At 60.3% G+C, this 112,715-nt stretch carries 109 protein-coding genes, 1 tRNA gene and 4 pseudogenes (1 of these 114 running past the window's edge); 63 read left to right on the top strand and 51 right to left on the bottom strand.

The window, feature by feature from the left end:
• On the top strand, positions 1-817 hold the 3' portion of the coding sequence (gene purU, locus ATI14_RS00555) for a formyltetrahydrofolate deformylase (RefSeq protein WP_005790961.1). It extends 32 nt beyond the left edge of the window; only the last 817 of its 849 coding nucleotides appear in the window; the start codon falls outside the window, past its left edge; its stop codon occupies positions 815-817.
• Positions 818-905: 88 nt separating this feature from the next.
• The gene (locus ATI14_RS31340) at positions 906-1,070 is read left to right on the top strand and encodes a hypothetical protein (RefSeq protein WP_016970297.1); all 165 of its coding nucleotides are present in this window, start codon (positions 906-908) and stop codon (positions 1,068-1,070) included.
• A 12-nt stretch (positions 1,071-1,082) separates the two neighbouring features.
• Here the strand turns inward: ATI14_RS31340 and ATI14_RS31930 are convergent, their stop codons facing one another.
• Together ATI14_RS31930 and ATI14_RS31925 are read right to left on the bottom strand one after the other, a co-directional pair.
• Positions 1,083-1,847 (bottom strand): methyl-accepting chemotaxis protein, encoded by a 765-nt coding sequence (locus ATI14_RS31930; RefSeq protein ID WP_370590141.1) that lies wholly within the window; start codon positions 1,845-1,847, stop codon positions 1,083-1,085.
• 93 nt (positions 1,848-1,940) lie between these two features.
• Positions 1,941-2,975 (bottom strand): annotated as a pseudogene (locus ATI14_RS31925) (HAMP domain-containing protein); the annotation flags it as partial.
• Between the two features lie 193 nt (positions 2,976-3,168).
• Here ATI14_RS31925 and ATI14_RS00545 point away from each other — a divergent pair.
• Positions 3,169-4,647 carry a helicase HerA-like domain-containing protein gene (locus tag ATI14_RS00545; RefSeq protein WP_080520185.1) on the top strand — a complete coding sequence of 493 codons (1,479 nt, stop codon included), beginning with the start codon at positions 3,169-3,171 and terminating at the stop codon, positions 4,645-4,647.
• Positions 4,648-4,651: 4 nt separating this feature from the next.
• On the opposite strand, the gene ATI14_RS00540 is transcribed toward ATI14_RS00545, so the two are convergent.
• Positions 4,652-5,107, bottom strand: coding sequence for a DUF721 domain-containing protein (locus ATI14_RS00540; protein WP_016970300.1), 456 nt, complete (start codon positions 5,105-5,107; stop codon positions 4,652-4,654).
• Positions 5,108-5,412: 305 nt separating this feature from the next.
• Here ATI14_RS00540 and secA point away from each other — a divergent pair, with 305 nt between their 5' ends.
• The 3 genes from secA (at position 5,413) to ATI14_RS00525 (ending at position 10,455) form a co-directional block, all read left to right on the top strand.
• Positions 5,413-8,148: a preprotein translocase subunit SecA gene (gene secA, locus ATI14_RS00535; RefSeq protein ID WP_016970301.1), complete on the top strand. Its 2,736-nt coding sequence runs from the start codon at positions 5,413-5,415 to the stop codon at positions 8,146-8,148.
• 124 nt (positions 8,149-8,272) lie between these two features.
• The gene (argJ, locus tag ATI14_RS00530; RefSeq protein WP_016970302.1) at positions 8,273-9,490 is read left to right on the top strand and encodes a bifunctional glutamate N-acetyltransferase/amino-acid acetyltransferase ArgJ; all 1,218 of its coding nucleotides are present in this window, start codon (positions 8,273-8,275) and stop codon (positions 9,488-9,490) included.
• A gap of 20 nt (positions 9,491-9,510) precedes the next feature.
• Positions 9,511-10,455, top strand: coding sequence for a Nudix family hydrolase (locus tag ATI14_RS00525; RefSeq protein ID WP_016970303.1), 945 nt, complete (start codon positions 9,511-9,513; stop codon positions 10,453-10,455).
• Positions 10,456-10,572: 117 nt separating this feature from the next.
• Here ATI14_RS00525 and ATI14_RS00520 read toward each other — a convergent pair whose 3' ends face one another.
• Genes ATI14_RS00520 through ATI14_RS00510 form a run of 3 tightly spaced genes read right to left on the bottom strand, consistent with a single transcriptional unit; the run spans position 10,573 to position 14,154 of the window.
• Positions 10,573-11,151 carry a cob(I)yrinic acid a,c-diamide adenosyltransferase gene (locus ATI14_RS00520; protein WP_016970304.1) on the bottom strand — a complete coding sequence of 193 codons (579 nt, stop codon included), beginning with the start codon at positions 11,149-11,151 and terminating at the stop codon, positions 10,573-10,575.
• A 2-nt stretch (positions 11,152-11,153) separates the two neighbouring features.
• On the bottom strand, positions 11,154-13,190 hold the full coding sequence (locus ATI14_RS00515; protein ID WP_016970305.1) for a sensor histidine kinase: 2,037 nt from the start codon (positions 13,188-13,190) through the stop codon (positions 11,154-11,156).
• Positions 13,191-13,236: 46 nt separating this feature from the next.
• Positions 13,237-14,154 carry a putative 2-dehydropantoate 2-reductase gene (locus ATI14_RS00510; protein WP_016970306.1) on the bottom strand — a complete coding sequence of 306 codons (918 nt, stop codon included), beginning with the start codon at positions 14,152-14,154 and terminating at the stop codon, positions 13,237-13,239.
• Between the two features lie 123 nt (positions 14,155-14,277).
• On the opposite strand from ATI14_RS00510, the gene ATI14_RS00505 reads away from it, so the two are divergent.
• The gene (locus ATI14_RS00505; protein ID WP_003175814.1) at positions 14,278-14,763 is read left to right on the top strand and encodes a YajQ family cyclic di-GMP-binding protein; all 486 of its coding nucleotides are present in this window, start codon (positions 14,278-14,280) and stop codon (positions 14,761-14,763) included.
• A gap of 136 nt (positions 14,764-14,899) precedes the next feature.
• Complete coding sequence (locus ATI14_RS00500) at positions 14,900-15,742, top strand: mechanosensitive ion channel family protein (protein WP_016970307.1); 843 nt, start codon at positions 14,900-14,902, stop codon at positions 15,740-15,742.
• A 191-nt stretch (positions 15,743-15,933) separates the two neighbouring features.
• On the opposite strand, the gene ATI14_RS00495 is transcribed toward ATI14_RS00500, so the two are convergent.
• Positions 15,934-17,205 carry an OprD family porin gene (locus ATI14_RS00495; protein ID WP_016970308.1) on the bottom strand — a complete coding sequence of 424 codons (1,272 nt, stop codon included), beginning with the start codon at positions 17,203-17,205 and terminating at the stop codon, positions 15,934-15,936.
• Between the two features lie 743 nt (positions 17,206-17,948).
• On the opposite strand from ATI14_RS00495, the gene ATI14_RS00490 reads away from it, so the two are divergent.
• Positions 17,949-18,374, top strand: a complete 426-nt coding sequence (locus tag ATI14_RS00490) for an HIT domain-containing protein (protein WP_020372581.1) — start codon at positions 17,949-17,951, stop codon at positions 18,372-18,374.
• Between the two features lie 3 nt (positions 18,375-18,377).
• The gene (locus tag ATI14_RS00485; protein WP_016970310.1) at positions 18,378-18,584 is read left to right on the top strand and encodes a SlyX family protein; all 207 of its coding nucleotides are present in this window, start codon (positions 18,378-18,380) and stop codon (positions 18,582-18,584) included.
• A 67-nt stretch (positions 18,585-18,651) separates the two neighbouring features.
• Here ATI14_RS00485 and ATI14_RS31810 read toward each other — a convergent pair whose 3' ends face one another.
• Entirely contained in the window at positions 18,652-19,254 is a 603-nt protein-coding gene (locus ATI14_RS31810; protein ID WP_003193875.1) for a cold-shock protein, read from the bottom strand.
• A gap of 428 nt (positions 19,255-19,682) precedes the next feature.
• Here ATI14_RS31810 and ATI14_RS00475 point away from each other — a divergent pair, with 428 nt between their 5' ends.
• The 18 genes from ATI14_RS00475 (at position 19,683) to ATI14_RS00390 (ending at position 33,399) form a co-directional block, all read left to right on the top strand.
• Positions 19,683-20,156: a Dps family protein gene (locus ATI14_RS00475; RefSeq protein ID WP_003193874.1), complete on the top strand. Its 474-nt coding sequence runs from the start codon at positions 19,683-19,685 to the stop codon at positions 20,154-20,156.
• Positions 20,157-20,337: 181 nt separating this feature from the next.
• Positions 20,338-20,670, top strand: a complete 333-nt coding sequence (locus ATI14_RS00470; RefSeq protein WP_016973273.1) for a ribbon-helix-helix domain-containing protein — start codon at positions 20,338-20,340, stop codon at positions 20,668-20,670.
• Positions 20,671-20,836: 166 nt separating this feature from the next.
• A complete protein-coding gene (locus ATI14_RS00465) occupies positions 20,837-21,058 on the top strand; it encodes an FmdB family zinc ribbon protein (protein ID WP_010208103.1) in 222 nt (73 codons plus the stop codon).
• A 107-nt stretch (positions 21,059-21,165) separates the two neighbouring features.
• On the top strand, positions 21,166-22,941 hold the full coding sequence (gene aspS, locus ATI14_RS00460) for an aspartate--tRNA ligase (RefSeq protein WP_016973272.1): 1,776 nt from the start codon (positions 21,166-21,168) through the stop codon (positions 22,939-22,941).
• Positions 22,942-23,077: 136 nt separating this feature from the next.
• Complete coding sequence (locus ATI14_RS00455; protein WP_016973271.1) at positions 23,078-23,824, top strand: YebC/PmpR family DNA-binding transcriptional regulator; 747 nt, start codon at positions 23,078-23,080, stop codon at positions 23,822-23,824.
• 143 nt (positions 23,825-23,967) lie between these two features.
• Positions 23,968-24,492, top strand: a complete 525-nt coding sequence (gene ruvC / locus ATI14_RS00450; RefSeq protein ID WP_016973270.1) for a crossover junction endodeoxyribonuclease RuvC — start codon at positions 23,968-23,970, stop codon at positions 24,490-24,492.
• A 67-nt stretch (positions 24,493-24,559) separates the two neighbouring features.
• On the top strand, positions 24,560-25,171 hold the full coding sequence (gene ruvA, locus ATI14_RS00445; protein ID WP_016973269.1) for a Holliday junction branch migration protein RuvA: 612 nt from the start codon (positions 24,560-24,562) through the stop codon (positions 25,169-25,171).
• Positions 25,172-26,230 (top strand): Holliday junction branch migration DNA helicase RuvB, encoded by a 1,059-nt coding sequence (ruvB, locus tag ATI14_RS00440; RefSeq protein ID WP_016973268.1) that lies wholly within the window; start codon positions 25,172-25,174, stop codon positions 26,228-26,230. It abuts the gene before it with no gap.
• 139 nt (positions 26,231-26,369) lie between these two features.
• A complete protein-coding gene (gene ybgC, locus ATI14_RS00435; protein ID WP_016973267.1) occupies positions 26,370-26,825 on the top strand; it encodes a tol-pal system-associated acyl-CoA thioesterase in 456 nt (151 codons plus the stop codon).
• Position 26,826: 1 nt separating this feature from the next.
• Complete coding sequence (gene tolQ, locus ATI14_RS00430) at positions 26,827-27,522, top strand: protein TolQ (protein ID WP_010208111.1); 696 nt, start codon at positions 26,827-26,829, stop codon at positions 27,520-27,522.
• A gap of 23 nt (positions 27,523-27,545) precedes the next feature.
• Positions 27,546-27,998 (top strand): protein TolR, encoded by a 453-nt coding sequence (gene tolR, locus ATI14_RS00425; RefSeq protein ID WP_161634127.1) that lies wholly within the window; start codon positions 27,546-27,548, stop codon positions 27,996-27,998.
• On the top strand, positions 27,998-29,071 hold the full coding sequence (gene tolA, locus ATI14_RS00420) for a cell envelope integrity protein TolA (protein ID WP_016973266.1): 1,074 nt from the start codon (positions 27,998-28,000) through the stop codon (positions 29,069-29,071). The genes tolR and tolA overlap by 1 nt, the downstream gene beginning before the upstream one ends.
• Before the next feature lie 17 nt (positions 29,072-29,088).
• On the top strand, positions 29,089-30,369 hold the full coding sequence (gene tolB, locus ATI14_RS00415) for a Tol-Pal system beta propeller repeat protein TolB (RefSeq protein WP_032806332.1): 1,281 nt from the start codon (positions 29,089-29,091) through the stop codon (positions 30,367-30,369).
• Between the two features lie 55 nt (positions 30,370-30,424).
• Positions 30,425-30,925: a peptidoglycan-associated lipoprotein Pal gene (pal, locus tag ATI14_RS00410; RefSeq protein ID WP_003209827.1), complete on the top strand. Its 501-nt coding sequence runs from the start codon at positions 30,425-30,427 to the stop codon at positions 30,923-30,925.
• Positions 30,926-30,931: 6 nt separating this feature from the next.
• Entirely contained in the window at positions 30,932-31,768 is an 837-nt protein-coding gene (gene ybgF, locus ATI14_RS00405; RefSeq protein WP_016973264.1) for a tol-pal system protein YbgF, read from the top strand.
• Positions 31,769-31,933: 165 nt separating this feature from the next.
• Positions 31,934-32,581, top strand: coding sequence for a 7-carboxy-7-deazaguanine synthase QueE (gene queE, locus ATI14_RS00400; protein WP_016973263.1), 648 nt, complete (start codon positions 31,934-31,936; stop codon positions 32,579-32,581).
• Between the two features lies 1 nt (position 32,582).
• Positions 32,583-33,260 carry a 7-cyano-7-deazaguanine synthase QueC gene (queC, locus tag ATI14_RS00395; protein ID WP_016973262.1) on the top strand — a complete coding sequence of 226 codons (678 nt, stop codon included), beginning with the start codon at positions 32,583-32,585 and terminating at the stop codon, positions 33,258-33,260.
• A 63-nt stretch (positions 33,261-33,323) separates the two neighbouring features.
• A tRNA-Lys gene (locus ATI14_RS00390) sits at positions 33,324-33,399 on the top strand.
• 115 nt (positions 33,400-33,514) lie between these two features.
• On the opposite strand, the gene pstB is transcribed toward ATI14_RS00390, so the two are convergent.
• From pstB to ATI14_RS00365, 5 genes are all read right to left on the bottom strand, one after another.
• Positions 33,515-34,294, bottom strand: coding sequence for a phosphate ABC transporter ATP-binding protein PstB (pstB, locus tag ATI14_RS00385; protein WP_080520186.1), 780 nt, complete (start codon positions 34,292-34,294; stop codon positions 33,515-33,517).
• Positions 34,294-35,166, bottom strand: coding sequence for a phosphate ABC transporter permease PstA (gene pstA, locus ATI14_RS00380; RefSeq protein WP_016973260.1), 873 nt, complete (start codon positions 35,164-35,166; stop codon positions 34,294-34,296). Before pstA ends, pstB begins: the two co-directional genes overlap by 1 nt.
• Positions 35,163-36,158, bottom strand: a complete 996-nt coding sequence (gene pstC / locus ATI14_RS00375) for a phosphate ABC transporter permease subunit PstC (protein ID WP_016973259.1) — start codon at positions 36,156-36,158, stop codon at positions 35,163-35,165. The genes pstA and pstC overlap by 4 nt, the downstream gene beginning before the upstream one ends.
• 54 nt (positions 36,159-36,212) lie before the next feature.
• Entirely contained in the window at positions 36,213-37,229 is a 1,017-nt protein-coding gene (gene pstS, locus ATI14_RS00370) for a phosphate ABC transporter substrate-binding protein PstS (RefSeq protein WP_016973258.1), read from the bottom strand.
• A gap of 148 nt (positions 37,230-37,377) precedes the next feature.
• Positions 37,378-37,998, bottom strand: a complete 621-nt coding sequence (locus ATI14_RS00365; RefSeq protein ID WP_042918674.1) for a helix-turn-helix transcriptional regulator — start codon at positions 37,996-37,998, stop codon at positions 37,378-37,380.
• Positions 37,999-38,149: 151 nt separating this feature from the next.
• Here ATI14_RS00365 and ATI14_RS00360 point away from each other — a divergent pair, with 151 nt between their 5' ends.
• From ATI14_RS00360 to nadA, 6 genes are all read left to right on the top strand, one after another.
• Positions 38,150-39,139 carry a catalase family peroxidase gene (locus tag ATI14_RS00360; protein WP_016973256.1) on the top strand — a complete coding sequence of 330 codons (990 nt, stop codon included), beginning with the start codon at positions 38,150-38,152 and terminating at the stop codon, positions 39,137-39,139.
• A gap of 35 nt (positions 39,140-39,174) precedes the next feature.
• On the top strand, positions 39,175-39,405 hold the full coding sequence (locus tag ATI14_RS00355; RefSeq protein ID WP_016973255.1) for a hexameric tyrosine-coordinated heme protein: 231 nt from the start codon (positions 39,175-39,177) through the stop codon (positions 39,403-39,405).
• A 249-nt stretch (positions 39,406-39,654) separates the two neighbouring features.
• Complete coding sequence (locus ATI14_RS00350; RefSeq protein ID WP_016973254.1) at positions 39,655-40,137, top strand: RidA family protein; 483 nt, start codon at positions 39,655-39,657, stop codon at positions 40,135-40,137.
• Between the two features lie 138 nt (positions 40,138-40,275).
• Complete coding sequence (locus ATI14_RS00345) at positions 40,276-41,562, top strand: OmpP1/FadL family transporter (protein ID WP_016973253.1); 1,287 nt, start codon at positions 40,276-40,278, stop codon at positions 41,560-41,562.
• Positions 41,563-41,829: 267 nt separating this feature from the next.
• A complete protein-coding gene (locus tag ATI14_RS00340) occupies positions 41,830-43,269 on the top strand; it encodes a hypothetical protein (RefSeq protein ID WP_016973252.1) in 1,440 nt (479 codons plus the stop codon).
• A gap of 235 nt (positions 43,270-43,504) precedes the next feature.
• Positions 43,505-44,563 carry a quinolinate synthase NadA gene (nadA, locus tag ATI14_RS00335; RefSeq protein WP_016973251.1) on the top strand — a complete coding sequence of 353 codons (1,059 nt, stop codon included), beginning with the start codon at positions 43,505-43,507 and terminating at the stop codon, positions 44,561-44,563.
• A gap of 113 nt (positions 44,564-44,676) precedes the next feature.
• Here the strand turns inward: nadA and ATI14_RS00330 are convergent, their stop codons facing one another.
• The 12 genes from ATI14_RS00330 to arcD (ATI14_RS00275) all read right to left on the bottom strand — a co-directional run bounded on the left by ATI14_RS00330 (position 44,677) and on the right by arcD (ATI14_RS00275) (position 59,085).
• A complete protein-coding gene (locus tag ATI14_RS00330; RefSeq protein ID WP_016973250.1) occupies positions 44,677-45,165 on the bottom strand; it encodes an RDD family protein in 489 nt (162 codons plus the stop codon).
• A gap of 95 nt (positions 45,166-45,260) precedes the next feature.
• Entirely contained in the window at positions 45,261-45,473 is a 213-nt protein-coding gene (locus tag ATI14_RS00325; protein WP_003365337.1) for a cold-shock protein, read from the bottom strand.
• A 393-nt stretch (positions 45,474-45,866) separates the two neighbouring features.
• Positions 45,867-46,991: a glycine cleavage system aminomethyltransferase GcvT gene (gene gcvT / locus ATI14_RS00320; protein ID WP_031320218.1), complete on the bottom strand. Its 1,125-nt coding sequence runs from the start codon at positions 46,989-46,991 to the stop codon at positions 45,867-45,869.
• A 38-nt stretch (positions 46,992-47,029) separates the two neighbouring features.
• Entirely contained in the window at positions 47,030-48,406 is a 1,377-nt protein-coding gene (locus ATI14_RS00315; protein ID WP_016973248.1) for an L-serine ammonia-lyase, read from the bottom strand.
• Between the two features lie 175 nt (positions 48,407-48,581).
• Positions 48,582-51,431, bottom strand: coding sequence for an aminomethyl-transferring glycine dehydrogenase (gene gcvP / locus ATI14_RS00310; protein WP_080520184.1), 2,850 nt, complete (start codon positions 51,429-51,431; stop codon positions 48,582-48,584).
• 10 nt (positions 51,432-51,441) lie between these two features.
• The gene (gene gcvH, locus ATI14_RS00305; protein WP_016973246.1) at positions 51,442-51,825 is read right to left on the bottom strand and encodes a glycine cleavage system protein GcvH; all 384 of its coding nucleotides are present in this window, start codon (positions 51,823-51,825) and stop codon (positions 51,442-51,444) included.
• 384 nt (positions 51,826-52,209) lie between these two features.
• Positions 52,210-53,718: a sigma-54-dependent transcriptional regulator gene (locus tag ATI14_RS00300; RefSeq protein WP_016973245.1), complete on the bottom strand. Its 1,509-nt coding sequence runs from the start codon at positions 53,716-53,718 to the stop codon at positions 52,210-52,212.
• Positions 53,719-53,905: 187 nt separating this feature from the next.
• Positions 53,906-54,268: a DUF5064 family protein gene (locus ATI14_RS00295; RefSeq protein WP_016973244.1), complete on the bottom strand. Its 363-nt coding sequence runs from the start codon at positions 54,266-54,268 to the stop codon at positions 53,906-53,908.
• 18 nt (positions 54,269-54,286) lie between these two features.
• Positions 54,287-55,216: a carbamate kinase gene (gene arcC, locus ATI14_RS00290; protein WP_016973243.1), complete on the bottom strand. Its 930-nt coding sequence runs from the start codon at positions 55,214-55,216 to the stop codon at positions 54,287-54,289.
• 137 nt (positions 55,217-55,353) lie between these two features.
• A complete protein-coding gene (locus tag ATI14_RS00285) occupies positions 55,354-56,364 on the bottom strand; it encodes an ornithine carbamoyltransferase (RefSeq protein ID WP_016973242.1) in 1,011 nt (336 codons plus the stop codon).
• Between the two features lie 12 nt (positions 56,365-56,376).
• Complete coding sequence (arcA, locus tag ATI14_RS00280) at positions 56,377-57,633, bottom strand: arginine deiminase (RefSeq protein ID WP_016973241.1); 1,257 nt, start codon at positions 57,631-57,633, stop codon at positions 56,377-56,379.
• Positions 57,634-57,657: 24 nt separating this feature from the next.
• Positions 57,658-59,085, bottom strand: a complete 1,428-nt coding sequence (gene arcD, locus ATI14_RS00275; protein WP_016973240.1) for an arginine-ornithine antiporter — start codon at positions 59,083-59,085, stop codon at positions 57,658-57,660.
• Positions 59,086-59,521: 436 nt separating this feature from the next.
• On the opposite strand from arcD (ATI14_RS00275), the gene arcD (ATI14_RS00270) reads away from it, so the two are divergent.
• Positions 59,522-60,949, top strand: coding sequence for an arginine-ornithine antiporter (arcD, locus tag ATI14_RS00270; RefSeq protein ID WP_016973239.1), 1,428 nt, complete (start codon positions 59,522-59,524; stop codon positions 60,947-60,949).
• Entirely contained in the window at positions 60,946-61,809 is an 864-nt protein-coding gene (locus tag ATI14_RS00265; protein ID WP_080520196.1) for a DNA-3-methyladenine glycosylase family protein, read from the top strand. Before arcD (ATI14_RS00270) ends, ATI14_RS00265 begins: the two co-directional genes overlap by 4 nt.
• 172 nt (positions 61,810-61,981) lie before the next feature.
• On the opposite strand, the gene ATI14_RS00260 is transcribed toward ATI14_RS00265, so the two are convergent.
• The 7 genes from ATI14_RS00260 to ATI14_RS00230 all read right to left on the bottom strand — a co-directional run bounded on the left by ATI14_RS00260 (position 61,982) and on the right by ATI14_RS00230 (position 67,594).
• Positions 61,982-63,331, bottom strand: a complete 1,350-nt coding sequence (locus ATI14_RS00260) for a CoA transferase (RefSeq protein WP_016973238.1) — start codon at positions 63,329-63,331, stop codon at positions 61,982-61,984.
• 40 nt (positions 63,332-63,371) lie between these two features.
• Positions 63,372-64,715 carry a sensor histidine kinase gene (locus tag ATI14_RS00255; RefSeq protein ID WP_016973237.1) on the bottom strand — a complete coding sequence of 448 codons (1,344 nt, stop codon included), beginning with the start codon at positions 64,713-64,715 and terminating at the stop codon, positions 63,372-63,374.
• A 64-nt stretch (positions 64,716-64,779) separates the two neighbouring features.
• Entirely contained in the window at positions 64,780-65,244 is a 465-nt protein-coding gene (locus ATI14_RS00250; RefSeq protein ID WP_016973236.1) for an LTXXQ domain-containing protein, read from the bottom strand.
• A gap of 253 nt (positions 65,245-65,497) precedes the next feature.
• The gene (locus ATI14_RS00245; RefSeq protein WP_016973235.1) at positions 65,498-66,175 is read right to left on the bottom strand and encodes a response regulator transcription factor; all 678 of its coding nucleotides are present in this window, start codon (positions 66,173-66,175) and stop codon (positions 65,498-65,500) included.
• A 7-nt stretch (positions 66,176-66,182) separates the two neighbouring features.
• Positions 66,183-66,590, bottom strand: coding sequence for an SH3 domain-containing protein (locus tag ATI14_RS00240; RefSeq protein WP_016973234.1), 408 nt, complete (start codon positions 66,588-66,590; stop codon positions 66,183-66,185).
• Between the two features lie 106 nt (positions 66,591-66,696).
• Positions 66,697-66,996: a YciI family protein gene (locus ATI14_RS00235; protein WP_016973233.1), complete on the bottom strand. Its 300-nt coding sequence runs from the start codon at positions 66,994-66,996 to the stop codon at positions 66,697-66,699.
• A gap of 1 nt (position 66,997) precedes the next feature.
• The gene (locus ATI14_RS00230; protein WP_016973232.1) at positions 66,998-67,594 is read right to left on the bottom strand and encodes a septation protein A; all 597 of its coding nucleotides are present in this window, start codon (positions 67,592-67,594) and stop codon (positions 66,998-67,000) included.
• A gap of 87 nt (positions 67,595-67,681) precedes the next feature.
• On the opposite strand from ATI14_RS00230, the gene ATI14_RS00225 reads away from it, so the two are divergent.
• The 6 genes from ATI14_RS00225 (at position 67,682) to rluB (ending at position 72,537) form a co-directional block, all read left to right on the top strand.
• Positions 67,682-68,545 carry a PHP domain-containing protein gene (locus ATI14_RS00225; RefSeq protein WP_016973231.1) on the top strand — a complete coding sequence of 288 codons (864 nt, stop codon included), beginning with the start codon at positions 67,682-67,684 and terminating at the stop codon, positions 68,543-68,545.
• A 13-nt stretch (positions 68,546-68,558) separates the two neighbouring features.
• Positions 68,559-69,188, top strand: coding sequence for an L-threonylcarbamoyladenylate synthase (locus ATI14_RS00220; RefSeq protein WP_016973230.1), 630 nt, complete (start codon positions 68,559-68,561; stop codon positions 69,186-69,188).
• Between the two features lie 120 nt (positions 69,189-69,308).
• Positions 69,309-70,007, top strand: coding sequence for a segregation and condensation protein A (locus ATI14_RS00215; protein WP_164365898.1), 699 nt, complete (start codon positions 69,309-69,311; stop codon positions 70,005-70,007).
• A 12-nt stretch (positions 70,008-70,019) separates the two neighbouring features.
• Positions 70,020-70,952, top strand: a complete 933-nt coding sequence (gene scpB / locus ATI14_RS00210; protein ID WP_080520188.1) for an SMC-Scp complex subunit ScpB — start codon at positions 70,020-70,022, stop codon at positions 70,950-70,952.
• Between the two features lie 37 nt (positions 70,953-70,989).
• Complete coding sequence (locus ATI14_RS00205; RefSeq protein WP_016973229.1) at positions 70,990-71,181, top strand: DUF1289 domain-containing protein; 192 nt, start codon at positions 70,990-70,992, stop codon at positions 71,179-71,181.
• A 144-nt stretch (positions 71,182-71,325) separates the two neighbouring features.
• Entirely contained in the window at positions 71,326-72,537 is a 1,212-nt protein-coding gene (gene rluB / locus ATI14_RS00200; RefSeq protein WP_016973228.1) for a 23S rRNA pseudouridine(2605) synthase RluB, read from the top strand.
• Between the two features lie 191 nt (positions 72,538-72,728).
• Here the strand turns inward: rluB and ATI14_RS00190 are convergent, their stop codons facing one another.
• Positions 72,729-73,688: a CgnE/CgnB domain-containing protein gene (locus ATI14_RS00190; RefSeq protein WP_016973227.1), complete on the bottom strand. Its 960-nt coding sequence runs from the start codon at positions 73,686-73,688 to the stop codon at positions 72,729-72,731.
• A gap of 73 nt (positions 73,689-73,761) precedes the next feature.
• Complete coding sequence (locus ATI14_RS31335; protein WP_003175756.1) at positions 73,762-73,899, bottom strand: hypothetical protein; 138 nt, start codon at positions 73,897-73,899, stop codon at positions 73,762-73,764.
• A 646-nt stretch (positions 73,900-74,545) separates the two neighbouring features.
• Between ATI14_RS31335 and ATI14_RS00185 the strand changes: the two genes are divergently transcribed.
• Positions 74,546-75,967, top strand: coding sequence for an amino acid permease (locus ATI14_RS00185; RefSeq protein WP_016973226.1), 1,422 nt, complete (start codon positions 74,546-74,548; stop codon positions 75,965-75,967).
• A 110-nt stretch (positions 75,968-76,077) separates the two neighbouring features.
• Positions 76,078-76,491 (top strand): alternative ribosome rescue aminoacyl-tRNA hydrolase ArfB, encoded by a 414-nt coding sequence (arfB, locus tag ATI14_RS00180; protein ID WP_016973225.1) that lies wholly within the window; start codon positions 76,078-76,080, stop codon positions 76,489-76,491.
• Here the strand turns inward: arfB and ATI14_RS00175 are convergent.
• The 4 genes from ATI14_RS00175 to ATI14_RS00165 all read right to left on the bottom strand — a co-directional run bounded on the left by ATI14_RS00175 (position 76,488) and on the right by ATI14_RS00165 (position 78,630).
• Positions 76,488-77,684 carry an MFS transporter gene (locus tag ATI14_RS00175; protein ID WP_080520191.1) on the bottom strand — a complete coding sequence of 399 codons (1,197 nt, stop codon included), beginning with the start codon at positions 77,682-77,684 and terminating at the stop codon, positions 76,488-76,490. The two genes, arfB and ATI14_RS00175, sit on opposite strands and share 4 nt — an antisense overlap.
• A 104-nt stretch (positions 77,685-77,788) precedes the next feature.
• Entirely contained in the window at positions 77,789-77,971 is a 183-nt protein-coding gene (locus ATI14_RS00170) for a hypothetical protein (RefSeq protein ID WP_016973223.1), read from the bottom strand.
• Between the two features lie 73 nt (positions 77,972-78,044).
• The gene (locus ATI14_RS31805; RefSeq protein ID WP_016973222.1) at positions 78,045-78,173 is read right to left on the bottom strand and encodes a hypothetical protein; all 129 of its coding nucleotides are present in this window, start codon (positions 78,171-78,173) and stop codon (positions 78,045-78,047) included.
• A 145-nt stretch (positions 78,174-78,318) separates the two neighbouring features.
• Positions 78,319-78,630 (bottom strand): Mpo1-like protein, encoded by a 312-nt coding sequence (locus ATI14_RS00165; protein WP_016973221.1) that lies wholly within the window; start codon positions 78,628-78,630, stop codon positions 78,319-78,321.
• Between the two features lie 159 nt (positions 78,631-78,789).
• On the opposite strand from ATI14_RS00165, the gene ATI14_RS00160 reads away from it, so the two are divergent.
• A complete protein-coding gene (locus tag ATI14_RS00160) occupies positions 78,790-79,848 on the top strand; it encodes an AraC family transcriptional regulator (protein ID WP_016973220.1) in 1,059 nt (352 codons plus the stop codon).
• Here ATI14_RS00160 and ATI14_RS00155 read toward each other — a convergent pair.
• The 7 genes from ATI14_RS00155 to ATI14_RS00125 form a co-directional block, all read right to left on the bottom strand.
• Positions 79,805-81,259 carry a TrkH family potassium uptake protein gene (locus ATI14_RS00155; protein WP_016973219.1) on the bottom strand — a complete coding sequence of 485 codons (1,455 nt, stop codon included), beginning with the start codon at positions 81,257-81,259 and terminating at the stop codon, positions 79,805-79,807. The two genes, ATI14_RS00160 and ATI14_RS00155, sit on opposite strands and share 44 nt — an antisense overlap.
• A gap of 239 nt (positions 81,260-81,498) precedes the next feature.
• Positions 81,499-82,842 carry an imelysin family protein gene (locus ATI14_RS00150; protein WP_016973218.1) on the bottom strand — a complete coding sequence of 448 codons (1,344 nt, stop codon included), beginning with the start codon at positions 82,840-82,842 and terminating at the stop codon, positions 81,499-81,501.
• 127 nt (positions 82,843-82,969) lie between these two features.
• Positions 82,970-85,021, bottom strand: a complete 2,052-nt coding sequence (locus ATI14_RS00145; RefSeq protein WP_080520192.1) for a putative bifunctional diguanylate cyclase/phosphodiesterase — start codon at positions 85,019-85,021, stop codon at positions 82,970-82,972.
• Positions 85,022-85,189: 168 nt separating this feature from the next.
• Positions 85,190-85,408: a hypothetical protein gene (locus ATI14_RS00140; protein ID WP_231124425.1), complete on the bottom strand. Its 219-nt coding sequence runs from the start codon at positions 85,406-85,408 to the stop codon at positions 85,190-85,192.
• 192 nt (positions 85,409-85,600) lie between these two features.
• Positions 85,601-86,197: a superoxide dismutase gene (locus tag ATI14_RS00135; RefSeq protein WP_003212997.1), complete on the bottom strand. Its 597-nt coding sequence runs from the start codon at positions 86,195-86,197 to the stop codon at positions 85,601-85,603.
• A gap of 178 nt (positions 86,198-86,375) precedes the next feature.
• Complete coding sequence (locus tag ATI14_RS00130) at positions 86,376-86,975, bottom strand: LysE/ArgO family amino acid transporter (protein ID WP_080520193.1); 600 nt, start codon at positions 86,973-86,975, stop codon at positions 86,376-86,378.
• A gap of 5 nt (positions 86,976-86,980) precedes the next feature.
• Positions 86,981-87,382, bottom strand: a complete 402-nt coding sequence (locus ATI14_RS00125; protein ID WP_016973213.1) for an ACT domain-containing protein — start codon at positions 87,380-87,382, stop codon at positions 86,981-86,983.
• 99 nt (positions 87,383-87,481) lie between these two features.
• Between ATI14_RS00125 and ATI14_RS00120 the strand changes: the two genes are divergently transcribed.
• From ATI14_RS00120 to ATI14_RS00075, 10 genes are all read left to right on the top strand, one after another.
• On the top strand, positions 87,482-88,375 hold the full coding sequence (locus ATI14_RS00120) for a LysR family transcriptional regulator ArgP (RefSeq protein ID WP_016973212.1): 894 nt from the start codon (positions 87,482-87,484) through the stop codon (positions 88,373-88,375).
• Between the two features lie 52 nt (positions 88,376-88,427).
• On the top strand, positions 88,428-89,426 hold the full coding sequence (locus ATI14_RS00115) for an NAD-dependent epimerase/dehydratase family protein (RefSeq protein ID WP_016973211.1): 999 nt from the start codon (positions 88,428-88,430) through the stop codon (positions 89,424-89,426).
• Positions 89,427-89,553: 127 nt separating this feature from the next.
• Positions 89,554-90,399 carry an ATPase gene (locus tag ATI14_RS00110; RefSeq protein WP_016973210.1) on the top strand — a complete coding sequence of 282 codons (846 nt, stop codon included), beginning with the start codon at positions 89,554-89,556 and terminating at the stop codon, positions 90,397-90,399.
• Positions 90,400-90,654: 255 nt separating this feature from the next.
• Positions 90,655-91,914, top strand: a complete 1,260-nt coding sequence (locus ATI14_RS00105; protein ID WP_016973209.1) for a D-mannose isomerase — start codon at positions 90,655-90,657, stop codon at positions 91,912-91,914.
• Between the two features lie 104 nt (positions 91,915-92,018).
• A complete protein-coding gene (locus ATI14_RS00100) occupies positions 92,019-93,305 on the top strand; it encodes an ABC transporter substrate-binding protein (RefSeq protein WP_016973208.1) in 1,287 nt (428 codons plus the stop codon).
• A gap of 92 nt (positions 93,306-93,397) precedes the next feature.
• A complete protein-coding gene (locus ATI14_RS00095; protein ID WP_017253695.1) occupies positions 93,398-94,306 on the top strand; it encodes a carbohydrate ABC transporter permease in 909 nt (302 codons plus the stop codon).
• Positions 94,299-95,144, top strand: a complete 846-nt coding sequence (locus tag ATI14_RS00090; RefSeq protein WP_016973206.1) for a carbohydrate ABC transporter permease — start codon at positions 94,299-94,301, stop codon at positions 95,142-95,144. The genes ATI14_RS00095 and ATI14_RS00090 overlap by 8 nt, the downstream gene beginning before the upstream one ends.
• Positions 95,145-95,146: 2 nt before the next feature.
• The gene (locus tag ATI14_RS00085; RefSeq protein WP_016973205.1) at positions 95,147-96,307 is read left to right on the top strand and encodes an ABC transporter ATP-binding protein; all 1,161 of its coding nucleotides are present in this window, start codon (positions 95,147-95,149) and stop codon (positions 96,305-96,307) included.
• Positions 96,308-96,391: 84 nt separating this feature from the next.
• Complete coding sequence (locus tag ATI14_RS00080) at positions 96,392-97,738, top strand: carbohydrate porin (protein WP_016973204.1); 1,347 nt, start codon at positions 96,392-96,394, stop codon at positions 97,736-97,738.
• Positions 97,739-97,958: 220 nt separating this feature from the next.
• Positions 97,959-98,804, top strand: coding sequence for a D-hexose-6-phosphate mutarotase (locus tag ATI14_RS00075; RefSeq protein WP_016973203.1), 846 nt, complete (start codon positions 97,959-97,961; stop codon positions 98,802-98,804).
• Positions 98,805-98,917: 113 nt separating this feature from the next.
• On the opposite strand, the gene ATI14_RS00070 is transcribed toward ATI14_RS00075, so the two are convergent.
• On the bottom strand, positions 98,918-99,778 hold the full coding sequence (locus ATI14_RS00070) for a MurR/RpiR family transcriptional regulator (RefSeq protein WP_177006621.1): 861 nt from the start codon (positions 99,776-99,778) through the stop codon (positions 98,918-98,920).
• 219 nt (positions 99,779-99,997) lie between these two features.
• Here ATI14_RS00070 and zwf point away from each other — a divergent pair, with 219 nt between their 5' ends.
• Genes zwf through ATI14_RS00055 form a run of 3 tightly spaced genes read left to right on the top strand, consistent with a single transcriptional unit; the run spans position 99,998 to position 102,847 of the window.
• Complete coding sequence (zwf, locus tag ATI14_RS00065) at positions 99,998-101,464, top strand: glucose-6-phosphate dehydrogenase (protein ID WP_017253694.1); 1,467 nt, start codon at positions 99,998-100,000, stop codon at positions 101,462-101,464.
• A complete protein-coding gene (gene pgl, locus ATI14_RS00060; RefSeq protein WP_031320408.1) occupies positions 101,451-102,164 on the top strand; it encodes a 6-phosphogluconolactonase in 714 nt (237 codons plus the stop codon). Before zwf ends, pgl begins: the two co-directional genes overlap by 14 nt.
• Before the next feature lie 17 nt (positions 102,165-102,181).
• Positions 102,182-102,847, top strand: coding sequence for a bifunctional 4-hydroxy-2-oxoglutarate aldolase/2-dehydro-3-deoxy-phosphogluconate aldolase (locus tag ATI14_RS00055; RefSeq protein ID WP_026013852.1), 666 nt, complete (start codon positions 102,182-102,184; stop codon positions 102,845-102,847).
• Positions 102,848-103,046: 199 nt separating this feature from the next.
• Here ATI14_RS00055 and ATI14_RS00050 read toward each other — a convergent pair whose 3' ends face one another.
• Positions 103,047-104,222, bottom strand: coding sequence for an aminotransferase class V-fold PLP-dependent enzyme (locus ATI14_RS00050; RefSeq protein ID WP_016974185.1), 1,176 nt, complete (start codon positions 104,220-104,222; stop codon positions 103,047-103,049).
• 10 nt (positions 104,223-104,232) lie between these two features.
• The gene (locus ATI14_RS00045; RefSeq protein ID WP_016974186.1) at positions 104,233-104,469 is read right to left on the bottom strand and encodes a DUF3820 family protein; all 237 of its coding nucleotides are present in this window, start codon (positions 104,467-104,469) and stop codon (positions 104,233-104,235) included.
• A gap of 207 nt (positions 104,470-104,676) precedes the next feature.
• On the opposite strand from ATI14_RS00045, the gene ATI14_RS00040 reads away from it, so the two are divergent.
• On the top strand, positions 104,677-105,144 hold the full coding sequence (locus ATI14_RS00040; RefSeq protein ID WP_016974187.1) for a ferritin-like domain-containing protein: 468 nt from the start codon (positions 104,677-104,679) through the stop codon (positions 105,142-105,144).
• Positions 105,145-105,281: 137 nt separating this feature from the next.
• On the opposite strand, the gene ATI14_RS00035 is transcribed toward ATI14_RS00040, so the two are convergent.
• Positions 105,282-105,752, bottom strand: a complete 471-nt coding sequence (locus ATI14_RS00035; RefSeq protein WP_016974188.1) for a MaoC family dehydratase — start codon at positions 105,750-105,752, stop codon at positions 105,282-105,284.
• Between the two features lie 52 nt (positions 105,753-105,804).
• Positions 105,805-106,749, bottom strand: a complete 945-nt coding sequence (locus ATI14_RS00030) for an alpha/beta hydrolase (RefSeq protein WP_080520194.1) — start codon at positions 106,747-106,749, stop codon at positions 105,805-105,807.
• A gap of 210 nt (positions 106,750-106,959) precedes the next feature.
• Between ATI14_RS00030 and fadD2 the strand changes: the two genes are divergently transcribed.
• Positions 106,960-108,648, top strand: a complete 1,689-nt coding sequence (fadD2, locus tag ATI14_RS00025) for a long-chain-fatty-acid--CoA ligase FadD2 (protein WP_016973103.1) — start codon at positions 106,960-106,962, stop codon at positions 108,646-108,648.
• A 385-nt stretch (positions 108,649-109,033) separates the two neighbouring features.
• Positions 109,034-110,725 carry a long-chain-fatty-acid--CoA ligase FadD1 gene (gene fadD1, locus ATI14_RS00020; RefSeq protein WP_016973104.1) on the top strand — a complete coding sequence of 564 codons (1,692 nt, stop codon included), beginning with the start codon at positions 109,034-109,036 and terminating at the stop codon, positions 110,723-110,725.
• A 164-nt stretch (positions 110,726-110,889) separates the two neighbouring features.
• Here the strand turns inward: fadD1 and ATI14_RS00015 are convergent.
• A pseudogene (locus tag ATI14_RS00015) lies at positions 110,890-111,266 on the bottom strand (hypothetical protein).
• Between the two features lie 198 nt (positions 111,267-111,464).
• Here ATI14_RS00015 and ATI14_RS00010 point away from each other — a divergent pair.
• Together ATI14_RS00010 and ATI14_RS00005 are read left to right on the top strand one after the other, a co-directional pair.
• Positions 111,465-111,644: pseudogene (locus ATI14_RS00010) on the top strand (CsbD family protein); the annotation flags it as partial.
• A 174-nt stretch (positions 111,645-111,818) separates the two neighbouring features.
• Positions 111,819-112,677: pseudogene (locus ATI14_RS00005) on the top strand (YihY/virulence factor BrkB family protein); the annotation flags it as partial.
• Between the last annotated feature and the right edge of the window lie 38 nt (positions 112,678-112,715).

Here is a 112,715-nt window from a genome sequence, read left to right as displayed (position 1 = left end):
GGACCGGGTTGGCATCGTTGCCAAAGTCAGTAACTTTCTGGCCTCCCATAACGGCTGGATCACCGAGGCGAGCCATCACTCGGATGATCTCAGCGGTTGGTTTTTCATGCGTCACGAAATTCGTGCCGACACGCTGCCCTTTGGTCTGGAAGCGTTTCGCGAGGCGTTTGCGCCGATCGCGGAAGAGTTTTCAATGACCTGGCACATCACCGACACCGAGCAGAAAAAACGCGTGGTGCTGATGGCCAGTCGCGAGTCCCATTGCCTGGCCGACTTGCTGCACCGCTGGCACAGTGATGAGCTGGACTGCGAGATCGCCTGCGTGATTTCCAACCACGACGACCTGCGCAGCATGGTCGAATGGCATGGCATCCCGTACTACCACGTTCCGGTCAACCCGCAGGACAAGGAACCGGCATTCGCAGAGGTCTCCCGCCTGGTCAAGCAGCATGAGGCTGATGTTGTGGTGCTGGCGCGCTACATGCAGATCCTGCCGCCGGAACTGTGCCGCGAGTACGCCGGCAAGGTGATCAACATTCACCACAGCTTCCTGCCATCGTTCGTCGGCGCCAAGCCTTACCACCAGGCGTCGCTGCGGGGCGTGAAGCTGATCGGCGCAACCTGCCACTACGTCACTGAAGAGCTGGACGCCGGCCCGATCATCGAGCAGGACGTGGTGCGTGTCAGCCACAGTGACAGCATCGAAGACATGGTGCGTTTCGGCCGTGACGTCGAGAAAATGGTGCTGGCCCGTGGCCTGCGCTATCACCTGGAAGATCGCGTGCTGGTCCACGGCAACAAAACCGTGGTGTTCTGACACCCGCGGCTTTTGATTGATCAAAAAAGGGCCTGGGCGTTAAATCGTCCCAGGCCCTTTTTCGTTGTCTTCCCTTGAGGAGAGATACATGAGCGACCCGCTGGACAAAGCCACGTCAAAAGCCCCCGCGACGCTGGGGGAGGGTTGTTTGAGCCGGTTTGACCCGGATGACCTTGACGCCGAGGACGGCACCGAATTTCCCGGTGCCGCCGAGTTGTGGGAGCAAGAGAAGGGCACGCCCGAGCCCGAGTGAAGAGGTGCCGGGTCAGATCCGGAAACTGCCCACCAATTGCTTGAGGCGCGACGCCTGCTGTTCAAGGTCGGTGCAGGCCCGCAGGGTCGATTGCAGGTTTTCCACGCCTTCCTGATTGAGGGTGTTGATCTCGGTGATGTCCATGTTGATCGACTCCACCACGGAAGTCTGTTCCTCGGTGGCCGTGGCGACCGACTGGTTCATGCCGTCAATCTCGCCAATGCGCTGGGTCACGCTGTTCAAGCGTTCACCGGCCAGGTTGGCAATCTCCACGCTGTCCAGGCTGTGGCGCTGGCTTTCACTCATGGTGCTGACCGAGTCGCGGGCGCCGACTTGCAGTTCTTCGATCATCTTTTGCACTTGTTGCGCCGATTCCTGGGTGCGATGGGCCAGGTTGCGCACTTCATCGGCCACCACCGCAAACCCGCGCCCGGCTTCACCGGCACGCGCGGCTTCAATCGCAGCGTTCAGCGCCAACAGGTTGGTCTGCTGAGAGATGCTGGTGATCACTTCCAGAATCTGCCCGATATTCACGGTCTTGCTGTTGAGCGCCTCTATATTGCTGCTGGAGGCGCTGATCATCCCCGACAGCTGGTTCATCGCCTTGATATTGCGTTCGACCACGTGCTGGCCGTCTTCAGCCAATTGCCGTGCGTCACTGGCCTGATGCGAGGCTTGCGCGGCATTGCGCGCGATTTCCTGGGCGGCGGCGCCCAGTTCGTTGATCGCGGCGGCAACGCTGTTGGTACGGTTGGCTTGCTCGTCGGAATTGACCATCGATGAGTTGGAGGCGCTGACCACGCGCAGCGCCACTTCGTTGACCTGTTGGGTAGCCGAGGAGACTTCGCGAATCGATGTATGAATTCGCTCTACGAAACGGTTGAAAGCATTCCCCAGGGTGCCGAATTCGTCGTGGTTCTGAATGGTCAGACGGCGGGTCAGGTCGCCTTCGCCGTCAGCGATGTCCTGCATGGCGCGGGTCATCAGGTGCAGGGGCTGCAACAGCACGCGGATCAACATGCCCAGCAGCGCGATGATGATGACCACGGCAATGACCGTGGCGATCACCGCCGAGGTGCGAAACTTGCTGAGCATGGCGAAGGACTGGTCTTTATCCACCGAAATACCCAGGTACCAGTTCACGGACGGCAAGCCTTTGATCGGGGTAAAGGTCACGATGTTGTCTTTGCCATTGGCTTGGACTTCGCTGAAGTCGCCGCTGATCCTGGGCGTGTTTTTCGGGTACACGTCCGCCAGGGTCTTCATCACCAGAGTTTTGTCCGGGTGTACCAGCACTTTGCCATCTGCGCTGACCAAAAAGGCATAGCCCATGCCGCCGAAGTTCAGCGCGCCGATATTGTCCACCAGGGTTTGCAGGCTCAGGTCGCCGCCCACTACGCCGATGCTTTGCCCGGCTTTGGTCACGCTGGGCGTGGCGACGGAAATGATCAATTGCCCAGTGGCGGCGTCGATATAGGGTTCGGTCAGCGTTGAACCATTGCTGCTCTGGGCGCCGGTGTACCAGGGGCGGACCCTGGGGTCGAAACCGTCGGGCATCCTGGTGTCGGGGCGAATGGTGAAGGCGCCTTTGCTGTCGCCCACGTAGGTTGCCATGAACGAGGACGTCAGGGTTTTCTGTTCCAGCAGGGTGGCAACCGCCGCCGGTTCGGGGTTGGTGGCGATATTTTGTGCGGCGTTTTCCACCAGGGCTATGCGCCCGTTGAGCCAGGTTTGAATGTTGCTGGCGGTGACATCACCCATTTCATGCAGGTAGTTATTGAGGTCGTCGCGGATCGCGTTGCGTTGCAGGTAGTCGTTGTAGAGGGTAAACAGGGCGAAGGCGGCGATGACGATAAGGGAGGCTGCAAGCAGGATTTTGTGGCTGAAGCGCAGATTTTTATTCATGGCTTGTAGGGTCCGCTAAGGTCTTAATATCCGGGGCGCGTCCTTGTGGGAGGCGCAATATGGCAGCGTCAAAAAAGGCGTGATATTTCTCGTTAGTCCCTGTAGGAGCTATCTGACCTATTTTTAGACTTTGTGGGTCTCACATGTGTCTATATCGACTCGGCGACATTAAAGATTAACCATAGGTGACGAAATGCCTGACTCTTCGCAACTCCTTATCGGCGCGGGCCTGGATGGCCAACCCATCGCGCAGGCCATGCGCCTGGCCAACCGTCACGGGTTGATTGCCGGCGCCACCGGCACAGGCAAAACCGTCACGTTGCAGCGCCTGGCGGAAGCCTTCAGTGATGCGGGCGTGGCCGTGTTCGCCGCTGACATCAAGGGCGACCTGTGCGGCCTGGGCGCTGCCGCCAACCCTCAAGGCAAGGTGGCCGAGCGCATTGCGGGCATGCCTTTCCTTAATTACAAAGCGAAGGCGTATCCGGTCACGTTGTGGGATATCCACGGGCAGTCCGGTCATCCGTTGCGCACCACCATCAGCGAGATGGGGCCTTTATTGCTCGGCGCGTTGCTCGAACTTACCGACAGCCAGCAATCAGCACTTTATGCGACGTTCAAGGTGGCAGACCGCGAGGGCCTGTTGCTGCTCGACCTCAAAGATCTCAAGGCCTTGCTCAACCACCTGCGTTACCACCCGGAGTTACTGGGCGACGATGCCGCGCTGATGACCACCGGTTCCAGCCAGGCCTTGCTCAGGCGTCTGGCCGTGCTGGAGCAGCAGGGCGCCGAAGCCCTGTTTGGCGAGCCGGCGCTGCAGCTTGAAGACATTTTGCAGCCAACGTCCGACGGTCACGGGCGCATTCACTTGCTGGACGCCAGCCGCCTGGTGCATGAGGCGCCCAAGGTTTACGCGACGTTTCTGTTGTGGCTGCTGGCGGAGTTGTTCGAGCAATTGCCGGAACGTGGCGATGCTGACAAACCCTTGCTGGCGTTGTTTTTCGACGAGGCCCACTTGTTGTTCGCGGACACGCCCAAAGCCTTGCAGGAGCGTTTGGAGCAGGTGGTGCGCCTGATCCGTTCCAAAGGCGTGGGCGTGTATTTCGTCACTCAATCGCCGAGCGACTTGCCGGACACGGTGCTCGCGCAACTGGGCCTACGGATTCAGCACGGTCTGCGGGCGTTTACGGCTAAAGAGCAGAAATCCTTGCGTGCGGTGGCGGACGGTTTCCGGCCCAACCCGACCTTCGATACGTTGTCGGTGCTGACCGAGCTGGGCACGGGTGAGGCGTTGGTCGGTACCTTGCAGGAAAAGGGCACGCCGGAAGTGGTCCAGCGCGTACTGGTGGCACCACCGCAATCGCGGATCGGGCCACTCAGCGAAGCCGAGCGCGCGGCATTGATCGCCCGTTCGCCGTTGCTGGGGCGTTATGACAAGCCGATTGACCGCGAGTCGGCCTATGAAGTGCTGATGGCCCGCAAGGACCTGGGCACCACCGAGGAAGCCAAGCCCGCCGCCGAGGAACCGAGCTTCACCGATAAGGCTGGGGCGTTTTTGGGGACGACGGCAGGCAAGGCGCTTAAATCGGCGATGCAGCAGGCGGCCAATCAGATGGGCCGCCAGTTGGTGCGCGGCTTGTTGGGCTCGTTGCTCGGTGGCAGCAAGCGCAAGTAATGCGTCAGGGTTTGGGGCGGGCGTGGGCGGCCAACCGTTCAAGGGCTGCGCGCAAACCCGGGTCGCTGATGCCGTCGGCCGTGGCCTGAATGGTTTCGGCCGCGTTCTCCGAGAGGTCCATGGTGTGGCCCGCCGCGCCTTGCTGCACGGTGGGCGGCTGGACCTTGAACTGGATACGCATGAGGCTGGCGAATTCATCAAACAGCATTAATTGACGCTGCAGGCGTTTTTGCTGATAGCGCAAACGGGTTGCCCAGTGGCCGTCGGTGACAATTAACAGCAAATTGCCCTCCCGCCAGGACGCTACATGGCAATGTTCCCGCGCGGCGGGTTGCAACTGGCTTTCGAGCAGGCGTTGCAAATGGCCCAGGCGTTGCGCGTGGCCGAAGATGGCTTTTAACGGCTTGGCTTCGCGAAGCAACACGCCTGGGGCGCGGGCTGTATGTGGGCGAAATGCCATGTTTAGACACCTTAAGTAACAGAGCCGCCATCTTAGCAGAAAGCACCCGTGTGCCCCCGGACAAAGCGCCGGCCGGGCTTTGCCCTAGAAATCAATAGGTAACTTCTGCGTTTGATGGGTTGAAGTTCCGGCAAAAGCCCTTATTTTAAACAGGCCCTCTCACAGCGCCATGCCAGCATCGGGGAATAACGCCACTTTCCTCACCCACGAATCCGGGTAGAATGCGCGTTCGCATGCGGCCGTGAGGGCTGCTCGGGCCACTCACGGTGCGCCCTCCATCCCTATGTGTGGAAGAACCTGCCGATATGTTTGCGCCTTTGTTAAAGAAACTTTTTGGAAGCAAGAATGAGCGCGAAGTTAAACGCATGCTCAAGACGGTGCAGCTGGTCAATGCTTTCGAAGAGCAGATGGTTGCCCTGTCGGATGACCAATTGCGCGCCAAGACCCAAGAGTTCAAGGCCCGCATAGCCAAAGGTGAAACCCTCGACAAGCTGCTTCCCGAAGCCTTCGCGGTCGCCCGTGAAGCCGGCAAGCGCGTCATGGGCATGCGCCACTTCGACGTTCAGTTGATCGGCGGCATGACCTTGCATGAAGGCATGATTGCCGAAATGCGCACCGGTGAAGGCAAGACCCTGGTGGCCACCCTGGGCGTTTACCTCAACGCACTGTCCGGCAAGGGCGTGCACGTTGTGACGGTGAACGACTACCTGGCCCGCCGGGACGCCAACTGGATGCGCCCGCTCTACGAATTCCTCGGCCTGACCGTCGGCGTGGTAACGCCGTTCCAGCCGCCGGAAGAGAAGCGCGCCGCCTACGCCGCCGACATCACCTACGGCACCAACAACGAATTCGGTTTCGACTACCTGCGCGACAACATGGCGTTCAGCATGGAAGAAAAATTCCAGCGTGAACTCAACTTTGCCGTGATCGACGAAGTCGACTCCATCCTCATCGACGAAGCCCGTACCCCGCTGATCATCTCCGGCCAGGCCGAAGACAGCTCGCGCCTGTACACCGAAATCAACAAGCTGATTCCGCGTCTGACCCAGCACATTGAAGAAGTGGAAGGCGTGGTGACCAAAGAAGGTCACTTCACTATCGACGAGAAGACCCGTCAGGTCGAGTTCAACGAGGCCGGTCACCAGTTCGTCGAAGAAATGCTGACCCAGATCGGCGAACTGGCCGAAGGTGAAAGCCTGTACTCGGCCCACAACCTGGGCCTGCTGACCCACGTCTATGCCGGCCTGCGTGCCCACAAGCTGTTCCACCGCAACGTTGAATACATCGTGCAGGACGGCCAGGTTGTACTGGTCGACGAGCACACCGGTCGTACCATGCCGGGCCGTCGCCTGTCCGAAGGCCTGCACCAGGCCATCGAAGCCAAGGAAGGGCTCAACATCCAGGCCGAAAGCCAGACGTTGGCCTCCACCACCTTCCAGAACTACTTCCGTCTGTACAACAAACTGTCCGGCATGACCGGTACGGCCGACACCGAAGCGTTCGAATTCCACCAGATCTACAGCCTGGCCGTGATGGTGATTCCACCGAACAAGCCGCTGGCACGTAAAGACTTCAACGACCTGGTGTTCCTGACGGCCGAAGAGAAATACGCGGCAATCATCAATGACATCAAGGACGGCATGGCCAAGGGCCGCCCGATCCTGGTGGGTACCGCCACCATCGAAACTTCCGAGCACGTATCGAACCTGCTCAACAAGGAAGGCATCGAGCACAAGGTACTGAACGCCAAGTTCCACGAAAAAGAAGCCGAGATCATCGCCCAGGCCGGTCGCCCTGGCGCACTGACCATCGCCACCAACATGGCCGGTCGTGGTACCGACATTCTGTTGGGCGGCAACTGGGAGGTTGAAGTCGCGGCGCTGGAAAACCCGAGCCCCGAGCAGATTGCCCAGATCAAGGCCGACTGGCAGAAACGCCACCAGGCGGTGCTGGAATCCGGTGGCCTGCAGGTGATCGCGTCCGAGCGCCACGAATCGCGCCGTATCGACAACCAGTTGCGTGGTCGTGCCGGCCGTCAGGGTGACGCCGGTTCCAGCCGCTTCTACCTGTCCCTGGAAGACAGCCTGATGCGCATCTTCGCCTCGGACCGCGTGAAGAACTTCATGAAGGCCTTAGGGATGCAGTCCGGTGAAGCGATCGAGCACCGCATGGTCACCAACGCCATCGAAAAGGCTCAGCGCAAGGTTGAAGGCCGCAACTTCGACATCCGCAAGCAACTGCTCGAGTTCGATGACGTCAACAACGAACAGCGTAAAGTGATCTATCACATGCGTAACACGTTGCTGGCCGCCGACAACATTGGCGAGACCATCGCTGACTTCCGTCAGGACGTGCTCAACGCCACCGTCAGCGCACACATTCCGCCACAATCCCTGCCTGAGCAGTGGGATGTTGCCGGTCTGGAAGCGGCCTTGAAGAGCGACTTCGGTGTGGACTTGCCGGTTCAGCAATGGCTGGACGAAGACGACCACCTGTACGAAGAGACGCTGCGCGAGAAGCTGATGACCGAGCTGCTGGCCGCGTACAACGAGAAAGAAGAGCAGGCGAGCGCCGAAGCGCTGCGCACCTTCGAGAAGCAAATCGTACTGCGCGTGCTGGACGACCTGTGGAAAGACCACCTGTCGACCATGGACCACCTGCGTCACGGTATCCACCTGCGTGGCTATGCCCAGAAGAACCCGAAGCAGGAGTACAAGCGCGAGTCGTTCACGCTGTTCTCCGAGCTGCTGGATTCGATCAAGCGCGATTCGATTCGCGTGCTGTCCCACGTTCAGGTGCGTCGCGAAGACCCGATCGAGGAAGAAGCCCGCCTGCGTCAGGAAGCCGAGGCACTGGCCGCGCGCATGCAGTTCCAGCACGACGAAGCGCCGGGTCTTGAGCAACCTGAAGTGCTGGGCGAAGAGGTCGATGTGGCCCTGGCTCAGACGCCGGTTCGCAATGACCAGAAGCTGGGCCGCAACGAACTGTGCTGGTGCGGTTCGGGCAAGAAGTTCAAACACTGCCACGGCGAAATCAACTAGGATTTTTGCCTGACGCTGCAACACCCTGCGCCGCGACCGGCCTTTGCCGTCGCGGCGTTTTGCCATTAATTTCACCGTCGCTCACGACGGCACAGACATCACCTCATTTTTAAGGAGCGCATTCATGGCTGTTGGTCTTGGTCCTTTGCCCACTTTGCACCCAGTCGCCGGTTTTGAACTCGGTATCGCGTCGGCCGGCATCAAGCGCCCGGGGCGTAAAGATGTGGTGGTGATGCGCTGTGCCGAAGGTTCGACTGTCGCCGGTGTGTTCACCCTCAATGCGTTCTGCGCAGCGCCGGTGATCCTGGCCAAGCAGCGTGTCGCCGGTAACATCCGCTACCTGCTGACCAACACCGGCAATGCCAACGCCGGCACCGGCGAACTTGGCCTGGTGGCGGCTGCGCGCACCTGCGCCAAGCTGGCCCAATTGACCGGCGTGGATGCCAGCCAGGTGTTGCCGTACTCCACCGGCGTGATCGGCGAGCCGTTGCCCGTCGAAAAAATCGAAGGCGCCCTGCAAGCTGCGCTGGACGACCTGTCTGTGGATAACTGGGCTGCCGCCGCCACCGGCATCATGACCACCGACACCCTGCCAAAAGGTGCTAGCCGTCAATTTGTACACGAAGGCGTCACGGTTACCGTGACCGGCATCAGCAAGGGCGCAGGCATGATTCGCCCGAACATGGCCACCATGCTCGGTTACATCGCCACCGACGCCAAAGTCTCCCGCGAGGTGCTGCACAAGTTGATCCTGGACGGTGCCAACAAGTCGTTCAACCGCATCACCATCGACGGCGACACCTCGACCAACGACTGCTGCATGCTGATTGCCACCGGCCAGGCCAACCTGCCGGAAATCACCGAGGCGAGCGGTCCGTTGTTCGCGGCGTTGAAGCAGGCTGTGTTCGAAGTCTGCATGGACGTGGCTCAGGCCATCGTGCGTGATGGCGAAGGCGCCACCAAATTCGTCACCGTGGAAGTCAACGGCGGCGGCAATCATCAAGAGTGCCTGGACGTGGGTTACACCGTGGCGCACTCGCCGCTGATCAAGACCGCGCTGTTCGCCTCCGACCCGAACTGGGGGCGTATCCTCGCCGCCGTCGGCCGTGCCGGCGTGCCGGACCTGGACGTGAGCAAGATCGACGTGTTCCTGAGCGGTGTGTGCATCGCCAGCCGTGGCGCCCGCGCAGAGACCTACACCGAAGCCCAGGGCTCGGCGGTGATGCAACAGGAAGAAATCACCATCCGCATTGAGCTGGGCCGCGGCGATTGCAGCGAAACCATCTGGACCACCGACCTGTCCCACGAGTACGTGAAAATCAACGCGGAATACCGTACCTGATTGCAGAGAGGATAAGCGCGGTGAAACGAGTGCATGTAGCAGCAGCGGTGATCCGCGGTGTCGACGGCAGGATCCTGCTGGCACGCCGCGCCGATACCCAGCATCAGGGCGGCCTGTGGGAGTTTCCCGGGGGCAAGGTGGAGGCCGACGAATCGGTGGCCGCCGCACTGTCCCGCGAGTTGCAGGAAGAGTTGGGCATTCAGGTCACCACGGCACGCCCGTTGATCAAAGTGCAACATGACTACCCGGACAAGCAGGTGCTGCTGGATGTGTGGGAAGTCTCGGCCTTTGGCGGCGAACCCCATGGTGCCGAAGGGCAGCCGCTGGAATGGGTGGCGCCCCGAGACTTGATCAATTATGAGTTCCCGGCGGCGAATGCGCCGATCGTGGCGGCGGCGCGTTTGCCTGCCGAGTACCTGATCACGCCTGGCGAACTGGAAACCCCGACCCTGTTGCGTGGTATCCAGAAAGCCATTGCCGGTGGCATCAAGCTGATTCAATTGCGCGCGCCCAACGGCTACGACCCGAAATACCGCGACCTTGCGGTGGACGCCGTGGGCCTGTGTGCCGGCAAGGCGCAGTTGATGCTCAAGGGCCCATTTGAATGGCTGGGGGATTTTCCTTCGGCCGGCTGGCACATGACCTCGGCGCAGTTGCGCAAATATGCGAGCAAGGGCCGACCGCTGCCGAAGGATCGTTGGCTGGCGGCGTCGTGCCACAACGCTGAAGAACTCGCGCTGGCGCACATGATGGACGTGGATTTTGTCACGCTGTCGCCGGTGCAGCCGACCCAGACGCATCCTGATGGCCAGCCGCTCGGTTGGGACATGGCGGCTCAGTTGATCCGTGGGTTCAACAAGCCGGTGTTTCTGTTGGGCGGGGTTGGGCCAACTGAGCGGCAACAGGCTTGGGCTGCCGGGGCCCAAGGCGTTGCTGGCATTCGGGCGTTCTGGCCGGAAGTTTGATGCCGTTCTGACGGGCCCCATCGCAGGCGAGCCAGCTCCCACATTTGAATGTGTTCACAGATCAAGTGTGGGAGCTGGCTCGCCTGCGATGGGGCCAAATCAGTCACCACCAAATTATCAGTGGGGCCTGGCCGCCGCCTGCCACAGCACCTCCGCGACCCCTTGGCGTTTGGCAATCACCCGTGCCGCCACAAACAACACATCCGACAAACGATTGATATACGAAAGCCCCACGCCTTCCAGCGGCTCCACCGCATTCAACTGCTGACACCGCCTCTCCGCACTGCGCGCCAGGCTGCGACACACATGGGCCTGGGCAATCAACGCCGAGCCACCGGGCAAAATGAAATTTTCCAACGGCCCGACTTCCTCGTTCCAGCGATCAATCGCCGCTTCCAGCCGGTCCACTTCCGCCGCGTTCAAGGCCTTGTACACCGGCATCGCCAGCTCACCGCCCAGGTCAAACAAGCGATGCTGGCAAGGCGAAAGCACTTCGATCACATCCTTCAATTCCGGGTGCTTGCCGCTTTGCTCTTCAAGGTTGGCCAGCAACAAACCCAACTGGCTATTCAGCGTATCGACTTCACCAATGGCCTCTATGCGCGGGTGGTCCTTGGCTACACGGCGGCCGTCGCCCAGGCCGGTTTCGCCTTTGTCGCCGGTACGGGTGTAGATCTTCGACAGGCGAAAGCCCATGGTCATTGCTCCAGTCGGGTGAGTTCGTGGGGTGGCAGTTGGCTGCCGGCCAACGGCAGGCGCAGGGTGAAACAGGTGCCCTGGCCCGGCGTGGAGTGCACTTCCATCTGGCCCTTGTGGTTGTTGGTGATGATGAAATACGACACCGACAGCCCAAGCCCGGTGCCCTGTCCGATTTCCTTGGTGGTGAAGAACGGCTCGAAGGTGCGCTTGCGTACGCTTTCGCTCATGCCGATGCCGTTGTCCTCCACCTGGATTTCCGCCCAGGGCGGATTCAGCCGGGTGCGCAAAATGATGCGCCCCGGTTCACTGTCGTCTTCACGCAGGTGAATGGCCTGGGCGGCGTTTTTCAGCAGGTTGAGCAGCACCTGTTCCAGTTCGTTGGCTGTGCCGGGGACCGGGCCGAGTTGCGGGTCGAACTGGCGGATTATCGCCTGGCCCTTGAAGTCGAAGCCGATGGTTAGGTCGAAGTCGTTACCGGCAATGTCCACGGCTTGATCGATCAGCGCCGGCAAATCACACGGCGCCATCTGGCGATTGCTGCGGCGGCTGAAGCTGAGCATATGGGTGACGATTTTCGCCGCCCGCGCGCCGGCCTGTTGAATGCCGTCGAGCAACTGCGGCACTTCACGGCTTTGCAGGTAACGGTTGACGGTCTCCAGTTCAATGCCGGCTTGTTCGGCGTGTTCCAGGTTTTTCGGCAGGTCGGGAGACAGGCGGCGGCGGATGTTCTGCACGTTGTGCAGGATGGCCCCCAGCGGGTTGTTGATTTCATGGGCCATGCCCGCAGCAAGGCCGCCGACGGAGAGCATTTTCTCCGACTGCACCATCATTTCTTCCAGGGAAAGGCGCTGGGTAATGTCGTCAATGCGGATGACCACACCGCGCCCGGCGCCGCCCATCAACGGGTAGAAGGTGAGGGCGTAGTGCTTGGGTTCGTCGTCTTTGACCCAAGTGACGCGCTCGATGCGTTCAACCGTGTGTTGTTCAACCGTGGCCTTGATCTGCGGCAGGTAGGGTTTGAGCGGCTGGAAGGCCAGGAAAATCGGCTGGTTCAGCGCTTCATCCAGGCGCGTACCGGAAAGCGCGCTGGCTTCCTGATTCCACTGGGTGACGTAAAGCTGCTCGTCGAGGGCGATCAGCGCCGAGGGCATCGAGTCGATGATGCTGTTCAGATAGTTCTGAAAACCCGTGAGTTTTTTCTCGATCTTGCTGCGAACCTGCACTTCCAGTTCCAGCTTGCGGTTGGTGTGGCGGGTTTCTTCGGCCAGGCCCTGAGCCTGGTCGTAAGCGGCCTGGGAGTCGTCGCGCGCGCGTTTGAGTTGCTGCTCCCGGGCTTCGATGCGCGACAACATGGTGTTGAAGGCCTCGGCCAGGCTGCCGATTTCATCGTGGTTGCCGCGCCCGGCGCGCAGGGCGTAGTTCTCTTCGCGGGTGACCTGGCGTGACAGCTCTTCAAGTTCGTGGATCGGCCGGGTGATCAGGCGCTTGATCTGCCGGGCGATCACCAGCCAGAGCAACACGCTGAAAATCAGGATGCCGAGGCTGGCGGTCAGCGTCCCCGTATAGAAGGCCACCGGCAGTTCGCTGCTCGCCACCAGCAGCAAGTGCCCGGAAGGCTGGCCGGCGCGGGGCAGGGTGATGACCTGGTTGCTGCGAAACTCGGTCACGCGCCACGCTTCGATGTGCCGGTAGTTATCCGGCAGATGCAGGCGGTTGCCGTGCTGCATCTGCGCCAGGCGGTTGCCGTCGCCGTCGTACAGCGCCGCGGCGCGCAACGGCGAATAGCTGGTCAATTCATTGAGCAAGGCCTCGGCTTTGGCGGGTGACTCGATGGCTTCGGCGGCCAGCGACGGGTTGGACACCAGGCGGCCAATGGCCTGCAACGCCTGCGGCGCCATGCTTTCCTGGGAAATCCAGTAGGCCGCGCTGATGAACGTCAGGTTGGCCACCAACAATACAGTGGTCAACAACACCAGCAGGGCGGCCAGCAGCTTCTGCCCTACCGGTAGATTTTCAAGACGCTGGCGCAGTGGCATCAGGGTTTTCCCAGGTGATAGACAGGTAGGCAGGGTAGCGCGTGCCTCAGTCGCTGGCCAATCCGCGTGCAACCAGGTAGCCGACCAGCCGCGCTTGCAATTGTTGCAGGTGTGGCAAAACCAATTGATGGCGGGCAGCCGCCTGGCATGCATAACCGAGCAGGTAGCTGATTTCGGTGCGCCGGGCGTTGGCCACGTCCTGGTACATGGAGGAGTAGTTGGCGGCCGTGGTCTGGATCACGCGCTCCACTTCGCTGTGCAAACCTTCGGCGGCTGCAGGCTGGCCACAGCATTCGAGGAGTTCGGCCAGCTCGGCACACAGGGTGGCGACTTCACATTGATGCGCTTGCAGGCCGCCGTTGCGGCACTGGTACAGCACGGTCAGCGGGTTGATCGCGCAGTTGAGCGCCAGCTTGCGCCACAGGCGCGTGAGGATGTCGGTGCTCCAGGCGTGGGGGATGCCGGCGGCGTGCAGGTCTTCCAGCCACGGCGGTGGAGTCGGGTGGGCGGCGTCGCCCAGCCAGGTGTAACCATGTCCGGCGAACACCACGCGCCAGTCGCCGTCGCGAAACGCGCCTTCGGTACTGGAGGCAAACAGGCAGCGCGCCTGAGGCAATTGCACGGCGACCGCGTCCTGGCTGCCGAGGCCGTTTTGCAGCAGGACCAGTTCGGCGTCCGGCGCCAGCCGGTGTTGCAGTTGTGCGACGGCGCTTTGAGCGTCGTAGGCTTTGCACGCCACTAACAGGCGACGAATTGGCTCGGGGCTGTCAGGTGTTTCGCCGATCACGGGGTAGGTCTGCTCCAGGCCCTGTTCCACCAGCGTCAGCCCGGCACCGGCTTGGTAATTCGCCAGGCGAGCGGCGTCGCGCAGAATCAATCGCACGGGCACGCCGGCGCGGGCCAGGCGTGTGGCCCAGAGTGTGCCCAGGCTGCCAGCGCCGAGAATGTGCCAGGTGGTCGACATCAGTTTGTGCTCCGTAGGGCCGCTCACAGTGAATGGGGCGAAAGAACCGCTATAATGCCCCGGCATTTTAGCTCGGGCGCGCTCCATCTCTACTGAGCCCGCCCCTTATATTGGAGAAATGACATGCCTTCGTTCGACGTGGTATCCGAACTGGACAAACACGAAGTCACCAACGCCGTCGAGAACGCCGTCAAGGAACTGGACCGTCGCTATGACTTGAAAGGCAAGGGCAGCTTCGAATTCAAGGAAAAGGAACTGACCGTCAACCTGACTGCAGAAGCCGATTTCCAGCTGGAAGCGATGATCGAGATCCTCAAACTGTCCCTGGTCAAGCGCAAAATCGACGCGCAGTGCCTCGAAATCAAGGACGCGTACGCTTCCGGCAAGCTGATGAAGCAAGAGGCTGTCCTCAAGGAAGGCATCGACAAGGAGCTGGCGAAGAAAATCGTCGCTCACATCAAGGATGCCAAGCTGAAAGTCCAGGCGGCCATCCAGGGTGAGCAGGTTCGCGTCACCGGCAAGAAACGTGACGATTTGCAGGAAGCGATTGCTGCCCTGCGCGCCAAGACCTTCGATATGCCGCTGCAGTTCAATAACTTTCGCGACTGATGGCACTTTGGGGAACCCGTCGACGTTTTTGGCGTCCCACGCCCCAGTGTCTGAGCCTACACTTGAGCCCTTCGGGGCTCATTTGCGTTTTCAGGCAGTCAATAAAGCCGCACATCCGCGTAACAGGAGAAGATAGATGGATTTGAATGCTGAAGTGGATCACTTGATCAAGACCTCAGAGTCCTGGATCCCGATGATCATGGAATACGGCAGCCGGTTTCTGCTGGCGATAATCACCCTGGCCATCGGTTGGTGGCTGATCAACGTTCTGACCCACCGGGTAGGGCGCTTGCTGGCGATGCGTAATGCCGACCTGGCGTTGCAGCACTTCATCACCAGCCTGGCGAACATTGCGCTCAAAGTCATGCTGGTGGTCAACGTGGCCTCCATGATCGGTGTGGCCACCACCTCGTTCGTTGCCGCGATCGGTGCCGCCACCCTGGCTATCGGCCTGGCGTTGCAGGGCAGCCTGGCGAATTTCGCCGGCGGTGTGCTGATTCTGCTGTTCCGCCCGTTCCGCATCGGTGACTGGATCGAAGCCCAGGGCACTTCCGGTACCGTGGACAGCATCCAGATCTTCCACACCGTGCTGCGCACCGGCGACAACAAAACCGTGATCATCCCCAACGGCAGCCTGTCCAACGGCCTGATCACCAACACCAACCGTCAGCCGACCCGCAAGGTGGTGTTTGATGTGGGTGTGGACTACGAGGCGGACCTGCAGAAGGCCCGTGAGGTGTTGCTGGAACTGGCCAAAGACCCGCGCGTATTGACTGATCCTGCCGCCGTTGCCGTGGTTTCGACATTGGGTGACAGCTCTATTACGGTTTCCCTGCGTTGCTGGACTAAAACCCCGGATTATTGGGATGTGATGTTTATGCTCAATGAACTGGCGCGCGATCGTTTGAAAGCGGCTGGGATTGATATTCCATTTCCCCAGCGCGTTATTCGAGTGATGCAGGAAAGTGTTACGAAGTAACTAAGTGAGCGGCGCTCGAACTTGGCTGAAAGGTCAGGTTCGAGGGTAAATGTTTAAACTCGATAGTTAGCTTGCTAGTTATTTGTTCAATGAAATAATTCAGCAATAAAAAAGCCGCTCCCTTGTGAACAGGGGAGCGGCTTTTTATTTAAGGCCGAGGCCTTAAGCCATCGTTGTAATCAAATAGCCAATTACAAGATGTTCAGCGGGTATTGCGCGATCAGACGCAGTTCGTCGATGGACGCCGAACCGTAGTACACGCCGTCAGACGAACGATAGGTGGCTTGACGCACGCGCAGGCTCAGGTCTTTGGCCGGGCCGCTCTGGATCACGTACTTGGCTTCGATGTCGCGTTCCCACTCTTTGCCGTTCGAGGTGGTGGCGGTGTTGGCGCCGCTGCCGCTGACGTAACGGGTCATGAAGCTCAGGCCTGGCACGCCGAAGGTGGCCATGTTCAGGTCGTAGCGAGCTTGCCAGGATTTCTCGTCTTCAGCGTTGAAGTCGGAACGGGCAATGGAGTTGGCCAGGAACACAGTGCCGCCGCCGTCTACGCCGTAGCCATAGTCGCCGTCGCCGCTGACTTTCTGGTAGGCCAGGGTAAAGGTGTGAGCCTGGATGGTGTACGCGCCTTGCAAGCTGTAGGCACGGTTGTCCAGTTTGGTGGTGCCGTCTTTTTCTGCGCGTTGCAGGCCGGCGCCATCGCTCTTGGTGCTGTAGATGTTGAAGTCAACGGCCAGGGACTGGTCGTTGCTCAGCGCGTGAGTCCAGTTCAGGTTGGCGTAGGTTTTCTTCCAGTAGTCTTCAGTCTTCGCGTAGTACAGGCTGGCGCTGACTTCCGGCGTCAGGGCATACACGCCACCGATGAAGTCGGTTTTGGTCAGGCCCAGGCTGTCACGGTAGGTCTGTGCTTGTGCAACGCTGGAGGTGAAGTGACCGCCTTCCAGTTTCAGGCCTTTGATCTCGTTGCTGGTGATCGAGATACCCTGTGGCAGCTCTGGCAGCAAACGGCTGTCATCGGAAGCGAATACCGGTGCGGTGGTGTATTGGTCACCGATTTTCAGCACGGTGTCGGAGATGCGGAACTTAACCGCGCCGCCGCCTTTGGAGTAGTCGTCTTGTGCGCGACCATCGGCGCCGGTAGGGAACAGGCCGGTGCCCGAGCGACCCTTGCCGCTGTCCAGTTTCACGCCCAGCAGGCCGATCACGTCAACACCCACACCGATGGTGCCTTGGGTGTAGCCCGACTGGAACAGGCCGTTGAAGCCCAGGCCGGTTTCGTTGACGCGGCTTTTGCCGGTGTCGTTGTTACGGAAGTCGCGACCGAAGTTCAGGAGGCGAGTGTTGATGCTGAAAGTGCTGTCTTCAACAAAGCCCTTGGAATCGTCCTGGGCGGACGCCATTGCGAACTGCGAGGTACCGGCTGATACAGCCAGTGCGATCATGCTCCACTTCATCACGCGCATCGTGATTTGCTCCTTTGGTTTTAGGAAGAGTACTGCCGTCCCACCTGTATTTTTATCTGGGCGGCTCTTTCTTTTTTGTGTCGGCGCAAAGTTATATCACGCAGACTCTATTGACGATACTTGCCCATCTTTCCTTTCAGCTTCTTTACGAGGCTGTCGTAAATTGCTAGATCCATGTCGCAAATTCACAGCCCAACTACAGTCGGGCTGACAACTTCAATAGTGTTTCCAAACCGTTTTAAAAGTTTGAAATCTTCCTTGGCTCACATTGAAACGCTACTGTTTTTTTATCGCGAAACACCGGTTTCCATACAGGTGTCGTTGCCGACGATATGGGTGTCAATGCAACAAGCGTGCACAAAGCGGTAACCGAATGTCATTTTTTCGTGAAAAACGTTACGGCGGTGTAAAAACCGCATAAGCACGGGCTTTTTGCGTCGTTTGGTTTGGGCTTGACGCCCGGTGGTTTCGCCTGTTCGGTGGTACACAAAACCTGCACCTGGGCAAAACGTTACCGGTTCACCCTCACAAGTGGGTAATCGGCGGATCCCTTTGAGGCACAGGTGGGTCATTTTGGTGCGTCCCGTTGAGGCCCGGATTAGCGTAGCTCAAATATCGACTTGCCTCGAAAAGGTGCATGTTTTTTGTCGGGTGGCTGGCGCGATTCCCGCATTCGCCGTGAAGCGGCCGCCTTTCAACGGTATGCTGGGCGCCTGAAACCGAACTGCCGAACGGAGTGCCACGTGTTCGCCCTAGATCAACGCCTGCAACAAGACACCCTGGCCATTGGGGACTTCCCGCTCTGCCGCCTGCTGCTGTCCAATGATTCGAATTATCCGTGGTTCATCCTGGTGCCGCGCAAGGACGGTATCAGCGAAGTGTTTCAACTGGATGTCGCCGATCAACACACGCTGTGGCATGAAACCACTGCCCTGGCCGAGCTGCTGAATGCAGGGCTGGGCGCCGACAAGATGAACATTGGTGCCTTGGGTAACGTCGTCAGCCAGTTGCACGTGCACGTGATCGTGCGCAAGCGCGATGACGCTGCCTGGCCGGCGCCGGTGTGGGGCAAGCATCCGGCGCAACCTTATACGCAGGAGCAAGTGGCGGCGATTCGTGCACGTTTGCGCGAGCTCTTGCCCGCCGACTTCATCTTTTTCCAGGACTGAGCCATGGATTTGCAAGACCGCGTTACCGACCTGGAGACCCGACTGGCTTTTCAGGACGACACCATCGAGACCCTCAACGATATTCTGGTCACCCAGCAACGGGCTGTTGAACGTCTGCAGCTCCAGATGACGGCCTTGCTCAAGCGTCAGGAAGAAATGGGCGGCCAGTTCGAGACCTCCGAAGAAGAAGCGCCGCCGCCGCACTATTAACAGGCGCGCATAAAAAAACCGCGACCCGGTATAACCAGGTCGCGGTTTTTTTGTGCCTGAGCGGGAATCAGCGACGCGGCAGTGCCGCGATCACGTCTTCTGCCTGCAGGCCCTTGTCGCGGTTCATGACGGAGAACTCCACGCGCTGGCCTTCGACCAGAACGCGGTGACCTTCGCCACGGATGGCCCGGAAGTGGACGAAGATATCGTCGCCCGAATCGCGGGAAATAAAGCCGAAGCCTTTTGAGGTGTTGAACCACTTGACGGTACCGGTATCCCGGTTGGTCATGTCGTAGTTTTGCGACGCGGCCGCTGGAGACGAACGGTAGAAGCTGATGGCCAGGTGGAGAACAATGGCGACCACAGCAATCACCAGGCTGAGCAGGATGGCCGGGTGGCCGCCCACTTCAGGCATAGGTGCCAGGAGGGTGAGGGTTTGAACGACGACGGTCAGTACCAACAGCGCGCTGACCAGATTTTGCAGTTGATGACGCGTGCCTTTGTTCCAGTAAGGGATCACCGGTGCGAGCGTCAGGTTAAGAAGGCCGAACAAGGCCAGGTACAGGGCGTCGTGTTGTTCCAGATACGGCAGGCTTTCAGGCTGCAGGCTCGGGATAAAGGACAGCAGCAAAGCTGCAACGCCCGTTAGCAGGTGGACGATTTTCAACATTTTGATTAACTCACGTTAAGACGGATCACGAGGAAGAGCTGACTGGCACGGTTCGCTTCTGAACTATGGGAGGCGTTGAGCACGTGCGCGGGTATCAGCCTATGTGGCGTGCCGCAGAAATAAACGGGAGCCACACCGCGTCTATTTAACAGCAAAGGCTGTGCCTACTCAAATCAAGCATTTCAGGGGGTTGCAAGCGCCATGGCATTTCTGGGGCAAACACTTGTCCTAGACAGGTGCAGGTATTTCGGGCGAGATTTTCAGACGGCTCCTACCTTGTGCAAAGGCTTGTCTGTCGGCGACAGCAAGCGGCGCACGGACGATTTGCCGCACGTAACGCAAGCCTGCCCGGCTGCACGGCGCAGGCACTCTTGCTAGAGTGGGCCTGCACCTGATCAATGAATGTTCGTCAATTGAAGGGGAAAAACATGGCAATCGATATTGGTATCAGTGAAGAAGACCGTAAATCCATCGTCGATGGGCTTTCACGGTTACTGTCCGATACCTATGTGTTGTACCTGAAAACCCACAACTTTCACTGGAACGTCACGGGCCCCATGTTTCGCACGCTGCACTTGATGTTTGAAGAGCAGTACAACGAACTGGCGCTGGCTGTGGACTCCATCGCCGAACGTATCCGTGCCCTGGGCTTCCCGGCGCCGGGCGCGTATTCGATCTACGCCCGTTTGTCTTCCATCAAGGAAGAAGAAGGTGTGCCGAGCGCCGAAGAAATGATCAAGCAACTGGTCGCCGGCCAGGAAGCGGTCACCCGCACCGCGCGTGGCATCTTTCCGTTGCTCGACAAGGTCAGCGATGAACCGACCGCCGACCTGCTGACCCAGCGTATGCAGGTCCACGAGAAAACCGCGTGGATGCTGCGCTCCCTGCTGGAAAACCAGTAAAAACACCTGCCGGGCGGCGCCGTTCTGGCGCCGCTCGCTTGTTTCCCTGCGCTTGCCTGCCTTGTCCTACGCGTTTCAAATCCCCGTCTTCTGGCCGCTCCGCACGCCCTGCTGTTTTATAGCGCTACTGCCCGATGGGAGACGCCCATGGGCTGCCGTTTGGCAATGGAGTGTCAGGTGTATGTCACGCGCAACAGGTAATGGGGTCATGGAAACCGGCGGTTTTCATGGGGCAAGGGTCGATCCCTTTGCGAAAGGTTTCGATATGGGGCTGGCCAGGCCATTATCCCGCTCGGTCCGGCTCAATGGGTTTTCCACTTGTCTGCGGCTTGAACAGATCTACTGGAATATCCTTACGGAGATTGCCCGGATCAATGCGTGCTCGGTCAGTGCATTGCTGTCTTATGTCGACCGGGAGGTGCATTTGCGCTATGGCGGCGTGAAGAACTTCAGTGGGTTGGTCAGGGTGGTGTGTGTGGTTCATCTGCTCAAAGACCGCGAGAAGCCCGGTTGATAACGCCGTTCCGGAGCCGGCCGGCCGTCAAGGCTGGCCGGTTTTCGGGCAGAAAGCCGGCTGCGCTGCCTCGATTTACCAGATATAATCCCGCGCTTTGCTATGCATGCCGGGGCAATACCGGCAGGGTACAGCGCAGTAACGACCTGATCGCCGAGACATCTCCATGCCCATGTACGATTATCAATGTGCTTCCTGTGGTCATCAGTTGGAAGCCATTCAGAAGATCAGCGCAGCGCCGCTGGTCGATTGCCCTGCCTGCCAGGCGCCTGAGCTGAAGAAGATGTTGTCCATGCCGGGCTTCCGCCTCAGCGGCAGCGGCTGGTACGAGACCGACTTCAAGACCGGCTCGAAGAAGAACCTGGCGGGCGGCGACAAAGCAGACTGAGTTGAACTCTACGCGCAGGCTCCTGCATTATCCGTCCCCTGCTTTAATGTACGGTGACGAGGCAGGCCTCCACCGAATTTCGAATTACGAGAAGTGAAACCACGACCATGATGCGCAGCCACTATTGCGGCCAACTGAACGAGACCCTGGAAGGTCAGGAAATCACCCTTTGCGGATGGGTTCACCGTCGCCGCGACCACGGCGGGGTGATCTTCCTCGATATCCGTGATCGTGATGGTCTGGCCCAGGTGGTGTTCGACCCGGACCGCGCCGAAAGCTTCGCCGCCGCCGACCGCGTGCGCAGCGAATACGTGGTGAAAATCACCGGCAAGGTTCGCCTGCGTCCGGCCGGTGCCGTGAACAAGAACATGGCGTCCGGCGGCATTGAAGTGCTGGGCTACGAGCTGGAAGTGCTGAACGAGTCGGAAACCCCGCCGTTCCCACTCAACGAATACTCCGACGTGGGCGAAGAAACCCGCCTGCGCTACCGCTTCCTCGACCTGCGCCGTCCTGAAATGGCCGAGAAGCTGCGCCTGCGTTCGCGCATGACCACCAGCATCCGCCGCTTCCTCGACGAAAACGGCTTCCTTGACGTGGAAACGCCGATCCTGACCCGGGCCACCCCTGAAGGCGCGCGTGACTACCTGGTGCCGAGCCGTACCCATGCCGGTTCGTTCTTCGCCCTGCCGCAATCGCCGCAGCTGTTCAAGCAACTGCTGATGGTGGCCGGCTTCGACCGTTACTACCAGATCGCCAAGTGCTTCCGTGACGAAGACCTGCGCGCCGACCGCCAGCCGGAATTCACCCAGATCGACATCGAGACCAGCTTCCTCGATGAAAAAGAGATCATGGGCCTGACCGAGCAGATGATCCGCAACCTGTTCAAGGAAGTGCTGAACCTGGAGTTCGGCGATTTCCCGCACATGACCTTCGAAGAAGCCATGCGCCGCTACGGTTCCGACAAGCCAGACCTGCGTAACCCGCTGGAACTGGTGGACGTGGCCGACCAGCTCAAGGAAGTCGACTTCAAGGTGTTCAGTGGCCCGGCCAACGACCCTAAATGCCGCATTGCCGCCCTGCGCGTGCCTGGCGGCGCGAGCATGCCGCGCAAGCAGATCGACGACTACACCAAGTTCGTCGGTATCTACGGTGCCAAGGGCCTGGCGTACATCAAGGTCAACGAGCGCGCCAACGGCATTGACGGCCTGCAATCGCCGATCGTGAAAAACATCCCGCTGGACAACCTGAACGCGATCCTCGACCGCGTGGGTGCCGTCGACGGCGACATCGTGTTCTTCGGCGCCGACAAAGCCAAGATCGTCAGCGAAGCCCTCGGCGCGCTGCGGATCAAGCTGGGTCACGACCTGAACCTGCTGACCTGCGAGTGGGCCCCGATGTGGGTCGTTGACTTCCCGATGTTCGAAGAGAACGACGACGGCAGCTTCAGCGCCTTGCACCACCCGTTCACCGCGCCGAAGTGCTCCCCGGCCGAGCTGGAAGCCAACCCGGCGGGCGCATTGTCCCGCGCCTACGACATGGTGCTCAACGGCACTGAATTGGGTGGCGGTTCGATCCGTATCCACCGCAAAGAGATGCAGCAAGCGGTGTTCCGCCTGTTGGGCATCAACGAAGCGGAACAGGAAGAGAAGTTCGGCTTCCTGCTCGACGCCCTGAAATACGGCGCGCCGCCGCACGGTGGCCTGGCGTTCGGTCTGGACCGTCTGGTGATGCTGATGACCGGTGCCCAGTCGATCCGTGAAGTGATCGCCTTCCCGAAAACCCAGAGTGCTGCGGACGTCATGACCCAGGCTCCGGGCGTGGTGGATGCCAAGGCCTTGCGTGAACTGCACATTCGCCTGCGCGAGACGCCAAAGGCTGAGTAAGGCTGCTGCGTGAAAGCGCGCTGAGGTTGTACGCAGTCTAAAAGGCGCATCTTCGGATGCGCCTTTGCGTTTAAAAGAGGGAATTCCTGCCTGGGGCGGGATTGATCAGGTTTCTACAGAATTTCGGAGTTGTGTTATGGCTGGCCATTCCAAGTGGGCGAACATCAAGCACCGCAAAGAGCGTCAGGATGCCAAGAAGGGCAAGATCTTCACCAAGTGGATCCGTGAGCTGACCGTCGCGGCCCGTCAGGGTGGTGGCGACCCGGGTTCCAACCCGCGTCTGCGCCTGGCGCTGGACAAGGCCCTTGGCGCCAACATGAGCCGCGACATTATCGACCGCGCCGTGGCCCGAGGTGCCGGCGCCGCCGACACCGACGACATGGTCGAATTGAGCTACGAAGGCTACGGCCCGGGTGGCGTGGCGGTGATGGTCGAGTGCATGACCGACAACCGCAACCGCACTGCAGCAGCCGTTCGCCATGCGTTCAGCAAGTGTGGTGGCAACCTCGGCACCGACGGCTCGGTGGCTTACCTGTTCGAGCGCAAGGGGCAGATCACGTTCGCGCCGGGCACCGACGAAGAGGCGCTGATGGAAGCCGCCATGGAGGCGGATGCCGACGACGTGGTGACCAACGAAGACGGTTCCATTGACGTGTTCACCTCGTTTGCCAGCTTCTACGCCGTGCGCAACGCCCTTGAAGCCGCCGGTTTTAAAGGCACCGACGCGGAAATCGTCATGTTGCCGACCACCAGCGCCGAACTGGACCTGGACGGTGCACAGAAGGTATTGAAGATGCTGGATATGCTGGAAGACCTGGATGATGTGCAGAACGTGTATTCGAATGCCGATATCCCGGAGGACGTGGCTGCACAGCTAGTCTGAGGTATGTGGGAGCGGGCTTGCCCGCGAATACGGTGTACCAGTCGCTGACAATGTTGGCTGATCCACCGCTTTCGCGGGCAAGCCCGCTCCCACATTGGATCTCCTTTGTAGCAGAAATTGTGTTCACCCAACCCGCAGGCGTTATGACTTTAATCCTAGGTATCGACCCCGGTTCGCGCATCACCGGTTTTGGCGTGGTGCAGCAGACGCCGCGCGGCTGCATCTACGTCGCATCGGGGTGCATTCGCACCGGCTCGGGTGAGCTGGCCGAGCGCTTACAGATCGTCTATCGCGGCGTACGTGAAGTGATCCAGACCTACGGTCCTGTAACCATGGGCATCGAAAAAGTCTTTATGGCCAAAAACGCCGATTCCGCCTTGAAGCTTGGCCAGGCTCGCGGTGCGGCCATTGTTGCGGGCGCGGAAGAAAGTCTGGAAATCGCCGAATACACCGCCACTCAAGTCAAGCAGGCGGTGGTCGGTACCGGCGCGGCCAATAAAGAGCAGGTGCAGATGATGGTCATGCACATGCTCAAGCTCACCGCCAAACCGCAAATCGACGCCTCCGACGCCCTGGCCATCGCCATTTGCCATGCGCATACGCGTTCCAGCCTGCTGCCGCATGGCTTGGGCACCGCACGCAGTCGTGGCGGGCGGCTGCGTCTCTGATAGCATCAGCGCAATCGTTATTTCCGGTCAGGCCTTGATCTGACCCCCAAGCTTTAAGGATCGAACCGTGATTGGACGCTTGCGCGGCACCCTGGCTGAAAAACAGCCGCCGCACCTGATTCTCGATGTAAACGGGCTGGGGTATGAGCTGGAAGTGCCCATGACCACCCTGTATCGCCTGCCGTCGGTCGGCGAGCCGCTGACGCTGCACACCCATCTGGTGGTGCGCGAAGATGCGCAATTGCTCTATGGTTTCATTGGCAAGCGTGACCGGGACTTTTTCCGCGAGCTGATCCGCCTCAATGGCGTGGGGCCCAAGCTGGCACTGGCATTGATGTCGAGCCTGGAAGTGGACGAGTTGGTGCGTGCGGTCTCCGCCCAGGACACGTCGGCACTGACCAAGGTGCCGGGGGTGGGCAAGAAAACCGCCGAGCGCCTGTTGGTGGAACTCAAGGATCGTTTCAAGGCGTGGGAGGTGGTGCCGAGCATGTTTGCCCTGGTGCCGAACCAGCCGGACATGCCGGCGGCGCAGGTCGCCAGCGCCGAAAGTGATGCGGTCAGCGCGCTGATTTCCCTGGGCTACAAGCCGCAGGAAGCCAGCAAGGCCGTGTCGGCCATCAAGGACAAGAACCTGAGCAGCGAAGACATGATCCGCCGAGCCCTGAAGGGAATGATTTAAGTGATTGAAGCTGATCGTCTGATCGCGGCCACCGGCCCGCGCGACCGCGAAGAAATCCAGGACCGCGCCATTCGCCCCCTGAGCCTGGCCGAATACATTGGCCAGCCCACCGTGCGCGAACAGATGGAGTTGTTCATCCAGGCTGCGCGCGGGCGCAGCGAGTCCCTGGACCACACGCTGATCTTCGGCCCGCCGGGGCTGGGGAAAACCACACTGGCCAACATCATCGCCCAGGAAATGGGCGTGTCGATCAAGTCCACCTCCGGCCCGGTGCTGGAGCGTCCGGGTGATCTGGCGGCGTTGCTGACCAATCTTGAGCCCCACGACGTGCTGTTTATTGACGAGATTCACCGGTTGTCGCCGATCGTCGAAGAAGTGCTGTACCCAGCCATGGAAGACTTCCAGCTCGACATCATGATTGGCGAAGGCCCGGCGGCGCGCTCGATCAAGCTCGACCTGCCACCGTTCACCCTGGTTGGCGCCACGACCCGCGCCGGCATGCTGACCAACCCGTTGCGAGACCGTTTCGGCATTGTTCAACGTCTAGAGTTCTATAGCACGGCGGATCTGGCGACTATCGTCAGCCGCTCGGCGAGCATTCTCGGCCTGCCGCTGGATCCTGAAGGCGCGTTTGAAATCGCCCGCCGGGCCCGTGGCACGCCGCGAATTGCCAACCGGTTGTTGCGTCGCGTGAGGGATTTTGCCGAAGTGCGGGCCAAAGGGCACATCACCAAGTCGGTGGCGGATCTGGCCTTGAACCTGCTGGATGTGGACGAACACGGCTTCGATCACCAGGACCGACGCTTGTTGTTGACCATGATCGAGAAGTTTGACGGTGGCCCGGTGGGCGTGGACAGCCTGGCGGCAGCTATCAGTGAAGAGCGCCACACCATTGAGGATGTGCTGGAGCCGTATCTGATCCAGCAGGGCTACATCATGCGTACCCCGAGAGGGCGGGTAGTGACGCGGCATGCCTATTTGCACTTCGGGTTAAACATTCCGTCACGATTGGGCGAGATGCCCGTGGTAGACGAATTCCTCGATGCAGTGGACGATTAAAAAGGTCACGCCAGTCGATTTATCTTAAGTTTGTGCTGTCCTAGTGGCTGGCGTCGTCATTCAGTCACTGCAAATGTTTCGATGGATGAAAAAACAGTTGCCCAGCCGGATTGGCAACCTGAGGAGTAAGCACTAGAGTATGCGCGCGCAAAACGGGGATCAGTCGTTCGCACATCGCTGTCGCGTTTATTACGAGGACACCGATGCAGGCGGCATCGTGTATTACGTCAACTACCTCAAGTTCATGGAGCGGGCTCGAACCGAGCGGCTACGGGAGCTGGGCTTTGCCCAGTCCCAGCTTGCGGGGGAGGACCTGTTGTTTGTCGTGCATTCCAGCGAGGCGCGCTACCACGCGCCGGCGCGGCTGGACGACGAATTGCTGGTCAGCGCAGAAGTAATCGAATTGAACCGTGTCAGCCTGCGTTTCAAGCAGCAGGTCAGGCGGGCAACGGATGCAACGCTGCTCTGCGAGGGGCAGTTCCTGGTGGCCTGTGTGCGCACCCATAGTTTGAAACCCCGGGCCATTCCCGAAGCTTTACGTGCGGCCTTTGCCGACGTAAGCGGCGCGGGTAAACAATCAAAGCAGGAGATTTAGCGTGGAACCTACCGTCGTCGACCATTCCTCCATGTGGAGCCTGGTCAGCAATGCCAGTGTTGTGGTTCAACTGGTCATGCTGACCCTGGTAGCCGCATCGGTTACCTCTTGGGTCATGATTTTCCAGCGCAGCAACCTGCTGCGCGCCGGTCGACGTGCCCTGGAGAGCTTTGAAGAGCGCTTCTGGTCGGGTATCGACCTGTCCAAGCTGTACCGCCAGGCCGGCAGCAACCCGGACCCGGACTCGGGCGTCGAGCAAATCTTCCGCGCCGGCTTCAAGGAGTTCTCCCGTCTGCGCCAGCAACCGGGCGTTGACCCGGAAGCGGTTATGGAAGGTGTGGCCCGTGCAATGCGTGTTGCCATCTCCCGCGAAGAAGAAAAGCTTGAGCAAAGCCTGCCGTTCCTCGCCACCGTCGGTTCCGTGAGCCCGTACATCGGCCTGTTCGGTACCGTGTGGGGGATCATGAACTCCTTCCGTGGCCTGGCCCAGGCGCAGCAAGCGACCCTGGCCACCGTCGCCCCGGGCATCGCCGAAGCGTTGATCGCCACCGCGATCGGCCTGTTCGCTGCCATTCCCGCAGTAATCGCCTACAACCGTTTTGCCGCGCGCGGCGAAAACCTGATTGGCCGTTACTACACCTTCGCCGATGAATTCCAGGCGATCCTGCACCGTAAAGTGCACACCAGCGAAGAATAAGCAGGTATTTCCCGATGGCTTTAATCACTCGAGCACGCACCAAGCGCAAGCCGGTCGCCGAGATGAACGTGGTGCCTTACATCGACGTGATGCTGGTGCTGCTGGTGATCTTCATGGTGACCGCGCCGATGCTCAACCAGGGTGTGAAGGTTGACCTGCCCAAGGTTTCCAGCGAAGCCTTGCCCCAGGACAACAACACCCAGGTGCTGACCATTTCGATCAAGTCCGACAAGACCTATTACTGGAACCTTGGCAGCGAAGTCGACACTCAGAAGCAACAGGACAAGGCGTTGACCCTGCCGGCCATGACCGATGCGGTGACCAAGATCATCCGTTCCGGCAACGAAGGCGGCAAGCACACCCAGGTCTTCATCCGCGGTGACAAGGCGGTCGACTACGGCTCCGTCATGGGCGCCATGGGCGGGCTGCAGAAGGCCGGCGTGGGTAACGTTGGCTTGATTACCGAGGCGCCCTGATGCAGCAACAGCGAGAGCCGTCCGCCTCGGAAAGCTACTTCTGGCCTAGCGTCTGGGCAATTGCCCTGCACGTGCTGGTGTTTGGCATGCTGTTCGTCAGCTTTGCCATGACGCCGGAGCTGCCGCCAGCCAAGCCGATCGTGCAGGCGACCCTGTATCAGCTGAAATCGAAAAGTCAGGCCACTACCCAGACCAATCAGAAGATTGCGGGTGAGGCCCAGAAGTCGGCTGCGCGCCAGACTGAAGTCGAGCAGATGGAACAGAAGAAGGTCGAGCAGGAAGCGGTGAAGGCTGCTGCGGAACAAAAGAAAGAAGAGGCGGCTCAAAAGGCCGAGGAATCGAAAAAGGCTGACGAGGCCAAGAAAGCTGACGAGGCGAAAAAGGCGGATGAAGCCAAGAAAGCCGAGAAAGCTGCCGAAGCCAAAAAGGCCGAAGAGAAACAATTGGCTGATATAGCCAAGAAGAAGTCTGAAGAAGAAGCCAAAAAGGCTGCCGAAGAAGAGGCCAAGAAAAAGGCCGCTGAAGAAGCCAAGAAAAAGATAGTCGAAGACGCGAAGAAGAAAGCCGCCGAAGACGCCAAGAAAAAAGCTGAAGCAGACGAGGCGAAGAAAAAAATCGCCGATGACGCGAAGAAGAAAGCTGCCGCCGACGCCCAGAAGAAAAAGGCCCAGGAAGCAGCGCGCAAATCCGCCGAAGAGAAAAAGGCCCAGGCCCTGGCAGACTTGCTTTCCGACACGCCTCAACGTCAGCAGGCCCTGGCCGATGAGCGTGGTGATGAAGTCGCGGGCAGTTTCGACGACCTGATTCGGGCGCGGGCAGCAGAGGGTTGGACACGTCCACCTTCGGCGCGTAAAGGCATGACAGTAGTGCTGCAGATCGGCATGTTGCCGGACGGTACGGTGACTTCGGTCAGCGTGGCCAAGTCCAGTGGTGACGGTTCGTTCGACAGTTCGGCGGTTGCCGCGGTCAAGAACATTGGCCGGTTGACCGAGATGCAGGGAATGAAACCAAGCGACTTCGCTCCCTATCGTTCATTCAAGATGACATTCACACCTGAGGATCTAGCCTTGTGAGAAACCTTCTTCGAGGAATGCTTGTCGTTATTTGCTGTATGGCAGGGATAGCGGCGGCGGATGAAAAGAACATCCTGGTCACCAGCGGTAGTGATCGGGCCACCCCGATCGCGGTAGTACCGTTTGGCTGGCAGGGCGGCAGCGTGCTGCCGGACGACATGGCCCAGATCGTCAGCGACGACCTGCGCAACTCCGGTTACTACGCGCCGATTCCGAAAGGCAACATGATCAGCCAGCCGACCCAGGCCAGCGAAGTCATCTTCCGTGACTGGAAGGCCGTGGGCGCCCAGTACCTGATGGTCGGCAGCATCACGCCGGCCGGTGGTCGCCTGCAGATCCAGTACGCGTTGTTCAACGTGGCCACCGAGCAGCAGGTTCTGACCGGCAGCGTTTCGGGCACCGCCGAGCAACTGCGCGACATGGCTCACTACATTTCGGACCAGTCGTTTGAAAAACTCACCGGTATCAAGGGTGCGTTCTCGACTCGCCTGCTGTATGTAACGGCTGAGCGTTTCTCCGTAGACAACACTCGTTACACCCTGCAGCGTTCGGACTACGACGGTGCGCGTGCGGTGACCCTGCTGCAATCGCGTGAGCCGATCCTGTCGCCGCGCTTTGCGCCGGACGGCAAGCGTATTGCCTATGTGTCGTTTGAACAGAAGCGCCCGCGCATTTTCGTTCAGCACATCGACACTGGCCGTCGTGAGCAGATCACCAACTTTGAAGGCCTCAATGGCGCGCCAGCCTGGTCGCCGGATGGTTCGCGCCTGGCGTTCGTGCTGTCCAAGGATGGCAACCCGGATATCTACGTGATGAACATGGCTTCGCGCCAGATCACCCGCGTTACCAGCGGCCCGGGCATCAATACCGAACCGTTCTGGGGTAAGGATGGCTCGACCATCTATTTCACCTCCGACCGCGGCGGCAAGCCACAAATCTATAAAACGAGCGTTGGCGGTGGGGGTGCGGAACGCGTGACCTTTATCGGTAACTACAACGCCAACCCCAAGCTTTCGGCTGATGAAAAGACGTTGGTAATGATTCACCGTCAGGATGGTTTCACTAATTTCCGGGTTGCGGCCCAGGATTTGCAGCGTGGAACGGTAAAAATCCTCACAGATACTAACCTTGATGAGTCAGCTACTGTTGCGCCCAACGGCACCATGGTAATCTACGCCACCCGCCAGCAGGGCCGGGGAGTCTTGATGCTCGTGTCCATTAATGGACGCGTAAGGCTCCCGCTTCCTACCGCACAAGGCGAAGTCAGAGAACCGTCCTGGTCCCCTTACCTGAACTGACGCGGCGCTACAAAAAGATTTGCTTAACACACTGGGGTTCATTAGGAGTTTCACGATGGAAATGCTGAAGTTTGGTAAGTTTGCTGCTCTGGCTCTGGCTCTGTCCGTAGCCGTTGGTTGCTCGTCTAAAGGCGGCGACAATGCCGGTGAAGGCGCAGCTGTTGATCCAAACGCTGGTTACGGCGCTAACACTGGTGCAGTTGACGGCTCCCTGAGCGAAGAAGCTGCTCTGCGCGCTATCACCACTTTCTACTTCGAATACGACAGTTCTGACCTGAAGCCAGAAGCCATGCGCGCTCTGGACGTTCACGCCAAGGACCTGAAAGCTAACGGCGCTCGCGTTGTTCTGGAAGGTAACACTGACGAACGTGGTACTCGCGAGTACAACATGGCTCTGGGCGAGCGTCGTGCGAAAGCCGTTCAACGCTACCTGGTACTGCAAGGTGTTGCTCCAGGCCAACTGGAACTGGTTTCCTACGGTAAAGAGCGTCCAGTTGCTACTGGCCACGACGAGCAGTCCTGGGCTCAAAACCGTCGCGTCGAACTGCGTAAGTAATTCGTCATGCGAACGTGCCGTCGTGCTCTGACTGTATTGGCTCTCAGCCTCGCACCGCTTGCGGTGTGGGCTGCGGTTCCCGTGGAAGATAGCAACTCTGGCTATAACAATAGCGGGAGCAGCTATCCCCCGGCAGGTTATGGCACGAACGGCGCCTATGCGGGGGGAGCGGCAACGTCCGCTCCCTCGGCACAGGGCGAACTGTTCAACCAGCTGCAACGCATGCAGGATCAATTGTCGCAGCAACAAGGCACCATTGAGATCTTGCAGAACCAGGTTAATCAGCTGAAGCAAGAAGGCCTGGAGCGTTACCAGGATCTTGATCGACGCATTGGAGCCGGCGTTACACCTGCCGCAACTCCTGATAATTCTTCTGCCGGTGGCGCGCCAAGTGCCGCCGCCGGTGGCGCAGCAGCGGGGGCTGCAGCCGCAAGCCAAGCCCCTGCCGCCAGCAGCGAACCGGGTGATCCGGCGAAGGAAAAGCTGTACTACGACGCAGCTTTCGACCTGATCAAAGCCAAGGATTTCGACAAGGCCAGCCAGGCCTTCACCGCATTCCTGCGCAAGTACCCGAACAGCCAATACGCGGGCAATGCCCAGTACTGGCTGGGTGAGGTCAACCTGGCCAAGGGCGATCTGCAAGGTGCCGGCCAGGCTTTTGCCAAGGTCAGCCAGCTTTACCCAAAGCACGCCAAAGTACCTGATTCGCTGTACAAACTCGCTGACGTGGAGCGCCGCCTGGGTCATACCGACAAGGTCAAAGGCATTCTGCAGCAGGTGGTTGCCCAATATCCGGGTACCTCCGCTGCCCAGTTGGCTCAGCGGGACTTGCAGCGCTTGTAAGCGCAGCTTGCCCGTTTAGAAGAAACCCGCGCCTGGCGCGGGTTTTTTCGTTAGAATCCACGCCCTTTTATGAAACACGCTTTTTGGGGCCTGCGCGTTGGCGGGGTCCCTTGAAGTGCCTGACGGAGGCGGACAGCCTGTTTAGCTGTTACGCCCGTGGCGACTATGCAAGACACATTACGTATTACCGAAGTTTTTTACTCGTTGCAGGGTGAAACGCGAACGGCTGGCCTGCCCACTGTATTTGTGCGGTTGACCGGCTGCCCGTTGCGCTGCCAATACTGCGACAGCGCCTACGCCTTCAGTGGCGGCACCGTGCGCACCCTCGACGACATCCTTGAGCAGGTTGCTGGCTTCAAGCCGCGCTACGTCTGTGTGACCGGTGGCGAGCCTCTGGCCCAGCCCAACGCCATCCCGTTGCTCAAGCAGCTGTGTGACGCCGGTTACGAAGTCTCCCTGGAAACCAGCGGCGCCCTGGACATCTCGGCGGTAGACCCGCGAGTAAGCCGCGTGGTCGACCTCAAGACGCCAGGTTCCAAAGAGGCGCATCGCAACCTGTACGACAACATGGACCTGTTGACGGCCAATGATCAGGTCAAGTTCGTGATCTGTTCCCGTGACGACTACGACTGGGCGGCTTCCAAGCTGATCCAGTACGGCCTCGACCGTCGCGCAGGCGAGGTACTGTTCTCGCCCAGCCACCATGACCTGAACGCCCGTGAACTGGCTGACTGGGTAGTGGCGGACAACCTGCCGGTGCGCCTGCAGTTGCAGCTGCACAAATACCTGTGGAACGACGAGCCGGGGCGGTGACATGGTTGACCAGAAGCGAGCGGTCATCCTGCTGTCCGGCGGCCTCGATTCCGCCACCCTGGTGGCCATGGTTCGTGCCGAAGGCTATAGCTGCTACACCCTGGGCTTTGATTACGGCCAGCGTCACCGTGCCGAGCTGGCTGCCGCCGCACGGGTCGCCCATGACCTGGGTGTGGTCGAGCACAAGGTGATCGGCCTCAACCTCAATGGCATCGGCGGCTCGGCGCTGACCGACAGCAGCATTGAGGTACCCGAGGCGCCAAGTGAAGGCATTCCGCTGACGTATGTGCCGGCGCGCAACACTGTGTTTCTGTCCCTGGCCCTCGGCTGGGCGGAAGTGCTGAACGCCCGCGATATCTTCATCGGCGTCAATGCGCTGGACTACAACGGTTACCCGGACTGCCGCCCGGAGTACATCGCGTCCTTCGAGCGCATGGCCAACCTGGCGACCAAGGCCGGTGTGGAAGGGCAAGGCTTCCGTATCAGGGCGCCGCTGCAGAACATGAGCAAGGCGGATATCGTGAAGACTGGCGTAGGACTTGGCGTCGACTACGCGCTGACAGTTTCCTGCTATCAGGCAGACGATTCCGGCCGTGCGTGTGGGAAATGTGACGCCTGCAGGCTGCGAGCCGAAGGCTTCAAAAACGCCGCAATTGCGGACCCAACGCGTTATTTCTGATTTATTTCAAATAAGGTGTTGAATAATCCTTAGAAATCAGTATTATACGCGCCACCACACAGCGGGTCGTTAGCTCAGTTGGTAGAGCAGTTGGCTTTTAACCAATTGGTCGTAGGTTCGAATCCCACACGACCCACCATATTTGGCGGTTTAGAAAATCCGGAAGGCCCACGCAAGTGAGGATTTCCGGGTTTTTTTTTGCCTTGTAAAAAAGCCGCCTGCAAGGGGCGGCTCATGTCCTGGCGTCAGGGCGCTTAGCCAAATCGTCCCGTAATGTAATCTTCCGTCTGCTTCATTTTCGGCGTGGTAAAGATCTGGTCCGTCTTGCCATGCTCAATCAATTCCCCCATGAACATAAACGCGGTGCTGTCCGACACCCGCGCGGCTTGCTGCATGTTGTGGGTCACGATGATGACCGTGTACTGCGCCTTCAACTCGGTAATCAGTTGTTCGATGCGCCCGGTCGAAATCGGGTCAAGGGCCGATGTCGGCTCATCCAGCAGCAACACCTGTGGGCGCAGCGCAATGGTGCGTGCAATGCACAGCCGTTGTTGCTGGCCGCCGGAGAGGCTTTGTGCACTCTGGTTGAGTTTGTCTTTGACTTCGTCCCACAACGCGCCGCCGCGCAAGGCTTGCTCCACGCGGTCGTTCATTTCTCTGCGGGACAACTTTTCGTGGTGGCGCACGGCGTACGCGATGTTGTTGTAGATCGACATCGGGAACGGCACCGGTTTTTGGAACACCATGCCCACATGGCTGCGCAGGCGGTTCATCGAATAGCCCGGCGCCAGGATGTTTTCGCCATTGAGCAGTACTTCGCCCCTGGCTTCCTGTTTCGGGTACATCGAGTAAATGCGGTTGAACACACGCAGCAAGGTGGATTTGCCACAGCCGGAAGGGCCGATGATGGCGGTGATGCGTTTTTCCGGAATATCGATGTCGATGGACTTCAAGGAGCGCTGGTTGTTGTAGAAAAACTCCAGCCCGCGCACACGAATTTTGGTTTTTTCGGGATCAATGCCAATGGCGTCCATCAGTGAGACCTATTGCGTAAAAGGATCAGGCGAGATGCCAGGCTGAGTATCAGCACGAACAACGTCAGGACCAGCGCGCCGGCCCAGGCCAAGGCATGCCAGTCGTCGAACGGGCTCATGGCGTACTGGAAAATCACCACGGGCACGCTGGCGATCGGCTTGAGCAGGTTGCTGCTCCAGAACTGGTTGCCGAACGCGGTGAACAGCAGGGGCGCGGTTTCCCCGGTGATGCGGGCGAGGGCCAGCAAAATGCCGGTGACGACACCGGCCTTGGCTGCCCTGAGCACGATTTGCAGGGTCAGCTTCCACTGCGGCACGCCCAGGGCCAGTGCGGCCTCGCGCATGGTCGAGGGTTGCAGTTGGAGCATTTCGTCGGTGGTGCGCACTACCACCGGAATCACCAGCAAGGCCAGGGCCAGCGCGCCGGCGAGGGCGGAAAAGCCCACCTGGTGATTGGTCAGCAGGTTCAGTGGCAGTATCACGGCGGTGTAGACGAACAGCCCTAGCACGATCGACGGTGCCGACAGCAGGATGTCGTTGATGAAGCGCACCGTAGTCCCCAGGCGTGAATGCCGCGCGAATTCGGCCAGCCAGATGCCAGCCATCAGCCCGATGGGAGTACCGATCACCAGGGCGATGACTGACATCAGTGCACTGCCGTAAAACGCGTTGGCCAGCCCGCCTTCGGTGCCGGGCGGCGGGGTCATCTGGCTGAACAGGCGCAAGTTCAGCGCCTGGAAGCCATTGATGATGGTCGTCAGCAGAATCCACGCCAGCCACAGCAGGCCGAAGGCGGTGGCGCCGCAACTGAGGAACATCGCCACGCCGTTTTTCAGCGCGCGTTTGCGATACAGACGTTCGTTGGCGTTCATAGGCCTTCCTTGCGAGACAGGCGCATCAGCAGCAGCCGCGCCAGCGCCAGCACCACAAAAGTCACGATAAACAGCAGGAAACCCAACGCGATCAGCGCGGAGCGATGCAGGTCGGTGTAAGCCTCGCTGAACTCGTTGGCGATGACCGAAGCGATGGAACTGCTCGGCATCAGCAGCGAGGCGGAAAACTGCTGCGCGTTCCCCAGCACGAAGGTCACCGCCATGGTCTCGCCGAGGGCACGGCCCAGGCCGAGAAAGATGCCGCCGACCACCGCCGAGCGGGTGTAGGGCAGGACGATGTCCCACACCACTTCCCAGGTCGTGCTGCCCAGTGCGTAGGCGGATTCTTTCAGTTGCGTGGGCACGCTGCGAAACACCTCATGCATCACTGACGTGATAAACGGCATGATCATCACCGCCAGCACGATGCCGGCAGTGAGCATGCCGATGCCCAGCGGCGGCCCCTGAAACAGCGAGCCGACAAAGGGCAGGGCGCCCAGGTAATCGTTGATGTAAGGCGACAGGTACTCGGCCATGAACGGCCCGAACACAAACAGGCCCCACATGCCGTAGATGATCGAGGGAATGCCGGCGAGCAATTCGATGGCCGACGCCACCGGCATTTTCAGCCAGGGTGGCGCAACCTCCGTGAGAAAAATCGCAATGCCGAAACTCACCGGCACCGCAATCAGCAGTGCCAGGAACGAGGTCACCAGGGTGCCGTAGATCGGCACCACGGCGCCAAAGTGATTGTTGACCGCATCCCATTCGGTGCTGGTGATAAAGCCAAAGCCGAAGGTGCGGAATGCCTGGCTCCCGCCCCAAAGCGTCGAGGCCGCGATGCTGGCGAGCAATAGCAGCACCAGCATCGCGGCCCCGAACATCGAGCGTTTGAACCACAGGTCGTGGCGTTGGTCGCGCGCAGCGCGGTGGTCGCCGGCTGTGTCGCTGGCGTGAGTAGTCATAACCAGGGGTTGGACGGTGTCATTCATATCAGATGTGCTCACCGCCTTCCCCGTTTATGAGGAAGGCGGTCGTAGGGCGAATCAGTTAGTGAAGTCAGACTTCCAGTAACCTTCGATTCGCGACACCAGGGAGTCCGGCAGCGCTACGTAGTCCAGGGCCGCCGCCTGTTGTTGGCCTTTTTCCAGCGACCACTTGAAGAAGCTGAAGGCGGCCTGGCTTTGCTCGGCGTTCTTCGGCTGCTTGTACATGATGATCCAGGTAGTGGCGGTGATCGGCCAAGCGCCTTCGCCCGGCGCGTTGGTCATGATCAGGTTGAAGTCCTTGGCGTTGGCCCAATCGGCAGTGTCGGCGGCGGCCTGGAAGGCCTTGGCATTAGGTGCGACGAATTTGCCCGCAGCGTTTTTCAACTGGGCGTAGGTCATTTTGTTCTGGAGGGCGTAGGCATATTCCACGAAACCGATGGAGTTCTTGATCTGCTTCACGTAGGCCGAAACGCCTTCGTTGCCTTTGCCGCCCACACCCACTGGCCATGGCACGGTGGTGCCAAAACCGACTTTGGTCTTCCAACTGTCGTTGACCTTGGCCAGGTAGTTGGTGAAGTTGTAGGAGGTGCCCGAACCGTCAGAGCGGTGCACCACGGTGATGTTCGCCACCGGCAGGTTCAAGCCCGGGTTGAGAGCGGCGATGGCCGGGTCGTTCCAGGCCTTGATGTCACCGAGGAAGATTTTTGCCAGTACGTCGCCGTCGAGTTTCAGTTGGCCTGCGGCCACGCCTTCGACGTTCATCACTGGCACGATGCCGCCAATCACGCTGGGGAACTGGCCCAGGCCGCCGGCTTTGAGCTCTTCGGCTGACAGCGGGGCGTCGGAGGCGCCGAAATCCACAGTGGCCGCTTTGATCTGGGCAATACCGCCACCGGAACCAATCGACTGATAGTTGATGCGGTTGCTGGAGTTTTTGCTGTAGTCCTGTGACCACTTGGAGAGCACAGGGTAGACGAAGCTGGAGCCGGCACCGGTGACGTCGGTGGCGTGGGCTACGCCACTCAGGCACAGGGCGGTCAACAGCACAGACAGACTTTTTTTGCTCGGCAACATCACGACAACACCTCAAGGGAAGGGGTAAGTGGAAGGGTCCACCTGTCTAAGACGTGACGATTTAATTCCTGATATATGTCTGTTTAATGACGGTTTGGCTTTATGAAGAAACATTTAGAAATGTTTGCGACTGATGGCCGAGGCGCCTTCAACCCTTGGGCGTTTCACTTTTCTCGATGAAGTACTGGCAGATCAACCGATCCTCGCGCAAACACTGTTCGCTTGCGGGCATACCTGTGGCTTCTGAAAAGAACGCCGCCATTGCCCGGCACACGCATTGTTCCTCGCGTACCACGCTGCCGACCGGGCAGGTGAAGTTGCGCACCATCACACCGCCTTCCTGCGCCACGGCCTCGGTGCTGGCGCCCAGGGCGTCGGCTGCAGCCATGGCGGAACGCAGGCCGCTGTCGAAAGTGGCAGGGTTGGCCAAGCCCGCGCGCTGGGCCAATTGGCGGCCGGTCTGTTCCAGCACTTCGCCCAGTTCGTCAGCGTTGTAGCGATCCTTGAGGGTTGCCAGCAGTTGCGTCAGCAGCACTTGGTAAGCCGTTGAGGTGACGTCTTCGCTGCCCGGCGCGGCCTCAAACACCACCGGCGGTTTGCCGACCGTATTCGGTGGGCGGATTTTGCTGCGGCGCACCAGGCCTTCGGACTCCAGCTGCTTGAGCTGCACGATCACCGCGTTGCGCGTCACGGCCAGGTGTTCGCACAGCTGCACCACGGTCAGGGGCTCGCGCTGGAGGAGCTGCAGGATGTCACTTTTGGTACTCACGAGCGGCACGGTTCACTGGCAGATTGGAGGGCTGAGTATACCGCCATAAATCGGCTGGCGAGGATAAAAAACAATAATGACAAATTATATTGTCATTATTGTTGTTAGGTGATTAGAATTCGCCGAAATCACCCACCCGCAGGACATAACCATGAAAAAAGCCCAGCGTTTACTGATTGCACTTCCATTCGCCTTTACCTTGTTCGGCAGCGCGATGGCGCAAGACGCGCCGCAGCAATCCACTCCAACTCAGTTGGTGGATGCGCTCAACGGCGTGTTCGGCCAGCACGCCGGCGCTCGGGCGGTGCACGCCAAAGGCATCGTGCTGGAAGGGCGTTTCACTCCGAGCCCGTCTGCGGCGTCCATCAGCAAGGCCGCCCATTTGCAGGCCACGTCAGTGCCGGTCACCGTGCGTTTTTCCAACTTTGCCGGGATTCCGGACATTCCGGACAACCACGGCCTGGCCAGCCCGCGCGGTCTGGCGGTGCGCTTCGCCCTGCCGGACGGCGGCAGCACCGATATCGTCGCTCACTCGTTCAATGGCTTCCCGTCGCCGACGGCCGATGACTTCCGTGACCTGCTGATCGCCCTCGGCACCAGCGGCCCGGACGTGGCCAAACCCACGCCGCTGGACGCCTACCTCGGTACCCACCCGGTGGCCAAGGCCTTCCTCACCGCGCCCAAGCCTGCGCCGCAGAGCTTCGCCACGCTGCCGTACTACGGCGTGAACACCTTCAAGTTCACCAACGCGGCAGGCAACGTCACCTTTGGCCGTTACCAATTCCTGCCGGTCAGTGGCAGCCACTTCCTGACCGAGGCGCAAACCGTCAAGGCCAAACCGGATTACCTCAGCGCCGAGATCCAGCAGCGCGTCGGCAAAGGTCCCGTGCGCTTCAAACTGGTGGTCCAGGAAGCCGCGCCGGGTGACAAGCTTGACGACCCGTCGATCGCCTGGCCGGCCAGCCGCCCGGTGGTAGAGCTGGGCACCCTGGAAATCACCCGTGCCGTGGCCGACAACGTCGCCGCGCAAAAAAGCCTGATGTTCCTGCCCAATAACGTACCGGCCGGCATCGAGCCGCAAGATCCGATGATCAACGCGCGTTCCGCCGCCTATCCTGTTTCATTCGGCCGTCGGCAATAAGCCTTCGTCCTGCCTATAAGAACGAGGAAACCCTGATGAGTCTGATACCGAACAATTCACTGATCACCGCCACCCCGGAAGAGGGGCGCGAACTGGCGATCAAAATGGCGCGGCTGGTGATCAAGGCCACGCAGCCCGACGAAGCGGTGCGCGGTCGGCTGCGCGATGTGTATGCCAATGATGCGGCGATGCTGATCAGCATCGGCCAGGTGGTTGCGACCGAGTTTGCAACCATTGCGGCGGCCAACAAGTACTGGAACCCGTAACGCAAAAAAGGCAGCCACCGCTGGACGCCGATCAATTAAGGGTTGGCAAAATACTTGTGGCGAGGGAGCAAGCTCCCTCGCCACAGGGATGCGATGCCTTCAGGCTTTTTAACTGACGGGTTTAGCCACCCCCAGAGTGGTTGTCCAGACGCGGTTTTATTCCCTGCAGGTTGAAAAATATGTTGCGTGCAAGGGGGGTGACTCTATGGGAGATTGGTCACCACTTCATTTTCAGCAGGGGATATTCCGATGAGCGTGATCCAGCGTTTGCAGCAACTGGGCATCGTTTTGCCAGAGCCAATCAACCCGTTGGGCTCCTACAAAACGCTCAGTCTGACGGGTAACCAATTGCACGTATCCGGCCTCGGGCCGTTTGAAAACGGCAAGCCACTGACCGGCATCGTCGGCGACAACCTGTCGATTGAACAGGGCCAGCATGCCGCGCGCCTGACCCTGCTGATGATTCTGGCGTGTATCGAACAGACCTTCGGCCTGGACAACATCCAGCGCTGCGTGCGTCTGACGGTTTATGTGCGCGCCACCCAATCCTTCACCCAGCACCCGAGCATTGCCAACGGCGCCAGCGACCTGCTGCTGGACGTGTTTGGTGCCGACCAACTGCCTGCTCGAAGTGCCTTGGGCGTTTACTCTTTACCGATGGGTATTCCCGTTGAAATTGACAGTATCTTTGAGATAAAACCAGTCAGTCACAAACCGGTTAAAAAGTCATAACGAGTAACGGGATAACCGCCAAAGTCGTTGAAATACATGGGATTGTCGGACAATCCTGCGCATGAAAAACTCTTCATAATCGGCCCGCTCGAACGTTGGTAGTTTTCGCATCGCTGCCCAATAATTCGAGTCCTAATAATGAATAAAAAAACTCTAAAAGGCGCCTTGGCGCTCTCCATTTCGCTCGCCTCCACACAACTGTTTGCCGGTGGTTTTTCACTCAATGAACAAAGCGTCAGTTCAATGGGTACTGGCTACGCCGGTCGTTCTTCTTCCGCCGATGACGCCAGCACGGTGTTCGGCAACCCGGCGGGCATGTCCCGCATTAAACAGAATGAAGTGAGCATCGGGGCGACCTACCTTGATGCCTCTTCGCACATCAAAGACGCCAGTTCCTCACAAGGCGGCCAGGATAACCCTGGCACCAACAAGGGTGACATGGTCCCCGGCATTGCCGTGCCGATGGGCTATCTGGTCACGCCAATCGACGAACACTGGGCGTTTGGCCTTGGGGTCTACGCGCCGTTTGGCTTGATCACGGACTATGAGCACAGCTTCCAGGGCAACGGCTTTGGCAACAAGAGCAAGGTTCAGGTCATCACCGTGCAGCCAACGGTCAGCTATGCCTTCAACGACAAGGTTTCGGTAGGTTTCGGCCCGACGTTCAACAAGATCAGCGGCGAGCTGGATTCCAAAGTGCCGGCCTTCGGCCTCGGCACTGAAACCGCCAAGATCAAGGGCGACGACACCGCCACGGGTTTCAACGCCGGTATCCTGGTGCAGGCCCTGGACACGACGCGCATCGGCGTCACCTACCATTCGCAAGTGGTCTATCACCTGACCGGTCACACCAATGCCTCTGGCGTGCTGACCGACCTCCTCGACGGCGGGCCGCAGAAGTACGACGCCAAGCTCAACGTCACCACGCCATCTTCCGTGGACTTCTCGGTGACGCATCAGTTGAGCGATGCCCTGACCCTCTATGTGGGCAGCACTTACACCCGCTGGAGTCAGTTGAAAAAGATCACGGTCAACAACTCCGGCGTGTCCGACATTACCGCTGAGTTGGCAGGCCTGGATTCGATTACCGAAGAGCAGCACTGGCACGACACGTGGTCCCACGCTATCGGCCTGTCGTATCAGCTCAACAAGCAACTGGTTCTGCGCACGGGCTTCTCCGTTGACCAGACACCGACCAACAACACTGATCGATCCGTACGTATTCCTACGGGCGATCGCACCGTATTCAGCCTCGGTGCCGGGTGGACGCCTGTGGATAACCTGACCTTTGACGTGGCCTATTCCTACCTGAAGGAAGAGCCAATCAAGGTGCACGACAACAATCCTCAGTTGGCGCTGACCTACGACGCCAAGTATGAAAACAGTGCCAATGGTTTTGGTGGTTCGGTGACTTACCGCTTCTGATCTGTGGATAACGGCAAAGGGCCAGTTTTTTGGCGGGGTCCTTTGTCGTAAGTTTTGACCTCAATGCTGTCAATCGCGGCATGTCTTGGTTAGATTGAAGACTAATCAGCTTTTAGGACACGGACTGTCATGACTACGCTAACGCCGATCATCGCGACCAATCCCCTCATTCTTCGCGCCGCCACGACCTCACCGCCGGCAGCGCTTGCGAACACCCTCGACGTCTCACCGGCCCGGCCGTCTTCCGTGGTCAGCCTTGGAAATCCCGTGGCCGACGTTATCGATCTCTATTCCAAAAACGGGCAGCTCCCCGGCCGCGAAACCGTGTGGGCCTGGGAAAACGATATTCAGGACGCAGTCACCCAGGTGATCAGCCAACGCTTCGGTTCAATCTCCACGGCCAGCCGTTACAGCGGCCTCGGTGCTGCGTTGGTGGATCAGTTCACCGGGGGCGGCGGGGCGGGGATTTCACAATCGGTGCTCAACACCACGGCAGAGCGTGCCGTTGATACGGGCGGGATCAAGGCCGACCATGCGGTGTTGCACAGCAAGGCCGACAACCAAATCAGCCTCAGCATCAAGACCGCCAGCGGCAAGACGGTGACGTTCAGCCTGTTCAGTCAGAAACACGGCTTGGGCGTGCAGGCCACCGTCGACGGCGGCGATTTGACCGCGGATGAACTCAAGGCCGTCGGCCAATTGGGGGCGGCGTTCCAGGCGTCGGTCGATGGGTTGACCGCCGTACCGCCGAAACTCGACCTGAGCAAACTGACTCAGTTCGACACCCACGTGCTGAAGTCGGTGGACCTCGCCGCCAAGCTCAAAAACCAGGCGGACGAGGACCTGAGCCTGGCGTTCCACGCCGACAGCCAAACCCGCACCACACGTATGAGTGGCCCGGCTGGTGACATCGACCTGGCCGTAGACCTGAAAAACACCGCAATACAGGGTGACGCCAAACAGCAAGCCAACGCGCTGAAAACCTACCTCGCCCAGTTCGACCGGGTGCAAGAGCGCGGTAGCGCCAATGCTGATTTGATGGCGATGTTCAAGGATGCGTTCAGCGCCATGAACAGCAACTATCCCCAACGCCCTGGCGCAACGAATGCATTGAGCAACAACCCGAACGACAAAGGTTTGCTGACAGGGCTGGCGGACTTCAAGGCTTCGATCAAGCAGGCCGTCGGTGCGTCCAACGCAATGCGTCCTAAGGAAGTCGACAGCTTCTCCTACACCGTGTCGCAGAACACCCAGGTCAATGGCCGCAGCAGCGCGGACCGCAGCGTGACCCAGAACCAGCAGTCGGTGCTGTCGGCAAACTTCCACAAAAGCCTCAGCGGTGGCGAGCCACCGGTGTTGGATGGCACCCGCGAATCGCAGAACTACCTGTATGTGCACGTGCAGGACAAGGCCAGCAGCACCGCGAGCTTCTCCTATAAGGATGGCCAACTGGCGAGTGCTTCTGTGTCGCAGTCGGCGGTGCAGAACACCCGGACCCAGAAGTACGAGATGGCCCAGTTGGTGTCAGACACGGTGGTGCCCAAAGATGGCTCATCCAAACGCGACTACCTGGCGTTGCTGGAGCACGCAGCCCAGGCAGTTGAAAAGTCCAAGGACGCGCGGGAGCAATCAACCTTGAAAGACGCCCTGGCGGCCATGCAGGATTCGGTGCTGCTACATGACTATCCCGCTGTACTGATGTACTGAGGTTGCGCGCCACGAAAGCGGGAAGGCTCATCACTGGGCCTTCCCGTTTTTTTTGCCCGACAGGCGTGCGCCTGGATGCCAGATTAGGCTTTTGAATCGATTCGATATTCTGTAGCCTTGCGCAGCTTCACCCGTGCTTGATGAACACAATCACTTCGTCCGGCGGCGCCCGAAGGGCTCCAGAGCCGGTGGTACACTCGACTTTCGCGCAACTGCGCCTGCAGGTCTTGCGAACATGACGCAAATTTCCGAACGCCTTCTGGTTCAAGCCCACCTCGACGCCAAGCAGCCCAAGGCCTTGAGCGCCGATGAAGAGGCGAGCCTGCGCGCCGCCATCGCCGCCGAGCTGAAAGCTCAAGACGCGGTGCTGGTTGCCCACTTCTATTGTGACCCGGTGATTCAGGCCCTGGCCGAAGAAACCGGCGGTTGCGTGTCCGACTCCCTGGAAATGGCCCGCTTCGGCGCGGCTCACCCGGCCAAGACCGTACTGGTGGCCGGTGTGCGTTTCATGGGCGAGACCGCCAAAATTCTTACCCCCGAAAAACGCATCCTCATGCCGACCCTGGAAGCCACGTGCTCGCTGGACCTGGGCTGCCCGGTGGATGAGTTTTCGGCATTCTGCGACCAGCATCCCGAGCGCACGGTGGTGGTCTACGCCAACACCTCGGCGGCGGTCAAAGCCCGTGCCGATTGGGTGGTGACCTCCAGTTGCGCGCTGGAAATCGTCGAAAGCCTGATGGATAACGGCGAGACGATCATCTGGGGCCCGGACAAGCACCTGGGCACCTACATTCAGCGCCAGACCGGTGCCGACATGCTGCTGTGGGACGGCGCGTGCATCGTCCATGAGGAATTCAAGTCCAAGCAGCTTGAAGACATGAAGGCGCTGTACCCGGACGCCGCGATCCTGGTGCACCCGGAGTCGCCGACGTCGGTGATCGAGCTGGCCGATGCGGTGGGGTCCACCAGCCAGTTGATCGCCGCAGCACAGCGCTTGCCGAACAAAACCTTCATCGTGGCCACCGACCGCGGCATCTTCTACAAGATGCAGCAGCTGTGCCCGGACAAGGTCTTCGTCGAAGCGCCCACCGCCGGCAACGGCGCTGCGTGCCGCAGTTGCGCACATTGCCCGTGGATGGCGATGAACACGCTGGAGCGTACGCTGCAGTGCCTGCGCGAGGGCAGCAACGAGATTTTCGTCGAGCCGTCGGTCATCCCCCACGCCGTGCGCCCGCTCAAGCGCATGCTGGATTTCACCCAGGCTGCACGCCTCAAACTTGCCGGTAACGCCTGAAATGTGGGAGCTGGCTTGCCTGCGATAGCGGTCTATCAGTCAATATTGCAGTGACTGCACTGACGCTCTCGCAGGCAAGCCAGCTCCCACAGTTGTTCTACGGTGTTCTTGGGCTACTTCTTCTGCTTCGGAATCCGCACCAACTGCGTGTCCGAGTAGATGTCATGCCAGCTGCGTTTGCGCTTATCAAACAGCGACCAGACAAACCCCAGCCCCACACACAACCACGACGCAATCGACACCACAAACCGCAGCAGCGCCTGCCACAGGCTGATGCGCGAGCCGTCGGCGTTTTGCACGCGTACGCCCCACACCTGCATGCCCAGCGTCTGCCCGGAATGGGTCCAGAATTTGGCAAAGAAGCCGAACAGCACAAACAACAAAATCGTCGACAGCAAGGGGTCACCGTCCAGCGCGCCGGACTCGGTCAGCGTGCGCATTTTGGCTTCGCCCACAAATGCGATCCACACCAGCTTGTAGAGGAATGCGGTGACGATCAACAGGGCGGTGCACAGCAGGAAGTCATAGAACATCGCTGCCAGGCGCCGTCCAAGGCCGACGGGGGGAAACTCGCCCTGAGGGTTCAGCAAGGGTTTGGACATGGCAGGGCTCTCGGAATAAAACAGCCATTCTACGAACAAACGCGCATAAAAAAGCCCCTGATGTCACCATCAGGGGCTTTTTGTAGCAGGAAGGATCAGCCTTCTGCTTGTACTTCGTCAGCCTGCATGCCTTTCTGGCCTTGCACAGCAACGAAGGTCACTTTCTGGCCTTCTTTCAGGCTCTTGAAGCCGTTGCCCTGGATAGCGCGGAAATGGACGAACAGATCCGGACCGCTTTCTGGAGTGATAAAACCAAACCCTTTCTCGTCGTTAAACCACTTGACGGTACCGCTCTGACGTTCAGCCATTTTCTTCTTTCCTTTGACGCTAAAAATTAATGACAGCCCCTTTCACATGAAAGAGTACTGGGCTGAGTTGCAGGAAAGTAAGAGACATCGAACGGGTTGTAGCAAACTTCTTAAGCTACTGCCCAGGTCCAGGTTCCAAGCGACCCATGCAAACACAGTGACCAAACTCTACGCCAACTAATAGAGAAAAAACAAGCCCTGGCAAAAGCCTTGGTTTTGCTTGGCTTGATGATACTTTTATCCACAATGTGGATCCCTTTTATTCGATAGAGTTGGTCACTTGTTATAGGTTAGTTCCTATTGTATTGACTATCGTCAATGCACTGTTTTATGGCGGTTGCGTGACAGTTTAGTGCACGCCGACGCAACAGCGTTACTTATAGGAACAGTCCATCAGCCGCGATAGTAACGTTGCGGTACAAATGGCATTTTACTTACACGCAGAGGCACCTTTTTCCCACGTACCAATGCAGACACTTCGGTATCCAGAGCGATGAAAGCGCTGTCCAGATAACCCATGGCCAGCGGGCCGCCCAACGTGGGGCCAAAGCCGCCGCTGCACACGCGGCCGATCACCGTGCCCTTCTCGTCGACGATTTCTGCGCCTTCGCGCACCGGTGTGCGCTCTTGTGGCAGCAGGCCTACGCGCTTGCGGCTCACGCCGGCTTGCTGCTGAGTGAAGATGCGGTCGGCGCCCGGGAAACCGCCGGCACGCACGCCCTCGGCACGACGAGCCTTGGAGATCGCCCACAGCAGGCTGGCTTCAATCGGCGTGGTGTCGGTGTTCATGTCGTGGCCGTACAGGCACAGGCCGGCCTCCAGGCGCAGCGAGTCACGGGCCCCCAGGCCGATGGCCTGCACTTCGGTCTCGGCCAGCAGGCTGCGCGCCAGGCTCTCGGCGTTGGCAGCGGGTACGGAAATTTCGAAACCGTCTTCACCGGTGTAGCCCGAGCGGCTGACGTAGCAGTCCACGCCCAGCAGGCGCAGGGTGGCAAATTGCATAAACGTCATTTTGGTGACTTCCGGCGCCAGGCGCGCCAGCACTTTCACGGCTGCCGGGCCTTGCAGGGCGAGCAGGGCGCGTTCTTCAAACAGCGGCTCAATGGTGCACTGGTCACCGATGTGCTTGCGCAGGTGGGCCAGATCCTGGTCTTTGCAGGCGGCGTTGACCACCAGGAACAACTCGTCGTTGCCCAGGTTGGCCACCATCAGGTCGTCGAGAATGCCGCCCTGTTCGTCTGTGAACATGGCGTATCGCTGCATGCCCACGGGCAGGTCGATAATGTCGACGGGCACCAGAGTCTCCAGAGCCTTGGCGGCATTGGCGCCGGTCAGGCGAATCTGGCCCATGTGCGACACATCAAACAGCCCGGCCTGATCGCGGGTATGCAAGTGTTCTTTCATCACGCCCAGCGGGTATTGCACCGGCATGTCGTAGCCGGCGAAGGGCACCATGCGGGCGCCCAGCTCAATGTGCAGCGCGTGCAATGGGGTTTTCAACAGGGTTTCGGTGGACATATTCAGCTCCTGAAAAACGTGCTGGCGCGCCTTGGGCATCAGCACTCGATAATGTTGACCGCCAAACCGCCACGGGCGGTTTCCTTGTATTTGCTTTTCATGTCGGCGCCGGTCTGGCGCATGGTGCGGATGACTTTGTCGAGGGACACAAAATGCTGCCCATCCCCGCGCAACGCCATGCGCACCGCGTTGATTGCTTTGACTGAGCCCATGGCATTGCGCTCGATGCAGGGCACCTGCACCAGCCCGCCAATCGGGTCGCAGGTCAGGCCGAGGTTGTGTTCCATGCCGATCTCGGCGGCGTTTTCCACCTGGGAAACCGTGCCGCCCAACACTTCACACAGCGCGCCGGCCGCCATCGAGCAGGCCACGCCGACTTCGCCCTGGCAGCCGACTTCGGCCCCGGAGATCGACGCGTTTTCCTTGTACAAAATGCCGATGGCGGCAGCGGTGAGCAGAAAGCGCACCACGCCGTCTTCGTTCGCGCCAGGAATGAAGCGCATGTAGTAATGCAGCACCGCCGGCACAATCCCGGCCGCGCCGTTGGTGGGCGCCGTGACCACGCGCCCGCCGTTGGCGTTTTCTTCGTTGACCGCCAGCGCGTAGAGGTTGACCCAGTCGAGTACCGACAACGGATCGCGCAGTGACGATTCCGGGTTCTTGCACAGCTGGCGATGCAACGCCGCTGCACGACGCTTGACCTTCAAGCCGCCCGGCAGGATCCCTTCGTTGCGACAGCCCGCGTCTACGCAGTCTTGCATCACCTGCCAGATCTTCAGCAACCCGGCACGGGTTTCCGCTTCGGGGCGCCACGCACTTTCGTTGGTCAGCATGACCTGGCTGATGGACAGCCCGTAGGTGGTGCAGTGGTTCAGCAAATCCTTGCCGTGCTTGAACGGAAAGGTCAGCGGTGTGGCGTCTTCAACGATTCGGTCAGCGCCGGCAGCGTCTTCATCCACCACAAACCCGCCGCCCACCGAGTAATACTCGCGGCTGCGGATCTGGATATTGGCGGCGTCGAAGGCGCGAAAAATCATGCCGTTGGGGTGGTAGGCGAGGGGTTTGCGAATCATCGCCAGGTGTTCTTTCTCGTTGAACGTAATGCTGTGTTCGCCGAGCAGGTTCAAGCGGCCGTCTTGACGCATCTGCGTCAGGCGAGTGGCCACGGTTTCAGTGTTCACGGTGTCCGGGTGTTCGCCTTCCAGGCCCAGCAACACCGCCTTGTCGCTGCCGTGGCCTTTGCCGGTGGCGCCCAGCGAGCCGTAGAGTTCCACCTTGATGCCGGTGGTGGCGCTCAGCAGGTTGTCGCGCTTGAGGCCTTCGACAAACCGGGCTGCGGCACGCATCGGGCCGACGGTGTGTGAGCTGGAGGGGCCGATGCCAATCTTGAACAGGTCGAACACGCTTAAAGACATGAGTTGTTCTCCGGTTTCTTATTATTTTTTGAAGGTAATCGGTCCAACTGTGGAGGCGGTCCATGTGGGAGCTGGCTTGCCTGCGATAGCATCACCTTGGTCTACCTGATAGACCGAGGTGCCTGCATCGCAGGCAAGCCAGCTCCCACAAAAGCCAGCTCCCACATTGGCCGTGTTACGCGTAGCTCTCGATCGACGGGCAAGCGCACACCAGGTTGCGATCACCAAACACGTTGTCCACACGCCCAACCGGCGGCCAGTACTTGGCTTCGATCAACGAGGCCACTGGGTACACCGCTTGTTCACGGCTGTACGGATGGCTCCACTCGCCCACCAGCTCCGCGGCGGTGTGCGGCGCGTTTTTCAGCGGGTTGTCGTCCTTGTCCAGGGTGCCGTTTTCCACCGCGCGGATTTCTTCGCGGATGGCGATCATGGCGTTGCAGAAGCGGTCCAGCTCTTCCCTGGATTCACTTTCGGTCGGCTCGATCATCAAGGTGCCGGCCACCGGGAACGACATGGTCGGCGCATGGAAGCCGAAGTCGATCAGGCGCTTGGCCACGTCGTCCACGCTGATGCCGCTGCTGTCTTTCAACGGGCGCAGGTCCAGGATGCATTCATGCGCGACCAGGCCGTTGCTGCCGGTGTAGAGCACCGGGTAGTGCTCTTCGAGGCGACGGGAAATGTAGTTGGCATTCAAAATCGCCAACTGCGAAGCGCGCTTGAGGCCCGCGCCGCCCATCATGCTGATGTACATCCAGGTGATCGGCAGAATGCTCGCGCTGCCGAATGGCGCTGCGCACACCGCGCCTTCCTTGCGTTCCATGGCCGCGTGGCCTGGCAGGAACGGCGTGAGATGCGACTTGACGCCAATCGGGCCAACGCCCGGGCCACCGCCACCGTGAGGAATGCAGAAGGTCTTGTGCAGGTTCAGGTGGGACACGTCGCCGCCGAACTTGCCCGGTGCGCACAGGCCGACCATGGCATTCATGTTGGCGCCGTCGATGTACACCTGGCCGCCGTTGTCGTGAATGATGCCGCAGATTTCGCGGATGCCTTCCTCGAACACGCCGTGGGTGGACGGGTAGGTGATCATCAGCGCCGCCAGATGATCGCGGTGCTCGATGGCCTTGGCGCGCAGGTCTTCGATGTCGACGTTGCCACGGGCGTCGCAGGCGGTGACCACCACGCGCATGCCGGCCATGTTGGCGGTGGCCGGGTTGGTGCCGTGGGCGGACGACGGGATCAGGCAGATGTCGCGGCGCTCATCGCCACGGCTCTGATGGTAGGCACGGATGGCCAAAAAGCCTGCGTATTCACCCTGGGAACCGGCGTTCGGTTGCAGGGAGATCGCGTCGTAACCGGTGGCCGCGCAGAGCATGGCTTCCAGGTCGGAGGTCAGCTCCAGGTAGCCGGCGCTTTGCTCGGCCGGGGCGAACGGGTGCAGGGCGCCGAACTCGGCCCAGGTCACCGGGATCATTTCGCTGGCGGCGTTGAGCTTCATGGTGCACGAGCCCAGCGGGATCATGGTGCGGTCCAGCGCCAGGTCCTTGTCGGCCAGCTTGCGCAGGTAGCGCATCAGCTCGGTTTCGGAGTGATAACGGTTGAACACCGGGTGGCTGAGCACGGGCGACTGGCGCAGCAGGCCGGCTGGCAGGGTGCTTTCGACGCTTTTGGCAAGAGCGGCGAAAGCGGGCAGGGCCTTGCCATCGGCAAAGATCGACCACAGGGTTTCAATGTCGGCCTGGGTGGTGGTTTCGTCCACCGACACACCAAGACGCTCACTATCCACAACACGCAGGTTGATGCGCTGGGCGCGGGCCTTGTCGTGCAGGGCGGCGGTATTGGCGCCGGTGTTGAGGGTGATGGTGTCGAAGAAGTTGGCTTGTTCGACTTTCTGGCCCAGCGCAGTCAAGCCCTTGGCCAGGATCGCGGTCAGCTGGTGCACACGCTGAGCAATCTGGGTCAGGCCTTTGGGGCCGTGGTACACGGCGTACATGCTGGCGATGTTGGCCAGCAGCACTTGGGCGGTGCAGATGTTCGACGTGGCTTTCTCGCGGCGAATATGTTGCTCGCGGGTTTGCATGGCCAGGCGCAGGGCCGGCTTGCCGAAACGGTCCACGGACACGCCGACCAGACGGCCCGGCATGTCGCGCTTGAACGCATCCCTGGTGGAGAAATACGCCGCGTGCGGGCCACCAAAGCCCAGCGGCACGCCGAAGCGTTGTGCGCTGCCGATGGCCACGTCGGCGCCGAACTCACCCGGCGGGGTCAGCAGCGTCAGGGCCAGCAGGTCGGCGGCCACCGCCACCAAGGCGTTGGCGGCGTGGAAACGCTCGGTCAGTTCGCGGTAGTCAAACACGTCACCGTTGCTCGCCGGGTATTGCAGCAGGGCGCCGAAAAACGGGCTGACGTCGGTCAGTTCGCGCTCATCGCCCACCACCACGTCGATACCCAGCGGCTCGGCACGGGTGCGCAGCACATCGAGGGTTTGCGGGTGGCTGTGGATCGAGGCGAAGAAGGCATTGCTGCCCTTGTTCTTGCTCAGGCGCTTGCAGAAGGTCATGGCTTCGGCGGCGGCGGTGGCTTCGTCGAGCAGGGAGGCGTTGGCTATCGGCAGGCCGGTGAGGTCGCTGATCAGGGTCTGGAAGTTCAGCAGCGCTTCCAGGCGGCCCTGGGAAATCTCGGGCTGGTACGGGGTGTAGGCGGTGTACCAGGCCGGGTTTTCCAGCAGGTTGCGCAGGATCGGCGACGGCGTGTGGCAGCTGTAGTAGCCCTGGCCGATGTAAGTCTTGAACAGTTGGTTCTTGCCGGCAATGGCCTTGATCTTGGCCAGGGCCTGGGCTTCGCTCAGGCCATCTTCCAGGCCGAGTACGCTGGTGCCCTTGATGCTTTCCGGGATCACGCTGGCGCTCAGGGCTTCGAGGGAATCAAAGCCCAGGCTGGCAAGCATTTGCTGCTCGTCTTCCGCGCGCGGGCCGATGTGGCGAGCGATGAATTCATTGGCGGTGGTCAGTTGAACGGTCATGGCGCGCTCCTCAGGCTTCAGCGTTGGCTTTGATCAGGCGGTCGTACGCATCCTGATCCAACAGCTTAGCCACTGCGCCGGCATCGGCCGGTTTAAAGCGGAAGAACCAGCCTTCGCCCATCGGGTCTTCGTTGACCAGTTCCGGGCTGTCGCTGAGGGCGTCGTTCACCTCAAGCACTTCACCGGTCAGGGGCATGTACACGCCGCTCGCGGCCTTGACCGATTCCACGGTGGAAGCTTCGGCGCCTTTCTCGTAGGCCTGCAACTCCGGCAGTTGCACGAAAACCACATCACCCAGCGCGTTCTGCGCGAAAGCGGTGATACCCACAGTGACGCTGCCGTCAGCTTCGGCGCGCAGCCATTCGTGGTCTTCAGTAAAACGCAACTCGCTCATGGAAACTCCTCGGGGCCAGATTCGTCTGGTGGACGGGATGGGAATAATGGGGAGTTACAAAGCAAAATTGCGGCCAATATAAATTAATCCTTTTTAATCAACAGGTTAGCGATTATTCCTGTAAGTATACGAAATCAGGCTGTAACGATTTCGCTACGGCTGGACCTGTCAAAAAAAGCCTATGTGGATCAAAGCCTTGCATGGCACGCAAAAAGCAGGGTTGTAGCGATATCGTTACGCTGTAGCGCTTTCAGTACACTGGATGTCGTTCTCAGACTAATATTTGCAATGCGATCCCTGTGGGAGCTGGCTTGCCTGCGACAGCGGTGGGTCAGGTAAACCGCTATCGCAGGCAAGCCAGCTCCCACATGGGTCGGTGTACAGTCAGGGCTTGTTGGGGATGCCGTATTTGCGCAAGCGATGGGCAATGGCGGTGTGGGAGGTTTGCAAACGGCTGGCCAATTGGCGGGTCGAGGGGTAGCTGGCGTACAGCTTTTCCAGCAGGTTGCGCTCGAAGTCTTCCACCGCATGTTCCAGGCTGTCGATTTCGCCGTCGCTTTGGCGCGCCACCGAGGTGCCGGCGATGTCCAGATCGCCGATGTCCACCAGACTGCTTTCACAGATGGCTGCCGCGCGGAAGATCACGTTCTGCAACTGGCGCACATTGCCCGGCCATGAGTTGCCCAGCAGGGCCGGGTACGTGCCGGGCGCCAGGCGGCATACCGGGCGCTGGATCTGGGCACACGCTTGCTGCATGAAGTAGCGCGCAAGCAGCAGAATGTCCTGGCCGCGCTGGCGCAACGGCGGTACTTCGACGTTGAGCACGTTGAGGCGGTAGAACAGGTCCTCGCGGAAGGTACCTTCGCTGACCATTTTTTCCAGATTGCGGTGAGTGGCGCTGAGGATGCGCACATTGACCTTCACCTCGCGGTCGCCGCCCACCCGGCGAAAGCTGCCGTCATTCAAAAAACGCAGCAGCTTGGCCTGCAAGTAAGGCGACATCTCGCCGATCTCATCCAGAAATACCGTGCCCTGGTTGGCCAGCTCCATCAACCCCGGTTTGCCGCCACGTTGCGCGCCGGTGAAGGCGCCGGGGGCATAACCGAACAGCTCGCTCTCGGCGAGGTTCTCCGGCAGCGCCGCACAATTGAGTGCCAGAAACGGCGCACTGTGCCGCGCACTGATCGCATGGCAAGCGCGAGCCACCAGCTCCTTGCCGGTGCCGGTTTCGCCCTGGATCAGCAACGGCGCATCCAGCGCGGCCACCCGTTGAGCGCGTGCCTTGAGGGTACGGATCACCGGTGACTCGCCCAGCAGCGCATCAAACCCTTCGGCATGGTCGTGGTGCAGCGCCGACAACTGTTCGCCGATGCGGTTGGGTTGGTAGAGAGTGAGCAGGGCGCCGGCGTCGGTAATGGGCGTGGCGTCGAGCAGCAAGGTCTGGCCGTTGACGCTGATCTCGCGCAAGGCCAGGCGAAAGCCGTGTTCCAGCAGGGTGTCGAGCAATGCCGGGTCGTTGAATAACTCGCTGATGCTTTCCCCGGCCGGCTCACGCCCGTAAAGGGCGATCAGCGCCGGGTTGGCCAACAGAATCTTGCCCGCGCTGTCCAGTGCCAGCACCGGGTCGGTCATGGCGGCCAGCAAGGCGTCGAGTTGCAGGTGGCGGCGCTGGCCGGGGAGGATGTCGACCACGGTGACTGCCTGCACGCCTTGCACGCTGAACAGGGCGTCGCGCAGCTCTTCAAGCACCTTGGCGCTCAGGGTCGGCGCGTCGATGTAGACGTTGGGCGGCACCATCTCCACCGCATCCAGGTTGAGATTGCGCCCACCGAGCAGGGCCAGGACTTCCTGGGTGATGCCGACGCGGTCGATGAAGCTGACGTGGATACGCATGGGGTGGCGTTTGGTTCTGGGATGCGGAGGGTCGCCAGTATGCCTTGCAGACGATGGAGATCAAAATGTGGGAGCTGGCTTGTCGGGTCGCCGCATCGCTGCGATAGCAGTGGGTCAGGCAACATTTCTGTCACTGATACACCGCTATCGCAGGCAAGCCAGCTCCCACAGGGGATTTGCGGTGTTACTACTCCAGGTGCTCGGGCTTGATCGGGTCGCCCGACTTCACATCCAGTTGATGCCGCACATCCTCGAACATCAGGTCGTACTGCTTGTGCATCGCACCATTGAGCACGGCGATCTTCGGCATGCCGTATTTCTGCGCGATGTTCATCGCATGCCGGGCAAAGTCGAACGCCTGGTCCTTCGGTAGGAAAAACTCTTCCTTGAGGTCCTTGCCCTGTACCGAGCCATGGAGCTTGAACAGCATCCCCTTGCCTTCCTTGGGGTCCTGGCTGACTTCATAGTCGATGCACAGGTTGTAGCTGTAGTCATCCTTGTTGAGTGCGTGGCGTTCGACGTGCAGGTGACCCGGTTCAAAGGTGGCCATAGGCGTTTCTCCTCTACTTCACAGGTAGGTGATGCCAGGTTTTGCCGTGCTGATACGGGTGCCGGCGTTGCCCTGGACAATCGCTTCGATGTCCGAGAGTGAACCGATGACCGCGGTTTTTCCAGTCTGGCGGGCGAACTCGCAGGCGGCTTGTACCTTGGGCCCCATGGAACCGGCGGCGAAGCCGAGCTTTTCGATTTCGTCAGGGTGAGCCTGGCCAATGGCCTTTTGGCCGGGCTTGCCGTAGTCAATGAAGGCCGCGTTGACGTCGGTGGCGATCACCAGCAAATCGGCGTCCAGCTGCGAGGCCAGCAGCGAGGAACACAGGTCTTTGTCGATCACCGCTTCGATGCCGCGCAGCTTGCCGTCTTCGCCATACATCGTCGGAATGCCGCCACCGCCGGCGCAAATCACGATGGCGCTTTTTTCCAGCAGCCACTTGATCGGGCGGATCTCAAAGATGCGTTTGGGGCGCGGGCTGGCGACCACGCGGCGGTATTTGTCGCCATCGGGCGCAATCGCCCAGCCTTTTTCAGCGGCGAGTTTTTCTGCTTCAGCCTTGGAGTAGACCGGGCCGATAGGCTTGGTCGGATTCTTGAAGGCCGGGTCTTTGGCGTCCACTTCCACCTGGGTGAGCAAGGTGGCGAACGGCACCTCAAAGTCCAGCAGATTGCCCAGTTCCTGTTCGATGATGTAGCCGATCATGCCTTCGGTTTCCGCGCCCAACACATCCAGCGGGTAAGGCGAAACCTGGGTGTAGGCCGCCGCCTGCAACGACAGCAGGCCGACCTGCGGGCCATTGCCGTGGGCGATCACCAACTCGTTGCCGGAGTGGATCTTGGCGATCTGTTCGGTGGCGATGCGGATATTGGCGCGCTGGTTGTCCGCGGTCATGGGTTCACCCCGGCGGAGCAGGGCGTTACCGCCCAGGGCTACGACGATACGCATAATGCATTCCTTCTAGAAGGATCGTTCCCACGCTCTGCGTGGGAATGCCTTACTGGACGCTCTGCGTCCGCTCTTGTGACGCGGAGCGTCACTGGCTGCATTCCCACGCAGAGCGTGGGGACGATCAGTGTGTGGGTCTAGATATCCGCCAACGCCGACACCAGAATCGCCTTGATGGTATGCATGCGGTTTTCCGCCTGCTCGAACGCGATGTTGGCCGGCGACTCAAACACGTCCTCCGTTACCTCCACGCCATTGGCCAGGTTCGGATAGCGCGCCGCAATGTCCTTGCCCACTTTGGTTTCGCTGTTATGAAACGCCGGCAGGCAGTGCATGAATTTCACGCGCGGGTTGCCCGAGGCTTTCATCATCTTGGCGTTGACCTGGTACGGCAGCAGTTGCTCGATACGCTCGTCCCACGCTTCCACCGGCTCACCCATGGACACCCAGATATCGGTGTGGATGAAATCCACGCCTTTGACCGCTTCTTTCGGGTCTTCAGTGATGGTGATGCGCGCGCCGCTTTCCTCGGCAAAGGCCTGGCACTGCTTGATGAAATCTTCGTGGGGCCACAGGGCTTTCGGCGCGCCGATGCGCACGTCCATGCCCAGCTTGGCGCCGATCATCAGCAGCGAGTTGCCCATGTTGTAGCGCGCGTCGCCCAGGTAGGCGTAGCTGATGTCATGCAGCGGCTTGTCGCTGTGTTCGCGCATGGTCAGGGTGTCGGCGATCATTTGCGTGGGGTGGAATTCGGCGGTCAGGCCGTTGAACACCGGCACACCGGCGAACTTGGCCAGCTCCTCGACGATTTCCTGTTCGAAGCCTCGGTACTCAATGGCGTCGAACATGCGGCCGAGCACGCGGGCAGTGTCTTTCATGCTTTCCTTGTGGCCGATCTGCGACGACACCGGGTCGATATAGGTGACGTGAGCGCCCTGGTCATGGGCCGCCACTTCGAAGGCGCAGCGGGTGCGGGTCGAGGTTTTTTCGAAGATCAGCGCGATGTTTTTGCCCTTGAGGTGCGGACGCTCGGTGCCGGTGTATTTGGCGCGTTTGAGGTCGCGGGACAGGTCCAGCAGGTAATGGAGCTCGCGAGTCGTGTGGTGCATCAGCGACAGCAGGCTGCGGTTGCGCATATTGAACGCCATGATGGAATCTCCTTAATAGTCGATAGGGTCGCGGATGATCGGGCAGGTCATGCAGTGGCCGCCGCCACGGCCACGGCCCAGTTCACCGGCACTGATGGTGATGACTTCCACCCCGGCCTTGCGCAGCAGGGTGTTGGTGTAGGTGTTGCGGTCGTAGCCGATCACCACGCCCGGCTCCACGGCCACTACGTTGTTGCCGTCGTCCCACTGCTCGCGTTCGGCGGCGAAGCTGTTGCCGCCGGTTTCCACCACGCGCAGGGCCTTGAGGTTGAGGGCGGCGGCGACGGTTTCGAGGAAGTTGGTTTTTTCGCGCTGGATGTCGATGCCGTGGGGCTTGCTTTCGTCCGGGCGCAGGGTGAACGGCACGATCTGGTTGACCACTTCGGGGAAGATGGTCACCAGGTCGCGGTCGCAGAAGCTGAACACGGTGTCCAGGTGCATCGCCGCGCGGGATTTCGGCAGGCCGGCGACGATCACGCGTTCCACCGCCTTGTTCTTGAACAGGTTACGCGCCAGTTGGCCGATGGCCTGATGGGACGAGCGCTCGCCCATGCCGATCAACACCACGCCGTTGCCGATGGGCATCACGTCACCGCCTTCCAATGTGGAAGCGCCGTGTTCCTGGTCGGGGTCGCCGTACCAGATCTGGAAGTCCGCGTTGGTGAACTCGGGGTGGAATTTGTAGATGGCGCTGGCGAGCAGGGTTTCCTGGCGTCGCGCCGGCCAGTACATGGGGTTGAGCGTCACGCCGCCGTAGATCCAGCAGGTGGTGTCGCGGGTGAACTGGGTGTTGGGCAGCGGCGGCAGGATGAAGCTTGAATGGCCGAGGAAGTCGCGGAACATCTCGATGGCCTTGCCGCCGAAACTGCTCGGAAGGTCATCGGCCGAGACGCCGCCGATCAGGTATTCGGCGACCTTGCGCGGCTCCAGGCTGCGCAGCCACGAGCCGACTTCACCGACCAGCCCCAGGCCGACCGTGTTGGCGGTGATCTTGCGCTCCAGAATCCAGTCCAGCGCTTCGGGGAGGGCGACGATGTCAGTGAGCAGGTTGTGCATTTCCAGCACATCAATATCCCGCTCGCGCATCTTGGTCACGAAGTCGAAGTGGTCGCGCTTGGCCTGGGCCACCCACAGCACGTCATCGAACAGCAGTTCATCGCAGTTGTTGGGGGTCAGCCGCTGGTGGGCCAAGCCTGGGGAGCACACCATGACTTTACGCAGTTTGCCGGCTTCGGAATGTACGCCGTACTTCACTTTTTCCGTGGTCATTACAGATCCTCCAGTGAACAAAAGTTACAGAGTCAGGAAGCCGTCGTAGAGGCCGTAGGCAGCCACCAGGGCGCCAATGACCACTGCGGCGAAAATCAGCTTCTCGACGTTGGTGAAAATCGGTTTGCCCAGCTCACGCTTGGCCTTGGCGAACAGGATTGCGCCGGGGGCGTAGAGCAGGGCGGAAAGCAGCAGGTATTTGGTGCCGCCCGCGTAGAGCAGCCAGATCGCGTAGACCAGGGCGATGGCGCCGATGAACAGGTCTTTCCTGCGCTCGCGCAGGGCGTTTTCGTAGGTTTCGCCGCGCACCGCCAGCAGCAGGGCGTAGGCCGCCGACCACAGGTAAGGCACCAGAATCATCGAGGTGGCGAGGTAGATCAGCGACAGGTAGGTGCTGGCCGAAAACAGCGTGATCACCAGGAACAGCTGCACCATGGCGTTGGTCAGCCACAGGGCGTTGACCGGCACGTGGTTGGCGTTTTCCTTACGCAAGAACTCCGGCATGGTGTGGTCCTTGGCGGCGGCGAACATGATCTCCGCACACAGCAGCACCCATGACAGCAGCGCCCCCAGTAGCGAGATGATCAAGCCGACGCTGATCAGCACCGCGCCCCAGTGGCCCACCACATGCTCCAGCACGGCGGCCATCGACGGGTTTTGCAGCTTGGCCAGTTCCGGTTGGGTCATGATCCCCAGGGACAGCACGTTCACCAGCATCAGGAACAACAGCACGGTGATAAAACCGATCACGGTGGCCTTGCCCACGTCGCTGCGTTTTTCCGCACGGGACGAGAAGATGCTTGCGCCTTCGATGCCGATGAACACCCACACGGTGACCAGCATCATGTTGCGCACCTGGTTCATCACGCTGCCCAGGTCCGGGTTTTTCACGCCCCAGATGTCAGCGGTGAAGATGTCCAGCTTGAACGCGAACAGGGCGATCAACACGAACAGCACCAGCGGCACCACCTTGGCGACGGTGGTCACCAGGTTGATGAACGCCGCTTCCTTGATCCCGCGCAGCACCAGAAAGTGCACGGCCCACAGCAACACCGAGGCGCCGATCACCGCAGCCGGGGTGTTGCCTTCGCCGAAGAGGGGGAAAAAGTAACCGAGTGTGCTGAACAAAAGTACGAAGTACCCGACGTTGCCCAGCCAGGCGCTGATCCAGTAACCCCAGGCGGATGAGAAACCCATGTAGTCGCCGAAACCGGCCTTGGCGTAGGCGTACACCCCGCCGTCGAGGTCGGGCTTGCGGTTGGCGAGGGTCTGGAACACGAAAGCGAGGGTCAGCATGCCGATGGCAGTGATCACCCAACCAATCAGCACGGCACCTACGTCGGCGCTGGCGGCCATGTTTTGCGGCAGTGAGAAGATCCCGCCGCCAATCATCGAACCCACGACAAGTGCAACCAGTGCACCCAACCGAAGTTTTCCAGGCGTGTCAGACATTGCATGACTCCAATGCAGGAGAAGAGAGACCACAGAATAATTCCGTGCGCTAATCAAACAGCTGACTCAGATCACTTCATTGGCACATTCCATTGTGAATTAATGACTTGGGGTGGAAGTTCTTGGGCGATAGATGTCCTCGAAAAGGCGCTTTCCAGAGCGCTTTCTTCGTTTTGGGTTAATCATTTAGTCAGGTATGTGGACGTTTGAAGCTAGCCCGTATTTTTGAATCTGCAAACTTTTTCAGCGTTGTTTCGTAATGTGTCAAAGGTCGCAGTATTTAAATTCTAAATAGGCCTAAACTTTAATAATTGATAGGCGATTTTGTTATGACGCGTTGGCGTATTAGTGTGATGGTTAATAGCCGCTACACTCGCTGAGTTAATGGTTGAGTGCACAATTGTCAGCTCAAGTTGTTATTTGTTCAGGAGTATCCATGTCCCAACCGGCCCAGAAACTTCGCCTCAGCGCGCTGATCGCCCTGGTGGTGGGTTCGATGATTGGCGGCGGCATTTTTTCCCTGCCCCAGAACATGGCCGCGCGCGCCGAAGTGGGGGCGGTGTTGATCGGTTGGGCGATCACGGCCGTCGGCATGCTGACGCTGGCGTTCGTGTTCCAGACCCTGGCCAACCGCAAACCCGAACTGGACTCCGGGGTGTATGCCTACGCCAAGGCCGGTTTCGGCGATTACATGGGGTTTTCGTCCGCCTGGGGCTACTGGATCAGCGCGTGGATGGGCAACGTTGGTTACTTCGTGTTGCTGTTCAGCACCCTCGGTTACTTCTTCCCGGTGTTCGGTCAGGGCAACACGCCCATTGCGATCGCCTGCGCGTCGCTGCTGTTGTGGGCCGTGCATTTTCTGGTGATGCGCGGCATCAAGGAGGCGGCGTTTATCAACCAGGTCACCACCGTGGCGAAGATCGTGCCGCTGCTGATGTTTATCGTGATCGCCGCCGTGGCATTCAAGGCCGATATTTTCACCCGCGACATCTGGGGGCGGGGCAACCCGGGCATGGGAGGTGTGGTGGATCAGGTACGCCACATGATGCTGGTCACCGTGTTTGTGTTTATCGGTATCGAGGGGGCCAGCGTGTATTCGGCGCGTGCCGAAAAACGCTCGGACGTGGGCCGCGCCACGGTGATCGGGTTTCTGGGTGTGCTGGCGCTGTTGGTGTTGGTGAACGTGCTGTCACTGGGCGTCATGAGCCAGCCGGAACTCGCGCATTTGCAGAACCCGTCGCTGGCCGGGGTGCTGGAACATATCGTCGGGCCGTGGGGCGCGCTGCTGATCAGCATGGGCCTGGCTGTGTCACTGCTCGGCGCGTTGCTGTCCTGGGCCCTGTTGTGTGCGGAAATTCTCTACGCCACCGCCCAGGACAACACCATGCCGACGTTCCTGAAAAAGGAAAACGCCAACCAGGTGCCGGTCAATGCGCTGTGGCTCACCAACGTGATGATTCAGGTATTCCTGGTGATCACGCTGTTTTCCCAAAGCACCTACACCACGCTGATTTACCTCGCGTCGTCGATGATTCTGGTGCCCTACCTGTGGTCGGCGGCCTATGCCGTGCTGCTCAGCGGGCGCGGCGAAACCTACGAAGGCGCACAACGCCGGCGCCTGAAGGATTTGCTGGTGGGGCTGATCGCCCTGATGTATGCGCTGTGGCTGTTGTATGCCGGTGGCCTGAAATACCTGCTGCTGTCGGCGCTGCTCTACGCGCCGGGCGTGATCCTGTTTGCCCTGGCCAAGCGCGAGCAGGGTTTGCCCTTGTTTACACCCATGGAAAAAGGCATTTTCAGCTGCGTGGTCGCCGGCGCCGGGCTGGCGGCCTATGGGCTGTATAGCGGGGTGTTGTCGTTGTGAGACTGGCGTATAAGCCGCCGTACGACTGGGCGGCGATGTTGGGCTTTTTGTCGATGCGCGCCATTACTGGCCTGGAAACGGTGGCCGATGGTGTGTACCGGCGCAGCATCAGCGTGGGCGGCCTGCATGGTTGGCTCAGCGTTGCGCCGGGGGCGGGGGATTGGTTGGAGGTGGATGTCGATTTTCCTGACAAGGCAGCCTTTCCCGAGATTGAGCGACGCCTGCGCACTCAGTTTGATCTGGATGCTCGGCCTCAGGAGATAAACGCGCAATTGTCCCGCGACCCTTTGATGGCGAAACTCGTGGCTGCCCGGCCGGGCTTGCGCGTGCCGGGCTCCTGGGATGGTCTGGAATTGGCCATTCGCGCGGTGCTCGGCCAGCAGATCACCGTGGCGGCGGCGATTCGTCTGGCGGGCAAGCTGGTGGCGCGCTATGGCGCGCCGCTGCAGACGCCGCACCCCGGCATCACCCACGTATTTCCCGAACCGCAAGTGTTGGCGGCGGCAGACCTCGCCACGCTGGGCATGCCCAAGGCACGTGGCCGTACGCTGTCGGGCGTGGCCCAGGCGTTACTGGATGATCCGGAATTGTTTGCGCCCAAGGCAAGCTTGAAGGAAGGCGTGGCGCGTCTGGTGGCGCTGCCGGGAATCGGCGACTGGACGGCGCAGTACATCGCCATGCGCCAAATGCGCGAGGCGGATGCGTTTGCGTCGGGGGATATCGGCTTGATCAATGCCTTGGCGGCGCTGGAAGGCGGACCGGTCTCGGCGCGCCAACTGCTGGCCCGGGCCGAGGCGTGGCGGCCAGTGAGGGCTTATGCGGCGCAGCATTTGTGGACGTCGTTGAGCCGGGGGGATTGAGGTAGCGGGACTGGCCTCATCGCAGGCAAGCCAGCTCCCACAGTGGATGTTTGAACACCGGTAAATGTGAGGTAGCGGGACTGGCCTCATTGCAGGCATGCCGGTCCCCGGGCTTGATGTGTGAACACGGTCAAATGTGGGAGCTGGCTTGCCTGCGATGGCGGTTGTCAGGTCACCACTGGGCCCGGTGTGAGCCCAATTCCCCAGCGGCCAAATCCCATTGCAGCGGCGTGCCGCTGATGTTCAAAGGCGCCAGCAACCGATGCGCCTGGCCCCATGGCGTTTGCTCCACCACCAACCCCTGGTCGGCAGGCTCCTCCGCCCGCAACGCTACTTGTTCCGGCACTTGCCCCGCCTCTACCAGCAACTTCGCCGTGCGCGCCAGCGATAACCGTGCCGAACCACCGCGCCCGCTGCTTAACCGCTCACTCAGCGCCTGAATCGCCGCCGCCGCCATCAAATACCCGGTGGCGTGATCGAGTGCCTGCAAGGGCAGCGGCACCGGTTTGTCCGAGTCTTTCCAGGCCATGCCCGCGTTGGCAATCCCGCTGCTCATCTGCACCAGGCTGTCGAAACCGCGCCGGTTGCGCCACGGGCCGCTCCAGCCGTAGGCGTTGAGGCTGACGTCAATCAGGCCGGGGGCGAGGGTTTGCAGCTCGGCCGAGGTGTAGCCCAATTGCTCCAGGGCATCGGCGCGGTAGCCGTGGAACAGGATGTCGGCGTCCTTGAGCAAACCTTCGAAAATCTGCCGGCCTTCGACGCTTTTCAGGTCGAGTCGGGCGCAGCGTTTACCCAGGGTCATTTCCGGCACCACGCCTGGCTCGTTCCAGGTCGGCGAGTCGATGCGCAGCACGTCGGCACCCAGCCCGGCGAGGAAGCGGCTGGCCACGGGACCGGCCAATACGCGGGTCAGGTCGAGCACTTTGATGCCGGCCAGGGGGCGCGCCACCGAGCCGAGCCAGGGTTTGTCCGTCAGCGCGGCAAACGTCTCGCGTTGCACCAGAGGTTCGGCATTGACCGCCCGGCCTTGCGGATGGCTTTGCCAGGCCTGCCACGTGCGCATCTGCGCTGCGCAACCACCGGCATCGACGATTGCCTGCTCCAGTTCTGCGGCCTGCCAGGTGGCGACGTTGCTGGCCATTTGTGCGCGGTCGGCGACCTTGCCCAGCACGCGCTCGGCGGCCTCGCGGTGGTGGGGCGCGTTGGTGTGCAGGCGAATCCAGCCATCGGCGCTGGCGTAGTCGCCGGCCACCGGGTCCCACAGTGGCGGCACTTGCCAGCCCACGGGGCGAATCGAAGACGAAAACCAGAAGGAGGCCAGGCGCCGGTCCACGCTGACCGCCGGCAGGCGCCCGGTCTGTTGTCGGATCAACTGCGCAACCGCCTGGCCGGCCGCACCGATGCTGGCGCCGGCCAGGTCGGTCACGGCGAAGGTCGAGGGCAGGGCGCCCGCTTCGGTAAAGGTGGGCGGGGTGTGGGGTAAATCGAGTGCGGCTTGGATGGGTGTCAGCAGGTCAGTCATCAAAGGCCCTCCGTAAGAGAAGGGCCACTATAGAAGATCATCACACCGCTGTGACAACTCCCGGTTCCAACGGCAAGTCGATGCTGGCGATAAACCCGCCGTCCGGGTGATTGGCCAGGGTCAGCGTGCCGCCATGGCGTTCTGCTGCGCGACGGGCGATGGCCAGGCCCAGGCCGTGACCTTGGGCGACCTGGCCGGGCGCACGGAAGAACGGCTCGCCCAACTGGCTCAAATGTTCAGCGTCCACGCCGGGGCCATGGTCGCGCACGCTGATCAGAATGCGCTCGCCGTGGCGCTGGGCCTGCAGCTCGATGGGTTGGCCTTGCGGGTTGAAACGCTGGGCGTTGCGCAGCAGGTTATCCACCGCGCGTTCGATCATGGTCGGCCAGCCTTTGATCAGCAGTTCGGGGTCGGCTGTCAGGTGTACAAGCTGCTCGGGTGCGCTGAGCTGCGCATCCTTTTGCAGGGTTTTGAGCAGGGGGGTGAGGTCCATGTCTTCGGCGCTGGCGTTATCGGCGTCTACGCGGGCCAGCACCAGAATTTCGCTGATCAGCGCTTCCAGGCGATCGCACTCGCGGGTCAGGCGCGGCCACAGGCGCTCGCGTTCCTCGGGGCTGGCGCGTTCGGCCAGGGCCAGGGCGATGCGCAGGCGCGCCAGGGGCGAGCGCAGTTCGTGGGACACGTCGCGCAACAACTGGCGCTGACTGCCGATCAGGCTTTGCAGGCGTGCGCCCATGCGGTTGAAGTCGGTGGCCAGCACGCCGAATTCGTCGCGGCGGTTGGCCAATTGCGCCAGGCTGTTTTGCTGGTAGGTGGTCTGGCCGAGGTCATGCACCGCGCCGCGCAGGCGGCTCAGGGGGCGGGTGATGGACAGCGTGACGAGCAAGCTGAACAGGGTCAGCACCACCAGTGCAATCGCCAGCGCGCTGAGTGGCCACATCAGGCTGCTGCGATGCCAGGCGTCGAGTTCGGGGTGGGGGATGCGGTAGATCAGCAGGTAAGTGTCGCCGGTTTTTTCGCTGGTGTACTCGGCAGTCAGGCGCCGCCAGGGCAGGTGGCCGTCCTGGCTGTCATTCTGGCGGGCTTCAAAAGCGGCGGCGCGGCGCGGGAAGGTGCCGCGCACCACCGGGTCACCGGTTTCATTCAGCACTTGCACGTCGATGTGGTACTGGCGTTTGCGCTGTTGCAGCAACTCCTGGGCGGCGTCCTCGCCCTGGGCTTCGTAGAGCTGGGTCCACTCTTGGGCCAGGTTGTTGAGGCCGGGGTGGCGGCTGAGAATCCAGGCGTCCTGGTTGAGCATGTGCCCAAGCAGAATCGACAACCCGGCAACCAGGGCGATGGCCAGCCAGAAACTGGCCAGGATTCGCCAGAACAATGAACGCACAGGAAACCCTCAAACAGGAAAAGCCCAGCGGCGGTGGCCACTGGGCTGGGGGAACGCTAGATCATTATTGCGCTTTTTGCGGCTGCTGGGCTTTCCAGGCCTGGAATTCCTTCCATTCGGCGCGGCGCTCGGCTTGCTTTTTCACGATCTCGTCGAATTTCTTCTGTTGATCGGGTTTCAGTACGGCACGGATGTCGGCCTGGGTTTTCTGTTTGGCGGCAGCGAACTCATCCTGCATGGCTTTCTGGTCGGCGGCGGGCAGTTTGTCCAGGTACTTGCGGACGATGTCCTTGCGGCCGTGCCACTGATCACCCATCAGTTTGCCGATTTGCTGGCGCTGTTCCTTGGTCAAGTCCAGCTGGCGAAATGGGCCGCCGTGGCCACGTGGACCATGTTCACCGCCGAAGCCGGGGCCACCCATCATGTGGCCTTCCGGGCCGCCCATCGGGCCTGGGCCGTCTGGGGCTGCGGCCATGGCAACGGTCGGCAGGGCAGCGGCGAACATCAGAGCGATAAGGGTCTTGCGCATGGTGATTCTCCTGTCTCTATTCCGGTGAGTCCGGATGTGAGTAGATTAGGGAGATGGAGGTCAGCGGCGGTCAGGGGAGGGTAAAGCTTGGGTAAAGAGGGTTTATATCGAGGCTGACAAAACCCTTGAGACCAAGGAGATCAAGTGTGGGAGCTGGCTTGTCGAATCGTCGCACCGCTGCGATGCAGGCAGATCGGTCTGTCAGTTGAACCCTGGGGATGCCATCGCAGGCAAGCCAGCTCCCCCAGAGGGTTCAGAGGCTGTAGTAGTAGCCGCGGCTGCGCAACGCCACGATCCGCGGCCGCCCGTCCGGGTGCGGGCCGATCTTCTTGCGCAGGTTGCTCACGTGCATGTCCAGGCTGCGATCGTAAAGGGTCAGTTTGCGGCCCAGGGCGATCTGCGCCAGTTCCTGCTTGTCCAGCGGCTCGCCGGGCTGGCGCAGCAGGGCTTCGAGCAGGCGGCTTTCGGACACGGTGAGGGCAAATTCCTGTTCGTCGATGCTGACCACCCCGCGCACCGGGCTGAAGCACAAATCCCCCAGTTCAAGCTGCGTCGACACCGCCGCCGGGTGACTGCGGCGCAACACGGCGCGCAGGCGGGCGGTGAGTTCGCGAGGGTCGCAAGGCTTGGCCAGGTAATCGTCGGCGCCCAGTTCCAGGCCGAGGATGCGGTCCAGCGGCTCGCCACGGGCCGACAGCATCAACACCGGCAACTCCGGGTGGTCGTTGCGCAATTGCTTGAGCAGCTCAAGACCGCTGCCATCGGGCAGCATCACGTCGAGCACGACCGCCGCGGGGGCGTTGTCGGCCAAGGCTTTACGCGCACTCAGGCCGTCGTGGCAGGCGCGCACCTGGAACCCTTCCTGGCTCAACCAACTGGTCAGCAGCTCACAGAGCTCCTGGTCATCATCTATCAGTAACAGCTCGCTCATGACTTACTCAATTTAGCCATTGTCGACGGCGACGGTGCCCACCGCTGGCGAAAATGCCACACAGCAGGGCGATCAATGCGACGGCGCCACCGGTGACAAACCATTGTTGTTGCTCGGTCAGCCAGCGGTTCAAGGCGCCACCCTGTGCTTCTTTGAGTTGCTGGGCCAGGCGTTGGTTCTCCTGGCGCAAGCGACTCACTTGAGCGCTGTCGCGCGTGGCGTCGGCGCTTTGCAATTGCTTGTTCAGTTCTTCGCGCAGCCGCTCGCTATCTTTCAGGCGTTGCTGCAACTGGGCCACTTGGTCGCCAGCGCTCACGGGCTGCGGCGTGGCGCTGCCGGTGTTCGAGGCTTCCTCAGCGTGGGCCGTGGCCCCGATCGTTAACACTGCCAACAGACACAACTGACGTAAGCGCATCGGAACTCCTGAGTCCACACGAATATTCAGAACGTTGTCGGCAGGTTACCGGGAATGATGAGCCTTCAGGCGTTTGCCGAACGCAATAGGTTCGGCGCTCCGTGAATCAAGGCAGGACTTGCTTGAACGGCTTGATCGAGACATCGGCGTAGACCCCGGCAGCAATGTAGGGGTCAGCCTTGGCCCAGGCCTGTGCGTCGGCCAGGGAGGCGAATTCGGCGACGATCAGGCTGCCGCTGAAACCGGCGTCGCCCGGGTCATTGCTGTCCACTGCCGGGTTGGGGCCGGCCAGTACCAGGCGACCTGCGGCTTGCAGCGCTTTAAGGCGATCGAGGTGGGCCGGGCGTACGGAAAGGCGCTTTTCCAGGGAATTGGCGACGTCGGTGGCAACGATGGCGTAGAGCATGTCAGTCCTCGATTTTCGGCGTGGTAGGGGCGGTGTCATGCAGGTGACGCGACAGGTAGATACCCTGGCCGATCAGAAACAATACGGTCATGCCCAGGCTGCCGAAGACTTTGAAGTCGACCCAGTAATCCTGGAAGGTAAAGGCCACGAACAGGTTGGCCGCGCCGCAAAACAGGAAAAACACGATCCAGGCCACGTTAAGGCGCGTCCAGACCGGCTCCGGCAGGGTCAGCGCATGGCCCATGATCCGCTTGATCAGCAGGCGATCACCAATGAAGTGGCTGCCGATGAACACCAGGGCAAACAACCAGTTCACCACCGGGGCTTTCCACTTAAGGAAGGTTTCGCTGTGGAAGGCCAGGGTCAGGCCGCCGAACACCAGGCAGGCGATCAGGGTCAGCCATTGGCTTTTTTCCAGCTTGCGCTGGGAGATGAAGATGGCGCCGTAGACCACGATAGAGCTGATGATCAGCACGGCGGTGGCGCTGTAGATGCCCCCGAACGAGAACGACTGACCGGCAATGTCGATGACCCTGGGGTCGAGTTTGGTAACGATGAAAAACAGCAACAGCGGGATGAAGTCGATGAATTGTTTCACAGTAAGAGCCAGAAGCTGGATGTGGCGGCATAATAACAAACATCCTTGGTAGCGAAAGCGCCAGCTGACTTGAGGTTACACACTCCCGTGAATGTTGATTTGCACTGCCACAGCACGGCCTCCGACGGCGCCCTGGCGCCCGCGGTACTGGTTGCGCGTGCGTTTGAAAAAGGCGTGCGAGTCTTGGCGTTGACCGACCACGACACCCTCGAAGGCCTCGACGAAGCCCGTGAAGCCGCGCAGGCGCTGGGCATGCAGTTGGTCACCGGTGTGGAATTGTCTTGCACCTGGGGCGGCGCCACCATTCATGTGCTCGGCTACGGTTTCGACCAGCAGGCCCCGCCGCTGGTCAAAGCCATCGCCAATCTGCACGATGGCCGCTGGCTGCGGTCCGAAGAAATAAGCCGCAAGCTCAGCCTTAAAGGCATGCCGGGTGGACTGGAAGGCGCCCGCGCGATCCAGCAGGAGCTGGGTGACAGCGGCAACGCACCGGCCCGGCCGCACTTTGCCGACTGGATGGTGCGTGAAGGTTTTGTTAAAGACCGCGCCGAGGCGTTTCGCAAATGGCTCGGCGCCGGCAAGTTGGGGGATGTGAAGCTGCACTGGCCGACCCTGGAAGACACCGTCGAGACCCTGCGGGCCTCCGGGGCCTGGGTCAGCCTGGCGCACCCCTGGCATTACGATTTCACCCGCAGCAAGCGTCGCAAGCTGATCAGCGACTATATTGGAGCGGGTGGCCACGCGATCGAAGTGGTCAATGGGCATCAACCCGCCGAACAGGTCGGCAGCCTGGCGATTCTTGCCCGCGAATTTGGTCTGCTGGTCAGCGCCGGCAGTGATTTTCATGGTCCGGGCGGCTGGTCCGAGATCGGCGAGTACCGCCAGGTCCCGGAAGATTTGCCGCTTTTGTGGGGGCGTTTCAAGCATGACCCCATTATCGCCACCGTCTGAACAGGTAGAACACGTGAGTCAATTCTTCCAGATTCATCCGGAAAACCCTCAAGCGCGCCTGATCAAACAGGCCGTGGAAATCATTCGCGCCGGCGGCGTGGTGATCTACCCGACTGATTCGTCCTACGCCATCGGTTGCCAGATCGGCGACAAGGGCGCGGTAGAGCGTGTAAGACGCCTGCGCCAACTGGACGACAAGCACAACTTTGCCCTGATCTGCAGCGACCTGTCCCAACTGGGGTTGTTCGCCAAGGTCGACACAGGCACCTTCCGCCTGCTCAAGGCCCACACGCCGGGGCCCTACACCTTTATTCTCAACGCCACCCGCGAAGTGCCGCGCCTGTTGCTGCACCCGAAAAAACGCACCATCGGCCTGCGCGTGCCGGAGCATCCGATTGCCCTGGCGTTGCTGGCCGAGCTGGGTGAGCCGCTGATGAGCGTGTCGCTGATTCTGCCGGGCGAAACCGAGCCGCTGTACGACCCTTACGAAATGCGCCAACTGCTGGAAAAGCAGGTGGATCTGATCATCGACGGCGGCTACGGCGGCAACAAGGCTTCTACCGTGATCAACCTCGCCGACGGCGAACCGGAAGTGGTGCGCGTGGGCTGCGGCGACCCGACGCCCTTCATGGTCGAGGCCTGAATGTCGGCCGTGGAAACCGCTGATCCCCAGGCGGGCGCCCAGCAGGAACTGCCGTTTGCCATGGTGTACGGCCAGGCGGTCATGGAAATGCCCCTGGATTTGTACATCCCGCCGGACGCGCTGGAAGTCTTCCTTGAGGCCTTCGAAGGCCCCCTGGACTTGCTGCTGTACCTGATCCGCAAACAGAACATCAACATCCTCGACATTCCGGTGGCGGAAATCACCCGCCAGTACATGGGTTATGTCGAGTTGATGCAGTCGGTGCGCCTGGAGCTCGCCGCCGAGTACCTGGTGATGGCGGCCATGCTCGCCGAGATCAAGTCGCGCATGCTGCTGCCACGCTCGGAGACGGTGGAAGCCGAAGAAGACGACCCACGTGCCGAACTGATCCGCCGGCTGCAGGAATACGAACGCTTCAAGGCCGCCGCCGAGGGCATCGACGGCTTGAGCCGCGTGGGCCGTGATGTGGTGGTGCCCAAGCTCGACGCGCCGGAAGCCCGGGCGCGCAAGCTGCTGCCGGACGTGAGCCTGGAAGAATTGCTGATGTCCATGGCTGAGGTGCTGCGCCGTGGCGACATGTTTGAAAGCCACCAGGTCAGCCGCGAGGCGCTGTCGACCCGCGAGCGCATGAGCGATGTGCTCGAACGCCTCAAGGGCGGCGGTTTTGTGCCGTTTGTCGAACTGTTCACCGCCGAAGAAGGGCGGTTGGGAGTGGTGGTGACCTTTATGGCGATCCTTGAGCTGGTCAAGGAATCCTTGGTCGAGCTGGTCCAGAATGAGCCTTTTGCGGCTATCCACGTGCGGGCGCGAGCCGAATAAAGAGCTGAATCGATGAATTTGACTGAACCCCGCGAACTGGCGCCGTTGCTGGAAGCCTTTCTCCTGGCCTCGGGTAAACCGCAATCGTTGGAGCGCCTGTTCGAACTGTTTGAAGAGGCCGAGCGCCCCGAGCCGCCGGTGTTCAAGAAGGCGCTGGAGATTCTGCGCAAGTCCTGCGAGGGCCGCGCCTTTGAATTGCGCGAAGTGGCGTCGGGTTATCGCCTGCAGATCCGTGAGAAATTTTCCCCGTGGGTCGGCCGCCTGTGGGAAGAACGCCCGCAGCGCTATTCACGGGCGATGCTGGAAACGATGGCGCTGATCGCTTATCGCCAGCCGATCACCCGGGGCGAAATCGAGGACGTGCGGGGCGTGGCGGTCAACAGCCATATCGTCAAAACCCTGCTGGAGCGCGAGTGGATCCGCATCGTCGGCTACCGCGACGTGCCCGGCAAACCGGCGATGTTTGCCACCACCAAGGTGTTTCTCGACCACTTCAACCTGAAAAACCTCGACGACCTGCCGCCGCTTGCCGAGTTGCGCGAGATGGAAGCCGAGCCGGTGCTGGATTTCGACGACGCGCCGGTGCCGCAAGGCCTGCAGGAACTGGCCGACGCCAGCGCCGAGCCGGAAGAACCGAAGGACGAAACCAGCTTCCATACCTTGCTGCTTGAACTGGACGATATGGAGCAGGGCATCAAGACCGACTTTGATGATTTGCTGCGTGAGGGTGCAGTTGAACCTGAAATCGGGGTGAACGTTGAGGTTGAGGCAGACGTCGAAGTGGAGCCGGAGCCCGAAGAAGACATTCTTGGCGTTGCACAAGCCCGCGAAAAACTCCTGGCCGCCGTCGCCGCCCTCGAACAGCCGCCGCTGAGCGACGAAGAAGACGAAGCCCGCGCGCTGGCCGAGGCCATCGAGGCCGAGCGCCACCAGCTTGATGATTAACTCGATCCATTTTGATCTCTATTGTCAGGGAGAAAATATGAGTTCAACCAAAGACCCCTGCATCAGCATCTGCAAATTCACCGATGACATCTGCGTGGGCTGTGGCCGCAGCAAGCGCGAAATCCGTGCGTGGAAGAAACTCGACAAAGCCGACAAACGCACTGTCCTGGCCGAAGCCGAACTGCGCCTGCTGGCCCTGGGCGCCACCGGTCGGCGGAAAAGCAAATGAGCCGCTATTAATCGACTAGTCTCTGATGCGCAACGCGCGGCATGCGCGTATGATTCGCGACCCTTTGGCGACGTATTCGCCAAACGCCACGCTTTCAACACTCTTCAGGCCACGCCTGAATCGACCCACCGGGAGGTGCTTAAGATGAACGACCAAGACCAGAACGACAGCCAGGAAATCGGCCCAGCAGGCGAAAAACTGCAAAAGGTGCTGGCCCGTATCGGCGTGGGCTCGCGCCGCGACGTCGAAGCCTGGATCACCCAGAAGCGCATCAAGGTCAACGGCGTCGAGGCTACCCTCGGCCAGCGCGTCGATCTGCACGATGCAATCACCATTGATGGCAAGGTCATCAAGCGTGAAGAGGCCGCCGAATCGGTGCGCCGCGTGATCATGTACAACAAGCCGGACGGCGAGATCTGCACCCGTGACGACCCGGAAGGCCGTCCGACCGTGTTCGACAAGATGCCCAAGCCCAAAGAAGGCCGCTGGATCAACATCGGTCGTCTGGACATCAACACCACCGGGTTGCTGATGTTCACCACCGACGGTGAGCTGGCCAACCGCCTGATGCACCCGTCCTACGAGATGGACCGTGAATACGCCGTGCGTGTACGTGGCGAAGTTGACGACGAGATGATCGAGCGTTTGAAGGCCGGCGTGGTGCTGGAAGACGGCCCGGCCAGGTTCACCGACATCAAGCAGGCGCCAGGCGGCGAAGGTTTCAACCACTGGTACCACTGCGTGGTGATGGAAGGCCGTAACCGTGAAGTGCGTCGCCTGTGGGAATCCCAGGGCCTGGTGGTCAGCCGCCTCAAGCGCGTGCGTTTCGGCCCGGTGTTCCTGAACTCCGACCTGCCGATGGGCCGCTGGCGCGAAATGAGCCAGTACGAAGTCGACATCCTCAGTGCCGAAGTGGGCCTGACGCCGGTCGCGATGCCGCAGATGAACGCCAAGAGCAAAGACAAGCTTGAGCGTATGCAGCGTAAATCGTCGCGTCCTGTGCCGCGCACCGAGCGCGTCGCCCGTACCCTGCGCCCGGCGCTGAATGCACCGGCAACCGGCGGTCGCATCTCCCGTGAGCCGCAGATTGAAGGCGAGCGTCGCCCAACCGCGCCGTCCCGCCAGGAAGGCGAGCGCGCTCCACGTGCGCCGCGTCCAGCGCCGGCCGGTGGTCGCAGCAACCGCGGTGAAAGCGATCGCCCGGCTGACAACGCCAGCACCAAGCGCCCGGCCAAGCCGGCGGCGAACAAGCGTCCTGGCCCGAAACTGGTGGCGGACGAGCCGTCGGGCAAGCGCCGCGGCGCTCCGGCCGGTTCCGGTCAGCGCCCGGGTTTTGGTCGCAAGAAGCCGCAGTGATTTAGCGGCGGCATAAAAAACGCCAACCCTCGGGTTGGCGTTTTTTTTTGCATCGAATTTGAAATGCATTCAAGTGTGGGTGCTGGCTTGCCTGCGATGGCATCACCCTAGTCTGCCTGACAAACCGAGGTGCCTGCATCGCAGGCAAGCCAGCTCCCACACTTGATCTCCATTGTTCATGAAGTCTGTGCCTAAAACGCAAACCGCCCATCAAACACCGGCTTGTCATCCAGCGCCAACACCCCGCTGGCAAAGATAAGGTCCAGGTGGTGGCTGCCTTTCTGCCCGCCGCCCAAGCCCAGATGCAAACCGCAATGGCGCTCTTCAAAGCCGGCATTGCGCGCATACAAATCCTTCACGCCTTCATTGGTACCAATCCCCAATTCTTCGACGCGGCGATTTGACGGGTTGGCATTCAAATATTTGTTGAAGTCATCCGCCAACCCCGGCACGTCGCTGGCCACGCTGCAGATGGTCGAGTTTTCGATCCACAACTCCAGCGGTGATTGCAGCACGCCGTATTTGCGCGCAAACGGGATGGTGCTGAGGAAGGTGCCGACGAAACGCACCTGGCCATTGATGGCTTCGCTGTGGGTGGCGATCTCGCCGGGCGCCAGGTCGTGGTTGCCGACGCCGTTGATATTGGTCCACTTCTTGATGCTGCTCAGCGGCGCCTCGAGGCGCGAGCCGTGCTTGTCGGTAAAGCTCAGCACGTTGGCCTGGGACATGCGCCGGATCAGCGTGGCGTTGAGGTCGGCGATGCGCTGCGGTTCGACGCTGAAGGTGTCGTAGAAGTAGTCGCCGTAATCCTTGAACAGCAGGGATTTTTTCCAGTGTTCGGCCATCACGCCTTGCAGGGCGCGGACAAAGTCCGGGCCTTCGGCGCGCGGGTTGGGCAGGGTCGAGGAATCATAGAGAAACAGGTACAGGTCGCTGGCCTCGATGGCTTGGGCCAGGGTGTCGGTGGGTGTGAGGTCCAGGCGCTTGAGCTGGAAGTTGAAGCGGGCGGCGCTGCCCTGGGTGATGGCCTGGGCGATGGCGTCGTAGCGCTCGGTGTGGCCCAGCAGCACGGTGGGGCGGGTCAGGCCGTTGAGGGCCGGGTGATGGGCCAGGTAGTAGAGAAAGTGTTCGACGGCGCGGGCCTTGTCCATGACGGGTGTCCTTCTGTGCCTTGGGTAAGGGGGCAGGTGCCGTGCACAGCACCTGCCGGATGCCTGTCGGGTGTTAGAAAGGCCACATCGCGGTGCCAAACGGCACAACGGCGTCGGCTTGCATCATTTCAACGGCGGCCTCGTGGGTCGGCGCTTCAAACCAATCGTCGAGTTGCAGTTCGGTTTCCAGGTCGTTTTCCAGTGCTTGCATGGTGTATCTCCTAGAGGACGGTGTTTGAGAACGGCTTGCCAACGGGCTTCGCTGGCAAGTGAAAGAACCTAGGAGAGTGCGTTTATGAATGCAAAATATTTATTGACACGGTCTCATTTGGATTTTTTGTTCTGTTTTTTCACCGCGGATTTTTATTCAGAAAAAACAACACGCTATAGCGAGCAATCTGTCGGAAACTTCCTACTGACATTTTTCCGTTTTCTGATGAATTAACTTCGGCTGTAACGCTTATTTTCCGTGCTGTAACGATTAATTTACGGGAAAGTCGCCACATTATTGAGGCGTAGCTCGCCGTAAGGAATGCCTGACAGATTGCTGTGTGCACCTTTGGGGTGCGTCCCGAAGCTGTCGAGCGGTGTACAATGCGCCGCGTTTTACTGTGACCCCCTTGCGTACCCACGCAAAAGGCCAAGACCCAGGGTGTATCAAGCCCTGATCACTCCGCCTAGCCACGAGCCAGACGGGTTCGATTTCGTCACAGATAAAAACAAACAGGTGACGCATGACCCTTAGAAAAACGCTGTACTCCTGGTGCCTGCGCTGGGGTTTGAGCGGCGCTGCTTGAGTCGAGATTCATGGCAGCAACGTGCATTCACATCATCAAACCTTGCGTGAGACCCTTTTCATGAGTGGAACCCATTCCTCTTCAGGCGAGCTGAAACGCGGCCTGAAAAACCGGCATATCCAGTTGATCGCCCTGGGCGGCGCCATCGGCACCGGCCTGTTCCTGGGCTCGGCAGGCGTGCTCAAATCCGCCGGCCCGTCGATGATCCTGGGCTATGCCATCTGCGGCTTTATCGCCTTCATGATCATGCGCCAGCTGGGCGAAATGATCGTTGAAGAGCCGGTGGCCGGTTCCTTCAGCCACTTTGCCCACAAGTACTGGGGCGGTTTCGCCGGCTTCCTGTCGGGCTGGAACTGCTGGATTCTGTACATTCTGGTGGGCATGTCGGAACTGACGGCTGTCGGCAAATACGTGCACTACTGGTGGCCGGAGATCCCGACCTGGGTCTCGGCGGCGGCGTTCTTCGTGCTGATCAACCTGATCAACCTGGCCAACGTCAAAGTGTTCGGTGAAGCCGAATTCTGGTTTGCCATCATCAAGGTGGTGGCCATCGTCGGCATGATTGCCCTGGGCAGCTACCTGCTGGTCAGCGGCAGCGGCGGCCCGCAAGCCTCGGTCAGCAACCTGTGGGACCACGGCGGTTTCTTCCCCCATGGCGTCGGCGGCCTGGTGATGGCAATGGCGATCATCATGTTCTCGTTCGGCGGCCTGGAAATGCTCGGTTTCACGGCAGCCGAGGCTGACCAGCCACGCACTGTGATCCCGAAAGCGATCAACCAGGTGATCTACCGCATCCTGATTTTCTACATCGGCGCCCTGGTGGTGCTGTTGTCGCTGACGCCATGGGACAGCCTGTTGACCACCCTCAATGCGTCCGGCGACGCCTACAGCGGCAGCCCGTTCGTGCAAGTGTTCTCGATGCTGGGCAGCAACACCGCCGCGCACATCCTCAACTTCGTGGTGTTGACGGCGGCACTGTCGGTATACAACAGCGGCACCTACTGCAACAGCCGCATGCTGCTGGGCATGGCCGAGCAGGGCGACGCGCCGAGTGCGCTGGCGAAGATCGACAAGCGCGGCGTGCCCGTGCGTTCGATTCTCGCGTCGGCAGCGGTGACGCTGGTGGCGGTGCTGATGAACTACTGGATCCCGCAGCACGCGCTGGAACTGCTGATGTCGCTGGTGGTGGCGACCCTGGTGATCAACTGGGCGATGATCAGTTTCTCCCACTTCAAGTTCCGTCAGCACATGCAGCGCACCGGCCAGGTGCCGCTGTTCAAGGCGCTGTGGTACCCGTACGGCAACTACATCTGCCTCGCGTTCGTGGTGTTTATCCTGGTGATCATGTTGATGATTCCGGGGATTCAGATCTCGGTGTACGCCATTCCGGTGTGGGTGGCGTTCATGTGGGTGTGCTACCTGATCAAGAACAGGCGCGGCGCGCAGGGTGTACTTGATGCGGCAGCTTCCACGGTGAAGTGATCGATTGAGTGTGTTGAACAAACCCGGCCGCGTGCCGGGTTTTTTGTTTGAGAGGCCGCACCTGGCGCATTCGCGTATCCTTGGCCATCTTTACGAGGATCCCGTGGCTCATGCTGGTGATTTCCAACAACGTGCACCTGCCCGATGCCGAAATCGAGCTGACCGCCATCCGCGCCCAGGGGGCCGGCGGGCAGAACGTCAACAAGGTGTCGAGTGCGGTGCACCTGCGGTTTGATATTCCCGCGTCGTCGCTGCCGGAGTTTTACAAGGAGCGGCTGCTGGCGTTGCGCGACAGCCGCATCACCAGCGAAGGCGTGCTGGTGCTCAAGGCCCAGCAATACCGGACCCAGGAACAGAACCGCGCGGATGCGCTGGAGCGCCTGGTGGAGTTGATCCTCAGCGCCACCAAGGTCGAGAAGAAGCGCCGCCCGACCAAGCCCACCCTGGGTTCAAAAAAGCGCCGCCTGGAATCGAAAACCAAACGCGGCACTATCAAGGCCGGGCGCGGCAAGGTCGACTTCTAGGCGCCGCGCGCCTCGCGGGCTTTGGGTGCCTGGCGGTACAGGTACACGCTCAGCAGCAAGCCGCCGCACGCGGCGAGGGCGGCGAACAGGAAGATCGACGCAAAGCCGAAACCTGCCGCTACCGCCCCGGCCAGCGGGCCGGTGATGCCCAGCGACAAATCGATAAACAGCGAATAAGCCCCCACCGCCGCGCCACGGCTGGAGGCGGGCACCAGGTTGACCGCCTCCACCCCCAATGCCGGAAACACCAGGGAAAAGCCAAAGCCGCTCAGCGCCGCACCGGCCAGTGCCAGGTTGGCGTCCGGCGCCAGCCACAACAGCAACAGGCCGAGAATTTCTACCGTCAGGCACGCAATGGCCACGCGAAAGCCGCCAATGCGGTTGATCAGGTTACCGAACAGCAGCCGCGCACCGATAAAGCTGGCGCCGAACAGGCTCAGGGCCCACACCGCGTTGTCCCAGTGCTGGGTGGTGTAATACAGGGTAATGAAGGTGGCGATGGTGCCAAAGCCAATCGAGCCCAGCGCCAGCGCGCAGCCGTGGGGCAGCACTCGGCCCAGTACGTTCAGGAATGGCAGGCGCACGCCGACCACGATCGGCGTGGCCTCTTTGCGCCAGGCCAGCGCCAGGCCGAGCAAGGCCAGCAAAATAATGCTGACCCCCATGCTCCACAGCCCCAAGTGGCTGACCAGCAATACCCCCAAAGGCGCACCGACGGCCAGCGCGCCATAGCTGGCGATGCCGTTCCAGGAGATCACCTTGGCGGTATTCGCGGCGCCAACCCGGCCGATGCCCCAGCCGATAGCGCCCGAGCCCACCAGGCTTTCCGCACTGCCCAACACCAGCCGGCCAATCAACAGGCAGGTCAGGCTGGCGGCCGGCATGCCGGAAAACCACGATGCCAGCAACATGAACACGCCACTCAGGCCGCAACCGACCAAACCGATCAGCACCGCGCGCTTACAGCCCAGGTTGTCGATGATTTTGCCGGCGTAGGGACGGCTCAGCAGGGTCGCCAGGTATTGCACGCTGATCACCAGGCCTGCGATGACTGCGCCATACCCCAGCTGGCTGTGCACATAGCCGGGTAACACGGCCAAGGGGATGCCGATATTGAGGTAGCCGATAAAGGTAAACAGCACGATGGAAACGACTTGCAGCGTGACCGCCATGGGGCGCTGGGTATCTGGCATGGGAGAGGTCCACTGTTGCAGCAGGTAAAGATAGGCTGCTAATGATACCGGTGCTTTGGCCTCTGTAGGGCGGGAAAACGCAAAAACGTCGGATCAGAAAGGTGTCAGGGCTGTGGTGGGGTCAGCAATTGGGTGGTCACCAGCGCGGCCAGGGCGTTTTCCTGGGTGCCGAAGCGCTCGAGCAACACGGCTTGTTTGTCGGCACTGAGGCGGTTCCAGACGTCGATCATCTGCAAGGCTGCATCGAGTACGGCGGCGTCGGGGGCGTCGGGGAGGGTATCGGTCATCGGGAGTCTCGGGTGATTCAGGCAGTGTGGAAAGCGCTCGAAAGCTGCGCTTTCCACACGGTCTGGTACGGCGTCAGTCCGGGCGTTTGCCGTCGACTGGTTTGGCTTCTTTGGCCTCAGGCTGCTGCGGGCTGGCCTGCTGCGGTGCTTGCTGCTCAGTTTCGTGCAGGCTTGGGAAGGGGAGATTAGGTATCTCGTGCATCGTCGTCGCTCCTCGCAAGGTCTGTTTTGAATCGCAGGTAATTCCGCGCTCTCAAAAAGCCTTGGCAGGATACAGCACCTAAAATGACAAAAAGATTTTTATCTCGACGGATGTAAGAACTTTCACGGTTAAAACGGTCGTGCGGCTAGAACGGAACTTTGCCCAGAATCATGTCGCGGTACATCACGAAATCGCCCAAAAGGCTGTAGAACGGGTGCTGAAAGGTGGCCGGGCGGTTCTTTTCGAAGAAGAAGTGGCCAACCCAGGCAAAGCTGTAGCCGGCAATCGGCAAGGCAATCAGCAGGGCCAATGAGCCGCGCCCGATGGCGTAGGCCAGAATGCCGATGACCAGCGTGGTGCCGATAAAGTGCAGGCGCCGGCAGGTACTGTTGGCGTGCTCGCTCAGGTAGTACGGGTAGAACTCGGCGAAACTATTGAATTGTTTAACGTTTTCCACGGTAGCCGGCCCTTTTTTGTGATGCCGCCCAACAGATGTTCGGCGGGGAGCTTATTTGAGTCTAGAGTGATCAGTGGTAACAGCCAGTGACAATAGATGCCACTTTAGTATCCTTGGCTTCCTGGCTGCCGTTTAAGCCTGCTTTTTTAAGAAGACGCCATGAGCGAACGAACAACTTCTGCAAGCTGGGCGATGGGCATTGTCAAGGCGCTGGAAATGGACGGCCTGGACTGTCGTGCCCTGTTCAAGCAATTGGGCCTGGACTACGCCGCCCTCAGCGACCCCGACGCGCGTTTTCCCCAGGACTCCATGACCCGGCTGTGGCAGCGGGCGGTGGAGCTGTCGGGCAACCCGGCGATTGGCTTGAACATGGGCAAGGTCGTGCGTCCGGCGTCTTTTCACGTGGCCGGTTACGCGTTGATGTCCAGCAACACGCTGGCCGAAGGCTTTATGCGCCTGGTGCGCTACCAGCGAATCATCGCCGAAAGTGCCGACCTGAGTTTCCGGCTTTTACCCGAAGGCTATGCGCTGATTCTGACGGTGCACGGCGACCACCTGCCTCCCACCCGGCAAAGCGCCGAAGCCTCGCTGGCCAGCGCTTTGGCGTTGTGTGGCTGGTTGACCGGGCGCACGTTGCAGCCCCGTAAAGTCGTGCTGCAGGGCGACCAGCCGGCGGACCTTGCGCCCTACAAACAAGCCTTTCATGCTCCGCTGGAATTCAATGCGCCCTATGACGCACTGATCTTCGAGCAGGCCGACATGGACGCGCCGCTGCCCACCGCCAACGAGGCGATGGCGTTGCTGCACGACCGGTTTGCCGGTGAGTATCTGGCGCGGTTTTCTGAAAGCCGCGTGACCCACAAGGCCCGCCAGGTGCTGTGCCGCTTGCTGCCCCAGGGCGAGCCCAAGCGCGAAGTGGTGGCCCAGACGCTGCACCTGTCCCAGCGCACCCTGCAGCGGCGTTTGCAGGAAGAGGGCACCAGCTTTCAGACGTTGCTCGACGACACCCGCCGCGAACTGGCCGAACAGTACCTGGCTCAGCCGAGCATGACCCTGCTGGAAATTGCCTACCTGCTGGGCTTTGCCGACCCGAGCAACTTCTTCCGCGCGTTTCGCCGCTGGTTCGACGCCACTCCCGGCGAATACCGGGCGCGGCTGCTGGAAGCGCCGACGGTCAGTGACGCCAAAATGCCGGAATGCACAGCACAAACACCGTAATGATTTCCAGCCGGCCCAGCAGCATGCCGAACGACAAAATCCACTTGGCCGCATCCGGCAGGCTGGCGAAGTTGCCGGCCGGGCCGATGGTTTCGCCCAGGCCCGGGCCCACGCCGGACACGGTACTGGCGGCGCCGGTCAAGGCGGTCATCCAGTCCAGCCCCAACAGTGACAACGCCAGGGCGATGGCGCAGATGGTGATGGCGAAGAAAAACGAGAAGGTCAGAATCGAGCGGACGATTTCTTCGTCAAGGCGGTGGCCGTTGTACTTCTGCTTGATCACCGCGCGCGGGTGAATCAACTGGTTCAAGTTGGCCTTGAGCAGGATGTAGGCGACCTGGAACCGGAAGATCTTGATGCCGCCCGCCGTCGACCCCGAACAGCCGCCGACAAAGCCGAGATAGAAGAACAGCATCAGCGAGAAATTGCCCCAGATGCTGTAGTCCCCCAGCGCGAAACCGGTAGTGGTCACCACGGAGGTGACGTTCACCGCCACATGGCGCAACGCATCCAGCCAATGCAGGTCGGTTGTCCACCAATACCAGGTGCCGAGCACCAGCCAGGTCACCACCAGCAAACCGAGCAAACCTTGCACCTGTTGGTCCTTGATCAACGCCCGCCGGTTGCCGCGCAACGTGGCCACATACAAGGTGAAGGGCAGGCTGCCGAGGATCATCACCACCACGGCCACCCAGTGCACCGCCGGTTGTTTCCAGTGGGCCAGGGATTCGTCGGAGGTGGAAAAACCGCCGGTGGAAATCGCCGACATGGCATGGTTGATCGCGTCGAACAGGCCCATCCCTGCCCACCAGAACGCCAGGCTGCCGAGAATGGTGATGCCCACATACGCCGCCACGATCAGCCGCGCCACCATGTGCGAGCGAGGCATTACTTTTTCCGAGCGGTCTGAGGATTCGGTCTGGAACAGGCGCATGCCGCCGATGCGCAGCAGGGGCAGAATGGCCACCGCCATGCCGATAAAGCCGATGCCACCCAGCCAGTGCAGCAGCGAACGCCACATCAGAATGCCCGGCGACATGCTGTCCAGCCCGCTCAACACGGTGGACCCGGTGGCGGTGATGCCGGACATGCTTTCAAAGAACGAGTCGGTATAGCTGATGTGCTGGGTCAGCAAAAACGGCAGGGCGGCGAAGATGCACACCACCACCCAGCTGGTGACGGTCAGCAAATACATGTCCCGCGGGCGCAGGTGCACGTGTTCGGGGCGGCCGGGGATGACCAGTGCCAGGCCGGCCAGAAAGGTGATCATGCTGGCCCACAGAAACGACGGCAGGTCGCTGGTGCGCTCGAAGATCACCAGGGTGGCCATGGGCACCACCATGGCGATCGCGAGGGTGATCAGGAAGATGCCGATGATGAAACCGATGATGCGCAGGGTCGGCAACGCCATGAAATGTGCTCGGGTAATAGGGCAGAGGCGCCATTCTACCTGCGGTGCGGGGCATGTAAACCGGGCCGTCCGGGAAGCCACGGAGCAAAGGTGGGAGCTGGCTTGCCTGCGATAACGGTGGGCCAGTAACCGATGAGTCGGCTGACAGATCGCTATCGCAGGCAAGCCAGCTCCCACGGGAGGTGTTGGAACGCATAAAAAAGGCGACCCGAAGGTCGCCTCTTTCAACGCGGCACTGATCAGAACTCGTGATCGGCGTTATCCGGGTTCAGGTCGCTGATGCCCAGCTTGCCCGCTGCGGCTTCGATCGAACCGGTCTGCTTGACCAGTGCGGCGATGGCGTCGCGCACGATCTGGTTGCCCTGATCGTTACCCGCTGCGATCAGCTGGTCGTAGTGCTCGCCCTTGTTGGCGTGGTCGACCATGACCTGGATCTTCGCTTCGGTCGACGCCAGGTCAGCCTTCAGCGCGGTGTCGGCCGCCGGGTCGGCCTTGGCCACCAGCGACGACAGGCTGGCGCCGGTCATTTTGGTGCCATCCACGCGGGTGTACTCGCCCAGGTAAACGTTACGAATGCCCTTGGCATCGTAGAAGTGCGAGTTGTGGGTGTTGTCGCTGAAGCAGTCCTGTTCGTCTTCCGGCGAGTTGGCTTCCAGGGAAACCTTCATGCGCTCACCGGCCAGTTCGCCCAGGGACAGGCTACCCATGCCGAACAGCATTTTGCGCAGGCCGTCGGTGGCAGGTTCTGCCTCCAGGGTGGCGCGGTAGTTGTCTTCGACGTTGGGTTTCCAGTTGCCGACCATTTCTTCCAGGTCGCTGACCAGCAGCTGGGTCACGGCGCGCAGGTAAGTGCGGCGGCGCTCGTTGTTGCCACCGGTGGCACCGTCGCCGGTCATGTAGTCCGAAGCCGGGCGGTTGCCCGCACCCGGGCCGGTGCCGTTGAGGTCCTGGCCCCAGAGCAGGAATTCGATGGCGTGGTAGCCGGTCGCCACGTTGGCCTCGGAGCCGCCCAGCTCATTGAGGCTGGCGAGTTTTTCCGGGGTGATTTCCTTGACGTCGACCTTGTCTTCGCCCACCTGGATCTCGGTGTTGGCGATGATGTTGGCGTTGGCACCCGGGTTGCCCAGCGCGTGTTCGTAGGATTTGTCGACGTAGTCGATCAGGCCTTCGTCCAGGGGCCAGGCGTTCACCTGGCCTTCCCAGTCGTCGATGATGGTGTTGCCGAAGCGGAACACTTCACTCTGCAGGTACGGCACACGCGCGGCGATCCAGGCGGTGCGGGCCGCTTTCAGGGTTTCGTCGTTCGGGTTGGCGAGGAAGGTGTCGATGGCGGTTTGCAGGGTCTTGGCGGTGGATTCGGCATCGCTGTACACCGCGAACACCATGTCTGCGTAATGCGCGACCACGGCCTTGGCGGCGGCTTCGTCGACCTGGCCTGCCGGGGTGGCAGCCGCTGGAGCGGTGGTGCTGGCAGCCGGGGTCGGCGCCTGAGGCGCGGCGGCCTTGTCTTTACCTTCGCCGCAACCGGCGAGAGAAATGGCAATGGCCAGCAGACTGGCGGTGGCCAGGGGCATACGAATCATGGCGAACATCCTGCTTCGGTTGTTGATGGGGCGCGCGGGGGAGCGCAAAAACTGCGACATAATGCGAAAGATTTGCATTTTGTGTAAAGGTTTATACGAGGGAAATATTTAGTATCGATTTGTCATTTCAGAGAATCGCGGCGTTGTTGCGTTCGGCCTGTTTCAAATAAGCCGCCAACTCGCGTGCCTGCAGCGGTTTGCTGTAGTGGTAGCCCTGGCCTTCGTGGCAGCCCTCGGAAATGATGTAGGCCTCCTGCTCGGCGGTTTCCACACCTTCGGCGATCACCTGCATGCCCAGGCTTTTGCCCAACTGGATGATGGCGCGCACGATGGTCGCGTCATCATCGTCATCGAGCAAATCCTGCACGAAGCTCTTGTCGATTTTGATTTTGTCCAGCGGCAGGCTCTTCAGGTAGCTCAACGACGAATAGCCGGTGCCGAAGTCATCAATGGCAATCAGCGCGCCGGAGCGCCGCAGGCTCAGCAAGTGCTGGACGGCGGTGCTGATGTCTTCCATCAGCCCGGTCTCGGTGACTTCCAGTTCCAGGCTGCGCGGTGGCAGGCGGTAGATCTGCATCAGGTTGTTGACCACCCGCGGCAACTCGGTGTGGTGCAACTGCACGGTGGACAGGTTGACCGCCATGCGCAGGGTGGTGAAGCCCAGGTCATGCCATTCGCGCAATTGCCGGCATGCCTGGTCGAGCACCCACTCGCCAATCGGGATAATGGTGCCGTTTTGTTCGGCCAGCGGGATGAACAGGTCTGGCGGCACCAGGCCGTGTTCGGGGTGTTGCCAGCGCAGCAGGGCCTCCACACCGACCACGCGGTGGTCGCGGTAACTGATTTGCGGTTGGTAGACCAGGTGGAATTGCTCGCGGCTCAGGGCATCGCGCAGGTCTTTTTCCAGCTCGCGGCGCCGGCGCATTTCGCTGTCGACGCTGGCGATGTAAAACTGGTAACGGTTGCGTGAACGGCTCTTGGCCAGGGTCATGGTCTGTTCGGCTTTTTGCAGCAGCTTCTCGGTGCTGTCGCCGTCTTCCGGGAACAGGGTGATGCCGATGGTGGCGCGCAGGCGGATCTGCTCGTGTTCGAGGGCGAACTCGGCTTCCAGGTCATCAAGGATGCTTTGCGCCAGCTCGGCGGCTTCGTAAGGCTGGTCGATATCGGCCTGCACCAGCGCAAACTGGTCGCCGCCCAGGCGGGCCAGGGCGCCGAGGCGGCCGCTGTGGGCGCGCAGGCGGTCGGCCAGGGCCAGCAACAATTTGTCACCGGCCTGGTAGGTGAACTGCTCGTTGACGCTTTTGAAGTCATCCAGCCCCACGCACAACACGGCCACGCGGCGCTGCCGGCGGCCGGCGTCGACGAGGATTTTGTCCAGTTGTTCCTGCAGTTTCTGGCGGTTGGGCAGGCCGGTGAGAAAATCGTACTGGGCCATGCGCAACAGGCTGCTTTCCGCCTCGTGACGCAGGTGGGTATTGCGCTCTATGGATTCCAGCAACTGGTTGGCGGTGTTGATCCACAGCCCCAGCTCGTTGCGTTCATGGCCCTTGAGCTGAGGGATTTTGTGCTCGCTGGGCCGGTCGGGGTTGATTGAGGTCAGGTGCTCGATGATGCGCGATAACGGCTTGGTCAGCAGCCAGTGATACACAAGGTACAGCACCAGGCCCATGGCCAGCGCGCGCAGCACACCGGATATAAAGATGATCACCGAGCTGACCAGAAACCCCTTGCCGTAGTTGGCCGTGTCCAGGGTGATGCTCAGGTCGCCGTAATATTCGCTGTAGGGGCCCTTGCCGACCAGTGAAGTGGTGAACGTGCGTTCCTGGCCCAGAATCAGGTCGGTCAGCCAGCGCGAAGGCGATTGCTGCAAGGCGCGGGTTTTTTCCGCGAGCATGGTTTCGTTGGGGTGGCCGATGGACGCCATGCGCACGGCGTCGTCCTGAAACAGGCCTTCGATCACCTGCATCCCCATCTCGCGGTCCAGGCTGTAGACGGCCTGGGTCGAGGGGTCGCGAAACATGTCGAGAATACGCTGGGCATCGCCCGCCACGGCCTGGCGCGTCTTGTAGGCATCAAAGACGATTTGCGCCGCGCTCAGCGCCACGCCCACGATCAATGCCGACAGCAGCACAACCCGTAGCAACTTCACCGACAAGCTGTTTTTGAGTTCCAGCTTCAAAGGGTCATTCCTTGTTCCATGCGGGTAGCCTCAATATGCCATGAGTATTGGCAATCTCGACGGGGCAGTCAAAGGAACATTAGGGCGTCGGCGGGTTTGAAGAGGAACTTGAAGGCTGGCGGATGTGTGTCCGCCAGCCCGGGACCATCGCTTGGGAGCACAGCGTGTTTACGAGAAGTGGATGCTCACGTTGCTGCTGGCCGAATTGCCATTTGAAAAATCCACGGGCTTGTCATGGCTGTGGGTGTTTTCCTGGGCCACCTTGGTTTGAGTGGCCGCGCTCTGTTGCTGGGCCGAGATCGATTTGACGACTTCGCCGGCCACTTTGACCAGCTCTGTGGCGGTTTTGGCGAATTCGCCCACCACCGGCAGGGCTGCTTTAGCCAAGTCGCCAACCAATGGGAGTGCTGCTAGTGCGCCAATGGACATTGTAATTTCTCCGACAGGTACGAGAGGCGAATTCCTCACGCCATCTGGGTGGCGCGATTCTGGTGTCCGGTTCCGGGGGCACGGCAACTTATTCAGCGCCCATGAAAAAGCCCGGCACAATGACCGGGCTTTTTCTACTGCAAGCGTTGCTTAGGCAGTGAAGGTTTTGCCTTCGAACTGCTCAGCCACGAACTTCCAGTTGACCAGGTTCCAGAACGCTTCCACATACTTTGGACGCACGTTGCGGTAGTCGATGTAGTAGGCGTGTTCCCACACGTCGCAGGTCAGCAGCGGGGTGTCGCCGCTGGTCAGCGGGTTGCCGGCGCCGATGGTGCTGGCCAGGGCCAGGGAACCGTCAGCCTTTTTCACCAGCCAGCCCCAACCGGAACCGAAAGTGCCGACGGACGTCTTGGTGAACTCTTCCTTGAACTTGTCGAACGAACCGAACGCGGCGTTGATCGCCTCGGCCAGTGCGCCGGTTGGTTGACCGCCGGCGTTTGGCGCCAGGCAGTTCCAGTAGAAAGTGTGGTTCCAGACCTGAGCGGCGTTGTTGAAGATGCCGCCCGAAGAGGATTTGACGATCTCTTCCAGGGTTTTGCCTTCGAACTCGGTGCCTGGCACCAGGTTGTTCAGGTTCACGACATAGGTGTTGTGGTGCTTGTCGTGGTGGTATTCCAGGGTTTCCTTGGAAATGTGCGGCTGCAGGGCATCGTGTGCGTAGGGCAGCGGCGGCAATTCGAAAGCCATGATGATTCTCCTAATCAGGTCAGTTGCGGTGAGCGCAAGGCCGATCACGGGCGGCCAAACAAGCGCCGGGGAGTTTGTACTCTTTGCGGCGCAGGGTCCGGATCATAGCACCGGGGTTGCGGCATAACCACGCAACAACTGTGTGGGATAGAGGTTCCAGAGCGTTTTGGAATATTCATCAAGCACTGATCAGTTGGTACGCCACGCTGAACATCATCACCGCCACCAACAGATCCAGCAGGCGCCAGGTCGCCGGGCGTGCCAGCCAGGGCGCCAGCCATGCCGCGCCGAGCGCCAGGGTGGCGAACCACAGGAATGACGCGCTGGCGGCACCGGCCACATAGGCGCCGGGTTCGGTCTGTTGGGCGCCCAATGAGCCGATCAGCAGCACGGTGTCCAGATACACATGCGGGTTGAGCAACGTGACCGCCAGTGCACTGAGCAACACCGCGCGCAGTGAACGCACCTTGAGGGTGTCGCCCTGCGCGAGGCTTTGCCTGGAAAACGCCCGGCGCAACGCCAAGGTGCCGTACCACAATAAAAAGGCCGCGCCGCCCCAGCGTGCGATCGCCAGCAGCAGCGGGTTTTGCGCGAGCACCGTTGCCAGGCCGAAAACCCCCGCGGCGACCAGAAGCGCATCGCAGACCACGCACAGTGCCGCCACCGGCAAGTGATGTTCCCGACTCAGGCTTTGCGCCAGCACGAAAGCGTTCTGGGTACCGATCGCCATGATCAGCCCGAGCGCCACCAACAGGCCGTTCACGTAGCTCTGCCACATAAGCCTTACTCCGCGTTGGCTGCCAGGTGCCGCAAAACATCCATGGCGCGTTGGGCATCGGCGCGGCCGACAAACAGATGGTCGTGGTAATAGCCGGCGATCACGTTGCAACTGATGCCGGCGCTGCCCAACGCGCTGGCGAACGCCGCGGTAAGGCCCACGGCTTCCAGGGCCGAATGCACGTTTAGGGTGATCCAGGCCGCCACGTAGTCGAAGGCCAGGCCTGCCTGTTCGGCTTGTTGGCGCTCGACAATCAGCGTCAGGCCTTCCCGCTCGCGAAAACTGCCGATCACATCGCAGCCTGGTGGAATGCGATTGTCGGGCAAAGTGCAGAACACGTAGTCGCCCTCATTCAACTGCGGGCTCATGCTGCGCAGCAGGGTCGCCAGGGCGGTTTCGCCAGCCATACGAAGTTTCCTTATAAAGAGAGAAGCAATGCTGGCCATTCTCAAGGCCTTCGCTGTATAAGAAAAACCAATATTACTGATCGCTCATTAGAGAAACTGATGTTCGACTATAAATTGCTCTCTGCGCTGGCGGCGGTGGTGGAACAAGCCGGGTTCGAGCGCGGTGCCCAAGTGCTGGGCCTGTCCCAGTCGGCGATTTCCCAGCGCATCAAGCTGCTGGAGGCTCGCATCGGCCAGCCGGTGCTGGTACGCGCCACGCCGCCGACGCCCACTGATATTGGCCGCCGCCTGCTCAACCATGTGCAACAGGTGCGGCTGTTGGAGCGCGACCTGCAGAGCCAGGTGCCTGCGCTGGACGAAGAGGGCATGCCCGAACGTCTGCGCATCGCCCTGAACGCCGATAGCCTGGCCACCTGGTGGGCCGAGGCCGTCAGCGGTTTTTGCGCCGACCAGCACTTGCTGCTGGACCTGGTGGTGGAAGACCAGACTGTGGGCCTCAAACGCATGCGTGCCGGTGAGGTGGCGGCCTGTATTTGCGCCAGTGAACGGCCCGTGGCCGGCGCGCGCAGCCTGTTGCTCGGGGCCATGCGTTATCGGGCACTGGCCAGCCCCGCCTTTATTGCCCGGCACTTCCCCGATGGCGTGCGTGCCGATCAATTGGCGCGCACGCCGGCACTGGTTTTCGGCCCGGATGATTTCCTGCAGCACCGCTACCTGGCGTCTCTAGGAGTGGACGGCGGTTTCGAACACCATTTGTGCCCGTCGTCCGAAGGCTTTATCCGCCTGACGGAAGCCGGGCTCGGCTGGGGTTTGGTGCCGGAGTTGCAGGTGCGCGACCAGCTCGAGAAGGGCGTATTGGTCGAGTTATTGCCAGATAAGCCCATCGACGTGCCGTTGTACTGGCATCATTGGCGCAGTGGCGGGCAGTTGCTGGGGCTGTTGACCGACCATCTGGCCCAGGCCTGTGGCCAATGGTTGGTGCCGTTGGAGTGACGGCGGGCGTCAAGGCAACAGCGATGAAAAACGAAAGAACATGGGGTAACAAATGAAAATTCTGGTCACCGGCGCAAGCGGCTTCATTGGCGGGCGCTTTGCGCGTTTCGCCCTGGAGCAGGGTTTGGACGTACGGGTCAACGGGCGGCGCGCCGAAGGTGTGGAGCACCTGATACGGCGCGGCGCCGAGTTTATCCAGGGTGACTTGAATGATGCCGACCTGGTGCGCGAGCTGTGCCGCGACGTCGAAGCCGTGGTGCATTGCGCCGGCTCCGTCGGGCTGTGGGGCAAGTACCAGGACTTCCATCAAGGCAATGTGCTGGTGACTGAAAATGTCGTCGAGGCCTGCCTGAAGCAACGGGTCGGGCGCCTGGTGCACCTGTCGTCGCCGTCGATCTATTTTGACGGCCGCGATCATTTGGGCCTGACGGAAGAGCAAGTGCCCAAGCGCTTCAAGCATCCTTATGCCGCGACCAAGTACCTGTCGGAACAGAAGGTCTTTGGTGCCCAGGAGTTCGGCCTGGAAGTGCTGGCCCTGCGCCCGCGTTTCGTCACCGGCGCCGGCGACATGAGCATCTTTCCGCGCCTGCTGAAGATGCAGCGCAAGAACCGCCTAGCCATCGTCGGCGACGGCCTGAACAAGGTCGACTTCACCAGCGTGCACAACCTCAACGAAGCCTTGCTCAGCGGTTTGCTGGCCACCGGCTCCGCACTGGGCAAGGCCTACAACATCAGCAACGGCACGCCGGTGCCGGTGTGGGATGTAGTGAACTACGTGATGCGCCAGATGGGCATGCCGCAGGTCACGCGGTACCGGTCCTACGGTTTGTCCTACAGCGTGGCAGCCCTGAACGAGGCATTCTGCGCCATGTGGCCGGGGCGTCCGGAACCTGCGCTGTCGCGGTTGGGCATGCAGGTCATGAACAAAGATTTCACCCTCGACATCAGCCGGGCGAGGCATTATCTCGACTACGAGCCCAAGGTCAGCCTGTGGACGGCTCTCGACGAGTTTTGCAGCTGGTGGAAAGCCCAGGATCCGGCGTTCCGGTAAGGTCACAACAGGCAACACATCGGGAACCGAATTCGCGGTTCCGGGTCGATCTGTGCGGCGCGAACGCGGTTTATACTCCGATCGCTCGGCGTTCCAGGTAGCCATCTCATTGATTCAGGATTGATTCATGCGTAACGATGCTAAAGACGATTTCGACAACGTTCCCGGCCTGCGCGCCGACGTTGGGGACGATGATGATTTCGAGCCGACGCCCGCCACCTCCGTGCGTTCACGCAGCACGCCGGTGGTCAGGGTCAAGAGCGCCAGTACCGGCCCGCTGTGGGCATTGGTCGGCGCGCTGCTGATCGCCTTCGCGGGCCTGGCGTGGTGGAGCTTCCAACAGATTTCCCTGATGGGCCAGCAATTGGTCGCCACTCAGGAAAGTTTTGCGCGCATCAGCGAAGAAGCGGCGGGGCGCCTGCAGGATATTTCCGGCAAGGTGGTGGCCAGCGAGGCCAATGTGAACAACGGCAGCGAAGCGCTGAAACTGCAGATCAAGGCGCTGGAAACCCAGTTGCTGGAGCAGGGCAAGCAGCAGGTCGGCGTGGCGGGCCAGGCGACCGAGCTTGACCAGCGCCTGGCCCAGATGAGCGCCAGCACCACTGACCTGTCCAACGCCAATGCCAAGCTTCAAGGCCAGGTGCAGGCATTGACCGATGCCGTCGCTACCCTCAAGGCTGCGCAAGGGGATTCGGGCAAGCGCGATGCCGAAATCAAGGACTTGGCCGCCGACGTCGCGGCACTTAAAAAACAGGGCAACCCGAGCGCCGCCATCGCGCGTCTTGAACAGGACCTGGTCGTGCTCAAAAGCGCGCAAGACAACCAACCTGCCAACAGCGATGCGCCGACCAACAAGGAGTTCGACGTGTTCCGCATCCAGACCACGCGCAACATCACCACCTTGCAGAGCCAGGTGCAGAACCTGAATCAGCGGCTCAACGCGCCGGCGACCATTACGCCACTGGGTCAGTGACCGCGCCTGAGCGACTCGGATAAATGTGGGAGCTGGCTTGCCTGCGATGGCATCACCGCGGTGTAACTGACACACCGAGGTGATGCCATCGCACGCAAGCCAGCTCCCACAATTTAGATCCTGGCCAGCTCATAAAAAGAGTCGCTTTCAAGGAATGTCACAAGGTGGTGACATTTCCCCTCCGCTTCGTTACTTGCCCCCACCCCGCCCTTGTTTAGACTCCGGTCATCCCATAAAAAATAATAAGGGCCACCCATGACCACGCAACCACTGCCTGCCAGCAGCTGGCTGAATGCACCTGCCCATCACGCCTGGCTTGCCGCCGAAGGTCAGCGCCTGTTGGCATTCGCCAAAGCCTCGCAACTGCCCGACGGCTTCGGCAACCTGGACGACAAAGGCCAACTGCCGGCCGAAGCCCACGCCGAAACCATGAACACCGCCCGCATGACCCACAGCTTTGCCATGGCCCACGCCATGGGGCTGCCGGGCTATGCCGAGCTGGTCGAGCACGGGGTTGCCGCGCTCAGTGGCCCTTTGCGTGATAGCGAGCACGGCGGCTGGTTCGCCGCGCCGAACGCCCTGGATGGCAACAGTGGCAAGGCTGCCTATCTGCATGCGTTCGTGGCCCTGGCCGCCAGCTCGGCAGTGGTGGCGGGGGCGCCCGGTGCGCAAAACCTGTTGAACGACGCGATCCACATCATTGACCAGTTTTTCTGGAGCGAAGAAGAGGGCGTGATGCTCGAATCCTTCGCCCGGGACTGGACCGGCGTTGAAGCCTACCGTGGCGCCAACAGCAACATGCACGCCACCGAAGCCTTCCTCGCGCTGGCGGATGTGACGGGCGACACGCGCTGGCTGGACCGTGCATTGCGCATTGTCGAACGCGTTATCCACCATCACGCTGCCGCCAACCAGTTCATGGTCATCGAGCATTTCGACACCCAGTGGAAGCCCCTGCTCGGTTACAACGAAGACAACCCGGCCGACGGCTTCCGCCCTTATGGCATCACCCCCGGCCACGGTTTTGAATGGGCGCGGCTGGTGCTGCACCTGGAAGCCGCGCGTTTGCAAGCCGGGCTACCCACGCCGGACTGGCTGGTGAACGACGCCAAAGGCCTGTTCGCCAGCGCCTGTGAATACGCCTGGGCCGTGGACGGTGCCCCCGGCATCGTCTACACCCTGGACTGGAACCACCAGCCCGTGGTGCGCGAGCGCCTGCACTGGACTCACGCCGAAGCCAGCGCTGCCGCCCAGGCCTTGCTCAAACGCACAGGTGAGCTGCATTACGAAACCTGGTATCGCCGCTTCTGGGAGTTCTGCGAAACCCGCTTCATCGACCGGGTTCATGGCAGTTGGCACCACGAACTGAGCCCGCAAAACCGGCCCAGCAGCAAAATCTGGGGTGGCAAGCCAGACCTGTACCATGCCTGGCAAGCGGTGGTGCTGCCTGCGCTACCCTTGTCTCCCAGCATGACCAGCGCCTTGGGTCGCGGCTGCTATGTCACTAAGTGGTGACATTTGTGCGTCCCTTTGTTACCTGCGGCCCAAATATCCCTGTTTAAACTCCGTGCAGCGCAAGCTCCAGACTTGCATGCATAACAACAAGAAAAGGTACTCAGATGAACGCGATTAATCGCCTCGCCGTTGCTATTTCCATTGCCTCGTTGTTTCCCCTCAGTGCATTTGCCGCCGACTCAAAAGGGACGGTTGAAGTGGTGCATTGGTGGACCTCCGGCGGTGAAAAAGCGGCTGTAGATGTACTGAAGGCTCAAGTTGAAAAAGACGGCTTCGTCTGGAAAGACGGTGCTGTAGCCGGCGGCGGTGGCGCCACGGCCATGACCGTGCTGAAAAGCCGCGCAGTGGCTGGCAACCCGCCAGGCGTTGCCCAGATCAAAGGCCCGGACATCCAGGAATGGGCGTCGACCGGCCTGCTCGACACCGACGTACTCAAAGACGTCGCCAAAGAAGAGAAGTGGGATTCCCTGCTCGACAAGAAAGTCTCCGACACCGTGAAGTACGAAGGCAATTACGTTGCCGTACCGGTCAACATCCACCGCGTGAACTGGCTGTGGATCAACCCGGAAGTCTTCAAGAAAGCCGGTATCACCAAGAACCCGACCACCCTCGAAGAATTCTACGCAGCCGGCGACAAGCTCAAGGCCGCGGGCTTCATTCCGCTCGCCCACGGTGGCCAGCCTTGGCAGGACAGCACTGTCTTCGAAGCCGTCGTCCTGTCGGTGATGGGTGCGGACGGCTACAAGAAAGCCCTGGTTGACCTGGACAACGCCGCCCTGACCGGCCCTGAAATGGTCAAGGCCCTGACTGAGCTGAAGAAAGTCGCGACCTACATGGACGTCGACGGCAAAGGCCAGGACTGGAACCTCGAAGCCGGCAAGGTCATCAATGGCAAGGCCGGCATGCAAATCATGGGTGACTGGGCCAAGTCCGAGTGGACTGCCGCCAAGAAAGTCGCCGGCAAAGACTACGAGTGCGTAGCCTTCCCGGGCACCGACAAAGCCTTCACCTACAACATCGACTCCCTGGCGGTGTTCAAGCAGAAAGACAAAGGCACTGCTGCCGGTCAGCAGGACATCGCCAAAGTCGTGCTGGGTGAAAACTTCCAGAAAGTCTTCAGCATCAACAAGGGCTCGATCCCGGTGCGGACCGACATGCTGCAGAAAATGGACTCGTACGGCTTTGACTCCTGCGCCCAGACCGCTGCCAAGGACTTCCTGGCTGACGCCAAGACCGGCGGCCTGCAACCAAGCATGGCGCACAACATGGCCACCACCCTGGCCGTACAAGGTGCGTTCTTTGATGTCGTGACCAACTACATCAACGACCCGAAAGCCGACCCGGCCGACACCGCCAAGAAACTCGGTGCCGCGATCAAGTCTGCCAAGTAACGGTTAGCACTGCTGGTCCTTGTGAGGGGAAACCCCCTGACCCCTCACAAGGCATGCTCCTGTAGTCCTTTTTCCCTGTACTGGATTTTCCCATGAGTTCTGTTGCTGTGTTCAGCAAGGCCTCGCCGTTCGACGCACTGCAGCGCTGGCTCCCAAAACTGGTGCTGGCGCCGAGCATGTTCATCGTTCTGGTGGGCTTTTACGGCTACATCCTGTGGACGTTCGTTCTGTCGTTCACCAACTCCACCTTCCTGCCCAGCTACAAATGGGCCGGTCTTGCGCAATACGCCCGGTTGTTCGACAACGACCGCTGGTGGGTGGCGAGCAAGAACCTGGCGGTATTCGGCGGGATGTTTATCGGCATCACCCTGGTGATCGGCGTGACGCTGGCGATTTTTCTCGACCAGAAAATCCGTCGTGAAGGCTTTATCCGCACCATTTACCTGTACCCGATGGCGCTCTCGATGATCGTGACCGGTACCGCGTGGAAATGGCTGCTCAACCCGGGCATGGGCCTGGACAAACTTCTGCGGGACTGGGGCTGGGAAGGCTTCCGTCTCGACTGGCTGATCGACCCGGACCGCGTGGTGTACTGCCTGGTGATTGCCGCCGTGTGGCAAGCCTCGGGCTTCATCATGGCGATGTTCCTCGCCGGCCTGCGCGGTGTCGACCAATCGATCATCCGTGCCGCCCAGATCGACGGCGCGAGCCTGCCGCGCATCTACTGGAGCGTGGTGCTGCCCAGCCTGCGCCCGGTGTTCTTCAGTGCGGTGATGATCCTGGCGCACATCGCCATCAAGAGCTTCGACCTGGTGGCGGCCATGACGGCTGGCGGCCCGGGCTACTCGTCCGACCTGCCGGCGATGTTCATGTACTCGTTCACCTTCAGTCGCGGCCAGATGGGCATGGGCTCGGCCAGTGCAATCCTGATGCTCGGTGCGATCCTCGCGATCATCGTGCCTTACCTGTACTCCGAGCTGAGGACCAAGCGTAATGACTAGTCTCGCTTCCAAACCTGGCATCAGCCTGAGCCGCATCGCGATCTACGCGGTGCTGATCCTCGCGGTGCTGTTGTACCTGGTGCCGCTGGTGGTGATGTTGCTCACCAGCTTCAAGACCCCGGAAGACATCAGCACCGGCAACCTGCTGAGCTGGCCGACCGTGGTCACCGGCATCGGCTGGGTAAAGGCCTGGGCCACGGTGGATGGTTACTTCTGGAACTCGATCAAGATCACCGTTCCGGCGGTGCTGATCTCTACCGCCATCGGCGCATTGAACGGCTATGTGCTGTCGTTCTGGCGCTTCAAAGGCTCGCAGTTGTTCTTTGGCCTGCTGCTGTTCGGCTGCTTCCTGCCGTTCCAGACCGTACTGCTGCCCGCGTCGTTCACCCTCGGCAAAATGGGCCTGGCCAGTACCACCACAGGCCTGGTGTTTGTGCACGTGGTCTACGGGCTGGCGTTTACTACACTGTTTTTCCGTAACTATTACGTGAGCATTCCGGATGCGCTGATCAAGGCCGCACGTTTGGACGGTGCGGGATTCTTCACCATCTTCCGTCAGATCATTCTGCCGATGTCGACGCCGATCATCATGGTTTGCCTGATCTGGCAGTTCACCCAGATCTGGAACGACTTCCTGTTCGGTGTGGTGTTTTCCAGCGGCGACTCCCAGCCCATCACGGTGGCGCTGAACAACCTGGTCAACACCAGCACCGGGGCCAAGGAATATAACGTGGATATGGCGGCGGCGATGATCGCCGGGCTGCCGACCCTGCTGGTCTATGTGATCGCAGGCAAGTATTTCGTGCGCGGCCTCACAGCCGGCGCGGTCAAGGGGTAATCATGGCTACGCTTGAACTTCGCAATGTAAACAAGACCTATGGCGCCGGCCTGCCCGACACCTTGAAGAACATCGAACTGTCGATCAAGGAAGGCGAATTCCTGATTCTGGTCGGCCCTTCGGGCTGCGGCAAATCCACGCTGATGAACTGCATCGCCGGCCTGGAGACCATCACCGGTGGCGCGATCATGATCGGCGACCAGGATGTGAGCGGCATGAGCCCCAAGGATCGTGACATCGCCATGGTGTTCCAGTCCTACGCGCTGTACCCGACCATGAGCGTGCGCGAGAACATCGAGTTCGGTCTCAAGATTCGCAAGATGGCCCAGGCGGATATCGACGCCGAAGTGGCGCGCGTGGCCAAACTGCTGCAGATCGAGCACCTGCTCAATCGCAAGCCGGGCCAATTGTCCGGCGGCCAGCAACAGCGTGTGGCCATGGGCCGTGCCCTGGCGCGTCGTCCGAAGATCTACCTGTTCGATGAACCGCTGTCCAACCTGGACGCCAAGCTGCGCGTCGAAATGCGCACCGAAATGAAGCTGATGCACCAGCGCCTGAAGACCACCACCGTCTACGTGACGCACGACCAGATCGAAGCAATGACCCTGGGCGACAAAGTGGCGGTGATGAAGGACGGCATCATTCAGCAATTCGGTACGCCGAAAGAAATTTACAACGACCCGGCCAACTTGTTTGTGGCAAGCTTTATCGGTTCACCTCCAATGAACTTTGTACCTTTGCGCCTGCAACGCAAGGACGGAAAGTTGGTGGCGCTGCTCGACAGCGGCCAGGCTCGTTGTGAACTGCCGTTGAGCATGAACGATGCCGGCCTGGAAGATCGCGACGTGATTCTGGGCCTGCGCCCGGAGCAAATCGTGCTGGCGTCGGGGGAGGGCAATGGTTCTTCGAGCATTCGTGCCGAAGTCCAGGTCACCGAGCCGACCGGCCCGGACACGCTGGTGTTCGTGCAACTGAATGAAACCAAGGTCTGCTGCCGTTTGGCTCCGGACGTGGCACCGCAGGTAGGCGAGACCCTGACCCTGCAATTTGATCCGGCCAAGGTGCTGCTGTTTGACGCCAAGACGGGCGAGCGCCTGGGTACTGCAGCTTCTTTGCCTGCACAGGGACATGCCGACAATGTGGCCCAGTTCAAAGGCCGCTGAGAAGATAAGTTGTTGTTTTAGTTAAAAAAAGTAAACCGCGTTAGATAAAAACAGTTTAATAACAATAAAGACGAGGATGTAGGGATGAAAAAGCAACACAACAACACCCGGCTGATCTGCCAACTGTCAGCAGCAGCAGCCCTGGTATTGTCCGCCAATGCGATGGCGGCCGATGCCTTCAGCTCCGATTCCAAATGGATGACCGGTGATTGGGGCGGCGAGCGTACCAAGCTGATTGAGCAAGGTATCGACATCAAAGCCGACTACGTCGGGGAAATGGGCGCCAACCTGCATGGCGGCTTCAACGATGACAAGACTGCCCGTTACGCTGACCAGGTCGGTCTGGGCGTAGCACTGGACCTGCAAAAACTGTGGGGCTGGGATAACACCCAGGCCAAGATCCAGTTGACCAACCGTAATGGTTACAACATCTCCAATGACCGTATTGGCGACCCGCGTGCCGGCACCTTGAGTTCGTCTCAAGAAGTTGATGGCCGTGGCCACATGGTGCGTCTGACCCAGTTCTGGATCCAGCACCAGATGTTCGACAACAAGCTGGATGTGAAACTCGGTTACTTCGGTGAAGGCGAAGATTTCAACACCTTCCCATGCGACTTCCAGAACCTGTCGTTCTGCGGCTCGCAAGTGGGTAACTACGTCAACACCTGGTACAACTGGCCCGTCAGCCAGGCGGCTATCCGCGTGAAGTACAACATCACGCCAGAGCTGTATGCGCAAATCGGTGCGTACAACCAGAACCCGTCGCAGCTGGAGCACGGCAACGGCTTCAAACTCAGCGGCAGCGGCACCAAGGGCACCGTATTGCCGGTGGAATTGGTCTGGTCGCCGAAGGTCAATGGCCTGCCGGGCGAATACCGTGTGGGTTACTACAAGAGCACGGCCGATGCGGCCGACGTTCGTGAAGACGTCAACGGTAACGACGCCGGCACCACGGGCGCAGCTTTCCGTGTTCGCAGCAGCAAGACCGGCTACTGGGGTGTTCTGCAACAGCAACTCACCACGCACAACGGCGATGCTTCCCGCGGCCTGAACATCGCGGCCAACGTGACTTTCCACGACAAAGACACCAACCTGGTCGACAACTACCAGTCGTTGATGCTCGTGTACAAAGGTCCATTCGACGCGCGTGCCAAGGATGACATCGGTATCGGTGTTTCCCGTATTCACGCCAACAGTGACGTGAAGAAGAACTCCGAGCTGCTCAACGCTGCCGGCGGTTTCACCGACTATGACCAGGCGGGGTTCACACCGCTGCGGAACACCGAGTACAACGTCGAACTGAACTACGGTGTCCACGTCACCAACTGGCTGACCGTACGTCCGAACCTGCAATACATCAAAAACCCGGGCGGTGTTAAAGAAGTCGACAACGCATTGGTCGCAGGCCTGAAAATTCAGACTACGTTCTAACGTTGTTGCGATAAGCTCCTTCTCTCTGTGCGCATTTTGCGGGTAGCCATGGCTACCCGCTTTTTTTCGGCTGCACACTGCACAACCCATGTGGGAGCTGGCTTGCCTGCGATTGCATCGGCTCGGTTATTCAGGCAAACCGAGTCGCCCGCATCGCAGGCAAGCCAGCTCCCACAGGGAACCCAAGTTTGAGCGATATTGGATTTCAGGACCGTGGCACATGCATGAGCATCCGCTGCAACGCTTTTTCAAATCCCTGCGCGAGCGTCCGGTGTTCGCCTGGGAGCGCTTTCAGATGCGCGACGTGTTGGTGATCGACCACCCGCTGTGCCAGGCGGTGTTCAGTCGCCAGGGCGCGCAATTGCTGCACTTTCAGCCCACGGGCCAAAAGCCCTGGCTGTGGTGTGCGGCGAAGTGGCCGCAGGTGGGCGCCATTCGTGGCGGCGTGCCGGTCTGCTGGCCGTGGTATGGCCGCCACCCGAGCGAAAACGCCTGGCCGTCCCATGGGTGGGCGCGCTTGATCGACTGGAAGCTGCTCGACAGCCGCACCGACGAGGACGGCGTGCGCCTGCACTGGCAACTGCAACTGTGCGACTGGCAGGTGGACCTGCACGCGCACCTGGGCGAAACCCTGGAACTGCGCCTGAGTACCGAGCATCAGGACGAACTGCCCTGCCAGTTGAGCCATGCGTTGCATGCTTATTGGCGCATTGGTCACGTGGATGAGATAGCGCTGTCTGGACTCGACGGCGCGCAAGGCTATGACCAGCTCAGCCGTCAGGTTTGCCAGCAGGAAGGCGAATTGCGCGTCGATGGCGGCTGTCAGCGGGTGTTCCAGCATGACGGCGAGCTGCAGCTCAAGGATCACGCCTGGCAGCGCGAGCTGTGCATCGACACCGGAGACAGTGCCGCCACGGTGGTGTGGCACCCTGGCAGCCGACCGCTGTTGGGGGTGAGTTTCAACGAGGCGTCGGGGTTTGTGTGTGTGGAGTCGGCGATGGCCGGCGCGAGTTTGGCGCCGGGGGAGAGGGCGCATTTGAGCTTGCAGGCCAGGGCCGGGGTTTAGCGGTGTGGCTTCCGGCCCTATCGCAGGCAAGCCAGCTCCCACATTTGGAATGCATTCCCCTGTGGGAGCTGGCTTGCCTGCGATAGGGCCGCTACTCCTGGTGGAGGCTCCTGCTAGTTGAATTCATCCCCTACCGGGTACCGGCTGTCATTCAAGCTCTCTTTGATCTTGCGCAAATGCGGCTGGAAATCCACGCCACGGCGCAGGGTCATGCCGGTCGCCAACACATCCAGCACCGTCAGTTGAATGATCCGAGAGGTCATCGGCATGTAGATGTCGGTGTCCTCCGGCAGCGGAATGTTCAGGCTCACGGTACTGGCCTTGGCCAGCGGCGAGTTTTCGGCAGTCACACCGAGCACCGATGCACCGTTTCCACGGGCGATACGCGCCACTTCCACCAGCTCGCGGGTGCGCCCGGTGTAGGAAATGATCACGAACAGCTCGCCCGTGTGCGCCACCGAGGCGATCATGCGCTGCATCAACACGTCGGCGTGGGCGGTCACGGCCAGGTTGAAGCGGAAGAACTTGTGCAGCGCATCCATCGCCACCGGGGCCGAAGCGCCGAGGCCGAAGAAGTGAATCTGTCGCGCCTGGATCAACAAATCCACGGCCTTGCTGATCAGGGCCGGGTCCAGCGCCTGGCAGGCGCTGTCCAATGATGCAATCGCGCTGCCAAAGATCTTCTGCGTGTAAGCCTCAGGGTTATCATCGGCTTCCACGGCGCGGCTGACATACGCCGCACCACTGGCCAGGCTTTGTGCCAGTTGCAATTTGAGTTCAGGGTAACCGCTGACGCCGAATGAACGGCAGAAACGGTTGACCGTCGGTTCACTGACCGAGGCGGCCTGGGCGAGGGCGGCGATCGAGAAGCGGGTGGCCTGCTGCGGGTTGAGCAGGATGACTTCAGCGACTTTGCGCTCGGCCTTGTTCAATTCTTCGAGGCGGTTCTGGATCTGTTCCAGAAGATTTCGCACGCGGTCCATTCAGTCTTTCCTTCGGGCGACGATGCAAATAAGGGGCGGTAATCAATCGACGAGCGGCCCTTTGCGGTGGCCTATCCTACTTAGCGTAGCTGAACACCACCACTCGGAATGCGTATTTCGGGAAAATGTTGTGGTTATTACTACATTTTTCCTTGAGTGATGCCTTGAAAAAAGGTATTTGTAGCTTAACTTGATAAAAGAACAAACATCATGCCTTCGATAACCGTAGAACCCTGCACCTTTGCCCTGTTTGGCGCCTTGGGTGATCTGGCGCTGCGCAAGTTATTTCCTGCCCTCTATCAACTCGATGGCGCCGGGCTCTTGCACGACGACACCCGCATCCTGGCCCTGGCCCGAGAAGCCGGTGACGCGCCGCAACACGTGGCCCACATCGAAAAAGAATTACGCAAATACGTCGGCAAGGAACTGGACGAAGCCGTCGCCCAGCGCTTCCTGGCCCGCCTGACCTACGTCCACGTCGACTTCAAAAATGCCGACGACTACGTTGCCCTGGCGGATATCGCCGGTACTGCACAAACCCTGATCGCCTACTTCGCCACCCCGGCGGCGGTGTATGGAGCGATTTGCGAGAACCTCGCCAAGGTCGGCCTGGCGGACAACACCCGTGTGGTGCTGGAAAAGCCCATCGGCTCGGACCTGGAATCCTCGCGCAAGGTCAACGACGCGGTGGCGCAGTTCTTCCCGGAGAACCGCACCTACCGCATCGACCACTACCTGGGCAAAGAAACCGTCCAGAACCTGATCGCCCTGCGTTTTGCCAACAGCCTGTTCGAAACCCAGTGGAACCAGCATTACATTTCCCACGTGGAAATCACCGTGGCCGAGCAGGTCGGCATCGAAGGCCGTTGGGGCTATTTCGACAAGGCCGGCCAACTGCGCGACATGATCCAGAATCACCTGCTGCAGCTGCTGTGCCTGATCGCCATGGACCCACCGGCCGACCTGTCCGCCGACAGCATCCGTGACGAGAAGGTCAAGGTGCTCAAGGCCCTGGCGCCGATCAGCCCGGAAGGCCTGACCACCCAAGTGGTGCGCGGCCAGTACATCGCCGGTTACAGCGCCGGCAAGCCCGTGCCGGGTTACCTGGAAGAAGACAACTCCAACACCCAGAGCGACACCGAAACCTTTGTCGCCCTGCGTGCCGATATCCGCAACTGGCGCTGGGCCGGCGTACCTTTCTACCTGCGTACCGGCAAGCGCATGCCGCAAAAGCTGTCGCAGATCGTCATCCACTTCAAGGAACCGTCTCACTACATCTTCGCCCCCGAGCAGCGCCTGCAGATCAGCAACAAACTGATCATCCGTCTGCAGCCGGACGAAGGTATTTCCTTGCGCGTGATGACCAAGGAACAAGGCCTGGACAAGGGTATGCAACTGCGCAGCGGCCCGCTGCAACTGAATTTTTCCGACACCTATCGCAGCGCGCGGATTCCCGATGCCTACGAGCGGTTGTTGCTGGAAGTGATGCGCGGCAATCAGAACCTGTTTGTTCGCAAAGATGAAATTGAAGCCGCGTGGAAGTGGTGTGACCAGTTGATCGCCGGGTGGAAAAAATCCGGCGATGCGCCCAAGCCGTATGCGGCTGGGTCCTGGGGGCCGATGAGCTCGATTGCACTGATCACGCGGGATGGGAGGTCGTGGTATGGCGATATCTGAATTGAAACTGCCGCAGGGCGTAACGGCCCATGAGTACCGCACACCGGTGTTGCTGGCGGACGGTTTGGCCAATGACGTGGCCGCGCAACTGCGCGCCGCCCTCGGCGCCCGTGGCGAAGCGACGTTGGTGGTGTCCGGTGGCCGTAGCCCAGTTGCCTTCTTCCAGAACCTGGCCAGGCAGGACCTGGACTGGTCCAATGTCACCATCACCCTGGCCGACGAGCGCTGGGTGCCGGTCGAACACGCCGACAGCAATGCCGGCCTGTTGAAGAAGTATCTGCTGCAAGGCCCGGCGGCGAAGGCGAAATTCCTGAGCCTGTACAACGTTGCCGCGAACCTTGAAGACGCCGCCGAACTGGCCGATCGCCAGTTGGCAGAACTGCCAGCCATTGATGTGCTGGTATTGGGCATGGGCGATGACGGCCACACCGCGTCGCTGTTTCCCGACAGCCCGAATCTGAAAGAAGCCCTGCAGCCCGACGGTACCCGCCGTTGCTGGCCGATGCTGGCGCCGACCGTGCCGCATCAGCGCCTGACCATGAGTCGCGCACTGTTGGCCACGGCCCACTACACCGTGCTGTCGATTTCCGGCAGCTCGAAGTTGACCACCTTGAGCGCCGCGCTGGCGAGTGACGACGTCGCCGCCATGCCGATTCGCGCGTTTTTGCAACCTACTTTAGAGATTTACTGGTGCCCATGAGCCAAGGATCAGCCGCTATGAAAAGCCCTCAACCGACCGTGTCCATGGCGGACAAAGTTGCCCTGATCGACAGCCTCTGCGCCAAGGCGCGGATCCTGCCGGTGATTACCATCGCCCGCGAACAGGACATCCTGCCGCTGGCCGATGCCCTGGCAGCAGGCGGTTTGACCGCATTGGAAGTGACCCTGCGTTCCGAGTTCGGCCTCAAGGCCATTCAGGTGCTGCGCGAGCAACGCCCTGAACTGTGCACCGGCGCGGGCACCGTGCTCGACCGTCACATGCTCGAAGCGGCAGAAGTGGCCGGTTCGCAATTTATCGTCACCCCAGGCATCACCCGTGACCTGTTGGAGGCCTCCGTGCACAGCCCGATCCCGCTGCTGCCGGGCATCAGCAATGCCTCCGGCATCATGGAAGGCTACGGCCTGGGTTATCGCCGCTTCAAGCTGTTCCCCGCTGAAGTCAGCGGCGGCGTAGCGGCCATCAAGGCGCTCGGCGGCCCGTTCGGCGAAGTCAAATTCTGCCCAACCGGCGGCGTTGGCCCGGCCAACATCAAAAACTACATGGCGTTGAAAAACGTGATGTGCGTAGGCGGTAGCTGGATGCTGGACCCGGAGTGGGTCAAGAACGGCGACTGGGCGCGCATCCAGGAAGTCACCGCTCAGGCGTTGGCGCTGCTGGACTGATCTGATTTAACGAATCGTTGTTGCTGTGCTTGACGGCATTTTTGCGGTGCACTTGGTCGGTGCGCCGCTTTTTTTTGCCTGTAGAAAAACCCAAGAACTCCGATGTTCAGCTGTGGGAGCTGGCTTGCCTGCGATAGCTTCACCCGGTTATTCGGTTACACCGAGGTGATGCCATCGCAGGCAAGCCAGCTCCCACTGGTTAATCTGCGGCTAGTTCAGTAATGGCTTTCACCAATACATTGATGTCCGCAGCCGACGTGACCAACCCCGGCGTCACCCGAATACAACTGCCAAACGCCGCACCCACCCGCGTAGTGGTAAACAAGCCGTAATCCTTGAGCAAACTGTCGGCCATTACCTGCTGATCCCGCCCGACAAACTTGAACGCCGAAATCCCGCAATACAATCTAGGGTCATCGGACGTCAGCACCTCAATCCCGGCCAACGGCCGCACCTGGCTGACCCACAGATCCCGCAGGTAATTCACTCGCGCACCTTTAGCCGCTGAGCCACCCAGCGCACGATGCTCTTCAAACACCAACGGCAAGGTCATCAGCGCGGGAAAGTTGGGTGTGCTGTAGGGCGTCCGCGCGCGCACATCCGTAATCGGGTAGTGAAACTCACCCATGTCCGGGTCGATGTCCGCCAGGCGTTCCGGGGCGATATACAGAAAGCCCAGGGTCAGCGGTGCGCCGATCCATTTGTGCAGGTTGAAGCCGGCGAACTGGATGCCCAGCTGCGGCAGGTTGAACTCGATCTGGCCGAGGGCGTGGGCGCCGTCGAGGATGACGTCAATGCCGCGTTCGCGCGCGGCCTTGGCAATCGCCTCGACCGGCATCACCAGGCCGGTGCGATGGGTGACATGGGTCAGCGCCATCAGCTTCAGGCGCGGGTAGCGCGCAAAGGCATCGCGATACGTTTGCACCAGACTGTCGAAACTGGCCGGATGCGCGTGGGAAAGTTCGACCACTTCCACACCACGAATACCTGCCAGCCAGCGCATCGCGCCTTTGACCGTGTCGTACTCCAGGTCGCTGATCAGCACCTGATCGCCGGGTTTGAGGCCGTTGTAGTTGCGGATCAACGACTGCAGGGCCTCGGTGGCGTTGCGGGTGAAAGCCACCGATTCCGGATCGACGTCGATCAGCTCGGCCAATTGGCGGCGTATCTCAACGTTCTCGCCTCTTTCAAAGCGCTGACGCACATACAGCGAGTTACTGCGGTTGATAAACGCAACGTGTTCCAGGTACTGCGCTCGCACCACACGGCTCATGCGCCCGAAGTAACCGTTCTCCAGATTGATCGGGCCAGGTTCCAGCTCGTAGCGCTGGGCAATGGTGTGCCAGTGGTGTTCGTTATCAGCATTCCTTGGCATGGCGAGACTCTTAATGGCGAGGGGCGGGATTGCCGTGTTTGGCGCGCAATGGCTCCAGCAGGTCAGAAAGACCGTTGCTGTCGATTTCCTGCATCAACGCCAGCAAGCCGCCCAGTTCACCGTGGGGGAAACCTTCACGGGCGAACCAATTGAGGTAGGGGCCGGGCAGGTCGGCGATGATCCGCCCCTTGTACTTGCCGAAGGGCATTTCACGGGTGATCAGCAATTCAAGTTTTTCGGGGTTCATGGGGTTTCAGGCGTTCAAGTCGAGACCCGGAAAAATACAGGCATTCTGCATGAAGGCCAAATGACAGATCATGCAAATAACGTACATACAGATGGTTCAATAATTTGTAAGTTGTTGAAATGTATAGATAAAGTTGTTTTTCGAAAACTGGCACGTGCGCTGCAACTACCTCTACACCTTTCTTAAACCCGCACAAGGAATTGAAAAATGACTGACATCAACAAAGAATCGATCTCCGTACTCAACGACCTGATCGAAACCAGCAAGGACGGCCAGGAAGGCTTCAAAACCTGTGCTGAAGACATCAAACACCCGGAGCTCAAAGCGCTCTTCGCCAAGCGCTCCGCTGACTGCGCCACCGCCGCCGCCGAGCTGCAAACTGCTGTGCGTGCCTTGGGTGGTGATCCGGAGAAGTCCGGTTCGGTAGCCGGTGCCTTGCACCGTGGTTGGGTTGACGTGAAGTCGCTGGTCACCGGCAAGGATGAAGAAGCTGTACTGAACGAAGCCGAGCGCGGTGAAGACCACGCGTTGAAGGCTTACAAGGAAGCGATCGAGAAGATCAACAAGCACAACCTGCTGGGTATTCGTGACCTGGTTGAGCGTCAGTACCACGGCGCGCAACGTAACCACGACCAGGTGAAAGCCCTGCGCAATCAGGCTCGCGCCAACTCTTGATTACCGGCATGTAACCTCTGTGGGAGCGGGCTTGCCCGCGATAGCGGTAGATCAGTCGACAAGAAGTCTGACTGACAGGCCGTCATCGCGGGCAAGCCCGCTCCCACATTTTTATTTTGCAAATTTCGGGAGTGATATCAGCCGATGCTGATCGGCGGCAGTTCAGTCAAGGTCACCACCTGCTGCTTGCGCGGCGCCAGGATTTCCGCCTCGCCATCCACTACCAACTCATCACGCTGGTTGAACACTCGAGTGGCAATGCGCACGCGAAACTTCGGCAATTTCTCGAGAATTTCCAGACGCACGGTCAAGGTGTCACCGATTTTTACCGGTTTCTGAAAGCTCATTTGCTGGCCGATGTAAATAGTGCCCGGCCCAGGCAGCTCACATGCCACTGCTGCGCTGATCAGGGCGCCGCTGAACATACCGTGGGCGATACGCTCCTTGAACATGGTCGACTTGGCGTATTCGGCATCCAGGTGCACCGGGTTGTGGTCACCGGACATGGCCGCGAACAGCTGGATGTCACGCTCTTCGACGGTTTTGCTGAAACTGGCGGTCTGGCCGACTTCAAGGGCTTCGTAGGGGGTGTTGGTAACCTGAGTCATCGAGGGGTGTATCCTGTGGTAAATCGGTAATTATATGATTTAAAACAATAAATTATTCGCAGCGCGCCGGCCTGTGTAATGTCAGCGCCTGGTCGAGCCACGTCAGCACATCCGCTGTGACAACGTCGCGGTTGGTTTCGTTGAACACCTCATGGCGCGCCTGCGGATAAAGAGTCAGTTGCAGGTTTTGGCAGCCGGCCTCGCGCAGGGCATGAGCCAGACTTTTGAGACGCTTGCCCTCACTCACCGGATCACATTCGCCGCCGATGACCAGAATCGGCAGGCCCGGATCGATCTGGGCGAGGTTGGATGCCTTGCTGATTTGCTGCAGGCCGCCAAGCAGGTCGACCCACAGCTGGTTGGTGCAGCGGAAACCGCACAGCGGGTCGTTGATGTACTTATCCACTTCGACCGGGTCGCGGCTGAGCCAGTCGAAGGCCGTGCGGTTGGGCTTGAATGCCTTGTTGAACGAGCCGAACGACAGAAAGTCGATCAGCGCACTGCGCCCGCGCAACCCCTGGCGTGCGCGCTCAATGCGGGCAATCAACTCGGCTGCGCGGTACAGCGCGACCGGCTGGAAATTCGAACCGCTCAGGATCGCCCCGTTCAGGCTGGCGCTGTGGTGCAGCAAATACGCCTGGGCGATATAGCTGCCCATGCTGTGCCCCAGCAGGATGATCGGCAGGCCAGGCGCTTGGTGCGCGATGTGCTGGTTGAGGCTGGCGAGGTCGCCCACGACTTTGTTCCAGCCATCCTTTTCAGCGTACAACCCCAGCGTGCCTTCGTCGGCGGTGCGGCCATGGCCACGCTGGTCCAGCGCATACAAGCCGTAACCGGCAGCACACAGCGCCTCGGCCAGACGCCCATAGCGGCCACTGTGCTCGGCCATACCGTGGGACAGCATGATCATCGCCCTGGCAGGGCCTTCCGGCAGCCATTGATTGACGTACAGCCGGGTGTGGTCGTTCGCGGTCAGCCAGAAGGTGCTGTGGTTCATGGCGCTTCCTTTGCTCGGGGTCGATGCAGTGTATAGCTCATCCGTCAGGGGGCGGGGTATCTGCCTACACGTTAGGGGCAAGATTCATACAATAAATGACACAGTTGGGCGTATTTGCCTGTTTGGTGATAGCTGCTAACGTCCCCAAAGCTCCGCTTTTTATAGCGACGAAAAAGCGGCCGGACACACTCAGGTAAGAGGACAAGAATAATGCAACCTGATTTTTGGAATGACAAACGCGCCGCGGGCGTTCCCAATGACATCGACCTGAGCACCTACAAGTCCGTCATCGAAGTGTTCGAGCGTTCCTGCAAGGCCTTTGCCGACCGTCCGGCGTTCAGCAACATGGGCATCACCCTGACCTACGCCGAGCTTGAGCGCCAGAGTGCGGCGTTCGCCGGTTACCTGCAAAATCACACCGACCTCAAGCCGGGCGAGCGCATCGCGGTCCAGATGCCCAATGTGCTGCATTACCCGATTGCCGTGTTCGGCGCGCTGCGCGCCGGGCTGATCGTGGTCAACACCAACCCGCTGTACACCCCGCGCGAGATGCGCCACCAGTTCAAGGACGCCGGGGTGCGTGCGCTGGTGTACCTCAACCTGTTCGGTTCACGGGTGCAGGAAGTGTGTGCCGACACCGAGATCGACTACCTGATCGAAGCCAAAATGGGCGACTTCATGCCCGCCGCCAAAGGCTGGCTGATCAACACGGTGGTCGACAAGGTCAAGAAAATGGTCCCTGCCTACAGCCTGCCACGCGCCGTGTCGTTCAAGCGCGCCCTGCGCATGGGGGCAGGCCTGGCCGTGACCCGCCACCCGGTGACCCTGGATGATATCGCCGTGCTGCAATACACCGGCGGCACCACGGGCCTGGCCAAGGGCGCGATGCTCACCCACGGCAACCTTGTGGCCAATATGCAGCAGGCGCGAGCGTGCATGTCCCAGGTCGCCGACGACGGCCAGCCGCTCGTGAGGGAAGGGCAGGAGGTGATGATCGCGCCGCTGCCGCTGTACCACATCTATGCCTTCACGGCGAATTGCATGTGCATGATGGTGACCGGCAACCACAACGTGCTGATCACCAACCCGCGGGACATCGGCGGCTTTATCAAGGAACTGAAAAAGTGGCGGTTCTCTGGCCTGCTCGGGCTGAATACGCTGTTCGTCGCGCTGATGGATCACCCGGATTTCAAGACCCTGGATTTTTCCCACCTCAAAATCACCAACTCCGGCGGCACGGCGTTGGTCAAGGCCACGGCTGAGCGCTGGAAGGCGGTGACCGGTTGCTCCATTGGCGAAGGCTACGGCCTGACTGAAACCTCGCCGGTGGCCAGCACCAACCCTTACGGCAGTCAATCACGGCTGGGAACGGTGGGCCTTCCGGTGCCGGGCACGGCGATGAAGGTTATCGATGATGAAGGCCGCGAGTTGCCTTTGGGCGAGCGTGGCGAGCTGTGCATCAAGGGGCCGCAGGTGATGAAGGGCTACTGGCAGCAACCGGTGGCCACCGCCGAAACCCTGGACGACGAAGGCTGGCTCAAGACCGGCGACATTGCGGTGATCGATGTCGATGGTTTTGTCAGCATTGTCGATCGCAAGAAAGACTTGATCATCGTGTCGGGCTTCAACGTGTACCCCAACGAAATCGAAGACGTGGTGATGGCGCACCCGGCCGTAGCCAACTGCGCCGTGATCGGCGTGCCGGATGAGCGCACGGGCGAAGCGGTGAAGCTGTTTGTCGTGGCGCGGGCCCAGGGCGTGAGCCTTGAGGAGTTGAAGACGTACTGCAAGGCCAACTTCACCGGCTATAAAGTGCCCAAGCATATCGTGCTGCGCGAGTCGTTGCCGATGACGCCGGTGGGCAAGATTTTGCGCAGGGAATTGCGCGACATCGCCTGACATAAAACACCGTCAAAAATGTGGGAGCTGGCTTAACTGCGATAGCGATCTTTCAGTCACCGGATATATCGACTGAAGGTCCGCTATCGCAGGCAAGCCAGCTCCCACATTCGTGATCTGTGGTCCTCAAAGCCTTATTCCAGAGCCTTTTGCTGGGTTATCCTGGCCTGATTTAAAGTGTGACCAAATATTGTAGGACAGTCATGATTATGACTGTAGGGCCCTCTTTTGGCTCTAGGCGGCCCTTGGCAAAGCTGCTACTCTCGGCGCGCTTTGTGACTTCTAGGCCTGCTTTAAAGCGCCAGATTCACCTTAAAAAAACATACACCAATAATAATCGCATCAAATGCGATGATGAATTCGCGTCGCTGAGGAGTGGGCTTCCATGAACGAAGACTTTTGGAAGGATAAGTACCCCGCCGGGATTGCTGCCGACATCAATCCAGACGAGTATCCGAATATTCAGGCGGTACTGAAGCAGTCCTGCCAGCGCTTCGCCAACAAACCGGCTTTCAGCAACCTGGGCAAGACCATCACCTACGGTGAGTTGTACGAATTGTCCGGCGCCTTCGCCGCGTACCTGCAACAGCACACCGATTTGAAGCCCGGCGACCGCATCGCCGTGCAACTGCCCAACGTCCTGCAATACCCGGTCGCCGTGTTCGGTGCCATCCGCGCCGGCCTGATCGTGGTCAACACCAACCCGCTGTACACCGCGCGGGAAATGGAACACCAATTCAACGACTCCGGTGCCAAGGCCCTGGTCTGCCTGGCCAACATGGCCCACCTGGCGGAAAAGGTCGTGCCCAAAACCGGCGTCAGGCACGTTATCGTCACCGAAGTCGCCGACCTGTTGCCGCCCCTCAAGCGCCTGCTGATCAACAGCGTCATCAAGTACGTGAAGAAAATGGTCCCGGCTTACCATTTGCCGAAGGCGATCAAATTCAACGACGTGCTGGCCAAGGGGCACGGCCAACCGGTCAACGATGCCAGCCCTGCCAGCAGCGATGTAGCCGTGCTGCAATACACCGGCGGCACTACCGGCGTGGCGAAAGGCGCGATGCTCACCCACCGCAACCTGGTCGCCAACATGCTGCAGTGCAAGGCGCTGATGGGCTCGAACCTCAATGAAGGCTGCGAGATCCTGATCACGCCGCTGCCGCTGTACCACATCTATGCGTTCACCTTTCATTGCATGGCGATGATGCTGATCGGCAACCACAACATCCTGATCAGTAACCCGCGTGACCTGCCCGCCATGGTCAAGGAACTGTCGAAGTGGAAGTTCAGCGGGTTCGTTGGCCTGAACACCCTGTTCGTGGCGCTGTGCAACAACGAAGGTTTCCGCAAGCTGGATTTCTCTGCGCTGAAAGTCACCCTGTCGGGCGGCATGGCCCTGCAACTGGCGGCCGCCGAGCGCTGGAAAGACGTGACCGGCTGTGGCATCTGCGAAGGTTACGGCATGACCGAAACCAGCCCCGTGGCCACTGTGAACCCGATCCAGTACACCCAGATCGGCACTATCGGTATTCCGGTGCCCTCGACCCTGTGCAAAGTCATCGCCGATGACGGCACCGAGCTGCCCCTGGGCGAAATCGGCGAGCTGTGCATCAAGGGCCCGCAAGTGATGAAGGGCTACTGGCAGCGCGAAGACGCCACCGCCGAAATCCTCGACAGCGAAGGCTGGCTGAAGACCGGCGACATCGCGATCATCCAGCAAGATGGCTACATGCGCATCGTTGATCGCAAGAAAGACATGATTCTGGTCTCCGGTTTCAACGTCTACCCGAACGAACTCGAAGACGTGCTGGCGACCCTGCCGGGCGTGCTGCAATGCGCCGCCATCGGCGTGCCGGACGACAAGTCCGGCGAGCACATCAAGATCTTCATCGTGGTCAAGCCGGGGGCCACCCTGACCAAAGACCAGGTGATGGAGCACATGCGCGCCAACGTCACCGGCTACAAGGTGCCCAAGGCCGTGGAGTTCCGCGATGCCTTGCCGACTACCAACGTGGGCAAGATCCTGCGGCGTGAGTTGCGTGATGAAGAGCTGAAGAAGCTCGGTCTTAAAAAATAACCCCATAAAAACCCGCGATTGCGGGTTTTTTTTATGGGCTGGATTGAAATGCAATCCACTGTGGGAGCTGGCTTGCCGGCGATAGCGGCACATCAGTTACACCCGTGTTGACTGGCCCATCGCTATCGCAGGCAAGCCAGCTCCCACAATTTTTAACCGCGTGCTTACAGGGCAAACTGCGCGAAGCTCACGCCCGCACCCGCCGGGCGTACATCCTTGAGGAACGAATCCTTGTCCGCGCTCAGCTCCAGGTGATCTCCGGCTTGCGCTTGCCCGCGTTGCGTACCACCAGCCCTTCGAGTTTCTCGCGCAGGAACACGGTTGGCACCTTCAGGTGCAGCAAACTGGTCAGTCTCGGCGTTATGCATCAACAGGTGGATCCACTCGTACTGGCCCACGGCAATGCGGCCCACCGGCAGGTCGAACCACCAGATGTTGCGCTTGCGGTCCAGGTCGGTGAAATGGCAGTTGTTGACGCCGAGTACGGCACCGCCCAGTTCGGTGTTCTGCGGGCGATGGCCTGTGCTTTATTGAGTTTCATAACCTTCCTACGGGATCTGTTATTCAGCGTTATAGCCTGAATGTGCCGCGCATTTCATGGGTTGGCTGCAAAACATAAAGCCAAACCTGCGAGCGACGATGAAATGCAGCCTGAAAATAATTGAAACTCTGCCGAACCGGCCCGGGTCAATCTTTACGTAATGACCAAAACCCTTGATTGTTCTTCTGGAGAAATACCATGGGCAGCACAGCGGATAAGGCAAAAGGTTTGAAAGACGAAGCCGTCGGCAACATCAAGCAAGGCGTCGGCAAAGTCACCGGCAACGACAAACTGCGCGCTGAAGGCGTGGTGCAGGAAAAGAAAGGCCAGGTCGAAAAGGCCGTAGGCGATACCAAGGATGCAGTCAAGAAAGCCACCAATAGGCTTTCCACCTGCAGCCAGCGGCCATCCACGGATGGCCGTTTTTATGTCGCACGCTGCAACTAAAACCCTGTCATTGTTTTCAAAGTCGCCAAGTAGGCTACTTTTGATGTAGAAAACGGCCCCTGAGTCGCCCACGACCTCATCCTCTTTGCGGCGAAAGGAGACGCTATGATTTTTCCGGTTCTAGACGGGCTCAAGCTACACCAGGTGCTGATACGCACCGTCAAGGAATTCGTCGATGACGAAATGCCTACCTACGCCTCGGCACTGGCCTACCAGATGCTGTTCTCGCTGTTCCCCTTCCTGCTGTTCCTGATTGCCCTGATCGGTTTCCTGCACCTGCCGGACTTCTTCACCTGGCTGCGCATGCAATCGGAGCTGGTGTGCCACCCCAGGCGCTAGAGCAGGTCAACCCGGTGATCGACCAGTTGCAGCAATCCAAGGGTGGCTTGCTCTCGGTGGGTATCGTCATCGCCCTGTGGACTGCCTCCGCGGCGTGCGCCTGATGATGAGCGCGATGAATGCCGCTTATGACGTGGTGGAAGGCCGACCGATCTGGAAGCGTTTTCCGCTGTCGATTTTCTACACCGTCGGCATCGCCGGCATGTTGCTCGCCGCTGCGGCGCTGATGGTACTCGGCCCGCAGGTCATGGAGTGGCTGGCCGGACAGATCGGCATGCAGGAATTCGTGGTTACGCTGTGGACCATCCTGCGCTGGCCGCTGATCGTGATTCTGCTGATGTTCGCCGTGGCCCTCATGTACTACGTGATGCCTGACGTAGAGCAGAAATTCCGCTTCATCACCCCGGGCTCGGTGCTGGCCGTGGTGGTCTGGATTGTCGCCTCCCTGGGCTTCGGTTATTACGTAAAAACCTTCGCCGATTACAACGCCATGTATGGCAGTATCGGTGCGATCATCGTCCTGCTCCTGTACTTCTATATTTCTGCCGCCGTGTTACTGCTGGGTGCAGAAATGAATGCCGTGATCGAACACATGTCGGCTGAAGGCAAGGACCCGGGGGAAAAAGGAGTTCGATGAACATGCAGGCATGGATGAGAAACAGC

The sequence above is a fragment of the Pseudomonas tolaasii NCPPB 2192 genome, from assembly GCF_002813445.1.
GTDB classification, from domain to species: domain Bacteria; phylum Pseudomonadota; class Gammaproteobacteria; order Pseudomonadales; family Pseudomonadaceae; genus Aquipseudomonas; species Aquipseudomonas tolaasii.
This window is presented reverse-complemented; position numbering and strand designations above follow the sequence as displayed.

Excerpts from the sequence above, each read along its gene's own strand:
- ATI14_RS00100 (WP_016973208.1), top strand. The coding sequence starts at position 92,019 with ATGAACGCGATTAATCGCCTCGCCGTTGCTATTTCCATTGCCTCGTTG.
- ATI14_RS00315 (WP_016973248.1), bottom strand. The coding sequence starts at position 48,406 with ATGTCTTTAAGCGTGTTCGACCTGTTCAAGATTGGCATCGGCCCCTCC.
- scpB (WP_080520188.1), top strand. The coding sequence starts at position 70,020 with ATGAATTTGACTGAACCCCGCGAACTGGCGCCGTTGCTGGAAGCCTTT.
- arfB (WP_016973225.1), top strand. The coding sequence starts at position 76,078 with ATGCTGGTGATTTCCAACAACGTGCACCTGCCCGATGCCGAAATCGAG.
- argJ (WP_016970302.1), top strand. The coding sequence starts at position 8,273 with ATGGCTGTTGGTCTTGGTCCTTTGCCCACTTTGCACCCAGTCGCCGGT.
- secA (WP_016970301.1), top strand. The coding sequence starts at position 5,413 with ATGTTTGCGCCTTTGTTAAAGAAACTTTTTGGAAGCAAGAATGAGCGC.
- pal (WP_003209827.1), top strand. The coding sequence starts at position 30,425 with ATGGAAATGCTGAAGTTTGGTAAGTTTGCTGCTCTGGCTCTGGCTCTG.
- pstC (WP_016973259.1), bottom strand. The coding sequence starts at position 36,158 with ATGAATGACACCGTCCAACCCCTGGTTATGACTACTCACGCCAGCGAC.
- ybgC (WP_016973267.1), top strand. The coding sequence starts at position 26,370 with ATGCGCGCGCAAAACGGGGATCAGTCGTTCGCACATCGCTGTCGCGTT.
- ATI14_RS00105 (WP_016973209.1), top strand. The coding sequence starts at position 90,655 with ATGACCACGCAACCACTGCCTGCCAGCAGCTGGCTGAATGCACCTGCC.
- arcC (WP_016973243.1), bottom strand. The coding sequence starts at position 55,216 with ATGCGTATCGTCGTAGCCCTGGGCGGTAACGCCCTGCTCCGCCGGGGT.
- ATI14_RS00080 (WP_016973204.1), top strand. The coding sequence starts at position 96,392 with ATGAAAAAGCAACACAACAACACCCGGCTGATCTGCCAACTGTCAGCA.
- pstA (WP_016973260.1), bottom strand. The coding sequence starts at position 35,166 with ATGAACGCCAACGAACGTCTGTATCGCAAACGCGCGCTGAAAAACGGC.
- ATI14_RS00235 (WP_016973233.1), bottom strand. The coding sequence starts at position 66,996 with ATGCTCTACGCCATCGTTGCCACCGACGTCGCCAATTCCCTGGAAAAG.
- arcA (WP_016973241.1), bottom strand. The coding sequence starts at position 57,633 with ATGACCACGGAAAAAGTGAAGTACGGCGTACATTCCGAAGCCGGCAAA.
- ATI14_RS31930 (WP_370590141.1), bottom strand. The coding sequence starts at position 1,847 with ATGGTCAATTCCGACGAGCAAGCCAACCGTACCAACAGCGTTGCCGCC.
- ATI14_RS00455 (WP_016973271.1), top strand. The coding sequence starts at position 23,078 with ATGGCTGGCCATTCCAAGTGGGCGAACATCAAGCACCGCAAAGAGCGT.
- ATI14_RS00135 (WP_003212997.1), bottom strand. The coding sequence starts at position 86,197 with ATGGCTTTCGAATTGCCGCCGCTGCCCTACGCACACGATGCCCTGCAG.
- ATI14_RS00050 (WP_016974185.1), bottom strand. The coding sequence starts at position 104,222 with ATGCCAAGGAATGCTGATAACGAACACCACTGGCACACCATTGCCCAG.
- tolB (WP_032806332.1), top strand. The coding sequence starts at position 29,089 with ATGCTTGTCGTTATTTGCTGTATGGCAGGGATAGCGGCGGCGGATGAA.
- ATI14_RS00110 (WP_016973210.1), top strand. The coding sequence starts at position 89,554 with ATGCGTAACGATGCTAAAGACGATTTCGACAACGTTCCCGGCCTGCGC.
- ATI14_RS00545 (WP_080520185.1), top strand. The coding sequence starts at position 3,169 with ATGCCTGACTCTTCGCAACTCCTTATCGGCGCGGGCCTGGATGGCCAA.
- zwf (WP_017253694.1), top strand. The coding sequence starts at position 99,998 with ATGCCTTCGATAACCGTAGAACCCTGCACCTTTGCCCTGTTTGGCGCC.
- ATI14_RS00345 (WP_016973253.1), top strand. The coding sequence starts at position 40,276 with ATGAATAAAAAAACTCTAAAAGGCGCCTTGGCGCTCTCCATTTCGCTC.
- ATI14_RS00125 (WP_016973213.1), bottom strand. The coding sequence starts at position 87,382 with ATGGCTGGCGAAACCGCCCTGGCGACCCTGCTGCGCAGCATGAGCCCG.
- ATI14_RS00075 (WP_016973203.1), top strand. The coding sequence starts at position 97,959 with ATGCATGAGCATCCGCTGCAACGCTTTTTCAAATCCCTGCGCGAGCGT.
- queC (WP_016973262.1), top strand. The coding sequence starts at position 32,583 with ATGGTTGACCAGAAGCGAGCGGTCATCCTGCTGTCCGGCGGCCTCGAT.
- ATI14_RS00350 (WP_016973254.1), top strand. The coding sequence starts at position 39,655 with ATGAGCGTGATCCAGCGTTTGCAGCAACTGGGCATCGTTTTGCCAGAG.
- ATI14_RS31335 (WP_003175756.1), bottom strand. The coding sequence starts at position 73,899 with ATGCAAGCACTGGAAAACGACCTGGAAACCGAACTGCAACTCGACGAT.
- ATI14_RS00085 (WP_016973205.1), top strand. The coding sequence starts at position 95,147 with ATGGCTACGCTTGAACTTCGCAATGTAAACAAGACCTATGGCGCCGGC.
- gcvH (WP_016973246.1), bottom strand. The coding sequence starts at position 51,825 with ATGAGCGAGTTGCGTTTTACTGAAGACCACGAATGGCTGCGCGCCGAA.
- ATI14_RS00515 (WP_016970305.1), bottom strand. The coding sequence starts at position 13,190 with ATGCCACTGCGCCAGCGTCTTGAAAATCTACCGGTAGGGCAGAAGCTG.
- fadD2 (WP_016973103.1), top strand. The coding sequence starts at position 106,960 with ATGCAACCTGATTTTTGGAATGACAAACGCGCCGCGGGCGTTCCCAAT.
- ATI14_RS00120 (WP_016973212.1), top strand. The coding sequence starts at position 87,482 with ATGTTCGACTATAAATTGCTCTCTGCGCTGGCGGCGGTGGTGGAACAA.
- ATI14_RS00150 (WP_016973218.1), bottom strand. The coding sequence starts at position 82,842 with ATGATTCGTATGCCCCTGGCCACCGCCAGTCTGCTGGCCATTGCCATT.
- ATI14_RS00175 (WP_080520191.1), bottom strand. The coding sequence starts at position 77,684 with ATGCCAGATACCCAGCGCCCCATGGCGGTCACGCTGCAAGTCGTTTCC.
- gcvT (WP_031320218.1), bottom strand. The coding sequence starts at position 46,991 with ATGTCCACCGAAACCCTGTTGAAAACCCCATTGCACGCGCTGCACATT.
- ATI14_RS00160 (WP_016973220.1), top strand. The coding sequence starts at position 78,790 with ATGAGCGAACGAACAACTTCTGCAAGCTGGGCGATGGGCATTGTCAAG.
- ATI14_RS31340 (WP_016970297.1), top strand. The coding sequence starts at position 906 with ATGAGCGACCCGCTGGACAAAGCCACGTCAAAAGCCCCCGCGACGCTG.
- ATI14_RS00095 (WP_017253695.1), top strand. The coding sequence starts at position 93,398 with ATGAGTTCTGTTGCTGTGTTCAGCAAGGCCTCGCCGTTCGACGCACTG.
- aspS (WP_016973272.1), top strand. The coding sequence starts at position 21,166 with ATGATGCGCAGCCACTATTGCGGCCAACTGAACGAGACCCTGGAAGGT.
- tolA (WP_016973266.1), top strand. The coding sequence starts at position 27,998 with ATGCAGCAACAGCGAGAGCCGTCCGCCTCGGAAAGCTACTTCTGGCCT.
- pgl (WP_031320408.1), top strand. The coding sequence starts at position 101,451 with ATGGCGATATCTGAATTGAAACTGCCGCAGGGCGTAACGGCCCATGAG.
- rluB (WP_016973228.1), top strand. The coding sequence starts at position 71,326 with ATGAACGACCAAGACCAGAACGACAGCCAGGAAATCGGCCCAGCAGGC.
- ATI14_RS00330 (WP_016973250.1), bottom strand. The coding sequence starts at position 45,165 with ATGTCCAAACCCTTGCTGAACCCTCAGGGCGAGTTTCCCCCCGTCGGC.
- ATI14_RS31810 (WP_003193875.1), bottom strand. The coding sequence starts at position 19,254 with ATGTTGAAAATCGTCCACCTGCTAACGGGCGTTGCAGCTTTGCTGCTG.
- ATI14_RS00205 (WP_016973229.1), top strand. The coding sequence starts at position 70,990 with ATGAGTTCAACCAAAGACCCCTGCATCAGCATCTGCAAATTCACCGAT.
- ATI14_RS00355 (WP_016973255.1), top strand. The coding sequence starts at position 39,175 with ATGAGTCTGATACCGAACAATTCACTGATCACCGCCACCCCGGAAGAG.
- ATI14_RS00520 (WP_016970304.1), bottom strand. The coding sequence starts at position 11,151 with ATGGGCTTTCGCCTGTCGAAGATCTACACCCGTACCGGCGACAAAGGC.
- ATI14_RS00035 (WP_016974188.1), bottom strand. The coding sequence starts at position 105,752 with ATGACTCAGGTTACCAACACCCCCTACGAAGCCCTTGAAGTCGGCCAG.
- ATI14_RS00510 (WP_016970306.1), bottom strand. The coding sequence starts at position 14,154 with ATGTCGACCACCTGGCACATTCTCGGCGCTGGCAGCCTGGGCACACTC.
- arcD (WP_016973240.1), bottom strand. The coding sequence starts at position 59,085 with ATGTCTGACACGCCTGGAAAACTTCGGTTGGGTGCACTGGTTGCACTT.
- ATI14_RS00505 (WP_003175814.1), top strand. The coding sequence starts at position 14,278 with ATGCCTTCGTTCGACGTGGTATCCGAACTGGACAAACACGAAGTCACC.
- ATI14_RS00185 (WP_016973226.1), top strand. The coding sequence starts at position 74,546 with ATGAGTGGAACCCATTCCTCTTCAGGCGAGCTGAAACGCGGCCTGAAA.
- ATI14_RS00090 (WP_016973206.1), top strand. The coding sequence starts at position 94,299 with ATGACTAGTCTCGCTTCCAAACCTGGCATCAGCCTGAGCCGCATCGCG.
- nadA (WP_016973251.1), top strand. The coding sequence starts at position 43,505 with ATGACGCAAATTTCCGAACGCCTTCTGGTTCAAGCCCACCTCGACGCC.
- queE (WP_016973263.1), top strand. The coding sequence starts at position 31,934 with ATGCAAGACACATTACGTATTACCGAAGTTTTTTACTCGTTGCAGGGT.
- ATI14_RS00325 (WP_003365337.1), bottom strand. The coding sequence starts at position 45,473 with ATGGCTGAACGTCAGAGCGGTACCGTCAAGTGGTTTAACGACGAGAAA.
- ATI14_RS31805 (WP_016973222.1), bottom strand. The coding sequence starts at position 78,173 with ATGCACGAGATACCTAATCTCCCCTTCCCAAGCCTGCACGAAACTGAG.
- ATI14_RS00360 (WP_016973256.1), top strand. The coding sequence starts at position 38,150 with ATGAAAAAAGCCCAGCGTTTACTGATTGCACTTCCATTCGCCTTTACC.
- ATI14_RS00250 (WP_016973236.1), bottom strand. The coding sequence starts at position 65,244 with ATGCGCAAGACCCTTATCGCTCTGATGTTCGCCGCTGCCCTGCCGACC.
- ATI14_RS00240 (WP_016973234.1), bottom strand. The coding sequence starts at position 66,590 with ATGCGCTTACGTCAGTTGTGTCTGTTGGCAGTGTTAACGATCGGGGCC.
- ATI14_RS00295 (WP_016973244.1), bottom strand. The coding sequence starts at position 54,268 with ATGGCCACCTTTGAACCGGGTCACCTGCACGTCGAACGCCACGCACTC.
- fadD1 (WP_016973104.1), top strand. The coding sequence starts at position 109,034 with ATGAACGAAGACTTTTGGAAGGATAAGTACCCCGCCGGGATTGCTGCC.
- ATI14_RS00260 (WP_016973238.1), bottom strand. The coding sequence starts at position 63,331 with ATGACTGACCTGCTGACACCCATCCAAGCCGCACTCGATTTACCCCAC.
- gcvP (WP_080520184.1), bottom strand. The coding sequence starts at position 51,431 with ATGACCGTTCAACTGACCACCGCCAATGAATTCATCGCTCGCCACATC.
- ATI14_RS00155 (WP_016973219.1), bottom strand. The coding sequence starts at position 81,259 with ATGGCGTTGCCGACCCTGCGCATCATCGGTTTCATCATCGGCATCTTC.
- ATI14_RS00130 (WP_080520193.1), bottom strand. The coding sequence starts at position 86,975 with ATGTGGCAGAGCTACGTGAACGGCCTGTTGGTGGCGCTCGGGCTGATC.
- ATI14_RS00540 (WP_016970300.1), bottom strand. The coding sequence starts at position 5,107 with ATGGCATTTCGCCCACATACAGCCCGCGCCCCAGGCGTGTTGCTTCGC.
- ATI14_RS00045 (WP_016974186.1), bottom strand. The coding sequence starts at position 104,469 with ATGAACCCCGAAAAACTTGAATTGCTGATCACCCGTGAAATGCCCTTC.
- ATI14_RS00190 (WP_016973227.1), bottom strand. The coding sequence starts at position 73,688 with ATGGACAAGGCCCGCGCCGTCGAACACTTTCTCTACTACCTGGCCCAT.
- ATI14_RS00465 (WP_010208103.1), top strand. The coding sequence starts at position 20,837 with ATGCCCATGTACGATTATCAATGTGCTTCCTGTGGTCATCAGTTGGAA.
- ATI14_RS00115 (WP_016973211.1), top strand. The coding sequence starts at position 88,428 with ATGAAAATTCTGGTCACCGGCGCAAGCGGCTTCATTGGCGGGCGCTTT.
- pstS (WP_016973258.1), bottom strand. The coding sequence starts at position 37,229 with ATGTTGCCGAGCAAAAAAAGTCTGTCTGTGCTGTTGACCGCCCTGTGC.
- arcD (WP_016973239.1), top strand. The coding sequence starts at position 59,522 with ATGTCCCAACCGGCCCAGAAACTTCGCCTCAGCGCGCTGATCGCCCTG.
- ATI14_RS00245 (WP_016973235.1), bottom strand. The coding sequence starts at position 66,175 with ATGAGCGAGCTGTTACTGATAGATGATGACCAGGAGCTCTGTGAGCTG.
- ATI14_RS00285 (WP_016973242.1), bottom strand. The coding sequence starts at position 56,364 with ATGGCGTTCAATATGCGCAACCGCAGCCTGCTGTCGCTGATGCACCAC.
- ATI14_RS00485 (WP_016970310.1), top strand. The coding sequence starts at position 18,378 with ATGGATTTGCAAGACCGCGTTACCGACCTGGAGACCCGACTGGCTTTT.
- ATI14_RS00500 (WP_016970307.1), top strand. The coding sequence starts at position 14,900 with ATGGATTTGAATGCTGAAGTGGATCACTTGATCAAGACCTCAGAGTCC.
- ATI14_RS00475 (WP_003193874.1), top strand. The coding sequence starts at position 19,683 with ATGGCAATCGATATTGGTATCAGTGAAGAAGACCGTAAATCCATCGTC.
- ATI14_RS00030 (WP_080520194.1), bottom strand. The coding sequence starts at position 106,749 with ATGAACCACAGCACCTTCTGGCTGACCGCGAACGACCACACCCGGCTG.
- ATI14_RS00495 (WP_016970308.1), bottom strand. The coding sequence starts at position 17,205 with ATGCGCGTGATGAAGTGGAGCATGATCGCACTGGCTGTATCAGCCGGT.
- ATI14_RS00170 (WP_016973223.1), bottom strand. The coding sequence starts at position 77,971 with ATGACCGATACCCTCCCCGACGCCCCCGACGCCGCCGTACTCGATGCA.
- ybgF (WP_016973264.1), top strand. The coding sequence starts at position 30,932 with ATGCGAACGTGCCGTCGTGCTCTGACTGTATTGGCTCTCAGCCTCGCA.
- ATI14_RS00040 (WP_016974187.1), top strand. The coding sequence starts at position 104,677 with ATGACTGACATCAACAAAGAATCGATCTCCGTACTCAACGACCTGATC.
- ATI14_RS00055 (WP_026013852.1), top strand. The coding sequence starts at position 102,182 with ATGAAAAGCCCTCAACCGACCGTGTCCATGGCGGACAAAGTTGCCCTG.
- pstB (WP_080520186.1), bottom strand. The coding sequence starts at position 34,294 with ATGGACGCCATTGGCATTGATCCCGAAAAAACCAAAATTCGTGTGCGC.
- ATI14_RS00300 (WP_016973245.1), bottom strand. The coding sequence starts at position 53,718 with ATGCGTATCCACGTCAGCTTCATCGACCGCGTCGGCATCACCCAGGAA.
- ATI14_RS00470 (WP_016973273.1), top strand. The coding sequence starts at position 20,338 with ATGTCACGCGCAACAGGTAATGGGGTCATGGAAACCGGCGGTTTTCAT.
- ruvC (WP_016973270.1), top strand. The coding sequence starts at position 23,968 with ATGACTTTAATCCTAGGTATCGACCCCGGTTCGCGCATCACCGGTTTT.